Raw genomic sequence first — 114,933 nt, 5'->3', positions numbered from 1 at the left:
CGGGGGCGAGAAGGTCAGGTGGCCGTGACCGACGACGGAGGTGCCGGTCATGGTGACGGTGAGGGAGTGCCCGCTGGCGGCGGTCACGTTGATGGTCGAGGTGTCCGGCGTGCCCGCCGCGGCGGAGGCCGCCGTGGGCGTGTACGTCACGGTGGCCACGAAGGACGCCCCGGCCTTGACGACGTCGCCGACGTTGGGCAGCCCGGTGGCGGTGAACGATCCGGTCGGCGCGGTCACCGCGCTGATCGTCTCGTCCGTGGTGCCGGTGTTGGTGAACTGGATGTTCTCGGTCTCGGTGGTGCCGGTGGGCACCACTCCGAAGGCCGTGTCGGTCGGCAGCGCCCCGAAGCCGGGGTTGGTGCCGACGCCGTGCAGGGAGAAGACCAGCTTGGAGTTGTCCGACAGCGTCGCCGTCAGGGTGCCGTTGCTGCCGCCGGTGGTCGTGGGGGCGAATCCGATCTGCAGCGGCAGGGTGCCACCGGAGGCCAGCGCCTTGGGCGCGGTGAGCTGGGGCACCGAGAACGGTGCGGTCGCCGTGACGCCGGTGACCGTCACGGCCTTGGACGCCGTCAGCGTCATCGGCTGGGAGGCGGCGGTGCCGGTCTGGACCTGGCCGAAGTCGAGCGGGTTGGCGTTCAGCGCCGTGGCCGCCGGACTGCCGAAGCCGTACAGGACACCGTCCCGCGTGCCGACGTAGACCTTGCCGTTGTCGGCGGTCGGGGTGGCGAACTTCGCGGCGGTGCCGACCGGGGCGGACCACAACAGCTGGAGCATCCCGCTGCCGTCCGGGGTGGCGCTGTAGGCACGCAGGGTGCCGTTGGCGCCTGCCGCGTTGTCGGCGGAGACCATCCACACGATGGCGGAGCCGTCGTTGGTGCCGTCCGAGGTGACCATCGGCGAGCCGGAGGTGTAGCCGAAGACGTCCTGGGTCTGCCCGGTGGCCGTGAGCGTCGGGTTGGTGCCGCCGGTGTTCAGGTGCAGGGCGCGCAGCGGGCCGTTGTTGCCGATCAGGTAGACGTAACCGCCGTCACCGCCCCAGAACGCCGGGTGGCCCCACAGCCCCTGGAACGGGCCGGAGACCCCCACCACGGCGTCGGTCCCGTTCGGGCCCTGGGCCTGGCCGCCGAGGTTGTCGCGGTCCAGCAGGAAGACACGGCCGTCCTTGCCCTGCTGGACGAGCAGGTGCGGGTGGTTGGCGTTGCCGTAGCCGTCGGGCAGCGCCATGGACGCGCCGGAGGAGATGTCCTTGTCCGTCAGGTCGAGCGTGGCCGCGTTGGACGGGCTGAAGAAGTCCGCCGTGGACAGGGCGCCACCGGCGCCCACCTGGAGCCGGACCACGGACTCCGCCAGGGTGCCCTGCGGGGTGGTGCCGGGCCCGGCGACGGGGCTGATGCCGTTGCCGGTGCTGACGAAGATGCGGCCCGAACCGTCGGAGGTGAGCCCGCCTCCGGACTGCCAGATGCCGGCACCGCTGGTGCTGGCACCGGTCTCCGAGGCCCACATGGAGGTGATGCTGTGGCCAGTGGTGCTGACGCCCACCACGTAGCCCCGGTAGGGCTGCTTGTCGCAGTGACCGCCGAAGCCGGCGTAGACCACGCCGTCGAGCAGCAGCAGACCGGGCCGCTGCATCTGGTAGAAGGCGTTGAACGGCGCGTTGGGCTCGTTGGACGGAGTGCCCTGGATGGTGACCGGCCAGCCCACCTTCTCCGCGCCCGACGTGGGGTCGACCGCGTGCATCAGGTAGCTGGGGCTCTGGTGGTTGGTGCCGCCGTCGACCTTGGTGGTGAAGTACAGCGCGTTGCTGGTCGGGTCGTAGACGGGGGTACCGGTGGCACCGACGTTCGGGGCCAGGTCGCCGCAGCCGATCGCGGACGCCGGCCAGGGGGCGCCGTAGTTCTTCTTCCAGATGATCGCGCCGGTGTCGGGGTTCAGCGCGTACACGCTGTTGCTCTCGGTGACCGCGATCACTTCGTGGTTGACCACGAGCGGCTGCGCGTAGATCTGACCGTCGAGCGCGGTGCTGAAGAGCTTGCCGAACGTGGACGACTCGACGGCGGCCGGCGAGAGCGCGCTCTCGTTGCCGTCCCAGTTCGTCCGCATGTTGTTGAAACCGTTGGTGTACTCGTCCGCCTGCGAGGCCGGAGCGATGACACTGAAGAGACCGCCGATGACGGCGGCGGCGATTATGGAGCCTCCGACTGCGCGGCGCTTCGCCTTGTTCCTGCGGCGATGCGCGCGTCGAGGCCCGAGCTGTCCGGGCATGCCGGGCGTCCCCCTCGTGACGTGATGACCACGGGGCCCGGCCTGGTCACAGGCCCCGCGCAAGCTGAAAGTCAGAAATTCTTACCACTGCGGCAGGTGGGCTCGGTCCGGCGGCCCGTCATTCGTCCCCGGACCGTTACCCAGGTCACGACTCCCTGGGAGTGCCGCCGCCCCGGGACAGCAAAAAGGCGCCTCCCACGTGACTTCCGTCACATGAGAGGCGCCTCTGTGTTGTGCGCGAGGGGGGAGTTGAACCCCCACGCCCTTTCGGGCACTGGAACCTGAATCCAGCGCGTCTGCCTATTCCGCCACCCGCGCATCTGGGTGATGTCTTCGACTCTACCGAAGATCCCTCGGGGCTTTCAAACCGGTTGTTTCCGGCCCGTCCGCTCCGCGTTTTCTGCGGTGTTGCCTTCCGACGAGAAGAACAGTAGCACGTCGCAGGGGGTGGAATCACATCGCTCCGGGGCCGGGGCGCGAGGCCACGACGGCGGGCCCGGCCGAACGAGTGAGAGGGGGGTGTCCCCGCTCTGGGCCGGGTAGCAGTCCACTGGCATCCTGCTGTCGGTCCGGCGTCCGAACGGGGCAGCCGAGGAACCACACGTCGGCCCCGGGCGTAGATACGATCTGTAAGGCAGACAAGCAGCAGCCGCCCGCGCCCCGGCGCCGGGTGGGACGACGACACCCGACGGAAGGGGGTGCCCCGTGGGAGCCCTGAAGAAGTTCGAGCAGCGGCTGGAGGGCTTCGTCAACGGCGCCTTCGCCAAGGTGTTCAAGTCCGAGGTGCAGCCGGTCGAGATCGCCGGCGCGCTGCAGCGCGAGTGCGACAACAACGCCAGCATCTGGAACCGCGACCGCACCGTCGTCCCCAACGACTTCATCGTCGAGCTCAGCCCGCACGACCACGAGCGGCTCAGCCCGTACTCCGGGCAGCTCGGCAACGAGCTGGCCGGCATGGTGCGCGAGTACGCGCAGGCCCAGCGGTACTCCTTCATGGGCCCGCTGGCCGTCCAGCTCGAGCGTGCCGACGATCTCGACACCGGCCTTTACCGGGTGCGCAGCCGGATCCAGGCCAGCCCCGAGGTCGCCCAGGCGCAGGCCCAGGCGCAGCAGTACGGCCAGCAGGGCCAGCAGCCCGCCGCCCCCTACGGCGGTCGGCAGGCGCAGGCGTGGCAGCCGCAACCGGGCCAGGCTCAGCCGGGCCCGGCGCCGGTGCCCCCGCCGCCGTCCATGCCGCCCGCGGCACCGCCCGCCGCGGCGCCGTTCCCGCACATCGACGGGCCCACCGCGTTCAGCGGCGGCCCGGGCGGACGTCCCGCCGAGGCCGACGTGCACGCCTTTCCCGGCACCCCCGCGCCGCCCGGCGCGGGCGGGGCCGCCGGGGCCGGGGTGCGCCGCTGGCTGGAGCTGAACGGCCAGCGCCACCAACTGGACCGCCCGGTCCTGGTCCTGGGCCGCAGCACCGAGGCCGACGTCCGCGTGGACGACCCGGGCGTCTCCCGCCGGCACGCCGAGATCCGCGTCGGCAACCCGAGCATGGTGCTCGACCTGGGGTCCACCAACGGCATCGTCGTCGACGGTCAGCACACCACCCGCGCTACGCTCCGCGACGGTTCACGAATCGTCGTGGGCAGCACCACCATCGTCTACCGGCAAGCCGAAGGGTGACGCGGGGCACATGTCAGAACTGACCCTCACGGTCATGCGGCTCGGATTCCTGGCCGTGCTGTGGCTGTTCGTGATCGTCGCGGTCCAGGTGATCCGCTCCGACCTGTTCGGCACCAAGGTGACGCAGCGCGCCGCCGCACCGGCCCGGCGCGGCGGCGGCAACCCGAACACCGCACGCCAGCCCGCACCGTCCGCGCAGTCCGCGCCGCAGCAGCGCCAGCAGGCCGCGGCGCCGACGCAGCAACGTCAGCGCCGCGGCGCACCGACCCACCTGGTGATCACCCAGGGCTCGCTGGCGGGCACCACCGTCGCGCTCCAGGGCCAGACCATCACCCTGGGCCGGGCCCACGACTCCACGATCGTGCTCGACGACGACTACGCCTCCTCCCGGCACGCCCGGATCTACCCGGACCAGGCCGCGGGCTCCTGGGTGGTGGAGGACACCGGCTCGACCAACGGCACCTTCCTCGACAACATGCGGCTCACCAGCCCCACCCCGCTCCAGCCGGGGTCGGCGATCCGGATCGGCCGCACCGTCATCGAGCTGCGGAAGTGACCGGACGATGAACCAGCGCGCACACCACGGCAGGGGCGGACACGGCACCCTGCCCCGCGGTGAACGAGCCCTGGTTCGACCGTGCGGGCAGCCGGGGCCGTACGATGCAGCAACGCACGCTGCACCGGGGCATCGCGCAGGGGACCGAGGGAAGGGGGCGGACGGCACATGAGCCTGGTGCTGCGATTCGCCGCCGGTTCGCACAAGGGCATGATCCGCGAGGGCAACGAGGACTCCGGCTACGCCGGTCCCCGGCTGCTCGCCGTCGCGGACGGCATGGGCGGGCAGGCAGCGGGCGAGGTCGCCTCATCGGAGGTGCTGTCCACGATCGTCGAGCTCGACGAGACCGCCCCCGGAACCGACCCGATGGCCGCCCTGCAGGGGGCCGCCGAGCGCGCCAACGAGCGCCTGCGGGTCCTGGTCGAGGGCGACCCGAGCCTCGAGGGCATGGGGACCACCCTCACCGCGATCCTGTGGACCGGCCAGACCGCCGGCCTGATCCACATCGGTGACTCCCGCGCCTACCTGCTGCGCGACGGCGTCCTGACGCAGATCACCACCGACCACACCTGGGTGCAGCGCCTCGTCGACGAGGGCCGGATCACCGAGGAGGAGGCCTCCACCCACCCGCAGCGCTCGCTGATCATGCGCGCGCTGATGGGCACCGGTGAGGTCGAGTCGGACCTGTCGATCCGCGAGGTCCGCGCCGGCGACCGCTACCTGCTCTGTTCCGACGGCCTGTCCGGGGTGGTCTCGCACCAGACCCTGGAGGAGACGCTCGGCAGCTACTACTCGCCCGAGCAGACCATCTCCGAGCTGATCGAGCTGGCCCTGCGCGGCGGTGGGCCCGACAACATCACCTGCGTCGTCGCGGACGTCCTGGACGTCGGTGACGCAGGGCAGCTGGACCCGATGGCCGCGCAGTTCGCCGACGCCCCGGTCGTGGTCGGCGCGGTCGCCGACGGCACCGCGCTCGGCCACCACTCCGTGGCCAGCACCCCCGCCTCCCGCGCCGCGTCCCTCGGCCGCAGCCCCGAGGCCTACGGCGCCGCGGACGACTCCGCAGGCGCCGGCCAGGGCTACCAGGAGTACGACGAGTACGAGAACGGCTTCGACGACGACTACGAGCCGGAGGGCCGCCGAAGCCGGCGCCGCGCCAAGGAGAAGAAGCGCCGCGGCTGGGTGATGCCGGCCACACTCGGCGTCGCGCTCGTCGTGCTGCTCGCCGGTGGCGCCTACTTCGGCTACCAGTGGACGCAGACGCAGTACTACGTCGGTGCCAACGGCGACCACGTCGCCATCTACAAGGGCATCTCGCAGAACCTGGCCGGGCTCAAGCTCTCCTCGGTCTACGAGGACCACACGGACGTGGCGCTCAAGGACCTCCCGGGGATGGACCAGAAGAACATCCAGAACGGTCCCATCTCCGCGGCCAGCCTCAGCGACGCCCAGAGCAAGGTGACCCAGCTCAAGCACGACGCGAGCATCTGCGTCCAGGTCCGCTCGCAGAAGAACACCCCGGCCCCCACGCCGACGCCGACACCGAAGCCGTCGGGCAGCCCCAAGGCCGGCACGCACCCCACCACCAGCGAGAGCCCCAAGGCCACCCCGTCCCCGTCCCCGACGCCGACCCTCAGCGCGGCGGACGAGACGCTGGCCCAGCAGTGCGTGGCGTCGTAGCGGAGGTTTAGCTTCCGCCCGTTGGTTGCACTATCCAGGGGCGCGAGGCTCTGCTGATGTGCGGCTCCGCCGCGTGGGCGCGACAAGCCATCCACGCAGGTAGAGCCCCGAACGCGCAGGGCCATCCACACGTCGGTGGTCTCTCGCGCAGAGCCCCGCGCCCCTGGCGGCTACGCCGCCTGGGTGGTGCAACTTGCTGCGGGAGCGAAGGGCTGAGATGACGGCCACGGAGAGTCCTGTCGTCACGGTGGTGCCCCAAGGTGCGCCGAACCGGCGGAACACGGAGCTCTCGCTGCTGGTCTTCGCCGTACTGGTGCCCGTCCTCGCCTACGCCGAGACCGGGCTGGCCCTGGACGGCCGGCTGCCGGCCGGAATGCTCGGGTACGGGGTCGGACTCGGTGCCTTCGCGCTGCTCGCGCACCTCGCGGTCCGGCGCTTCGCGCCCAACGCCGACCCGCTGATGCTGCCCATCGCGGCCCTGCTCAACGGCCTCGGACTGGTCTTCATCTGGCGCCTCGACAAAGCCCGCCAGCTGCACCCCAACTACCCCGCCGCCGAGAACCAGCTGCTCTGGTCCGGCCTCGGCATCGCCCTGTTCGTCGCGGTGATGGCCCTGCTCAAGGACCACCGGCTGCTCCAGCGCTACACCTACCTGTCCGGCTTCGCCGCCCTGGTCCTGCTCGCCGTGCCCGCGTTCTTCCCCGACCGCGCGAGCGACTTCGGCGCCCGGATCTGGATCCACCTCGGCGGCTTCTCGATCCAGCCCGGCGAGTTCGTGAAGATCCTGCTGCCGGTCTTCTTCTCCGGCTTCCTGATGGTCAAGCGGGACGCACTCGCCCTGGCCAGCCGCCGCTTCCTCGGCCTGTACCTGCCGCGCGGCCGCGACCTCGGCCCGATCCTGGTCGTGTGGGCGCTGAGCCTGCTGATCCTCGTCTTCGAGACCGACCTCGGCACCTCCGTGCTGTTCTTCGGCATCTTCGTGGTGATGCTCTACGTGGCCACCGAGCGCACCAGCTGGGTGCTCTTCGGCGTGCTGATGGCGGGGCTCGGATTCTGGGCCGTGGCGCGCACCGAGGGGCACGTGCGCGGGCGCATCCATGAGTGGCTGCACCCGCTGACCACCGGCGCGGGGACGGGCGTCGGCCAGATCGGGCAGGCGCTGTTCGCGCTGGGCGCGGGCGGCGCGCTCGGCACGGGGCTCGGGCAGGGGCACTCCTGGCTGATCGGCTTCGCCGCCAAGAGCGACTTCATCCTCGGCACCATCGGCGAGGAGACCGGCGTCGCCGGAGTGACGGCGGTGCTGCTGCTCTACGGGCTGCTGGCCGAACGCGGCCTGCGCACCGCGCTGGCCGCCCGCGACCCCTTCGGCAAGCTCCTCGCGGTCGGGCTCTCCGCCGCGTTCGCGCTGCAGGTCTTCATCGTCGCCGGAGGCGTCACCGGGGCCATCCCGCTGACCGGGATGACGCTGCCGTTCATCGCCCAGGGCGGCTCCTCGGTGATCACCAACTGGGCACTGGTCGCGGTGCTGCTCAAGATCAGCGATCTGGCCCGGCGGCCCGCCCCCGGGCAGCTGCTGCAACCGGAAACCGTGCGGTAGCCGTCATGGAGACATAGGCCTCCGATGTAGGGTGCCGAACGTCAGCATGCCGAAGCCGCCGGAGTGAGCGCCCCATGAACAAGCCGATCCGCAGGGTCTCCGTGTTCTGCCTGCTCCTGGTATTGGCCCTGATGATCCGCGCCAACTGGGTGCAGGGCGTGGACGCGAGCGCACTGAACGCCAACGCCCACAACGAGCGCACCCTGATCGAGGCCTACAGCTACCCGCGCGGCGACATCATCGTCGGCGGCAAGGCGGTCACCAAGGACCTGCTGGTCAACGGCAACCTGTACAAGTACCGCCGGGCCTACGTGAACGGCCCGATGTACGCGCCGATCACCGGCTACAGCTCGCAGGTCTTCGGCTCCAACCTGCTGGAGAACGTCGAGGACCCGATCCTGTCCGGGAACGACCCCCGGCTCTTCTTCCGCAACGCGCTGGACACGCTGACCGGCAAGCAGAAGCAGGGCGGCGACGTGGTCACCACGATCGACCCGAAGGTGCAGCAGGCCGGCTGGGACGGGCTGCAGGGCAAGAAGGGCGCAGCCGTCGCGCTGGACCCGTCGACCGGCGCCATCCTCGGCCTGGTCAGCTTCCCGTCCTACGACCCGAGCACCATCGCGGGCGCGAACGGCGACGCCAACAAGGCGTGGAACGCCCTGGTCGGCGACAAGACCAACCAGCCGATGCTGAACCGGGCGCTGCGCCAGACCTACCCGCCGGGCTCGACGTTCAAGCTGGTCACGGCCGCGGCCGCGCTGGAGAACGGCAACATCACCGACATCAACGCGCCGACGGACACCCCGGACGTCTACATCCTGCCGGGGACCAACAACGTGCCGCTGCCCAACGAGGCGGGCGACACCGGCTGCAAGAACGCCTCGCTGAACACGGCGCTGGCACTGTCCTGCAACACCGTCTTCGGCAAGCTCGGCGCCGAGATCGGCGGTGCGCGGATGCTGGACGAGGCGCAGAAGTTCGGCTTCAACAACTCCTCGCTGACCGTCCCGGTCGGCGTCACCGGCAGCAACTTCGACAAGGGCATGGGCCAGGCGCAGACCGCCCAGTCCTCCATCGGCCAGTACGACACCCGGGCCACCCCGCTGCAGATGGCCATGGTCGCCGCGGCGATCGCCAACAACGGTTCGCTGATGCAGCCCTACCTGGTCTCCCAGGAGCGCTCCGCGAACAACTCGGTGATCTCGCAGTGGTCGCCCAAGCAGCTCTCCCAGGCCACCACGCCCGAGGTCGCGGCGCAGATCCAGACGATGATGATCAACGTCGTCCAGAACGGCACCGGCATCACCGCGAAGATCCCCGGCGTCACGGTCGGCGGCAAGACCGGCACCGCGCAGAACGGTGTGAACAACTCCAACAACCCGTACGCCTGGTTCGTCTCCTGGGCCAAGGCGCCGAACGGCAAGCAGATCGCCGTGGCGGTCGTGGTCGAGGACAGCGACACCGCCCGCGGCGACATCTCCGGCATGCACCTGGCCGCCCCGATCGCCAAGGCGATGATGCAGGCCTACATCGGCGGGTGAGTGAGCTGCGTCACCCACGGCGGACTGCTCCGGACGGTGGGTGACGGAAGCCACGTTCGGCGCGTTCGTCCAGCGCAGACGTATTCCATTCCTGTATCAGGTCGTCCGGCGAATCCGCTTTGACTTGCGCGCCCGGTAGCGTATCCGCAGCAGCGGTCTGTCCGCCCGCGCCACAACCCATGCGGGTCGGTTGGGCAGACCGGAGAGTGGAGAGGGCTCGAACCATGGAAGAACCGCGTCGCCTAGGCGGCCGGTACGAGCTGGGCGGCGTTCTCGGACGCGGCGGCATGGCCGAGGTCTACATCGGTCACGACATCCGGCTCGGACGCGCCGTCGCCGTCAAGACGCTGCGGGCCGACATGGCCCGCGACCCGTCTTTCCAGGCCCGGTTCCGCCGCGAGGCACAGTCCGCGGCGTCGCTGAACCACCCCTCGATCGTGGCGGTCTACGACACGGGCGAGGACTACATCGACGGCATCTCCATCCCGTACATCGTGATGGAGTACGTCGACGGCTCCACCCTGCGCGAGCTGCTGCACTCCGGCCGCCGGCTGCTGCCCGAGCGCGCCATGGAGATGTGCATCGGCATCCTCCAGGCGCTGGAGTACTCGCACCGCAACGGCATCGTGCACCGCGACATCAAGCCCGCCAACGTCATGCTGACGCGCACGGGCCAGGTCAAGGTCATGGACTTCGGCATCGCCCGCGCCATGGGCGACGCCGGGATGACCATGACGCAGACCGCCGCGGTCATCGGCACCGCCCAGTACCTCTCGCCGGAGCAGGCCAAGGGCGAGCAGGTCGACGCCCGCTCCGACCTGTACTCCACCGGTTGCCTGCTCTACGAGCTGCTCACCGTGCGCCCGCCGTTCGTCGGCGACTCCCCCGTGGCCGTGGCCTACCAGCACGTCCGCGAGGAGGCCAACCCGCCCTCGTTCCACGACCCGGAGCTGCGGCCCGAGTACGACGCCATCGTGATGAAGGCGCTGGCCAAGGACCGCGAGTACCGCTACCAGTCGGCGGACGAGATGCGGGCCGACATCGAGCGCGCCCTCGACGGCCTGCCCGTCGCCGCGGCGTCGGCCCCGACGATGGCCTTCGGCATGAACGGCTACGGCCAGCAGCCGCAGGCCGACCAGTACGGCCGCACCATGGCCATGCCCCCCGTCCCCGGCGGCCACGGCGCCCCCGGCGGCCAGACCAGCATCCTGCCCGGCTCCGGCCAGGGCTACGACGCGGGCGGCGACGGCTACGACCCGGGCTCCGGCTACGACGACGAGTACGACAACGGCTACAGCGGCGGCCGCGGCGACCGCCGCAGGGCGGCGCAGGGTGGTGGCGGCCGCAACCGCAACACCTCGGTGATCGTGCTGATCGTCGCGGCGGTGCTGGTGCTGCTCGGCGCGTTCTTCGTGACCAAGTCGATGTTCAACGGCCAGTCCAACACCACGATGCAGGCGCCGTCGCTGACCGGGCAGTCCTTCGCGGACGCGCAGACGCTCATCAACAACCAGTTCAACGGGAAGGTTCACCTGGTCAAGGGCCAGTCCATCCCGTGCGACGCGAACACCGCCGACAAGGGCAAGGTCTGCAAGCAGGACCCGGTGGCGGGCAGCACGGTCCAGGACGGCGGCACCATCACCGTCCAGCTGAGCACCGGCCCGCTGACGGACGGCGTGCCGAGCCTTGCGGGCATGACCGTCGACCAGGCGACGTCGGCGCTCCAGGCCAAGGGCTTCCAGATCGGCCAGACCACGGACGCCGCGTCGGCGACCGTGCCGAAGGGCCAGATCATCAGCTGGACGCCGCAGGGCAACCAGCCCAAGGGCACGACGGTCGACGTGACGGTCTCCTCCGGTCAGGCGCTCGTCCAGGTCCCGTACCTGGTGGGTACGGACTACCAGGCGGCCTGCCAGCAGATCGAGGCCCTGCACCTGAACTGCGTGCGCGGCTTCGCCCAGGCCAACGACCCGACGCAGCCCGCGGGCAACGTGCTGACCGAGACCTACCAGGGCCAGCCCGTGGCGCAGGACGGCAGCACGCAGGTGCCGGCCGGCAGCACGATCACCATCACCGCGAACCCGCAGGCCGCGGCGACCGACCAGGGCCAGACGGGCGCCACCACCGGCACCCCGGGCATCATCGGCGGCACCAACCCGGGCGGCAACACGCCTCCTGGCCAGGGCAACGGCGGCAACGGCGGCTGACGGTTCGCTGACGTGACGTGAGGGGCGCGGGACCGGCGTGATGCGGTCCCGCGCCCCTCGTGTCTTGCCTCGTCGTCCACCTGCCCAGCAGACTGGCGCGGTGATCCCCGTCACCCCGATTTCCGACGCCGCGCAGTTCGTCCGGACGCACACCCGGCTCGCGCCCGCCAGCCCCGACTTCCTGACGGAAGTGCAGCTCCACCTCGCCGACCAGGTCTTCGACCTGTGGGCGCAGACGGAGACCGTGTCCGGCCGCACGGACGCACCACCCCCGTTCTGGGCCCAGGCCTGGGCCGGCGGCCTGGCTCTCGCCCGCTACGTCCTGGACCACCCCGAGACCGTCGCCGGCCGGCGCGTGCTGGACCTCGCCTCCGGGTCGGGTCTGGTCGCGATCGCCGCGCTCCGGGCCGGTGCGGCGAGCGTGACCGTCAGCGAGATCGACCCGCTCGCACTGGACGCCCTCGCGCTGAACGCCGCCGCGAACGGGGTCACCCTCGGCCCCGCCCTCGGCGACGTCCTCGACACCGACCCGACGCCCGCCGCGGACGTCGTCCTCGTCGGCGACGCCTTCTACGAGCGCACCATGGCCACCCGCGTCCTCGCCTTCCTCCACCGCGCGCGGTCGGCCGGAGCCACCGCCTTCGTCGGCGACCCCGGCCGCGCCTACCTCCCGCGCACCGAGTTCAACGCGCTCGAGAGCTACGCCGTCCCGGTGCAACGGGAGTTGGAGGACGCGGAGACCAAGCTCACCACGGTGTGGCGCCTGACCTAAGGACACCACCGCCACCTGAGCCCACGCTGGACCCGGAGCTCGGCGAGCTCCTGTCGCATCCCGGCCAGGGTGTCCCTGATCTCGCCGACGCCGCACTCGAGGTTGGTGACCTTGACGCTCAACGCGCCGATCACCTCGGTGTGGGGCTTGAGCCGGGCGTCGAGGCGGGAGTCGACGATCTCGCACGCCACCCGCGCGGCCGTGGTGGCGGCGAGCTCGGTGACGTACCGGTCCAGCACCCCTGGCTCGGCCCGCGCGGAGTGCTCGGCGTCGAGCAGGTGGACCCGCACCCGCCGGGCGACGTCGCTGTCGCGCAGCAGCATGGCGATGTTCAGCACCGCCCGCCGGTTGAACAGGGTGAGGTGCGCGCGAAGGCCCTGTGGATAACTCTTGTTCGAAAGGGACATGATGTCCCTATCGAAGCCGACCAGGGCTTCTCCCCGAAGCACGGTCATTCCGTTCGATTCCAGCTCCTCGCGGTGCCGCTGGGTGAGCTTCTTGATCGCCTCGGCGTCGACCTCGAAGTACTCCGCCACGAGGGCCGTGGTGACGTGGACGCCGTCGGGCAGCATCTGGAGCGCCCTGACCTTGTCGAGCGCCTCGACGCGCCCGCTCACACCGGCACGCGCGGTACGGGACTCCAGCAGGACAGCCTGATCGTTGGTACTCATCGCTGTGTGGTCCTTCCACTCATCGGGATGTCGAGAGATGGAAAGAGGTGCCGGGGCACGTCACAGACCGATGGATTCCTGGGGGCTCCCCTGTACGTGGCCGTCGACTCGTCTGCGCTGCCCGCTGCACACCGGTCCCGGTCGTATCACGTCGCACCACGTCGCCCCGGAATCTCATCCGTTCGGCTCAACGAGCGGCGTGGCGCCGTGGTTACGACAGCGCGGCGGGCATGTGGCCGGCGCTCTTGGGGAGGTCCTCGACGAGCTTGCCCCACACGGCCATGCGGTACGTGGAGGTGAACTCGGGGGTGCACGTCGTCAGGGTGATGTAGCGGCCCGGTCCGGTGAATCCGCTCTGCGGGGGGACCGGCGCGATGACGGAGACGTTGTTCGGGGAGGTCTGCGGCAGGGAGCTGGTGACCACGTAGGTGTACCAGTCGTACGCCGTCTCCACGACGATCTTGTCGCCCGGGACCAGGCGGGGGATGTAGCGGAACGGCTCGCCATGGGTGTTGCGGTGCCCGGCGAGGGCGAAGTTGCCCGAGGAGGCCCACGGGAAGGCCGTCTCCTGGGCGCCGGTGTAGTGGCCGACGAGGCCGTTGTCGAGGATGGACTCCTTGTCCGTGCCCTCCGCGATCGGCGTCTTCACGTCCAGCTTCGGGATGTAGATGATGGCGAACTTCGACCCCGGCGCCACCGAGGTCGGATACGGCGGGTGGTTCTTCGACGAGCCGTCACCACCCCACTGGTGCTCCAGCGTCGAGACCTGGCCCGAGGCGTACTCGTCCGCGCGGACGTTGGTCCACCACAGCTGGTAGGCGACGAACAGGATCATCACCACGCCCAGCGTGATCAGCAGCTCCCCGAAGGCCCGCACCGCGAGGATCCCGGGGCCCTCCTTGCGCGCCTTCGCCGCACGCCGCCGCGCCGCGCGGCCGCCACCGCCGCCACCACCGGACGAGCTCGGAGCACCCGCGGAGCCCGCGCCGCCCGCGCCCGCCGCGGCGCGGCGGCGCGCCGCGCGGCCGCCCGGGGCGGGGGAGTCGGAGGACGACGGGGGAGTGGAACGCACGGCCCGCAGCTGCATCGTCTGCTGGTCCGGCTGTCCACCGGGGAACGACCCCGCGGAAGGCTCCGGCTCGGGCTCCCACGGCCCTCCCGGCTCGTGGCGCAGCGCCGTCACGCGACGGCCACTCGACCGATCACCGGGGCCAGACCGGCCGACCGGGCCACGGCCTCCGGGTCGCCGCAGGCGGTCAGCCAGTTGGCGAGCATCCGGTGGCCGCCCTCGGTCAGTACCGACTCGGGGTGGAACTGGACGCCCTCCACGGCGTGCTCCCGGTGCCGCAGGCCCATGATGACGCCGGTGTCCGTCCACGCGGTCACGTGCAGCTCGTCCGGCACGGTGTCGCGGTCGACGGCGAGCGAGTGGTAGCGGGTGGCCGTCAGCGGCGAGTGGAGGCCGGCGAAGACGCCGCCGTCCTCGTGGCTGACCGGCGAGGTCTTGCCGTGCAGCAGCTCCGGCGCCCGGCCCACGACCGCGCCGTAGGCCACCGCGATGGACTGCAGGCCCAGACAGACGCCGAAGACCGGCAGCCCGATCCCGGCGCAGTGGTGCACCATCTCGATGCAGACACCGGCCTCCTCGGGCGCCCCGGGGCCGGGGGAGAGCAGCACCCCGTCGTAGGCCTCACGGGTGACCGAGGCGAGGTCCACCTCGTCGTTGCGCCGCACCTCGCACTCCGCGCCCAGCTGGTACAGGTACTGGACCAGGTTGAAGACGAAGCTGTCGTAGTTGTCGACGACCAGGATGCGAGCGGGTCGGGCGGACATCAGGCTGCGACTCCGTGGTTCTGGGAGAGCTCGACGACCGGCAGGCGGTGGGCGCCGTTGAGCGTCGAGGCGGACGGGCCGGGCGACGGCGGGGCGGTGGAACCCGAACCCGTGCCGTTGACCGTCACGTCGCCGAAGGGGAGCAGCGGCTCCAGCCTCGGGAAGACGAACTGGAACAGCACGAAGACGGCGGCCAGGAAGAGCAGCAGGCACTGCAGGGCGCGCAGCGGCGCGCTGCCGGGCAGTTTGCGCCACAGAAAGCCGTACATCGGCGTGCCTCCTCCTGTCGGGCACCAGGGTATCCGGCACCCCTGTGAGCCAGGGCTAACTGGACAGACCTCGTGGCGTGCCCTCGGAGACGGGTGTAGTGGACACCAGGTGGCCCCACTCGATCAGCCGGTGGCTGTGCCCCCAGGCCGGATCGCAGGTGGTCAGGGTCAGGTAGGAGCCCGGCCGGGTGTAGCCGGACTCCGGCGGCACCGGGTCGAGCACGCCGACGTCCGTCGGCAGGGTCCGCAGCGGGGTGCGGTCGAGCTGGTAGACGTACCAGAAGTGGCCGTCGTCGACGTAGATCCGGTCCCCCGGCCGCAGCAGCGGGAAGTCGTTGAAGGGGTTGCCCCACGTGCGGCGGTGGCCGGCCAGGGCGAAGTTGCCCGCCTGTCCGGGCTCGGCGGTGCCGGTGTAGTGGCCGATGCCCTTCTGCAGGTCGGGCACGCCGGTGCCCTCGACGATCGGCTTCCTCCAGTCGCGGCCGAAGCGGGGGATGTACAGCACCGCGAAGGCCTGGCCGGGCGGGTACGCGGTCGGTGTCACCGGGGTGGGGGAGGCGGCCGCCGAAGGCGTCGCGCTCACGCCCGGGGTCGCCGCGACCTGCGGCTGGTCCTGGCTCCACTGCTGCTGGAGGCGGTCCATCTCCCCCGCCATCGCCTGGTCGGCGGCGATGTTCGTCCAGAACAGCAGGTAGCAGGTGAGCAGCACGATCAGCGCGCCGACGGTGATGCACAGCTCGACCAGCGTCCGCGCCACCAGCCGCCCCACCACTGCCCTCCCCGGATCACCCCTGCTTGGCGTATTGGAGGTCCACTGTGCCCGAGTAGCCCGGAAGAGTCATCGCTCGTGACGACTGCACTTTCCAGCCCAGCCCGTAGGCGGTGACGTACTGGAGGTAGGTCTGGATGTAGATGTCGCCGTTGAGGGCCGTCTCCAACGCCTTGGGCGTGCCGACGGCCTTGATCACGTAGGGCGGGGAGTAGACGCGCCCCTGGAGGATCAGCTGGTTGCCGACGCAGCGCACCGCGCTGGTGGAGATCAGCCGCTGGTCCTGCACCTGGATGCCGCGGGCCCCGCCGCGCCACAGGGCGTTGACGACGGCCTGCAGGTCCTGCTGGTGGATGACCAGGTCGTCCGGCTGCGGCTGGGGCACACCGGGGATGCGGGCGGTGGCGTTCGGCGGCGCGTCGTTGAGGGTGACGGTCAGGCCGGGGCCGGTCAGCGGATCGAGGCCGGCGGCCTGCTCGAGCGCGGCGAGCCGCGCCTGGTCGGCGGGGTTGCCGGGGTGGCTCTGGGCGAGCTGGTCGATCTGTGCGCGCAGCGCGCCGACCTGGGCGTCCGAGGTGGCGTTCTCCTGGCTGCGCTGCTGTATGAGGTCGGACAGGCGCAGCAGGGTGTTGTCGTTGCGCAGGTTCGTTCCGTTGGCGGTGTGGGCACTGGTGTAGAAGAGAAATCCGGCCAGCGCGAAGATCAGGCAGGTCAGGGCACGCCCGACAAATCGCCCCGTGGGACGCAGCCGAGAAGTTCCCTCGTTCGGTGGAATGTCCGAAGCGGGCGGAACTTCTTCCGAATCTGCCACGTACCCTTATCTCCTTCCGACTCCCGCAGCCACTACGCTAACGGACGCTGGCGTACCCTGCCGCACCCATGTCCACGCGCCCCTGCTGATCGGCCCACGTCCCCGGGAGCCCTACCAGTGCCGAAGTCACGCATCCGCAAGAAGTCGGATTACACCCCGCCGACCACGACCGCCACTGCGGTCAAGCTCAAGTCGGGCCGCGGCTTCGTCGCCCCGCTCATGTTGGGGCTGTTCCTGATCGGTCTGGTCTGGATCGTCGTCTACTACGTGACGAACGCGCAGTGGCCGATCAGTGCCATCGGCAACTGGAACATCCTGATCGGCTTCGCTTTCATCGCGGGCGGGTTCGGCGTCTCCACCCAGTGGAAGTGACGCTCTGACGCTTGTCCACACGACTTATCCACAGTGGGGAAAAACCCCGACTATCTGTGGATAACTCGATCGGGACAGCAGCCACCCGGAACGGTGAAAGTCATCACATCCGCAGGTGAACGCGCGTAGCGCAGGTCACACCAGAGCGGCTCGCACGGTTGTGCGAGCCGCTCTGTGCACACTGTGGATAACCCGGCATGGACAACTCAGCCGGCGCTTCTCGGCCGGTACCACTCAGCCGGTGACGTGGGCGGCCGCGTACAGGCCCACCCCCGCGACCAGTGCCGCCACCAGCACCACCGCTGCGGCCTGCACCAGGTCGCGGCGGTGTGCCGGGGCGGCCGGCGCGTACACGAAACCGGCTGCCAGCAGCGCGCCGACCACCAGCCCCCCGATGTGCGCCTGCCAGGCGATGAAGCCGAGTGAGAAGGTGGCCACCAGGTTCACCACCAGCACGGCCATGATGGGCCCCAGCTCGAAGCCGCGGTGCCGGTGGATCACCACCACCGCGCCCAGCAGCCCGAAGATCGCCCCGGAGGCCCCGGCGACGATCAGGGTGGGCCGGGACAGCATCACCAGCACCGAGCCGCCGATGCCCGCCAGCAGGTACAGCACCAGGTAGCGCAGCCGCCCGACGGCCGCCTCCACGTACGGGCCCAGGATCCACAGCGACCACATGTTCAGCGCGATGTGGAGGATGCCGAAGGAGCTCGGCTCGTGCAGGAACACCGAGCTGAGCAGCCGGTACCACTGGCCGCCTGGGGCGACCGCGTGGCCCTGCATGGCCAGCCGGTAGAAGGCGTCGTCACCGCCGATCCACACCAACAGCCACACGGCCAGGTTGGCACCGATCAGCGCACGGGTGACCAGCGCGCCGTCCGCACGCACCGGACCGCCGTAGTCGGTGCGCGCCGGCCGCGCGGGCGCGGCACCCCGCCCCTCGTGCACGCACTCCACGCACTGGAAGCCCACGGCGGCCTCGATCCGGCAGTCCGGGCAGACCGGGCGCTCGCAACGGGCGCAGTGCACCCCCGTGTCCCGCCCCGGGTGGCGGTAGCAGTCCGACATGGCGACCCGCTCCCCTGACAGGTGTCCCGTCAACGACGGGTGATCTCCACCGACTCCAGCACGACCGGCGAGGTGGGACGCTCCCCCGGGCCGGTCGGCACGGCCGCGATCGCGTCGACGACCTTGCGCGACGCCTCGTCGGCGACCTCGCCGAAGATGGTGTGCTTGCGGTTGAGCCACGGCGTCGCGTCGACGGTGATGAAGAACTGCGACCCGTTGGTGCCCGGCCCGGCGTTGGCCATGGCCAGCAGGTAGGGACGGTCGAAGACCAGCTCCGGGTGGATCTCGTCCTTGAACTGGTAGCCGGGGCCGCCCACGCCGGTGCCGAGCGGGTCACCGCCCTGGATCATGAAGCCGCCGATGACGCGGTGGAACTCGGTGCCGTCGTAGAGCCGGTCCTTGGTGACGGCACCCGTTCCCGGGTGCGTCCACTCGCGCTCACCCTGCGCCAGCTCCACGAAGTTCGTCACCGTCTTCGGGGCGTGGAACGGGAGGAGCTTGAGCTCGATGTCCCCGTGGTTGGTGTGGAGGGTGGCGAACAGCTGCTGGGCCACGACGCGGCGCCTTCCTGCGAACGATTCCTTGCCTGAATCCTGCCTGAATCCTCGCACGCCCTGTGCAACAGCTCACAAAGGAGCAGGATGCATAGGAGGAAGAACCGCCACTTTTCAGCGTGCCGGGGGACGAATCTGGCGGCATGATCTTTCATTGGGTGATACGTGACGAAGAGGACGCCCGAGGAGGAGGTTCCGGTGAGCCGGATCGACACAGCCCGCGAGGCAGCCAGTCGCACCCGCGAGCAGCTCACGCCATACGCGGTGAGCGCCAGGGACACTGCGGCCCAGTACGGCGGGGAGGCCTGGCAGAAGGTCGCCCCCGCCGTCGGCTCGGCCGTGGAACAGGCCCGGGCGGCAGCCCAGACCGCCGTACAGAGCCAGGTCGTGCCACTGTGGGAGAAGGGCCGCGGCACCCTGCCACCGGCGGTGGACGAGGCGATGGCCAAGGCGGCCCGCCAGGCCGCGCTCCAGGCCAGGGTCGCCGCCCGGCAGGCCCGTGAGGCCGCCGTGGTCGCCGCGGACCAGGCCCGCGCCATCGCCCAGGAGCGGGTGCTGCCCGCCGCCGAGCTGGCCGCCCAGGAGGTCCACGACCGCTCCCTGGCCGCCCTGCCGGCCCTGCGCGGCCAGGTCTCGCTGGCCGAGGTCGAGGCGCTGACGGCGGCCCACGCGCGTGAGGCCTCCCGCAGGGGTCGCTGGGCCCGCCGCGGATTCACTCTGCTGGCCCTGGGCGTGCTCGCCACCGGCGGCCTGGCCGCGTGGAAGTGGTACCGCAAGCAGTCCAACCCGGACTGGCTGGTCGAACCGCCGACCACGTCCATCCCGCTGCGCGACACCGCGCCCAACGCCGGCGGCTCCAGCGCCAGCGGCGCGGTCAACGGCTCCCTGCCCCTCGACCCGGAGGTGGAGGCGAAGGAGGCCGAGGAGGCCAAGGAAGCGGACAAGAAGAAGAAGTGACGCCGAAGGGGCCCCGATCCGGTGAGGATCGGGGCCCCTTCGTACGTGACTGTGGAGCCTAGGGGAGTCGAACCCCTGACATCCGCCATGCAAAGACGGCGCTCTACCAACTGAGCTAAGGCCCCGCGAACTGCCGCGCACAAGCGTACCTGCTCGGCGCGGCAGAGAAGACCAGCCTGCGACTCAGCGGGAGCCCGCCGGGATCGGGTCGGTGGCCTCGGTCCACAGGTCCTGCTCGGCGCGGTCCGCCTGCACCTGGCGGTAGACGAAGTACCCGCCGAGGGCGACCAGAACAACCAGCAGAAGCTTCTTCACCGCGAGACCTCGACTTCCTCGATGACGTCCTTGCCGCGATGCTACACCCCATCAGCGGACGCCCAGACTGGTATCTGTGCGGTACAACGAGCGAACCCCGGCCGGGACATCCCGGCCGGGGTTCTTGACGCTGGTGGGCCTAACAGGACTTGAACCTGTGGCCTCTTCCTTATCAGGGAAGCGCTCTAACCGTCTGAGCTATAGGCCCGCGCTGCGTTGCGTTAGAAGATTAGCGCACCTGCAGCTCAATGCCCAAATCGCTTCCCTGCGGCCGCGCCGCAGGTCAGCTCAGTCCTCCTCGGCGAGGGTCACCTCGACGCCACCGGTCATGCCCGCGACCGTGTTGTAGATGAACGAACCCAGCGTGCACAGCGCCGTCAGCAGCACCACGTCGATCACCGAGATCAGCAGCGTGAAGAGGAAGACGTTGCCGAAGGACAGGTACGACTGGAGGTCGAAGCCCGAGGTGGTGTCCGTGCCGGTGGTGGCCTGCTTGAGGGTGCCGCCGACGGAGCTGAAGACGCCGGCCGCGTCCAGCACCATCCACAGCAGCGAGACACCGACGATGGTGACCACGCCGAGCGCGATGGACAGCAGGAAGCTGACCTTCATGACCGTCCACGGGTCCGTACGGACCACGCGCAGACGGGCGCGGCGGGTACGGCCGGACGGCGGGGCGGCCGCCGGGCCGGGGCGACGTGCGGGCTCGCCCTGTCCGCCCTGGCCGCCCTGGGGACGGCTGGGGGCCGCTGCGGGCACGGGGGTGCCGCGCGGCGGCGTCGGCTGGCCCTTGGAGTACGTCGTCGGCGTCGAGTAGCCGTCCGTGGCGGCGGCCCCGGCCGGAGCGGCGGCCGGGGCCGCCGCCGGCTGGGCGCTCGTCTGGGTGCCGGACTTGGCCTCCGCGGCGGCGCGGGCCTGGGCCTGCTCGCCGTTCGGGCCGCCCTGCCGGCGGCGCGGGGCCTGCGGGGCCCCGTCGGAGGCGGCCGCGGCGGCACCCACAGCGGGCATCACCGACGTCGAGCCCGCGTCCCGCCCGCTGCCGGCACCGCCGGCCGCCGCGCCGGGGGCGTTCTGCGCCCGCCCTGCGGCTCCCGCCGCTCCCGTGGGGTTACTCACCCTGGTCCTCCCGCATTCCCCGCCAGGGCCGTACCCGGCCCCGGTGTGTCGTCACGCCATATCGTTCAAGACGCAAGCACCGACTGCCAGCATCCTGGCACGGGCCCCGGCGAAACGCACCGGAGCCCGTGGCAGGAGTGGAAGCAGTGACGGTTACTCGGCCGACGGCTCCGTGGCACCACCGTCGGTGCCCTCGGAGGCGCTGTCGACGACGCCTTCGGCGCCGTCCTCGACCTCGTCCGCCTCGTCCTCGGCAGCAGCCTCCGCGTTGCGCGCGATGCCGACGACGGCGTCCTTCTTGCTCAGGTTGATCAGTTGGACGCCCATCGTGTCACGCCCGGTTTCACGGACCCCGGAGACCCGCGTGCGGATCACCCCGCCGGAGAGCGTGATCGCCAGGATCTCGTCGCTCTCCTCGACCACCAGCGCGCCCACCAGCGAGCCGCGGTCCTCGACGATCTTGGCGGCCTTGATGCCCAGGCCACCACGGCCCTGGACGCGGTACTCCTCGACCTTGGTGCGCTTGGCGTAGCCGCCGTCGGTGGCCGTGAAGACGTAGGTGCCTGGACGGATCACCGACATCGACAGCAGCTCGTCGTCCTCGCGGAAACTCATGCCCTTCACACCCGAGGTGGCGCGGCCCATCGGACGCAGCGCCTCGTCGGTGGCGGTGAAGCGGATCGACTGCGCCTTCTTGGAGATCAGCAGCAGGTCGTCCGAGGCGGAGACCAGCTCGGCGCCGATCAGCTCGTCGTCGCTGCCCTCCTCGTCCTGCCGCAGGTTGATCGCGATCAGACCGCCGGAGCGCGGCGAGTCGTAGTCCTTCAGCGAGGTCTTCTTCACCAGGCCCGAACGGGTCGCCAGCACCAGGTACGGGGCGGCCTCGTAGGTGCGCACCGCCATGACCTGCGCGATCTGCTCGTCCGGCTGGAAGGCCAGCAGGTTGGCCACGTGCTGGCCGCGGGCGTCACGCCCGGCGTCCGGCAGCTCGTAGCCCTTGGCCCGGTAGACCCGGCCCTTGTTGGTGAAGAACAGGATCCAGTTGTGCGTGGTCGTCACGAAGAAGTGGTCGACGATGTCGTCCTGCTTCAGCTGCGCGCCGCGCACCCCCTTGCCGCCGCGCTTCTGCGAGCGGTAGAGGTCCGAGCGGGTGCGCTTGACGTAGCCGCCACGGGTGATGGTGACGACGATGTCCTCTTCGGCGATGAGGTCCTCGACGGACATGTCGCCCTCGTAGGGGATCAGCGTCGAACGCCGCTCGTCGCCGTACTTGTCGACGATCGCGGTGAGCTCCTCGGCGATGATCTCCCGCTGGCGCGACGGCGAGTCCAGGATCGCGTTGTACTCGCGGATCTTGGCCATCAGCTCGTCGTACTCGGCCGTGATCTTCTGGCGCTCCAGGGCGGCCAGTCGGCGCAGCTGCATCTCCAGGATCGCGTTGGCCTGGATCTCGTCGATCTGCAGCAGCGAGATCAGGCCGGTGCGGGCGGCCTCGACCGTGTCCGAGCGGCGGATCGTCGCGATGACCTCGTCGATCGCGTCCAGGGCCTTGAGCAGGCCGCGCAGGATGTGCGCGCGCTCCTCGGCCTTGCGCAGCCGGAACCGGGTGCGGCGCACGATCACGTCGACCTGGTGGTTGACCCAGTGCCGGATGAAGGCGTCCACCGACAGCGTGCGCGGCACGCCGTCGACCAGGGCCAGCATGTTGGCGCCGAAGTTGGTCTGCAGGTCGGTGTGCTTGTACAGGTTGTTCAGCACGACCTTGGCGACCGCGTCGCGCTTGAGCACGACCACCAGGCGGGTGCCGGTGCGGGACGAGGACTCGTCGCGCACGTCGGCGATGCCGCCGATGCGGGCGTCCTTGACCAGGTCGGCGATCTTCAGCGCCAGGTTGTCCGGGTTGACCTGGAACGGCAGCTCGGAGACGACCAGGCACTGACGGCCGTGGATCTCCTCGACCTCCACCACCGCGCGCATCGTGATCGAGCCGCGGCCGGTGCGGTAGGCGTCCTCGATGCCGCGGCGGCCCACGATCAGCGCACCGGTCGGGAAGTCCGGGCCCTTGATCCGCTCGATCAGGGCTTCCAGCAGCTCCTCGTTGGAGGCCTCGGGGTTGTTCAGGTACCACAGGGCACCCGAGGCGACCTCGCGCAGGTTGTGCGGCGGGATGTTGGTCGCCATGCCGACCGCGATGCCGGTGGCGCCGTTGACCAGCAGGTTGGGGATGCGGGCCGGCAGGACGTTCGGCTCCTGCGAGCGGCCGTCGTAGTTGGCCGAGAAATCGACGGTCTCCTCGTCGATGTCCCGCATCATCTCCATGGCCAGCGGCATCATGCGGCACTCGGTGTACCGCATGGCGGCGGCCGGGTCGTTGCCCGGCGAGCCGAAGTTGCCGTTGCCGTCCACCAGCGGCATCCGCATCGACCACGGCTGGGCGAGACGCACCAGGGTGTCGTAGATCGAGGTGTCGCCGTGCGGGTGGTAGTTACCCATCACGTCGCCGACGACGCGGGCGCACTTGTAGTAGCCCTTCTCGGGGCGGTAGCCGCCGTCGTACATCGCGTAGAGCACGCGGCGGTGGACGGGCTTGAGGCCGTCACGGACCTCGGGCAGGGCGCGCGAGACGATGACGCTCATCGCGTAGTCGAGGTACGAGCGCTGCATCTCCGTCTCGAGCTCGACCTGCTCGATCCGGGTGCCCCCGCCGTTCACCTCCGCCGGGTTGTTCTCCGGCTGCTCGCCCTCGGGGCGGTTGTCGTCGACCACGGGTGGTCAGTTTCCTTTCGCTGCGGAACGCTTCGGCTGCCGGAGTGACTCAGACGTCGAGGAAGCGGACGTCCTTGGCATTGCGCTGGATGAAGGAACGGCGGGCCTCGACGTCCTCGCCCATGAGGATCGAGAACAGGTCGTCGGCGCGGGCGGCGTCCTCCAGGGTGACCTGGGAGAGCAGGCGCACGTCCCGGTCCATGGTGGTGACGCGCAGCTCCTCGGCGTTCATCTCGCCCAGACCCTTGAAGCGCTGGATCGCGTCGTCCTTGGGCAGCTTGCGGCCGGCCTGACGGCCCGCCTCGATCGAGGCTTCCTTCTCGCGGTCGGAGTAGACGTACTCGATGTCGTCCCGGCCCCACTTGATCTTGTACAGCGGCGGGCGGGCCAGGTAGACGTGGCCGCCCTCGATCAGCGGGCGCATGAAGCGGAAGAGCAGCGTCAGCAGCAGCGTGGAGATGTGCTGGCCGTCGACGTCGGCGTCCGCCATCAGAACGATCTTGTGATAGCGGAGCTTGGACAGGTCGAAGTCGTCGTGGACGCCCGTGCCGAAGGCCGAGATCAGCGCCTGGACCTCGGTGTTCTGCAGCACCTTGTCGATGCGCGCCTTCTCGACGTTCAGGATCTTGCCGCGGATCGGCAGGATCGCCTGGACGCGCGGGTCACGGCCCTGCTTGGCCGAGCCGCCGGCCGAGTCACCCTCGACGATGAAGATCTCGCACTCGGTCGGGTCCTTGGACTGGCAGTCCGACAGCTTGCCCGGCAGCGACGCCGTCTCCAGCAGGCCCTTGCGGCGCGTCAGGTCGCGCACCTTGCGCGCGGCGACACGGGCCGTGGCGGCCGTGATCGCCTTGCGGATGATGTCCTGCGCCTCGTTCGGGTTGCGGTCCAGCCAGTCGTTGAAGTGCTCGTTGACGACCTTCTGCACGAAGGTCTTCGCCTCCGTGTTGCCCAGCTTGGTCTTCGTCTGGCCCTCGAACTGCGGCTCGCTCAGCTTGAGGCTGATGATCGCCGTCAGACCCTCGCGGATGTCCTCACCGGTGAGGTTGTCGTCCTTGTCGCGCAGCAGCTTCTTGTCGCGCGCGTAGCGGTTGACCAGGCTCGTCAGCGCGGCCCGGAAACCCTCCTCGTGGGTACCGCCCTCGTGCGTGTGGATGATGTTCGCGAAGGAGTAGACGCCCTCGTTGTACGAGGTGCTCCACTGCATCGCGATCTCCACCGAGATCTTCTTGTCCCTGTCCTCCGCCTCGAAGTCGATGACGGTGGGGTGGATCACCTCACCCTTGCGGGAGTTGAGGTACTTCACGAAGTCGGAGATGCCGCCCTCGTAGTGGTACCGCACCGCGTTGGGCTTGCCCTCGTCGTCCGTGTGGTCCGGACGCTCGTCGGTGAGGTTGATCGTGACGCCCTTGTTCAGGAACGCCATCTCCTGGAAACGCCGCGAGAGGGTGTCGAAGGAGTAGTCGGTGGTCTCGAAGATGTCCGGGTCGGCCCAGAAGGTGACCGTGGTCCCCGTCTCCGAGGTCTCCTCGTGCTGGGCCAGCGGAGCGACCGGCACACCGATCTTGTACTCCTGCGACCAGCGGTGGCCGTCCGTCTTGACCTCGACCGCGAGGCGGTGCGACAGCGCGTTGACGACCGAGATACCCACACCGTGCAGACCGCCGGAGACGGCGTAGCCGCCGCCGCCGAACTTGCCGCCCGCGTGCAGCACCGTCAGTACGACCTCGACGGCCGGCTTGCCGGTCGTCTTCTCCACGCCGACCGGGATGCCACGGCCGTTGTCGACGACGCGCACCGCGCCGTCCGGCATGATCGTCACGTCGATGGTGTCGGCGTGCCCGGCCAGGGCCTCGTCGACCGAGTTGTCGACGATCTCGTAGACCAGGTGGTGCAGACCGCGCTCGCCCGTCGAGCCGATGTACATACCCGGGCGCTTGCGGACGGCCTCGAGCCCCTCCAGCACCTGAATCGCACTGGCGTCGTACGACTGCTGGTTCTCGCCGTTCTCGTCTGGGGACTGGTTGGGGTTGCCGGACTCGGCCACGAAACGCCCTCTCTGGCACAGCGCGGGCCGCCCCGGCCCATGTGGGCGGGCCGGAAACGGCCACGGCGTTACGACTCTCCACCGCGAGCGTCTCCGCAAGCGGCGGTGTTTGGCTTCCAGTCTACCGGTACGACTGACAGAGATGGGGCTTTGCTGCCCTCTGAACGGCCCGTGCCGGACGTCAACAGGCGCCCGACATGTCCCCACACTCGCGAGGGGGGCGCAAAGCGCTCTGACGGCCGTTTCTCGGCTCCGGGCGAAGTGTGCCCTAACCCCAGGTGTCGCCCGGGCCCTTGCTGCCCGGCGCGCGCAGCCGTCCCCGGTACCGGGCCGGGCCCGTCGCCGGGCCCTGGACCTTGATGAACCGCACCGTGCCGTCACCCAGACCGCCGTTCAGGGTCTTGAGCAACTGCGGTGCCATCAGGCGGAGTTGGGTGGCCCAGGCGGTCGAGCTGCAGCGCACCGAGAGCACCCGCTCGTCCTCGTCGAAGTGCTCCGGCTCGCAGTGGGCGGCGATGTCACGCCCCACGATCTCCGGCCAGCGGCCCATCACCCCGCCCACCGCCGCGGGCGCCTCCCAGCCGCGCTCGGCGATCAGCCGGCTGATCGCGTTCCCCAACGGCTGCGGGTCACGACCGTCCGCCCGGGCACCCGACCGGAGGCCGGTCCGGCGCGCCTGCTTCTTCTGCGCGGTCGCCTCACCACGGGCCCGCGCCTGCTCCTTCGCCGCGCGCAGCGCGACCCGCGCCAGATCGACACCGCTGAGCTCGGGAGTCTCCTCCGACATGTGGCGCCTCACTACTCACAGGCTGTGGACAAGCCTCCAGGGTACGCGGGCCCACCCGGCCCCCATCGACACTCCCGGGATCGACCGCCGCACCGTGAGCGTCAGACGCGGGTCACTTCGCCGTCCAGCACCGAGTAGCGCGTCCCCTTCAACGTGTCCGGGACGTCCTCCGGGACCGCCGCCGTCACCAGCACCTGCTCACCCGTCGCCACCCGCTCCGCCAGCCGCTCCCGACGGCGCGCGTCCAGCTCCGCGAACACGTCGTCGAGAATCAGCACCGGCTCGCCGCCGTCCGAGCGGAGCAGATCGTACGAGGCCAGCCGCAACGCCAGCGCATACGACCAGCACTCGCCGTGCGAGGCGTACCCCTTCGCCGGCAGCTCACCGAGCCGCAGGCCCAGCTCGTCGCGGTGCGGCCCGACCAGCGTCAGCCCCCGCTCCAGCTCCTGCTTGCGCGCCGCCCCGAGCGCGGCCGTCAGCGCCGCGTACAGCGCCTCCCGGCCACCCGACAGCGGCACCCCCTCACCCATCGAGGAGCGGTACTCCAGCACCGTCCCGCCACCACCGGGCGCCAACTCCTCGTACGCGCCGGCGACCAGCGGCTGCAACGCCGCCACCAGGTCCAGTCGGTACGCCAGCAGCTCCGCGCCCGCCCGGGCCAGATGGTCGTCCCACACGTCCAGCGTGGACAGGTCCATCCCCCGGCCCGCACCGCGCCGCGCCTGGGCCGCCGACTTCAGCAGCGCGTTGCGCTGCTTCAGCACCCGCTCGTAGTCCTGCCGCACCCCCGCCAGCCGCGGCGCGCGCAACGTCAGCAGTTCGTCCAGGAACCGCCGCCGCTCACCCGGATCGCCCTTCACCAGCGCCAGGTCCTCCGGCGCGAACAGCACCGTCCGCAGCAGCCCCAGCACGTCGCGCGGCCGCACGTTGTCGCTGCGGTTGATCCGCGCCCGGTTCGCCCTGCCCGGGTTCAGCTCCAGCTCGATCAGCGTCTGCCGCTCGTCGCGCACCACCATGCCGCGCACGACCGCGCGCTCGGCCCCCAGCCGCACCAGCGGCGCGTCCCCGGCGACCCGGTGACTGCCCAGGGTCGCCAGATAGCCGACGGCCTCGACCAGGTTGGTCTTGCCCTGGCCGTTCGGACCGGTGAACGCGGTGACGCCCGGGTCGAGAGGAACCTCGGCCCGGGCGTAACAGCGGAAGTCGGCCAGCGACAGATGCGCGACGTGCACAGCTTCCTTCGCAGGTTGTGGATAACTCCGGGGAAAACCCCGGGAGTTGGCCTTACTTGGACTCGACCGCGTGGCCGCCGAACTCGTTGCGCAGCGCCGCGATCATCTTCATCTGCGGCGAGTCGTCCTGCCGCGAGGCGAAGCGGGCGAACAGCGAGGCGGTGATCGCCGGGAGCGGCACCGCGTTGTCGATCGCGGCCTCCACCGTCCACCGGCCCTCGCCGGAGTCCGCAGCGAAGCCCTTGAGCCTGCCCAGGTGCTCGTCCTTGTCGAGGGCGTCCACGGCCAGGTCCAGCAGCCAGGAGCGGATGACCGTGCCCTCCTTCCAGGAGCGGAAGATCTCGCGGACGTTCTCGACGCTGTCCACGGCCTCCAGCAGCTCCCAGCCCTCGGCGTAGGCCTGCATCATGGCGTACTCGATGCCGTTGTGGACCATCTTCGCGAAGTGGCCCGCACCGACCTTGCCGGCGTGCACGGAACCGAAGTCACCCTCGGGCTTGAGCGCCTCGAAGATCGGCTGCACCTTGGCGATGTCGGCGTCCGAGCCGCCGTACATCAGCGCGTAGCCGTTCTGCAGGCCCCAGACACCGCCGGAGACACCGCAGTCGACGAAGCCGATGCCCTTGGTGGCGAGCTCCGCGGCGTGCTTCTCGTCGTCGGTCCAGCGCGAGTTGCCGCCGTCGACGACGACGTCACCCGGCTCCAGCAGCTCGGCCAGCTCGTCCACGGTCGACTGCGTCGGGCCGCCGGCCGGAACCATCACCCACACCACGCGCGGGGCGGCGAGGGAGCCCACCAGCTCCTTGAGGCTCGCGACGTCGGACAGGGCGGGGTCGCGGTCGTAGCCGACCACGGTGTGGCCCGCGCGGCGGATGCGCTCGCGCATGTTGCCGCCCATCTTGCCGAGACCGATGAGTCCGAGCTGCATGATCAGTCCTTCGTTCCGTATCGACTGTCCGCGGCCCCGTTGCCGCACCCATGCACGAGCCTATCCCTGGTCAGACCTCAGGGGCGCGAGGCTGTGCTCGATGAGCACGGCCTCGCGCCCCTGGGGAGTGCAACCGGGCGTCAGCCCGAAAGGCGCACGGGCATGATCAGGTACTTGTACGCCTCGTCCGCCTCGGACTCCTGCGAGGCCTTGCCGCTCAGCAGCGCCGGCTTCGTCGCCGTGGTGAAGCTGAGCTGCGCGACCGGGCTGTCGATGGCCGAGAGGCCGTCCAGCAGGTAGGCCGGGTTGAACGCGATCGAGATGTCGTCGCCCTCGAGGTCCGCGTCGATCCGCTCCACAGCCTGTGCGTCGTCGCCGGAGCCGGCCTCCAGCGTCAGCACGCCCTGCTCGAAGCTGAGCCGCACCGGGGTGTTCCGCTCAGCCACCAGGGAGACGCGCTTGACGGCGTCGACGAAGGCCTGGGTGGGCACTGTGCCGATCGCGGAGAACTCCGTCGGGAAGAGGGCCCGGAACTTCGGGAACTCGCCCTCCAGGAGCCGCGTGGTGGTCCGGCGGCCCGCGCCCTCGAAACCGATCAGACCCTCGCCCTTGCCGCTGCCCGCGAGGGCGATGGAGACGTTGTCGCCCGCGCTGAGCGACTTCGCCGTGTCGAGCAGGGTCTTCGCCGGCACCAGCGCGACGGCGCTCAGGCCGGGCTGCTCCGGCTTCCACAGCAGCTCGCGCACGGCGAAGCGGTAGCGGTCGGTGGCGGCCAGGGTGACCCGGTCGTCCTCGATCTCCACGCGCACACCCGTCAGCACCGGGAGCGTGTCGTCACGGCCGGCCGCGACGGCCACCTGGGCCACGGCGGCGGCGAAGGCGTCACCCGGGACCACGCCGGAGGCGGTCGGCATCTGCGGCAGGGCCGGGTACTCGTCCACAGGCAGGGTGGGGAGTGTGAATCGCGAGCTGCCGCAGACGACGAGCACGCGGACGCCGTCGGTGGAGATCTCCACCGGCCGGTTGGGCAGGGCACGCGAGATGTCGGCGAGCAGACGGCCGGAGACCAGGACCGTGCCGGCCTCCTCCACGTCCGCCTCGGTGGCCACACGCGCGGAGACCTCGTAGTCGAAGCCGGACAGGCTCAGACGGCCCTCTGCGCCGTCGCTCTCGGCCGTCAGCAGGAGCCCGGCGAGAACGGGCACCGGGGGCCTGGCCGGGAGGCTGCGCGCGGCCCAGGCCACCGCCTCCGCGAGGACGTCACGCTCGACCCGGAACTTCACCGGTAACCGCCTCCTGGGGGGATGTCGCTTCTTGTTCAGCTAGGTGTTCATCTGAGGCACGCATGGGGGCCCACGGGACGGGGCACGCTCCTGGTTGCCAGAGACAGTCTGACGCATACCACGGACACCCGAGGCAGAAGGCCCCGAAGAGGCCTCGAACGAGTGTCCCGGTCACGTTCTCCACAGATCTGAGCCCACCCTGCTTTTGGATCAAGACCGAGCTATATCTAGTGGGTAGTAGTAGTAGGCCTTGTGGAAACCGTGGATAACCCCCTTTTTCGCTGGTCGGGGCCCATTTTTTATCCACACGGCCTGGGGACGGCGGCTGTGGGAAAACTACACGCCCTGTGGACGCAGCACCCCTTGTGCACAGGCCCCTTGGGTTGTCCCCAGGTTGTCCACCACTCTGTCCCCAGGTTTTCCCCCGGTTTCCCACAGCCCCTGTGGCAACATCACGTGACCCAATTCGCTCGGGGCGGTGAATAGGCCTTCCGTGTTGCCGTTCTGTGGACATTCTTGTGGAGAAACGGCCTCGGTCTGGGGATAACCGGCCCTTCCCTGGGGACAGCGCGTGGATAACTCTGGCGGCCGGTTGACGGCCCCCAAGTTGTCCACAGGTTGTGGAGAGTCGCTTCCCACAGTTCCACAGGGGGCTGAGCTGGGACGATCCTTCCAGACCGGGCGGCCCTGTGGACGGGTTCTGGATAACTCGGTTCTCCCCAGCATGTGGACAGCCGCTCCGCCCACATCTGTGGGCAAACGCCGGAGGGGCGCCCCATCGGGGCGCCCCTCCGCACACACGACCGAGGTCGGTGTCAGCTCTTGATGCGGTTGGTCAGCTCGGTCACCTGGTTGTAGATGGCCCGGCGCTCCGCCATCATCGTGCGGATCTTGCGGTCCGCGTGCATGACGGTGGTGTGGTCGCGGCCGCCGAACGCGGCACCGATCTTCGGCAGCGACAGGTCCGTCAGCTCCCGGCACAGGTACATGGCGATCTGGCGCGCCGTCACCAGGACCCGGCTGCGCGAGGAGCCGCACAGGTCGTCCACGCTGAGGCCGAAGTAGGCGGCGGTCTGCTGCATGATGACGCCGACGGTGATCTCCGGCCCGTCCTCCTCGCCACCCGGGACCAGGTCCTTGAGGACGATCTCGGCCAGCTGCAGGTCCACCGGTGCCCGATTGAGGCTGGCGAAGGCGGTGACGCGGATCAGCGCGCCCTCCAGCTCGCGGATGTTGCGCGAGATCTTGGAGGCGATGAACTCCAGCACCTCGGCCGGCGCGTTCAGCTGCTCCTGGATGGCCTTCTTGCGCAGGATCGCGATGCGGGTCTCCAGCTCGGGCGGCTGGACGTCGGTGGTCAGGCCCCACTCGAACCGGTTGCGCAGCCGGTCCTCCAGCGTGACCAGCTGCTTGGGCGGCCGGTCGGAGGAGATCACGATCTGCTTGTTGGCGTTGTGCAGCGTGTTGAAGGTGTGGAAGAACTCCTCCTGCGTCGACTCCTTGTTCTGCAGGAACTGGATGTCGTCGACCAGCAGGATGTCCATGTCCCGGTAGCGCTGCCGGAAGCCGTCGCCCTTGTCGTCGCGGATCGAGTTGATGAACTCGTTGGTGAACTCCTCGGAGCTCACGTACCGCACCCGGGTGCCCGGGTAGAGGCTGCGGGCGTAGTGGCCGATGGCGTGCAGCAGGTGCGTCTTGCCGAGGCCGGACTCGCCGTAGATGAAGAGCGGGTTGTAGGCCTTGGCCGGGCTCTCGGCCACGGCGACCGCGGCCGCGTGGGCGAAGCGGTTGCTGGAGCCGATGACGAAGGTGTCGAAGAGGTACTTGGGGTTCAGCCGTGCGGCCGGTTCGTCCTTGCCGCCGCCGACGGGCAGCGGGCTGCTGCCGCTGGACCCGGTACCGGGGCGCGGCAGCGGGGGCGTGCCGGGGACGGCGGGCAGCTGGGTCGAGGTCTCGGTGGGGTGCTCGGGCCGCGGGGCGATCTCGGAGCCGGGGGCGTCGGGCAGGGCCGGCAGCGGGCCGTGCGGCCCCTGGGGCGGCTGGTGCTGCAGATGCGACTGGTGCTGCTGGGGGCCGTTCTCCGGCTGCGCCGGCGGCGGCAGTTGCACGGGGAGCTGTGGCACGGCCCACTCGTCGCGGTAGGCGGGCTGCTCGGCCGGGTAGCCGGGCTGGCCGCCGGGGGCGCCGGGGTAGGGCTCAGCGAAGGGCTGGGCGTAGCCGTAGCCGTGCTGGGCCGGTGCCTGCGGGGGCTGCGGTGCCTGCGGCTGGTAGCTCTGCGGTTGCGGCGCCGGTGCGGGCTGGGGGGCCGGCGGGGCGAGGGTCCCGGCGCTGGCGTCGACGACGACGGCGATCAGGACCTGGCGCTGGAACTCCTGGCCGAGCATCTCGGTGATCTGCTGCACGAGCCGGCCCTCGAGGACGCCCTTGGCGTACTCGTTGGGGGCGGCGAGCAGGGCGGTGTGGGCCATCATGCCCATGGGGTGGGTGCGCTGCACCCACTTCTTGTCCATGGACTCGACCGCCGGGTCGTTCGCCAGTCGCTCGACGACTCGCGCCCATGCGGCGGCGAGATCGTTTGTTGGGTCAGCCACTGGTGCACGCCTTCACTGGGGGCAGGAGTTCCATGGAAAAGTCTGTCAACGGTAGGCGGGGGACGCACCCTCGTTCAAGTTGTTGTCCACAGGGTGTGGGAAACGTGTCACGGGGCCGTCCTGGCGGGCCCGGGCGCAGACCCGATCGGCGCCGCTCCGGGTCTGGTTTGACCCGTCGGTGCCGTTCCGCGTACCGTAACGAGGTCGAGTTGTCGATGGCCGCTGCCGCATGCCCGCGGAGTCTCCGCAAATGAGGCGCGCAGCTCTGGGCGTCGTGGATCACCGTATCGAACGGGTTATGGGGATCGCGCGGACGCACGGTGACGGCCAAGGACGGGTCGGCGACCCCTTCGATTGACCTGGAGTTTTCCCGTGAGCAAGCGCACCTTCCAGCCGAACAACCGCCGTCGCGCGAAGACGCACGGCTTCCGCCTGCGCATGCGTACGCGTGCCGGCCGTGCGATCCTCGCCGCCCGTCGCGGCAAGGGCCGCTCGAGCCTGTCCGCCTGACCTACCGCCTGAAGTAGAGGTTGTAGGTCGTGCTGCCCTCCGAATCTCGGCTGAGGCGGCGCGAGGACTTCGCGACCGCGGTGCGGCGGGGCCGGAGAGTCGGCCGTCCGCTGCTGGTCGTGCACCTGTACACGGGTGGCACGACCGCGGAGCCTGCAAACCCGCATGGCGCCGGGGGGAACTTTCTCCCGGCGCGTGCGGGTTTTGTTGTCAGTAAGGCCGTCGGTGTGGCGGTGGTCCGTAACCGCGTCAAGCGGCGGCTCCGCCATCTGGTGGCCGAGCGGATCGGCAGCCTGCCCGCAGGTAGCCTGATAGTGGTACGTGCGCTGCCCTCGGCCGCCGAGGCGCAGTACACGGACCTGGCACGCGATCTGGACTCCGCGCTGCGCAAACTGAGCGCCTCATCGCCGACGGGAGCAGGGCAGTGACGTACCTGCTGTGGGTGGTGGTCGGCTTGGTCGGCCTCTTCGCCGGCAAGTACCTGCTGCTGGGGCTGATCAAGCTCTACCAGTGGACCATCAGCCCCATGCTGGGACCGGTGTGTCGCTACCACCCGTCCTGCTCGCGCTACGGCTTCGAGGCCATCAAGGTCCACGGTGCGATCAAGGGCACCGTCCTCACCGCCTGGCGGATTCTGCGGTGCAACCCGTGGAGCCCCGGCGGCTTCGACTACGTCCCGGAACGAAAGCACCCGGTCTGGTACCGGCGGTTTCGCAAGCCGGCCCCCCCGACCACTGCCCAAGGAGTCTGACCGGTGCAGTTCTACGACACGATCCTGAGTCCGCTGTATTACGTGGTCTCAGCGGTCCTCGTCTGCTTCCACGGCATGTTCAGCAAGGTGTTCAACCCGGACAGCGGCTGGGCGTGGGGGCTTTCCATCGTCCTGCTGGTGCTCGTCGTCCGTGCGGCGATGATCCCGATCTTCACCAAGCAGATCAAGTCCATGCGGACGATGCAGGCGCTTCAGCCGAAGATGAAGGTCATCCAGGAGAAGCACAAGAACGACCGGCAGCGCCAGTCCGAAGAGATGATGAAGCTCTATCGGGAGGCCGGCACCAACCCTGCCGCGAGCTGCCTGCCGATGCTCATCCAGATCCCGATCGGTGGCGCCCTCTACGGTGTGCTCCGGCTGATCTCCGAGGGCCACAAGGTCGGCATCTTCACCCAGGCGCAGGTCAACAGCGCCAAGAACGCCCACATCTTCGGGGCGCCGATCTCGGGCACGTTCTACTCGACGGACATCACGAGCGTCCGGATCGTCGCCGCCATCTTCATCGCGCTGATGTGTGTCACGCAGTTCATGACCACGCGGCAGATCATGACGAAGAACGTCGACCTCACGGTCAAGACGCCGTACATGCAGCAGCAGCGCATGATGATGTACTTCCTGCCGCTGATCTACGTCTTCACCGGCCCGGCCATGCCGATCGGTGTCCTGATCTACATGTTCACCACGAACATCTGGACCCTCGGTCAGCAGCTGGTGATCATCCGGAACAACCCGACCCCGGGCTCCATCGCCTGGAAGGAGCGCCAGGCGCGCCTGAAGGCGGCCGGCAAGCTCAACGCCGACGGCACCGAGATCAAGGGCCTGGCCTCGCTGGTCAAGAGCTCGGACAAGCCGGTCGAGGACGCGGTGCCGGAGCCGGCGCCGGTGCGCCAGCAGCCGAAGCGCCAGACCAAGTCGCAGCGCACCTCGGGTGGCGGCGGCCAGCAGGGCGGCGGTACGAAGACCGCTCCGTCGCGCGGCCGGGCCACGACCGGTGGCGGTGGCAACCGCAACCAGGGCGGCGGTCAGTCGCCGAAGAAGAAGTCCTGAGTCTCTCCCTTCCCTCTCCTCCATCTGATTCACCGAAGGAGTCGATCCTGTGACGGACGGCACCGTGGCCCCCGAGGGCACGTCCAAGAGCGAGCTGCTGGCCAACCTGGAGCAGGAGGGCGAGATCGCGGCGGACTACCTGGAGGCGCTGCTCGACATCGCCGACCTGGACGGCGACATCGACATGGACGTCGAGGGCGACCGCGCCTCGGTGTCGATCGTCGGTGAGGCTCCGGGTGCGACGCGTACGCTGCAGCGCCTGGTGGGCCAGGACGGCGAGGTGCTGGAGGCCCTGCAGGAGCTGACCCGTCTGGCGGTGCACCGGGAGACCGGGGAGCGCAGCCGGTTGATGCTGGACATTGCCGGCTTCCGTGCCGGCAAGCGGGCGGAGCTGGCGGAGCTGGGCGCGCAGGCGGCGAAGGACGTGAAGGAGTCCGGCGAGCCGGTGCGGCTGCGGGCGATGACGCCGTTCGAGCGCAAGGTGGTCCACGACGCCGTGGCGGCGGCGGGGCTGCGCAGCGAGTCGGAGGGCGAGGAGCCCCAGCGTCGGGTGGTCGTCCTGCCCGCCTGAGCGGGTTCGGATTCGAGGTTCGTCCGGCCCCGTCCGCGGAGCGCGTCGTCGCGTGCCGTGGGCGGGGCCGTTGCCGGTTTTTGAGAGCCAACAGTTCAACAGCAACAGCAACAGCAGCTGCGAGCAGAGGGAGTGGTGCGGCGTGGTCGAGGACCAGCCGGAGGAGTTTTCGACGGAGCTCGGGGAGACCCCGGCTGTCGCCGCTGATCTCTTCGGTGACCGGCTGCCGCTGGCCGTGCGCTACGCGGAGATGCTCGCGGACGCCGGTGTGAAGCGCGGCCTGATCGGTCCGCGCGAGGTGCCGCGGCTGTGGGAGCGGCACATCCTCAACTGCGCGGTGCTGGGTGAGGCGCTGCCGGAGAGGCCGTCTCCGCTGTCGCTGTGCGACGTGGGTTCGGGTGCGGGGCTGCCGGGCATCCCGGTGGCGCTGGCCCGTCCCGACGTGCAGATCACGCTGCTGGAGCCGTTGCTGCGACGGACGAACTTCCTGGAGGAGGTCGTGCGGGAGCTGCGCCTGGAGAACGTGACGGTGATCCGCGGCCGGGCGGAGGAGATGGTCGGCAAGGTGCAGGTCGACGTGGTGACGGCGCGGGCGGTGGCGCCGCTGGACCGGCTGGCCGGCTGGGGCCTGCCGCTGCTGCGCCCGTACGGGCAGATGCTGGCCCTGAAGGGCGACTCGGCGGAGCAGGAGGTGGCCGAGCACCGGGCCGCGCTGCAGAAGCTGGGCGCGGAGGCGTGGTCGGTGGAGGTGGTCGGGGCTGAGGTCGTCTCGACGCCGACGCATGTGGTGCGGGTGAAGGCGGGCGAGAGCCCGGGCGGGGTGAAGGCGGCGGCGCGTCGCGCCAAGGCGGTCCGTGCGTCGCGGAACCGCCGCAACCGGTAAGGGTCGACCCTCACGCTTTCAAGATCACTAACTGCTTCACGTGGAGCAGTTAGTGATCTTGTTTTATGTGCCGGAGTGTCGAACCGTCAGATAAGGCACAAAAACGGGCATCGTGGTGCTCGTGAAACGTCGCTCCTTGCTCTCCGGCATCCTCAGCCGTAGCCGTGAGGCCGCCCAGCGCACTCGTCCCGCCCGTCATCCGAGTGAAGATGGGGCGCCCAGGGGTCTCGATCGTCCCCAACTTCCCCCCGTCTCCCGTGAGCTGCGCGAAAATGCTGGCGACAGCCCGGAGACCCAGGGGGGCGCACGCATGTCTTTCGACCATCCCGTCGTCGTAGAGCCGCTGCCCGGGCCCCGGCTGCCCGCGCCCGTTGTCCAACCCACCGGGGTGCATGAAACACTGGCGGACATGCAGGACTCCGACACCCCGCCGCTCGCCGACGACACTCCGATCGCGCGCGCCGCGCAGGCCGCCGTCACCGCGATGGCGCGCGTCGGAGATCCTCTGCCGCGCCCCGCGCAGACCCGGGTCATGGTCGTCGCCAACCAGAAGGGCGGCGTCGGCAAGACCACCACAACGGTCAACCTGGCCGCCTCGCTCGCGCTGCACGGCGCCCGCGTGCTGGTGATCGACCTCGACCCGCAGGGCAACGCCTCCACCGCCCTCGGCATCGACCACCACGCCGAGGTGCCCTCCATCTACGACGTCCTCGTCGAGGGCAAGCCGCTGGCCGACGTCGTGCAGCCGGTGATCGACGTGGAGGGCCTGTTCTGCTGCCCCGCCACTATCGACCTGGCCGGTGCCGAGATCGAGCTCGTCTCGCTCGTCGCCCGCGAGAGCCGGCTGCAGCGCGCCATCGCCGCGTACGAGCAGCCACTCGACTACATTCTGATCGACTGCCCGCCCTCGCTCGGCCTGCTGACGGTCAACGCGATGGTCGCCGGGCGCGAGGTGCTGATCCCGATCCAGTGCGAGTACTACGCGCTGGAGGGCCTTGGGCAGCTGCTGCGCAACGTGGACCTCGTCCGCGCGCACCTCAACCCGGATCTGCACGTCTCCACGATCCTGCTCACGATGTACGATGCGCGCACCCGGCTGGCCTCCCAGGTCGCCGAGGAGGTGCGGAACCACTTCACCTCGGAGGTGCTGCGCACCAGCATCCCGCGGTCGGTCCGGGTCTCCGAGGCGCCCAGCTACGGGCAGACGGTGCTCACCTACGACCCGGGTTCCAGCGGTGCGCTCTCCTACCTGGAGGCTGCCCGGGAGATCGCCCTGCGCAACGCGGAGGCGGAGGCCGTGGCCGCCGAGGCCGGCTATGCCACCGGTGCCGCGACGGGCGTCTATGCTCAGCAGCCGCGCATGATCGACCAGCACAGCACGATGGAGGGGAACCGGTGAGCGAGCGTCGTAGAGGTCTTGGTCGTGGTCTCGGAGCACTGATCCCGGCCGCTGCCTCACCGGTCGGTTCCCCCGGCCCCGCCGCGCCCACGGTCGTCAACCCCGAGCGCGGCATCGCGGCCGTCAAGGTGGCCGGGCTGAGCGGCGTCGGCGGCGCCGCGTCCATCCCGGTGCGTACGGTGGAGACCGAGCCGGCGGCCGGTCTGGACCTCAAGCCGGTGGAGGGCGCGTACTTCGCCGAGCTGCCGGTCCACACGATCACGCCGAACCCCAACCAGCCGCGCAAGGTCTTCGACGACGAAGCGCTCGCCGAACTGGTCACCTCCATCAAGGAGGTCGGCCTGCTCCAGCCGATCGTGGTCCGCCAGCTCGGTCCGGAGCGCTACGAGCTCATCATGGGCGAGCGGCGACTGCGGGCGAGCAAGGAGGCGGGGCTCGACGCCATCCCGGCGATCGTCCGCGCCACCGACGACGACAAGATGCTGCTCGACGCGCTGCTGGAGAACCTGCACCGCGCCCAGCTGAACCCGCTCGAAGAGGCGGCCGCGTACGAGCAGCTGATGTACGACTTCTCCTGCTCCCAGGGTGAGCTGGCGGACCGGATCGGCCGCTCGCGCGCCCACGTGAGCAACACGGTGCGGCTGCTCAAGCTCTCCCCGTTCATGCAGCGGCGCCTGGCGGCCGGAGAGTTCTCCGCGGGCCACGCCCGGGTCCTGCTCGCCGTGGACGACGACGAGCAGCGCGAGGCGCTGGCGGCCCGGATCTCCCCGGAGGGTCTCTCGGTCCGCAATCTGGAGGAGATCGCCACTCTGCTCGCCAAGGAGAACGGGAAGCCCCGCAAGGCACCGGCTCCGCGTGCGGGTCGTCGGGTCTCCCCGGCGTTCGCGAGTCTGGCCAACCGGCTCTCGGACCGGTTCGACACCCGGGTCAAGGTCGAGATGGGGAAGGACCGCGGCAAGATCGTCGTGGAGTTCGCCTCCGTCGACGACCTCGACCGCATTCTCGGTTCGTTCGCGCCGGGCGAGGGTGAGCGGTTGCGTCAGGGGATTCTCGGTGAGGACGTCGAGTCCGAGCCGATCGAGGAGTAGGCCCCGCACCGGCCACACGTCGAAGCCCCCGCGTTCGCGAACGCGGGGGCTTTATCGTTGGAAGCATGGGACGCAGGTTGGTACCGCTGACGCTGGACTCGCTCGCGGATCTTCCGCTGCCGTGCCGGGCCTGCGTCTTCTGGGAGCTGGACCCGGTCAGCGGGGAGGCCGCCATCAAGGAGGGGCGGCCGGAGCTGGAGAAGGAGTCCTGGATCTCCGCCGTGCTCCTGGAGTGGGGCTCCTGCGGGCGTATCGCCTATGTCGACGACGTCCCGGTGGGGTTCGTGCTGTACGCGCCGCCCGCCTACGTGCCGCGCGCGCTGGCGTTCCCGACGAGCCCGATCTCCTCGGACGCGGTGCAGTTGATGACCTCTCGGGTGCTGCCGGGTTATCAGGGGCAGGGGATCGGTCGGACCTTGGTCCAGGCGGTGGCGAAGGATCTGGTGCGGCGGGGCTTCAAGGCGATCGAGGCGTTCGGCGACGCGAAGGCCGAGGACGCGCACTGCGTGCTGCCGGCCGACCATCTGCTCTCGGTCGGTTTCAAGACCGTCCGACCGCACCACCGCTATCCGCGGCTGCGGCTGGAGGTGCGCTCGGCGCTGTCGTGGAAGGGCGAGATGGAGGTCGCCCTCGAACGGCTGCTGGGCGCCGTGCAGAAGGAGCCCTCGCTGCGGCCGCTGTGAGGCCCACCCCGTTGCGAGACCCTTCCATGATCATTAACTGCTTCACGTGGAACAGTTAATGATCATGGAATCCCGGTGTCCCTACGCGTGCGTCAGTGGCAGGTGCAGCACGCCCGTCGGGGCGTCGTCCTCCGGGGGGAGGTAGACCCGTTGGACGGCCACCGCGATCGCCTCGACCATCTGGGCGCGCACCTCCGCGGAGCGGAGCCGGGCCGTGTCCCCGGCGTGGGTGAGGTAGCCGAGTTCGAGGCGCACGCAGGGCATCGTCGTGCCGCGCAGCATCGTCCAGGTGCGGGCGTGGCTGCGCAGGTCCCCGAGTCCGCAGCGGGCGACGAGCTCGCGCTGGGCCAGGCCCGCGAACTGCTTGCCGGTGTGGGACCAGCGGCCGCGGCTGTCGTCGCCGTAGTAGTAGCTCGCGACGCCGCCGACGGAGGGGTTGCTGTGGCCCTCCAGGTGGAGCGAGATCATCAGGTCCGCGCCGGTCCGGTTGGCGAAGCGGATGCGCTCGGCCTCCTCGGGGGCGGTGTCGGCGGTGCGCGTCAGGTAGGTGCGCACGCCGAGGGCGGTGAGCCGGCCCTCGAGGCGGCCGGTGACGTCCCAGACGATCTCCGCCTCGGTGACGCCCGGTCCGCGCAGCCCCGGATCCGCGCCGCCGTGGCCCGGGTCGATCACGACCACCTTGCCCGACAGGGCGGGGCCGGAGTGGCGCAGCATCTCCGTCTCGCGCATCACGTGCGGGGCGCCGCCGACGACCGTGCGGGAGAGACGCTCCAGCACCACGTAGGTGGTGGGGCCGAGCGTGCAGTCGGGGTAGAGGCCCATGTTGCGCTGGAACTCGCCGACGGCCTGGGCGGTGGCGGGGCCGTAGATGCCGTCCACGCGGCCGGGTGTGAACCCCATGTCGAGCAGCCGCTGCTGGAGCTGGGCGACGTCGTCGCCGACCGTCATGCTGCTGGGGACGAAGGCGAGCACCCGGTCCCCGAGCCGCCAGCGGGCCTCGTTGAGATGCCGGTAGGTCTCCGGGCCGACGATGCCGTCGGCGGTCAGTCCGCGCTGCTGCTGGAAGTGGCGGACCGCCGCGTCCACGGCCGGGTCGAAGAGGGACTCCGCGGAGGGCAGGTGTCGGCCCGGCCGCAGGGCGGGGGGCTCGGGCAGGAGCCCGAGCAGGGTGAGTTTGAAGCGGATCTCGGCGACGGCGGGACCGGTGTCCCCGAGCTTCCAGGAGTACGCGTGGGACAGGCGCTGCTGGGACATAGGCAAGATCGTACGCCGCGGGCCCCCGGTTTCCGTGGAAACCAGGGGCCCGGAGCGGGCATGCCGCGGTGCTGTGACCCGATCAGCCGATCATCAGCCGATGAAGGCGGCCAGGTCGCGCAGCAGGGCGCTCTTCGGCTTGGCGCCGACGATGGTCTTCACGACCTCGCCGTTCTGGTAGACGTTCATCGTCGGGATCGAGAGCACGCCGTACTTGGCCGGGGTGTCCGGGTTGGCGTCGATGTCGATCTTGGCGATGGTGAGCTTGTCGCCGTACTCGGTGGCGAGCTCCTCCAGGATCGGGGCGACCTGGCGGCACGGGCCGCACCAGGTGGCCCAGAAGTCCACCAGGACGGGCTTGTCGCTCTTCAGGACCTCGGCCTCGAAGGTGGCGTCGGTGACGGTGATGGTGGCGCCGGCCACGGGGATCTCCTCGGGTTGGTGGTGCGGGTTCGGATTGGCGTGTGTCGGCCCGGTCAGACTGCGGCGGTCTGCTCGACCTCGGCCTGGGCGTGCGCCTGGGCGGCCAGGAAGCGCTCGGCGTCCAGGGCGGCGGAGCAGCCGGTGCCGGCGGCGGTGATGGCCTGGCGGTAGGTGTGGTCGACGACGTCGCCCGCGCCGAAGACGCCGGACACGTTGGTGCGGGTGGACGGGGCGTCCACGCGCAGGTAGCCCTCGTCGTCGAGCTCGAGCTGGCCCTTGAAGAGCTCCGTGCGCGGGTCGTGGCCGACCGCGATGAACAGGCCGGTGACGGGCAGCGCACGGGCCTCGCCGGTGCGGGTGTCCTTCAGGGTGACCGAGCTCAGCTTGCCGCCCTCGCTGTGCAGCTCGGCGACCTCGCTGTTCCAGGCGAAGGTGATCTTCGGGTCGTTGAAGGCGCGCTCCTGCATGGTCTTGCTGGCGCGCAGCTCCTCACGGCGGTGGATCACGGTGACGGACTTGGCGAAGCGGGAGAGGAAGGTCGCCTCCTCCATCGCGGTGTCGCCGCCGCCGACGACGGCGATGTCCTGGTCGCGGAAGAAGAACCCGTCACAGGTCGCGCACCAGGAGACGCCGCGGCCGGAGAGCTCGTCCTCGTGCTCCAGGCCCAGCTTGCGGTGCTGCGAGCCGGTGGCCACGATGACGGCCTTGGCCTTGTGGACGGTGCCCTCGGAGTCGGTGACGAGCTTGATGTCGCCGCTCAGGTCCACGGCGACGATGTCGTCCGGGATCAGCTCGGCGCCGAAGCGCTCGGCCTGGCTGCGCATGTTGTCCATGAGCTCCGGGCCCATGATGCCGTCACGGAAGCCGGGGAAGTTCTCGACCTCGGTCGTGTTCATCAGCGCGCCGCCGGAGGAGACGGAACCCTCGAAGACCAGGGGGTTCAACGAGGCACGCGCGGTGTACAGGGCGGCCGTGTACCCGGCCGGGCCCGAGCCGATGATGATCACGTTGCGGACGTCGCTCACTGGGTCTCCTGAATGCTTCACACCTGGGTGCCGTCTTGTCGGCCGTTGTCGGCCGTGGTGTCCACCCCGGTCAACGGTTCCCTAGTGTCTCGCATTCCCGGCGTCTCAGGCGCGCGGCACCGACTGGTGGAGCATGACGAGCGGGGCCGAGCAGGAATCCTGGACGAGGTAGACGTCCCAGCGGTGCTCCGGGTCCGTGGCGTCCGGGTAGAGCAGGGCGAAGACCTCGACGCCCAGGTAGCGGCCGATGCCCTGCACGGCGGGCTGGTCGGTGCGCTTGGTGGCCGCCAGCACGCAGCTGGGCGCGGTGGGCTGGACCGGGCCGGAGGGGCTCGCGGAGGCCTCGCCGGTGACGGTCTGGGCGCCGGTGTTCGGCGCGGCGTGCTCGCCCGGGCCCGACGGCGATCCGGAGGGCGTGGCGGCGCCCTGTGCGGTCGCGCTCTTGAACCGCGCGTCGTCGCGTGCGAGGCGCTGGATCTCGCTGCTCAGGTTGGCCTGGGTGAAGTCGTAGGCGGACGCCGAGGCGGCGTTCGGGGAGACGAGAGGAACGGAGGCGCCGCCGATGGCGGAACTGTTGCTGGCTCCGCTGTCGAGGTCGCCACCGCGGGAGACGGCGATCCCTATGCCGCCGACGGCCGCGAAGAGCGCCAGGGTGACCAGCACCCGGCGGACGCGTGCCGAGCGGCGCGAGCGGGTCCGGGGCCGGTTGTCGGCCGGCCGGTCCCCGGCGGGGCGCCGGGACGCCGGCGGTCGGTCGGCGTCTCCCTGCCCGCCCCCGGCGGGCTCCTCGGCCTCCGCGTCCCCCCCGGCGTCCGAGCCGGTCGGGTTCTCCCGCTCGGCCGCGAGGGCGGCGTCGATGCGGGCGGCGACGTCGTCGGGCATGGGGCCCGGCGTGGGCTCGTCGCCCAGCAGCGAGGTCAGCTCGGCGAGCGCGGCGTAGGTCTCGGCGCACTCCGGGCAGGAGTCCAGGTGCGCGGCGAGCTCGGCGCTCTGCTCAGGGGGGAGCAGCTCCTCGGCGTGCTCGGCGAGGAGTTCGATCTCGGGGTGAGCCGGGTGCAGTGTGGAGTCGCTCATGCCTTCAGCTCACCTCCTGCGGCTGGCGCGGTCTCGGTTCGGTCCGGCGATGGGACGCGTGGCGCGGGCGCCTGGTTCCCGGGGGTCGATCGGCCAAGATCACCAACTGTTTCACGTGTGACAGTCGACGATCTTGGTCGGTTCGGGCTCGGCGCGGTCGCGCGCAGATGGCTCACATGGGGCAGCAGCTTGGCCCGGGCGCGGGCACAGCGGCTCTTGACCGTTCCGGTGGGGACGCCCAGGACCGCCGCGGCCTCGGCCACGGAGTAGCCCTCCATGTCCACCAGGACCAGTGCCGCCCGCTGGTCCGCGGGCAGGGTCGACAGCGCGGCCGCCAGTTCGCGGCGCAGCTCGCCGCGCTCGGCGGCGGCGGAGACGTCCGCGCCCTCGTCGTGCCCCGCGGCGCTCTCCAGGACCGTCTCGTCCTCGACGAGCCGGGTGCGGCGGGTGGCGCTGCGCCGGGCGCGGTCCAGGCAGGCGTTGACGACGATCCGGTGCAGCCAGGTGGTGACCGCGGAGCGGCCCTGGAAGGTGTGCGCGGAGCGGAAGGCGGAGACCATCGCGTCCTGGACCGCGTCGGCGGCCTCCTCACGGTCGCCGAGCGTGCGCAGCGCGATCGCCCACAGGCGGTCCCGGTGGCGGCGCACCAGCTCGCCGAAGGCGTCGGGATCGCCCTCCAGATGGCGACGCAGCAGCTCTGCGTCCTCGACCGGATCGGTCACCTGGCCCTCCACCCCCCTTGATGTGTCACGGCTGGCCACGCGGAAGTCGGGGTCCAGCCTGCCATCCCGGAGGTGTTCGCGTCAGCCCAGGACCTGGATCTCGGAAATACCGCCCCGGTAGTGGTCGGGACTGGTGGAGTCCGCGGGCAGCGAGGTGACGTGGATCAGCACGTAGCGGGTGCGCACCGGCTTGGCCAACACGCCGCTGTCCAGGGCGGTGCCCGCGAGCAGCTGGTCGTTGCTGATCCGCTGGGTGAAGGCGCTCAGGTCCAGTGGGACGGAGCCGGCGTCGGCCGGGGCGGCGAGGATCTCCTGGGTCTGCCCGCCGAACGGCAGGAGCACCTTGACCTCGGAGACGCTCTGCACGCTGCCGAGGTCGACCACGATGCCGCTGCCGTCCTTGCGGGTGGGGTAGTTCCCGAAGTTCGGATAGCCGATGTAGCTGGAGGTGATCCAGGCGGTCTTGGGGTTGTTGTCGATGGCCAGGGGCGCCTGGTCGCCCTTTATCGTCGTCGGGTCCAGCGGCGAGAACTCCGTGGCGGAGGAGAGCGGCAGCGTCTTCAGGGTGCGCGTGCCGGTGCCCGGGGCAGGGGAGCCACTGGTGCCCTGACTCTGCTGGGGGGTGTCGCCGTTCCCGGGCTTGGCCATCAGTGCCTCGGCGGTGCCCCAGCTGCCTAGCGCGATGGCGCCGAGCACGACCAGGGAGACCGCCCACTTCAGCGCCCGCCCGGAACGGCCCGGCAGAGCCGGCTGGGGCGCCATCGGCGGTCGCTGCGGCGTGCGCGGTGGCACGGTCGGGGTCGCCGATGGCGCGGCCGTGGCGGGGCCGCGACGGTCCGCGGTGCGGTGGTCCGGGTAGCTGGGCAGCACCAGCGGCTCGGGCTCGGGCTGGCGCACCTTGGGCAGCTCGGCGATGGCCTTGGCCAGGTCGGCGGGCGTGGTGATCGGCGTCAGCCTGCCGCCGGGCGGCGTGCACAGCGTGCGGGCGGTGAGGTCCGACAGGCCCCGGTGCACGCCGGCACGGATCTGCTCGGCCGGGACCACGCCGAGGTCGCGCGGGAGCCGCTGCAGGCCGTTGCCGCCCTCCGCGAAGGGCCAACGGTGGGTCAGCCCGGCGAAGAGCAGCGCGCCGATCGCCCGGGTGTCCTGCTGGGCGGCGTCCGCCGTGTCGTCGGCCGTGACGCCGCGCAGCGCGGCGTTCACGGCGATGCCGTCGATGCGGTACTGCCCGCTGTCGGTGCGCAGCACCGAGGCGGGTGTGAGCCGCAGGTGCGCGAGGCCGCGCCGGTGTGCGGCCGTGAGCGCCTCGGCGAGCTGACGCACCAGCTGGTAGGCCTCGTAGGCCTCCAGCGGTTCGGTCAGCAGCAGGGTGTCCAGCCCGGTGGCGTCCGGCAGCCACTCGCGCACGACGTAGACGACGTCGCCGTCCTCGACGGCGTCCAGCACCTGCACGAAGCGCGGGTCGCCGAGCAGCGCGGCCTGCCGCGCGGCGGCCAGCACGCGCTTGGCGCGCGGGTGCGCGGCGGCCAGCAGGTGGATCCCGACGGCGCGACGCAGCTTCTCGTCGACGGCGCGCCAGGAGCTGAAGACCTCGGTGCTGGTGGTGCACTCCTCCAGCCGGTACCGCCGCGCGATCCGGTCCCCGCTGTGCCGCACCGGCGCCTCGACGGACGCCGCCTCGACGGCGGGCTCGGCGTCGGCGTCGGCGTCGGAGTCGGCGTCGTCGGCAGCGGCAGGGGCAGCGGCCTTGGCGACGGTGAGCTTGACGGTGGCGGTGGTGGCGGCGGGCTTCTCGGACGCGGCGGTGGCCGCCTCGCCCTTCGCCGCGCGCGTCGCGACGTCCCCTGCGGACGCCCCGTCGCCGGCGGAGCCGGCGGCGACGGATGCTTCGGCGACGGATGCTTCGTCAGCAGTGGTCGCGGCAGCAGCAGGCGCCTCGTCGGCCGGGGCGTCGTCGCTCTCGTTCCCGGCGTCCGCGGTGGGCTGCACCACGCCCGCGTCCGCTTCGTCCTTGCCGACCGCATCCGCGTCAGCGTCCGCGTCAGTCTCGTCCGCGTCCGACGTCGCCGCGATCGACTCCGCGACCGCCCTCGCCGCGGCCGCGGCGGCCTGCTCCGCGTCCGCGTCGGGTGCGGCGTCAGCCGGGGCCGGGGCCGAAGCAGTTGCGGGCGGGGTGGCCGGGGCTTCCGGCTCCGCGTCCAGCTCCGTGGCGAGGGCTTCGACGGACATCTGGGCGGTCGCCTCCGATGCTCGCTCCGACTGCCCTTCGCCCGCCCGAGGGCGGCCCGTGGTCGCTCCCACGGCCGTCTCGCTGCGCTCAGCCACCGTTGTCCTGCCTCCCCGAACCGCACTGTCGCCGATCCCATGGCGGGCCGCCTGCCGACGCGGCGCCGCCCACGATCAATTGTGCCAACTCGCCGCGCCTCCTACGACCGTCCAGAGGCCGTCCTGGTTGCTCTGCTCGGCGAAATCTGCGGTTGGTTCACCTAGCGTCCGATTTTCGCGCGAACCATACCGAGAAGCGAGTTGAGTTCGTCGATCCGCATCCGCTTCGCGACGACAAGGAAGAGGCCCATCTGCACCGCCCCGCCGACCACCACGGCGGCGATGCCGCCGACGCGGCCGTGACCCAGCGCCCCCAGCACCCCGAAGCAGACCGCCGCACCGACGACCGCCGGCAGCACGTTGGCGCCGATCAGCTTGGTGTAGGTGCGCTTGATCCGGTCGCCGTCCAGGTCGCCGACGCGGCGGCGGAGCCGGGGCACGGCCACCAGCAGGCCGACGATGTAGGCGGCGCCGTAGGCGAACGCCATGCCGGTGACGGCCCACGAGGCGGGCAGCACCAGGTAGCAGACGGCGGAGAGCAGGGCCTGGGTGACGGCCACCCAGACGGTGTTGTAGAAGGGCGTGCGGGTGTCCTCGTAGGCGTAGAAGCCGCGCAGCAGCACGTACTGGGCCGAGAAGGGGATCAGGCCGAGCGCGAACGCGGAGACCATGTAGCCGACGGAGATCTCACCGTAGATCGCGGCACCGATGGCGGGGCCCAGGGCGAGGAAGGCGAAGGCGCCGGGGACGATGGCCACCGCGGAGGTCCGCAGGCCGTAGGAGAGGTCGTCGCGGACCGCGATGCCGTCCTCGTCCGCGGCGGCGCGGGAGATGCGCGGCAGCACCGCGCTCATGATGGAGACGGTGATGACGGCCTGCGGCAGCTGCCAGATGAGCAGCGCGTTCTGGTAGGCCGCCAGGCCCTTGCCGTTGTCGCCGGAGGCGAGGCCGGCGGAGGTGGCGAGCTGGGTGACCACCAGGAATCCGACCTGGTTGGCCAGCACGAACAGGAACGTCCACTTGGCCAGCTTGGCGGCGTGGCCGAGGCCGTGGCCGCGCCAGTCGAAGCGCGGCCGGAAGCGCAGACCCGCGTGACGCAGGTAGGGGATCATCGCGAGCGACTGGACCACCAGGCCCAGCAGCGTGCCGACGCCGAGCAGCCGGACACCGGCGGAGGGGATGGTCGCCGGCGTCATCTGCGTGTGGCTGAAGGGACCGTAGACCCAGATGAACATCGAGAAGGTGAAGATGACCACGATGTTGTTGAGGACCGGGGTCCACATCATCGGGCCGAACTTGCCGCGCGCGTTCAGGATCTGGCCCATGACCACGTGCACGCCCATGAAGAAGATCGTGGGCAGGCAGTAGCGGGCGAAGGCGACGCTGACCTCGGCGGAGGCGGGCGTCGACATCGCGGTGTTCGACACGGCCCGCACCAGGAGCGGTGCGGCCAGCACGGCCGCCAGCACGACGACCCCGAGGCCGACGACGACGAGCGTCAGCAGCCGGTTGGCGTAGGCCTCGCCGTTGTCCTCGTCGTTCTTCATGCTGCGGACCAGCTGCGGGACGAAGACCGCGTTCAGGGCACCGCCGCCGACGAGGATGTAGATCATCGTCGGGAGCGTGTTGGCGACGCTGTAGTTGTCGGCCAGGACGCCGAAGCCGATGGCGACGCCGATGACCATCGTGCGCAGGAAGCCGGTGCCGCGCGAGACGAGGGTGCCGGCCGCCATGATGGCGCTGGAGTTGAGCAGGCTGGCGACCTTGCCCTTGGGAGCGCCGGCGCCCTGGGACTCGCTCTGCTCCTCCTGCTCCTGCCCCGGCAGGTCCTGGGGGATGAGCAGCGGGATGGTGCTGGTGGTCTCGGCGACGGCGTCACCGCCCGCCTCGCCGTACAGGCTCGGGCCGCTGTCGCGGAAGAGGAAGTCGTAGGCCTCGTCCTGGGCGCGCTGCTGCTGCGTCTGGGCGTGCTCGCGGGCCTGCTGGCGCCGCCCCGCGCCGCTGATCAGCTCGTCGACACCGACGTACGGCTCGCCGCCGGGCTGACCCGGCTGACCCGGCTGACCGGGCTGCCCCGGGACGGAGGGAGGCTGCCCCGGACCGCCCTGCTGCGGCTGCTGCGGCTGCTGCGGGTCCTGCGGCCAGCCCTGGACGCCGGGCTGCAGGCCGGGCTGCACACCGGGCTGGGCTCCCGGCTGCGCCAGGCCCTGCTGCGGTGCGCCGTAGGCCTGGCTGAAGCCCTGCGGCTGGTACGGCTGCGCCTGGTAGGGCGCCTGCGGTGCCTGCTGCGGGTAGGGCTGCCCGCCCTGGGGCGGGTAGCCGCCGTGCGGCGGGTACGGGGGCTGCGGCGGGGGCGGGTAGCCGCCCTCGCCGTACAGCGGCTGGGGTGCCGGCGGGGCCTGGGTGGCGGCCGGCGCGTGCGGGTCGGTCGCGTACGGGTCCGTCGCGTACGGGTCGTGCGCGTAGGTCTGGTCGAGGTACGGGTCAGGCGCGTGGCCGCCGGAGCCACCCTGCGGGGTTCTGCCGTCTCGCGGCGCGGTCATGCGTCTGCCTCCTGGTCCTCGGATGCCGTGGGGTCCTCGGGACCGTCGGCGGTTGCGGCGGCGAGGGCCGCGTTCTTCTTGCGCTTCCAGTACAACCGCAGACCCGCCAGGACGACGAGCAACCCGCCGCTGGCCATGACGGCGATGACGCCGGAGGACACCGAGGTGACGGTGACCGTGAAGGACTCGGAGCTGATCTCCGATCCGTCCTGCGCCGACCTGAGCACCGCCCGCATGGTGACCTGGCCGTTGGCCGTGGCGGTGACCTTGAACCGGGAGGTGACCTTGGTACCGCCACCGGCGATGGAGATGTCCACGCCGTCCGTGGCACTCGGTGAGTCGATCTTCAGGCGTGGATAGCTGGTGCCGTCGACCTCCAGGTAGAGCTTCAGCCTGGTGACGTTCTGCTCCAGGTTGTTCTCCACGCTGACGGCGATCTGCGCGGAGGCGTTGTCGCCCGGCACCACCACGTCGCTGGTCTTCTTCAGGATGTGGACCGAGCCCTGCAGCCCGTCCATGTACCCGTACATGTCCCCGGTGTAGGTGGTGCCCGCCTGCGGGTCGGCGCGCCAGCCGGTGGACACCGAGCGGACCATGGCCGCGTTGAACGGCTCACGCAGCCGTTCCGGCCGGGTGAGGATGCGCTGCAGCTGGGTCAGGTCCTGCTGGGTCCTCTGGATGTTGGTGACGTTGTAGGCGCTGAGCTCCCCGCCGCGCACCGAGGACGGGTAGGACCCGTCGGAGGGCACGTGCGTGTTCGCGCCGGCGGTGGCCCCGGCCTGGACCACCCCGTTCAGGTCCGTCGGCTGCACCCAGGCGCCGCCCTCGGCCGACTTCAGCGCCCGCACCAGCGTCTGCGCGGTGGCCGCGGACAGGTTGCGGGGCGGCTGCACCACGATGTCGCGCTGGACGCTCGGCTGCTCCCCGGAGATCGCCAGGGTCTCGGCCAGGAACAGCTGCACGGCCGTGGTCTGCGCGGCCTGCGTGGACAGGTCCCCGGCGAAGATCTTCCCGAGCTCGCTGTCGGCGACGACGGCGGTCATGCCGTTGCCGATCCTGCGCGCCGCGTTCGGGGTGAAGGTGAGGTTGGAGGTGTCGGGCATGGACGCGCCGTTGACGATGATCTGGCTCGCGCCCATCGACTTGGCCAGCGACGCGATCGAGGAGTCGACGTAGCCCTGGTAGGGCCAGGCGACGTCGTGCGCGGCGTCGATCTGGAGCCGGTCCAGGCCCACGCTGCTGCCGACCACCGGCAGCAGCGAGTTGACCTGGGCCCGGGCGGAGCTGTCGTGGGCGAGCGAGGCGAGGTCGGGGTCGGCGTAGGGCAGCGAGACGACGTCGGCCTTGCCGGCGCTCAGGGTGCTCTGCAGCCCGCTCAGCCAGCTCGTCGCGGCCTGCTTGCCGGTTCCCGGCGTCAGGCACTGACAACCATTGGCACCGGTGATGTCGGAGGCGGTGGCGACCTGGTAGGGGCCCGTCATCGCGTTGACCGTGTCGATCAGGTCCGGGTCGATCATCCAGGTCAGGTGCAGGTCCGGGTTCTGCTGGCCGAGCTGGGTGAGCTGGCCGAGCCGGCCCTCCTGACCGAGCGAGCTCGCCAGTTCCTGGGTCAGCACCGGCTGCTCGTTGTGGGTGGAGGGGTCCACGTACGTCTGAGCCTGGAGCACGGGCGGGTTGGTCAGCGGCCACAGTGTGGCGACCTTGGTCGCCTTGGCGGCGGAGTCCTTGGCGTGCAGCGGCAGGAAGGTCCTGGCGATGCCGAGGGACTCCCCGGTGACACTGCTCACGGCGTCCACCCCGAGGGAGTAGACGCCGTCGGGGCTGGGCCCGAGGTGCAGCTTGGAGATCGGGGCCTTGATCGAGAACGAGGCGCTGGCACCGGCGGCGAGCGTGCCGATGTGCTGCTGCAGCGACGGGTCGTCGGTGATCTCGTACCCGTCCAGGTTGGGGACGGCCTGGCCGCCGGAGGAGGCCAGGCTCTCGATGTCGGAGCGCTGGCCCAGCGGCCTGCCGGTGGTGCGCAGTCCCACGTGCAGGCCCTGGACGGCGCTGCCGGTGCGGTTGCGCACGGTGCCGGTGAGGGTCACGTCGCCGTTCGCGGTGGGCACGGCGGGGGTGACCGTGGTGAGCGTCACCTCGACGCCGGAGTGGGAGTCGGCGGGCGCGAGCGTGGTCGCGGCGGCGTGGGTGACCGCGGGTGGCAGGCCGGAGACGCTGATCTGCGGTGCGGCCTGGGCGGCCGGTGCCAGCGTCGGCCCGGCCAGGACCACCAGGCCGGAGGCGACCGTCAGCCGTGCGGCCCGGCGCAGTACGCCGCGGGCACGCCTGTTCGCCCGCCCGCCCTCAGGCCGGCCGCCTGCCTGCCACCTCCCCGTCGCCGCCTCGCCCACGCGCCCTCGCCGTTCTCGTCGCTGTCCCCAGGGATGCCCCGCGCGGCGGGGCCCGCGCTTGAGCGTGAACTCTGCGCCCTGCGCCCCGCGCCCTGGCATGGTAACGACGCCGGGCCGTGTCGTGTGCCGGTAGGCAGGCCCGGACGGGGGTACGACGCCCGGCGCGCCTCGTGCGGTTGCACACATCCCGAGCGAAATGGCGCGGCGAGCCCGGGGTTCGGCCCCGTACCCTTGTCTGTCGTGTCCAACGCTATGCCCTCCGGCCTCCCCGCATCCGAGCCCGCCCCCGCTCCCGGCGCCCCTGTGGCCTCCGACGGCCCCGACGGCGCCGCGTTGAGCGAGCAGCAGGCGGACAGGGTCCGGGAGATCCTGCGCGCCTATCCCGTCGCCGTCGAGCTCGGCGAGCGCTTCGCGGCGGCCGGCTTCACCCTCGCGCTGGTCGGCGGCTCGGTGCGCGACGCCCTGCTGGGCCGTCTCGGCAACGACCTGGACTTCACCACCGACGCCCGGCCCAAGGAGATCCTCAAGCTGGTCAAGGGCTGGGGCGAGGCCGTCTGGGACGTGGGCATCGCCTTCGGCACGGTGGGCGTGCGCAAGCACGACCTGCAGATCGAGATCACCACGTACCGGTCCGAGCTGTACGACCGCAACTCCCGCAAGCCCGAGGTCACCTTCGGCGACACCATCGAGGAGGACCTGGTCCGCCGCGACTTCACGGTCAACGCGATGGCCGTGAAACTGCCCCAGGTGGAGTTCGTCGACCCGCACCACGGCCTGGCCGACCTCGCCGAGGGAGTGCTGCGCACGCCCGGGACGCCGGAGGCGTCCTTCTCCGACGACCCGCTGCGGATGCTGCGCGCCGCGCGCTTCGCCGCGCAGCTGGACTTCGAGGTCGCGCCGGAGGTCGTCACCGCGATGACGGAGATGGCCGACCGGATCGACATCGTCTCGGCCGAGCGGATCCAGGGCGAGCTGAACAAGCTGGTGCTGTCGCAGCACCCGCGCAAGGGCCTGTCCCTGCTCGTCGACACCGGCCTGGCCGACCGCGTCCTGCCGGAGCTGCCCGCGCTGCGCCTGGAGCGCGACGAGCACCACCGTCACAAGGACGTCTACGAGCACAGCCTGACGGTGCTGGAGCAGGCGATCGACCTGGAGTCGACCGGCGAGGGCGACGGCAAGCCGGACCTGACGCTGCGCCTGGCCGCGCTGCTGCACGACATCGGCAAGCCGCGCACCCGGCGCTTCGAGGAGGGGGGCGGCGTCTCCTTCCACCACCACGAGCTGGTCGGCGCCAAGTTGACCAAGAAGCGGCTGCGGGAGCTCAAGTACTCGAACGAGCTGATCGCGGACGTCTCCCGGCTGGTCGAGCTGCACCTGCGGTTCCACGGCTACGGCACCGGCGAGTGGACCGACTCCGCGGTGCGTCGCTACGTGCGCGACGCGGGCCCCCTGCTGGACCGCCTGCACAAGCTGACCCGCTCGGACTGCACCACCCGCAACAAGAAGAAGGCCGCGGCCCTCTCCCGCAGCTACGACGGCCTGGAGCAGCGGATCGGCCAGCTGCAGGAGCAGGAGGAGCTGGACGCGATCCGGCCCGACCTGAACGGCGACCAGATCATGGCGCTGCTCGACATCAGGCCCGGCCGGGACGTCGGCGAGGCGTACAAGTTCCTGCTGGAGCTGCGCCTGGAGCACGGCCCGCTGGGCGAGGACGAGGCGGCCGAGGCGCTCAGGACGTGGTGGCGACAGCGGCAGGGCTGAGATCGTTGCGCCAGGGACGGGTGGCGCCGTAGGCGACGGCGGTGGCGGCGTACAGGGCCGCCGCCGTCAGCACGACCGGGACGGAGCGCCCGGAGACCGGCAGCACCAGTGCGCACAGGCCCGCGGCGGCCACCAGGGCGCTGTTGAACAGCACGTCGTAGAGGGCGAAGACGCGTCCCCGGTAGGCGTCCTCGACGCCGCTCTGGACGATGGTGTCGGTGCTGATCTTGGCGCCCTGGGTGAGCAGGCCGAGGGCGTAGGCGGCGACCATCGTCGGCCAAGGGGTGAAGTAGAAGCCGAGGGCGGCGGTCAGCACCGCGCCGAGCGCGGAGCAGGTCGTCAGCCAGCCCGGCACGGTGAGCCGGCGTCCGGCGGCGGGGGTGATCGCTGCGGCGCTGAAGTAGCCGGCCGCGGAGGCGGCCAGCGCGGTGCCGAGCCAGCGCAGACCGCCGGTCTGGTCGCTGGGGGTGGCGAAGGTGTTGCGGCACAGCATCAGCAGCACGACCAGCAGCAGCCCGTAGCAGAACCGCAGAACCGTCACTGCGCCGAGCGCCCGGGCGGCCGGGCGGCAGTCGTGCAGCAGGTGCCGGAAGCCGTCGAGCAGGCCGCGTGCGGTGTCGGTGACGGCGGTCCGGACGGTCGCCTGCGCGGCCTCCTCACGCTGCTTGCGGTCCGGCCCGAGGGCCTCCTTGCCGAGCGTGGTCGCCACCAGCGCGGAGGCGGCGTATCCGCCACCCGCCAGCGCCACCAGCAGCGCGTTGCTGCCCGCCCCGGCGGGAAGCGCGAGCCGGACCAGGAACGCCGTGCCGCCGCCGACGGTCGCCGCGAGCGTCCCGGCGGTGGGCGCGAGGGAGTTGGCGCTGATCAGCAGCTCGTCGGTGACCACGTGCGGCAGGGACGCGGACAGGCCCGCGAGGACGAACCGGTTGATGCCGGTGACCAGCAGCGCGGCGGTGAAGAAGACCCAGGTGGGCGCGTGCGCCGCGACGAGCGCGGCGGTCGCCAGGCAGAGCACCAGACGCAGCAGGTTGCCCTTGACCAGCACCTGGCGCCGGCGCCAGCGGTCGAGCAGCACACCCGCGAAGGGGCCGATCAGGCAGAAGGGCAGCAGCAGCACGGCGAACGCCGAGGCGATGGCCGCGGGGCTCGGCTGCCGCTCGGGCGAGAAGACGACGTACGCGGCGAGCGCGGCCTGAAAGGCGCCGTCCGCGAGCTGCGACAGCAGTCTCGTCGCCAGCAGCCGCCGGAAGCCATGGAGCCGCAGCAGCGCGCGCAGAGTCGGTGTCGTCGCCACCGGCCTAGCCTGGCACGTGCGGTGCGCGGGTGCACGCATCCGCGAGCAAGATCACCAAGTGTTTCACGTGCAGCACTTCGCGATCTTGTGCACGCCACTCGGGCGGCAGCCACCTCAGGGGCGCGGGGAACTGCGCGAAAAGCCACCGTGGGCCCTGAGATCCCGAGCGGGCAGGGCCATCCGCCTCGGCGGGCTGCTCGCGCAGTTCCTCGCGCCCCCGAGGTGGTGCATGGCAAAGGCCCCCACATACCTGACGGCATGCGGGGGCCTGGGCGCCTTGCGGTAAGCGCTTAGCGCTCGACCTCGCCGCGGATGAACTTCTCGACGTTCTCCTTGGCCTCGTCGTCGAAGTACTGAACCGGCGGGGACTTCATGAAGTACGAGGACGCCGACAGGATCGGGCCACCGATGCCGCGGTCCTTGGCGATCTTCGCCGCACGCACGGCGTCGATGATGACGCCGGCGGAGTTCGGGGAGTCCCAGACCTCGAGCTTGTACTCCAGGTTCAGCGGAACGTCACCGAAGGCGCGGCCCTCGAGGCGGACGTAGGCCCACTTGCGGTCGTCGAGCCACGCGACGTAGTCGGACGGGCCGATGTGGACGTTCTTGGCGCCCAGCTCGCGGTCACGGATCTGCGAGGTGACGGCCTGCGTCTTGGAGATCTTCTTGGACTCCAGGCGCTCGCGCTCGAGCATGTTCTTGAAGTCCATGTTGCCGCCGACGTTCAGCTGCATGGTGCGCTCGAGGATGACACCGCGGTCCTCGAACAGCTTCGCCATCACGCGGTGCGTGATGGTCGCGCCGACCTGGGACTTGATGTCGTCACCGACGATCGGCACACCGGCCTCGGTGAACTTGTCCGCCCACTCCTTGGTGCCGGCGATGAAGACCGGGAGGGCGTTGACGAAGGCGACCTTGGCGTCGATGGCGCACTGGGCGTAGAACTTCGCCGCGGCCTCGGAACCGACGGGCAGGTAGCAGACCAGGACGTCGACCTGGCGGTCCTTGAGGACCTGGACCACGTCGACCGGCTCCTCGGTGGACTCCTGGATGGTCTCCAGGTAGTACTTGCCGAGGCCGTCGAGGGTGTGGCCGCGCTGGACCTGGACACCGGTCGACGGAACGTCGCAGATCTTGATGGTGTTGTTCTCGGAGGCGCCGATGGCGTCCGCCAGGTCGAGGCCGACCTTCTTGGCGTCCACGTCGAACGCTGCCACGAACTCCACGTCCTTGACGTGGTAGTCACCGAACTGCACGTGCATGAGGCCCGGCACGCGGCTGTTCGGGTCGGCGTCCTTGTAGTACTCGACACCCTGCACCAGGGAAGCGGCGCAGTTGCCGACACCCACGATGGCTACGCGAACCGAACTCATTCCGGTTGCTCCTTGTTACTCGTGAGACTCGTGCTGCGGCACGGGTCTCTGCCTTCAGTCAATGCGGTACGTCTCTAGGTCATGCGGTAGGTCGTGCCGAACGTCGGCGCTCCCCCGGCCGCCCGCATGGTGCTCCTGCTACTCGTCCCCGCCCGGTGGGGCGGTGGCGTGGCCGCGGCCGCCGCGGTTCGCGCGCTCGGTCTCGATCAGCTCGTTGAGCCAGCGGACCTCGCGCTCGACCGACTCAAGGCCGTGGCGCTGCAGTTCGAGGGTGTAGGCGTCCAAGCGCTCGCGGGTGCGCGCAAGTGATGCGCGCATCCTCTCCAGGCGTTCCTCCAGCCGGTTCCGGCGACCCTCCAGCACGCGCATGCGCACGGCCTTGTCGGTCTGGCCGAAGAAGGCGAAGTGAACACCGAAGTGCTCGTCCTCCCAGGCATCGGGACCGGAGTCGGCCAGCAGCTCCTCGAAGCGCTGCTTGCCCTCGCCGGTCAGCCGGTAGACGATCTTCGATCGCTTGCCGTTCAGGGCGGTTGCGGGGATGTACTCGGCGTCGGGGTTGTCCTCGACCAGGTAGCCCTGGGCCACGAGGCCCTTCAGGCAGGGGTAGAGCGTGCCGTAGGAGAAGGCACGGAACGAGCCGAGCAGCACGTTGAGCCGCTTGCGCAGCTCGTAACCGTGCATGGGCGAGTCGTGCAGCAGTCCGAGGACGGCGAATTCCAGGATGCCCGAGCGCCTGCTCATGATCCGGCTTCGCCTCCTTCGGTGTCCGCTGCGTTCGACCGGTCCCGCTGTCGTCATCACGAGTATGCCACTGCGATGTATCGAACCGATACATCGAGACGATATGACGACGGTGTGGCGGCGGCAAGAGGGGGGTCCCCGGGGTTCGTGGTGGTGGCTCTCACAGTTGTCGGTTCTGTGTAAGGAGGGCCCGTGGAAGACCGGGTCGAAGGAGGTTCTGTGCGTGATGCACGGGAGTTTGGCTGACCTTTGATAAGGATCTGTCGGCGATATGTCCCAAATGGGAGTTGACGCCCGGTTAGAGCCCTTCCCAGCCTGCGTACTCTGTCGCCTATGCAGAAAGCCGCCAGGAGCTACGGGAGCCCCGGGAACCACGGGCGTCCCAGTGGCGTCCCCGTCCTCGGCGGACTCTGGCCTCTTGGGGCCGCGTCGCCATGGGGGATCACGACCACCGCCTTCAGGCAGCCGCAGCGCAGCCTTCAGTCCGAGGAACAGCTGGAAGCAGGATGAGCGAACACCGGCGCAGAACGCCGCAGTCGCAGCAGCCGCAGCAGCCGCAGTACGGCGGCCGTCGCCCCACGGGACCGACCGATGCGGGTCGCGGCCAGACGAGTGCGCACCAGAGCAGCGGCATGCCCCCACGTCGTACGGCGCGGCCCCAGCCCGGCGGCGGCCCCGCCGGCGGCACGGCCGCCCAGCCGCGGATGACCCGCGCCGAGATGCGCCGCGCGGCGCAGGGCAAGGGCGGCGGTGGCGGCAACGGTGGCGGCCGCGGCCCTGCCGGCCGCGGCGGTAAGGGCCCGAACGGGCCCCGGCCGAAGCGGTTCATCGACTACCCGCGCTGGGGGAAGTCCGGCGTCCGCCGGTGGCTGCCCTCGTGGAAGCTGGTCACCAGCTGCTTCCTGATCTTCATCGGTGGTCTGACCGCACTCGTCGGCTACGCGTACGCGAACGCCCAGATCCCGACGGTCCAGAACGCCGACAGCCTGAAGCAGGGCAACATCTTCTACTGGGCCGACGGCAAGGTGATGGCCAAGACCGGCTACAACCGCCAGAACGTCCAGCTCGGTCAAGTCCCGAAGGACGTCCAGCACGACTTCATGGCGGCCGAGGACGAGACGTTCGAGACCAACAGCGGTGTCGATCCCATGTCCATCCTGCGCGCCGTCAAGAACATGGCCACCGGCGGCAGTGTCCAGTCGGGTTCGACCATCACGCAGCAGTACGTCAAGAACGTCTACCTGAACAGCGCCCAGACCGCGACGCGTAAGCTCAACGAGATCCTGATTTCCTTCAAGATCGGCAACGGTGGCCTGTCCAAGGACGACGTGCTGACGGGCTACCTCAACACCAACTACTACGGCCGCGGCGCCTACGGCATCGAGGCCGCGGCCGAGGCCTACTACGGCGTGCACGTCGGGCAGTTGACGCTCTCCGAGGGCGCTTTCATCGCCGCCACGGTGAACGAGCCCAGCACGATGCAGAACGTGCTCGCCGACCAGGCCGCCAAGCAGCGTGCCATCGGCCGTTGGCAGTACGTGCTGAACCGCATGGTCGTGAACAACTGGATGACGCAGGCCGACCACGACGCGGCCTTCGCCAAGGGCTTCCCCACGCCGAAGGCGTGGGTGCCGCACCAGGAGCTCAAGGGTCAGGTCGGTTACCTCGTCGACCTGGCGCAGAACTACGCCGAGCAGCACTCCAACAACCACCTGGGCGAGGCTCAGATGGCGCAGGGCGGCTACAGCATCTACACGACCTTCGACGAGACGAAGGTCAACCAGCTCAGCGCGGCCGTCGCCAAGATGGAGTCGCAGCACATCAACCCGAAGCTGCACGGCGCCGCGGACAAGAACGTCCAGGTGGGCGCCGCGTCCGTGGACCCGCGCACCGGTGCCATCCTGGCCATCTACGGCGGCGCGGGCATCGACAAGGGCCACTACACCGACAACGCCAACAGCTTCGGTGTGCCGGTGGGCTCGACGTTCAAGCCGATCGTGCTGGCCTCGGCGATGAAGAACGGCGCGATCACCTCGCCCGGGTCCACGACGCGCACGCCGATCACTCCGTCGAGCAAGTACGACGCGGACCCCTGCCTGAAGATCCACGACCAGCAGGGCAACTACCTCACGGACAAGTCCAACCAGTCGGCCTGCCCCGAGCCGGACGGTCTGCTGCACCAGGCGAACGACTCCGACATCAAGTACGGGTACAAGCCGCTGAGCTTCGCGATGGAGCAGTCCATCAACACGCCGTACGTGCAGCTGGGTGAGGACGTCGGTTACAAGCCGGTCGAGGACACGGCCGAGAGCCTTGGGCTGGACAAGTCCACTCTGGAGAACCCCTCTGCCGGCTTCTTCATCGGTACCTCGACGCCCAGTGCCATCCGCATGGCCAACGTCTACGCGACCTTCGCCAACCAGGGCACCGAGCACGACCCGTACTCGGTGAGCAAGGTCTCCTACGACGGCCAGGTGCAGAGCTGGTTGCCCAAGACGAACGCCACACCGGCCCTGGACGCGAACATCGCCAACTCGGTGACCAAGGTGCTCCAGGGCGTCGTCGAGCGGGGTACGGGCACCAACGCCCAGCTGCCCGGCCGCGAGGTGGCCGGCAAGACCGGTACCACCGACGACTACCACTCGGCCTGGTTCATCGGCTACACGCCGCAGCTCGCCACCTCGGTCGTCATGTTCAAGGAAGACCCGAACAACCAGGGTCTGCAGACCATGAAGGGCGTCGGCGGCTACTCCAAGGTCTACGGTGCCGTCATGCCGACGCAGGTCTGGGTCGACTACATGAGCAACGCCCTGAACGGTCAGCCGGTGCTCACCTTCACGCCGCCGCAGCTGATGCCCCCGGGTGGCAACGAGCCCGGCGCGCCGACCGCGTCGGCGTCCGCCTCCGCGAGCGCGTCCGCCTCGGCGAGTGCCAGCGCCTCGTCGTCGGCGTCGGCCTCGTCGAGCCCCAGCGGCACGCCGTCGAGCTCGTCGACCGCCTGCTCGGACATCGAGATCGCGCTGGGCACCTGCCCCACCTCGAACCCGACGCAAGGCGGGGGTAAGCACCACCCCAGCCCGAGCGCCAGCTCGGGACTACCCGGTCCCGGTGGACAGGCGCAACCCAACGGCGGTTAGCGACGTCAGAGCAGTGAGCGCCAGGCGGCCCCGACCCGGAAGGGTGGGGGCCGCCTGGCGTAGGGCCGAGCAGGGCCCAGGGCCGGTGCGGCGGCGCGACGGTAGAAGCGGTGAGGCGCGGGGGCAGCGCGTTGTCCACAACCCCTGGAAAGGAACGTGCGGCAGGATGAGCGGTATGACGTCGAGTGACCAGCAGGCCGGCGACGCCGGTCAGGCAGACGAGCCAGCGCCGCACGCCTGGGCCGGGCCGGAGGAGGACGCCGAGGCAGCGCCCGCCGCGGCGCGGCCGACGCTGCCCGTGCCGCCGCCGGAGGACACCGTCGTCGTGCCCGCGGACGAGGACCCGGTCTCCGCGGCCGCCAGCGAGCTGATCGGCGGCGCGCCCGGTCGGCACGCGCTGCTCGGGGTGAGCTGGTGGACGGCGGCGCGCGTGCTGGCCGTCATCACCGTGGTGGTCTGGGCCCTCGGCATGATCCAGAAGGTGCCCTGCTACGACAGCGGCTGGTTCTACGGCGCCTCCGCGCAGTACGACCACGCCTGCTACAGCGACATCCCGCACCTGTTCTCGCTGCGCGGCTTCAACCTGCCCGGCAACATCCCCTACGTCGACAAGATCCCCAACCCGACCGACCCGACCATGCAGTACCTGGAGTACCCGGTGCTCACCGGGCTCTTCGTCTGGGGCGCGGCGCAGCTGACGCCGATGGGCGGCGCGGAGGTCTACCGGGAGCAGATCTTCTACCTGGTCAACGCGGGCATGCTGATGGTCTGCGCGGTCGTGGCCGTGGTCGCGCTGTCGCGCACGCACCGCCGTCGTCCGTGGGACGCCCTGCTGTTCGCGCTCGCGCCGGTGCTGGCGCTGGACGGGACGATCAACTGGGACATGCTCGCGGTCGCGCTGGCCGCGGTCGGCATGGCGCTGTGGGCGCGCCGCTACCCGGTCTGGGCGGGCGTGCTGATCGGTCTGGCGACGGCGGCCAAGCTCTACCCGGTGTTCCTGCTGGGCCCGCTGCTGGTGCTGTGTCTGCGCGCCGGGCGGATGCGGGAGTTCGGCCAGGCCTTCGCGGGTGCGGCCGTGGCCTGGCTGCTGGTGGACATCCCGTTCATGGTGGCCAACTTCAGCGGCTGGGCGACGTTCTACACCTTCAGTGAGTCGCGCGGGGTGGACTTCGGCTCGTTCTGGCTGATCCTCACCCAGAACAACTGGCTGAACGTCGACACCAACACGGTCAACACGATCGTGGCGATCCTGCTGATCGTGTGCTGCCTCGGCATCGGCTGGCTGGCCCTCGCCGCACGCCGCAGGCCCCGCTTCGCGCAGCTGGCGTTCCTGGTGATCGCGGCGTTCACGCTGACCAACAAGGTCTACTCGCCGCAGTACGTGCTGTGGCTGCTGCCGCTGGCGGTGCTGGCGCGACCGCGCTGGCGGGACTTCCTGGTCTGGCAGGCGTGCGAGGTCCTGTACTTCCTCGGCGTCTGGTACTACCTCGCCTACGGGGCCTCCGGCGACCAGAAGGGCCTGCCGCCGGACTGGTACCACGCGTCGATCGCCGTGCACATCCTGGGCACGCTCTACCTCGTGGTCATCATCGTCCGGGACATCCTCTCCCCGGCCTCCGACCCGGTCCGCGCGGACGGCAGCGACGACCCCTCGGGCGGCGTGCTGGACGGTGCCGCGGACGTCTTCACCCTCACCGGCGTCAAGGTCCAGGCGCCGCCGCAGCGCCCTTCTGGTGCGACCAGTTACGCCGTGGGGAGCTCTTCGCTCGACGGGTAACGACAACTCGACGGGTAACGACAGGAGGGGCGCGGGGAACTGCGCGAGAAACCACCCTGTGCGGATGGCCCTGCGTGTGGAGGGCCATCCGCGTGTCGGTGGCTTGTCGCGCGGTTCCCCGCGCCCCTGGACCGTGCGACTGCGCCCTGAGGCTCAGTGCCGGTCGACGATGCGGTCGAACAGCGTCGTGGTGTGGCGCAGCGTTGCCTTCAGCTCCTCGCCCACCGCCGGCGGAGCCACCTCGCCCGGGACCCAGAGCAGGGAGACCTGCATGTGCGGGGGCTCGGCGAAGCCGAGCTTGGTGCCGTTCCAGGTGAACGGCGAGGTGTTGCGGCCCAGGGTGGCCAGGCCCGCGCGGGCGAGGTTCTTGGCGCGGGGCGTCAGCCCGGACATGTTCTTCGGGGCCTCCAGGCCCACGCCGTGGGCCGTGCCGCCGGCGACGACGAGCAGGTGGCCGTCGCCCGCGACGCGGTGCTGGCGGTAGCCGAAGCGGTCGCCCTTGGTCATCCGGTGCACGTCCATGACCGTGCCGCGGCTCTCGATCGCCTCGTGGTCGCCCAGCCACAGCTGGGTGCCGATGCGGGCGCGGAACCGGACCTCCGGGTACCAGCCCTGGAGCTGCTCCATCTCCGGGGCGGAGAGGTGGCTGACGAACATGGTGCGGACCGGCAGGCCCGCCGTGCGCAGCTGGTCGACCCAGCGGGCGGTCTCGCCGACCGGGTCGACGCCGTCGGGGCGGTCCATGGGCAGGTGGACGGCGAAGCCCTCCAGCCGGACGTCGTCGATGGCCATGCGCAGCTTCGGCAGGTCCTCGGGGTTGATGCCGTGGCGGCGCATGCTCGTCATGCACTCCACGATCACCCGGCCGCCGACCAGGGCGCGGACGCCGTCGACGGAGCCGACCGTGCGGATGACCCGGTGCGGCAGCGGGACCGGGTCCTCGCCGATGCGGTACGGGGTGAGCACGATCAGGTCGCGGCCGAAGAAGTCCTTCAGCTCGGCGGCCTCGTAGGCGGTGCCGACGGCCAGCATGTCGGCGCCGAGGCGGGTGGCCTCCTCGGCGAGCCGGGCGTTGCGGAAGCCGTAGCCGTTGCCCTTGGCGACCGGGACCAGGCCGGGGAAGGCCCCCAGCACCTTGCGCTGGTGGTCACGCCAGCGAGGGGTGTCCACGTACATACTGAGCGCCATGGGAGGGCCTTCCACGTTCCGGTGTCGGTCGTTCCGGGATTGAAGCGTACGCGGACGTAGTGTCAGCGACGCTGCATGTACATGTCGAGAGCCTTGTGCAGCAACTTGTTGAGCGGGAAGTCCCACTCGCCCAGGTACTCAGCCGCCTGGCCGCCGGTGCCCACCTTGAAGCGGATCAGGCCGAAGAGGTGATCGGTCTCGTCCAGGGTGTCGCTGATGCCGCGCAGGTCGTAGACGGTCGCGCCGAGCGCGTACGCGTCGCGCAGCATCCGCCACTGGATGGCGTTGTTCGGCTGCACCTCGCGCTTGTGCACGGTGGAGGCGCCGTAGGAGTACCAGACGTGCTGGCCGACCGTGATCATCGTGGTGCCGGCCAGCGGGTCGCCCTCGTGGTACGCCAGGTACAGGCGCATCCGGTTCGGGTCCTCGGCCGTCAGTGCGCGCCACTGGCGCTGGAAGTAGGAGAGCGGGCGCGGGATGAACTTGTCGCGCTCCGCCGTCTCCAGGTAGAGCTGGTGGAAGACGGGCAGGTCGTCGTAGCCGCCCTGGACGATCTCGACGCCGGCCTTCTCGGCCTTCTTGATGTTGCGGCGCCACAGCTGGTTGAAGCCCTTGAGGATGTCGTCCAGCGAGCGGTTCGCCAGCGGCACCTGGTAGACGTAGCGCGGCTGCACGTCACCGAAGCCGGCGCCGCCGTCCTCGCCCTGCTGCCAGCCCATACGGCGCAGCCGGTCGGCGGTGTCGATGGCGCGCGGCTCGTACCAGTCGGCCTCGATGTCGCGCAGGCGCTTGGCCTCGCCGCCGGAGATGGCGTTCTTGATGGTCTCGGCCTGCCAGCGGCGGATGATCACCGGCGGGCCCATCTTCACCGTGAAGGCGCCCTGGCCCTTCAGGTGGTCCAGCATCGGACGCAGCCAGCCCTCGAGGTTCGGGTCGAACCAGTCGATCACCGGACCCTCGGGGAGGTACGCCAGGTAGCGCTTGACCTTCGGCAGCTGCCGGTAGAGGACCAGGCCGGCGCCGACCATGCGGTCCTGCTCGTCGAACCAGCCGATCGACTCGTTGCGCCACTCGGCCTTGACGTCCGCCCACGAGGGCACCTGCATGTGGCTCGCGGACGGCAGGCTCCGGATGAAGGCCAGGTGCTCCTCGCGGCTGATGGTCCTCAGGCGCAGGCTCATGTGGGGGTGCTCCTCGGGCGTGGATCGCGTCAAGTGCGCAGCCTACTGCCCAGGGGGAGCACCCCATAGAGGTGACAGGACGTGACGAGGGAGGCGGTGGTGCTCCCGGGTCAGATCAGCCCACCGCGGGCGAGCCCGATACCGAGACCGACCGCGGCCATGCCGCCGCCCACCACGATGACGAAGCGTTCGGCTGTCGTCGCCGACTTGTACTGCGCGACGGCCGCCGTCGCCACTCCGGCCAGCCCTGTCCACGAAGCGATGACGTGGAGGCTGTGGAATGCGCAGGTGACGATGGCGATGACGCCGAGCACCGCGGTGACGGCGGTGAGCGTGTTCTCCAGGGGGTGGGGTTTGCCGTCGGTGTTGAACAGGGCCGCCAGGGGGTTGCGCTTGGCGACCTGGCCGGTGGCACCGACCGGCGGGGCTGACTGGGCCATGGGACCGCCTCCTTAGGGAGGTCAGACGATTGCGCACTCGGCTGGTTACGTTCAGTAGTGCGCTTCCTACCCGATGTGTACAGATTGCGGCGATACGAGGGTGGATTTCAAGCCCCCGATCGGGTGCCTGTAGGCTGGACCGTCTGCACCGGTGTGCATCTGTCCGGCATCGTCGTTCCCGACGTTGTCAGTGGCGGTCGCTACCGTTGCCGACGTGAATTGAAGACCCTCCTGCCACGGAGAGACCGTGGCCGCCTGAGTCCAGAGGAGGTGGGTTCCAAATGCGTCACTACGAGGTCATGGTGATCCTCGACCCGTCCGTCGAGGAGCGCGCTGTCGCCCCGCTGATCGAGAACTTCGCCAATGTCGTCCGCACCGGCGGTGGCAATGTCGAGAAGATCGACACCTGGGGTCGTCGTCGCCTGGCGTACGAGATCAAGAAGCAGTCCGAGGGCATCTACTCCGTGCTCGACATCAAGGCTGAGCCTGCTGTCGTCAAGGAGCTGGACCGTCAGCTCAACCTGAGCGAGCAGGTGCTGCGCACCAAGGTCCTGCGCCCGGACACCCACTGAGCACTGTCGTTCTCGCCTCCTGAGTGGGGCGGAACATCCGAGTAACCGAGCACCTCAGCTCATCCCGCACGTCTTCTCCCGAGAGGTCGAACATGGCAGGCGAGACCGTCATCACCCTTGTCGGCAACCTTGTCGACGACCCCGAACTGCGGTTCACCCCGTCAGGTGCGGCCGTCGCGAAGTTCCGCATCGCGTCGACCCCCCGCACCTTCGACCGCCAGACCAACGAGTGGAAGGACGGCGAGAGCCTCTTCCTCACGTGCAACGTCTGGCGGCAGCCCGCGGAGAACGTGGCCGAGTCGCTGCAGCGCGGCATGCGCGTCATCGTGCAGGGCCGCCTGCGTCAGCGCTCGTACGAGACCAAGGAAGGCGAGAAGCGGACCGTCTTCGAGGTCGAGGTCGACGAGGTCGGTCCGAGCCTGCGCTCGGCGACCGCCAAGGTCACCCGGGCCCAGCGCTCGGGCGGTCCCGGCGGCAGCTTCGGCGGCGGCCAGCAGGGTGGCAGCGGCTACAGCGGCGGCGGACAGCAGGGCGGTGGCTGGGGCGGTGGCTCCCAGTCCGGCCCGTCCGACGACCCCTGGGCGTCCAGCGCACCGGCCGGCGGAGGTCAGCAGAGTGGCGGCGGCTGGGGTGCCCCGGCCGGCGGCGGCTACTCGGACGAGCCCCCGTTCTAAACGACGGATGCTCGGCGACCGCGCTCAGCGGTCTGACCGCGGCAAGCGGTCAACACAAGACTTGATCACGAACACTGGAGTACACGATGGCGAAGCCGCCCGTGCGCAAGCCTAAGAAGAAGGTTTGCGTCTTCTGCAAGGACAAGATCACCTACGTCGACTACAAGGACACGAACCTGCTTCGCAAGTTCATCTCCGACCGTGGGAAGATCCGCGCTCGCCGGGTGACCGGCAACTGCACCCAGCACCAGCGCGACGTGGCCACGGCTGTGAAGAACAGCCGCGAGGTCGCTCTGCTGCCCTACACCTCGACCGCTCGCTGAATAGGAGGGTGACCGAACCATGAAGATCATCCTCACGAACGAGGTCTCCGGCCTCGGTACCGCCGGCGACATCGTCGAGGTCAAGGACGGGTACGCCCGCAACTACCTGGTCCCGCGTGGCTTCGCCATCCGCTGGACCAAGGGCGGTCAGAAGGACGTGGACGCGATCCGTCGCGCCCGCAAGATCCACGAGATCCAGACCCTGGAGCAGGCCAACGAGGTCAAGGCCAAGCTTGAGGCGCTCGCCGTCAAGCTGGCCGTCCGCGCGGGCGACGCCGGTCGCCTGTTCGGCTCGGTGACCCCGGGCGACGTCGTCGAGGCCATCAAGGCCGTCGACGGCCCGCTGGTCGACAAGCGCCGCGTCGAGATCGGCTCGCCGATCAAGACCACCGGTGCCCACCAGGTCACCGTCAAGCTGCACCCCGAGGTTGCCGCGCTCATCAGCGTCAACGTCGTCGCCGCCTGACGATCGCTCATCTGAGCTGAGAAGGGGCGCGGGCTTCTGCCCGCGCCCCTTCGCCATGCCATGCACTCCCCGCGCCCCTGGGGAGAGTCACCGTCCCTATGCGCGAACAGCTCCGGTCACCAACCAGGCACCCGTGCGGGCGCGGAGGGCCATGGAGACGGCGCGGACGACCATGGCGAAGCCGATGGCGATCCACAGCCCGGTGAGCCCCTGGGCGCCCATCAGCAGCGCCACCGGCGCGTACAGCAGGAGCGTCGCCAGCATCGCCCAGGCGAGGTACGGGCCGTCGCCGGCCCCCATCAGCACGCCGTCCAGGACGAAGACGACGCCGTTGACGGGCTGCATCAGTCCGGCCACCACCAGCACCGGCAGCAACTGCCGCTGCACCGCCGGATCGCTGGTGAACAGCGGCAGGTACAGGGGCTGAGCCACGATCAGCAGTGCGCCCAGCACCACGCCCGCGCCCGCGCCCCACTCCACCATCCGCCGGGTCGCCACCCGCGCGCCCGCCGCGTCGCCTCCGCCGAGGGCACGTCCGATCAGGGCCTGGCCCGCGATGGCGATGGCGTCCAGGGCGAACGCGAGAAAGCTCCAGAGCGACATCGCGATCTGGTGCGCCGCGATGGAGGTGTTGCCCAGGCGCGCGGCCACGGCCGTCGCGAGCAGCAGGATCGCCCGCAGGCTGAGCGTGCGGACCAGCAGCGGCACTCCGGCCGTCGCGCTCGCGCGGATGCCGGGGACGTCGGGGCGCAGCCCGGTCCACCAACTGCCCGGCCCGGAGTGGTTGACGCGGATGCCCCTGAGCACGACCGTGAGGTAGGCGGCGGCCATGCCCCACTGCGCGATGACGGTGCCGAGCGCCGAGCCGGCGATGCCGAGGCCGGCGCCGTAGACGAGGGTCAGGTTCAGCAGCAGGTTCGCGGAGAAGCCGGCGACGGCGACGACGAGGGGGGTTCGGGTGTCCTGCAGGCCGCGGAGCACGCCGGTGGCGGCGAGGACGATCAGCATGGCCGGGATGCCGGCGCTGCTGATCCGCAGGTAGTCGACGGCGTAGGGCGCGGCGGTGGACGAGGCGCCGAAGAGACGCACCACGGTCGGGGCTATCGGAATCGCCGTGGCCACGACCAGGACGGAGATCAGCAGGGCCAGCCAGATGCCGTCGACGCCCTGCTTGAGCGCGGCCTGGCGGTCGCCCGAGCCGATCCGCCGGGCGACGGCGGCGGTGGTGGCGTAGGCGAGGAAGACGAAGACGTTGACGAGCGTCGCGAGCAGCGCGGCGGAGACGCCGAGACCGGCGAGCTGCGCGGTGCCGAGGTGCCCGACGATGGCGGAGTCGGCCATCAGGAAGAGCGGCTCGGCGATGAGTGCGCCGAAGGCCGGGAGGGCGAGCGCGAGGATCTCGCGGTCGAGGGGGCGCAGTCTCATGGTCCTACGGTAGTCATCCACAGGTAATGACCGCAACTGATTGTTGGTCATTACCTTCCACTGCGTGACGCAGTCGACCGCGCACCGTTTGTCATGATCTTCGGCCGGCCGGCGAACTTTTTCCACGAGGCCGACCAGGGAGACTGTTTTAGCAGGTCAGAGCGATCCTTGCGGTCGGCACGTGAGGTTGTCCACACGTTGTCCCCCGCGTCGTGCACAGCCTGGCGGCAGTTGTCCACAGGTAGCGGGCCACTGTCCACACCCCCTGTGGATAACCATCTTGGCCATTGTCTGACCCGTGCCGTTGAATGGACGGCTACGGCAGGGTAGGGCAGCAAGGCAGCGGAAGGCGGCACCGATGAGCGGGGCACCGTACGACGACGGGTTCGAGGACGTCCCCCCGCCGCCGGACGACGAGTGGGTCCCGCCCGCCGCACCGCCGGAGGACGGCGGCCCGGGCGACCGTCTGCCCTTCTCCCGCCGCCGCGAGGGTGGTGACCGCGGCGACCGTGGTGACCGCGGCGATCGGGGGGGTCGGGACGGCGACAAGCGCGGTAACGGTTCTGCGGACGGCTCCGGCGGAGCCGGCGGCGCAGGGGGTGCCGACGGGTTCGAGCGCGTCCCGCCGCAGGACCTCGCGGCCGAGCAGTCCGTGCTCGGCGGCATGCTGCTCTCCAAGGACGCCATCGCCGACGTCGTCGAGGTCCTCAAGCCCGGCGACTACTACCGGCCTGCCCACGAGCTGATCTACAGCGCCATCCTCGACCTCTACGCCCGCGGCGAGCCGGCCGACCCGATCACCGTCGCCAGCGAGCTGGTCAAGCGCGGCGAGATCACGCGTGTCGGCGGGCCCTCGTACCTGCACACCCTGGTCAACTCCGTCCCCACGGCCGCCAACGCCGAGTACTACGCGGAGATCGTCCACGAGCGGGCCGTGCTGCGCCGTCTGGTCGAGGCCGGCACCCGCATCGCCGGCATGGGCTACGCCGCCGAGGGCGACGTCGACGAGATCGTCAACCGCGCCCAGGCGGAGATCTACGCCGTCACCGAGCAGCGCACCAACGAGGACTACGCCCCGCTCTCCGACATCATGGAGGGCGCCCTCGACGAGATCGAGTCCATCGGCTCCCGCAGCGGCCAGATGTCCGGCGTCCCCACCGGCTTCGCCGACCTCGACTCGCTGACCAACGGCCTCCACCCGGGCCAGATGATCGTCGTCGCGGCACGACCCGCCATGGGCAAGTGCCTTGCAGGTACATGTCAAGTTGTCAACTCGCTGACCGGCGAGCGCGTCACCATCGCGGATTTCGTCGCCCGGGGCAGGGCCGGTGAGGTCCTGGAGATCGACACCCTCGGAGACGACTGGCAGCTCCGCGGTGTGCGGCCGTCCGACTTCATTCCCAACGGCCGTCGGGAGGTCTTCGGCCTGACGACGCAGCTCGGTCGCTCGACCACGGCAACAGCCAACCACCCGTTCCGCACGTTGCGCGGGTGGGTTCCGCTGGAGGATCTTCGTCCGGGAGACCGCATCGCCGTCGCACGCACCCTCCGCGCGGGCGCCTCGAAGGACGTCCCCAGCGCTCTGGTCGCGCTCACCGGCTACCTTCTCGGTGACGGCTGCCTGACCGGCGCGACGCCTCGGCTGACAGCTTGTTCCGAAACCATCCGGCAGGATGCCGCAGCCTGGGCGCGAGAGTTGCTCGTGCGCACGCACTTCGGGGTGCCGCGCGACTGCAGCGACGCCGACTGCTCCCGGGCTGGTGCGCAGGACCACCAGCACCCGAGCTGCCTGAACTTCTCCGCAGGGGTGCCCGGCCCCAACCAGCTGACCGCGCGCCTCAAGGCGTGGGGGCTGATGGGCAAGGGGAGCCACGACAAGTTCGTCCCGGCCGACATCTTCCGCCTGCCCGAGGCGCAGATCGCGCTGTTCCTCTCCCGTCTCTACGCCACCGACGGTTGGGCGTCCGTCTCCAAGCCGGCCAACCAGCCGCAGATCGGTTACTGCTCCGTCAGTGAGCGTCTCGCCCGCGACGTTGCCCACCTGCTGCTGCGGCTCGGCATCGTCGCCAAGGTGGTGCAGCGGACGGTGGCCTACCAGGGGCAGCGCCGCCCCGCCTTCCAGGTGCTGATCCATGACATCGACCAGATCCGCACCTTTGCCGCGCGGGTCGGCATCTTCTCCAAGGAGCGTCAGGTCGAGGAGGTGCTCGCCGCCTGCGGTGAGCGAGTGGGACAGCCGAACCTGGACCTGATCCCCGCCGAGGTGTGGGAGCTGATCAAGGCCGAGAAGGGCGACCGCAGCTGGGCGGAGGTCAGTGCCCGAACGGGCCGTCCGCGCAACCACAACTGGCACGTGGGCCAGCAGGTCAGCCGGCACCGGTTGTTGGAGTTGGCCAAGGCGCTGGACTCGCAGGCGCTGGTCGACATCGCGACGTCGGACGTGCAGTGGGACCGGGTCGAGTCGATCGTCCCGGCCGGCGAGGCCGAGGTCTTCGACCTCACCGTCGACGGAACCCACAACTTCGTGGCCGACGACATCATCGTGCACAACTCGACGCTGGCCCTGGACTTCGCCCGGTCCTGCTCGATCAAGCACAAGATCCCGAGCGTCTTCTTCTCCCTCGAAATGGGGCGCAACGAGATCGCGATGCGTCTGCTCTCGGCGGAGGCCCGGGTCGCACTGCACCACATGCGCACCGGCGCGATGACGGACGAGGACTGGACCCGCCTCGCGCGGCGCATGCAGGATCTGAACGACTCCCCGCTCTACATCGACGACTCCCCGAACCTGTCGATGATGGAGATCCGCGCCAAGTGCCGCCGCCTCAAGCAGCGCAACGACCTGCGCCTGGTCGTCATCGACTACCTCCAGCTGATGCAGAACGGCGGCTCGCGCCGGGCCGAGAGCCGCCAGCAGGAGGTCTCGGAGATGTCCCGAAACCTCAAGCTGCTGGCCAAGGAGCTGGAGTTGCCGGTCATCGCGCTCTCCCAGCTGAACCGTGGCCCCGAACAGCGCACCGACAAACGGCCGATGGTCTCCGACCTGCGCGAGTCCGGCTCGATCGAGCAGGACGCCGACATGGTCATCCTGCTGCACCGCGAGGACGCCTACGAGAAGGAGTCCCCCCGCGCCGGCGAGGCCGACCTGATCGTCGCCAAGCACCGTAACGGTCCGACCGCGACGATCACGGTGGCCTTCCAGGGCCACTACTCACGCTTCGTGGACATGGCGCAGAGCTGAGCCGTACGCTGCGCTCTTCGGCCTCCGGGGGGGCTGGAGTAGCGGAGAGCGCAGGTGCCATGAGCACACTCGATCCCGAGGCCGCACGGCTTCGGTTGGACGCGGCGCTCGCCGCGGTGGCGGACGTCTTCCGGGGCGGGATCGCTGCTGCGGACGAGCACAACTGCGAGTGTCACTGGGGCAGTGCGGAGGAGCTCGCGCTGCTCAAGACGCCGGACGTGCCGTTGGGGCCGGATCTGCTCCGGCGGACCTGGTTCGACCGCAGTTGGCGCGACTACCCGGCGGTGCTGCGGAGGATCCTGCCCGAGCTCACCAGGGCGCTGGTCGACGGGGGCACCATGGGGTTCTGGTGGGTGGAGGTCGGTGAGTCCTTCGCCCGGGGCGGCTGGCGCGGTTGGCCGGCGGCGCAGGCCGCGGCGGTGGAGGAGTTCCTGCGTGCGTGGTGGGGGCTGACTCTCGTCCGTCCCGGGGGGCATGCGCCGGCGTACGAGGTTTTCGTGTGCTGTGTCGAGGCGTCCGAGGAGATGGGGCCGTGGGTGGCCGCCTGGGAAGCGGCGCTGGGAAACCCGCAGGCCGACGCGAGTCTGGCGCAGGCCGTCGAGGAGTGGGACGGCGAGCTGTGGGGCGACCGCCTGCCGTGGATCGGCAGTGATCTGGGCCTGGGGCCGGAGTTGGCGGCCTGGTTGGTTCGGGTGGGGAGGCTCTCGATGGAGCGTGCGGGTGCGCTGCGGATTCTGGCGATCGCCGACGAGGAGTGCGGCGAGCCCTCGTTGCGGCCGCTGCCGCCGCGCGTGGCCCAGGTGTTGAGCGGGTTCGACACACCGCCACGGTTGGTGGCGCACCTGCGGGCGGTGCACGAGGTCGCCGCGCAGCTGGTCGCGTGGGTGGAGCGGGAGTGTCCCGAGCTCGTGTTCGACCGGGAGGCCGTGCTCTTCGGCGCCGCGACCCACGACATCGGCAAGGTGTGGCACCCCGAGGAGCTGTCGGGCCCCGGTTCGCTCCATGAGGAGAGCGGACGGAGGCTGCTCCTGGGACAGCAGGTGCCGCAGGCGCTCGCACGGTTCGCCGCGACGCACGGCGCGTGGGGATCGGCGGACGTGGTCGTCGAGGACCTGTTGGTGAGTCTCGCCGACAAGGCGTGGAAGGCCAAGCGCGTGCCGGAGCTGGAGGACCTGGTGGTCGCCGAGTTGGCGCGGGCGAGTGGCCGGGAGGTGTGGGAGGAGTTCCTGCGGCTGGACGAGGAGCTGACGCGGATCGGCGAAGACGCCGGTGCGCGGCTGGCGTACCAGGCGTCCTACCCGGTGCGGTGAGGTCGGCGGCGCTGAAGTCCGTTTCCTTCAAGACCGGAGGCCGGCGTCGACCTAGGCTCGCGGGCATGGACAACACGACATCCTCCGCACCGCAGTTCGCGTTCATCGGTCTCGTCGTCTCCGACATGGCCGCCTCCGTCGGCTTCTACCGGCGGTTGGGGCTGGCGTTCCCCGAGGGGTCCGAGGCGCAGCCGCACGTCGAGGCGGAGCTGCCCGGTGGGCTGTTGCTGGTGCTGGACGGCGAGGAGACCGTGCGGTCGTTCCACCCCACCTGGCAGGCGCCGGCCGGTGGGGGACGGGCCGGGCTGGCGTTCCGTTGCGCGGGACCGGAGCAGGTGGACGCCCTGTACGAGGTGCTGGTCGGCGCCGGGTACCACGGGGAGTTGAAGCCCTTCGACGCGTTCTGGGGCCAGCGGTACGCGACGGTCCACGACCCGGACGGGAACGGGGTGGACCTGCTCGCGCCCCTCGGCTGAGCCGGCGTCAGCCTCCGAGCAGCGCCCGCGGCGAGGTGCCGGTCAACGCGCGGACGTCGCGGGTGAAGTGGGCCTGGTCGGCGTAGCCGGCGCGGGCGGCGGTGTCGGCCAGTGGGAGGCCGGCGCGGGCCAGGGCGAGGGCGCGTTGCAGGCGCAGGATCCGGGCGAGCGTCTTCGGGCCGTAGCCGAAGGCGTCGAGGGAACGGCGGTGCAGGTGCCGGGCACCGAGGCCGACGGAGTCGGCGGTGGCCGTGACGGAGCGCCCCGCCGTGAGGGAGGCGACGACGGCGCGCAGCAGCGGGTCGACGGGGTCGGCCGCGGCGTCGGCGGTGAGGAGCAACGCGAGTTCGTCGAGGGCGTCGGCGGGATCGGCCGCGGCGTCGATCCGGTGGGTGAGGCGGCGGATCTCGGTGGCGGGACGCAGGCCCAGGTCGGCGAGGTCGACGCGGAGGTCGCGCAGGAGGTGCGCGGGCACGCCGAGCAGCGCGGGTGCCGCGCCGGGCGGGAGGCGGACGCCGGCCCAGGGTCCGCGCATGTCCGGCTCGGGCCGGTAGGCGTGGGTGTCGGGTCCGGCGACGAGGAGTCGGCCGGGTGTCCACAGCAGGTCCATGCAGCCGTCGGGCAGGACGGTCGCCGGGGCCGGCGCGTCCCGGTCGTGGGCCGCGCCGTGCGTCCACACGACGGCGCCGGGGAACCGCGCGGGGCGTTCGGCGTACTCGGAGGCGGGCACACTTCGAGGCTACGACCCGCGTGGGCGTCGCGCCGCCCGTGCCGAAGTCCCTGCCGCTGACGGCTCGTAGACTCCTGCTCGGGGAACGGGGGCGCTGGTGGGGGGATCAATGGGCGAGGCCGTCGGGGCCACCGAGGCCGCACAGGCGCAGCAGACGCAGCAGGCGCAGCAGGCGCACGGGACGACGCAGGCTGCAGGGGCGCGGCGGGTGTCCACGTTGGAGCTCTTCTTCGATCTCGTCTTCGTCTTCACCATCACGCAGTTGACCGTGCTGCTCGCCGACGACCTGTCGCTCGCCCAGGCGGGCCGGGTGCTGCTGATCTTCGCCGTCCTGTACTGGATGTACGGCGCGTACGCGTACCTGACCAACCAGGTGCCGCCCGAGACGACGGCGCGACGGCTACTGCTGGTGGTCGGCATGTTCGGCTTCCTGGTCTGCGCGTTGGCCCTGCCGCAGGTGTTCGGAGCGGACGGGGTCGTCTTCGGGCTGGGGTTCTTGCTCGTCACGGCGGTGCACAGCGCGCTCTACGCGTTGATCCACCGTCAGTACGTGCTCAGCTTCGCCGTCACCAACCTCGGGGCGGCGGGTTGTGTGACCGCGGCGGGCGCGGTGCACGGATGGGCGGCGGACGGGCTGTGGGTGGCGGCCGTGCTGCTGCACCAGATCACGCCGGTGCTCTCCAGCCGGATCACCGGCCGCTACGGCGGCACCACGGCGCGGGTCACCGAGGCGGTGGGCGGCCTGGACCCGGCGCACTTCGTGGAGCGGCACGGGCTGCTGCTGCTCATCGCCTTCGGCGAGTCGGTCGTGGCCATCGGCGCGGGCGCGACCGGCGAGCGTCTCGCCGCTCCGCTGCTGCTCGCGGTGGGGCTGGCCCTGACGCTGGTGGCGGCGCTGTGGTGGACGTACTTCGACGCGGACGAGGCGGCCGCGGAGACGGCGCTGCACCGGGCGGCCGGGCTGGCCCGGTTCCGGCTGGCGATGGCGGCGTACTACTACAGCTTCATCCCGATGCTGCTGGCGGTGGCGATCCTGGCTGCCGGGGTGAAGAAGGCGATCGGGCATCTGGCGCAGCCGCTGCCGTTCGCGCCGGCGGCGGCGTTGGCGGGCGGGGTCGCGCTCTTCCTCCTCGGCAACCTCGCCTTTCGGGCGGCGCTGGGGTTCGGGCCGCTGCGGGTCCGTGCGGTGGCGGTGCCGGCGGCGCTCGCCACGATCCCGCTGGGTCGGTGGACGCCGGTGGCGCAGTTCCTCGGGCTGACCCTGGTGCTGGCGGCGATGCTGCTGGTCGAGTCGAGGCAGGCGGTCGAAGGGCCGGAAGGGTCGGACAGGCCCTAGCGGGACGCCGGGCTGCCTCACCTGCCTGACCCGTGGTGGGCGGCTGTGGTCAGGGCGTCTGCCGGAGCTGCGCGACGAGCGCGTCCAGGTCGAGGTGGCGGTGCTCCTGGCCCGGGGGCACCACGGCGGCGGACAGGTCGAGGAACCGTTGGATCTCGGCCGTGTCGCCCCGCAGCAGGGCGGCCTCGGGGCCGGCGCCGAGGGTGATCAGCGCGGACCCCAGCCCGTGCGGGCCGGGCCCGGGGGCGGGGCGCACATGGACGTCGCCGAGGCCGCTCGGGCGTTGCAGGCCGCGTCGCAGGGTCTCCCTGGAGAGCACCCAGGTCACCGTCGAGGTGGGACTGGTCTGGCAGTGGAGCCGGACGGCGTAGGGGTCGGCCTGGGTGTAGGTCAGTCGGGCCTGGAAGGGGACCTCGCCGACGGGGCCGGTGACCAGGGCGAGCGTGATCTCCACGCCGCAGGCGACACGGACGGCGCCGGGGGCGTCGACCTCCTTCACCGCGTCCGCTCTCTCGACCCTCTCCACCGGCTCCGTCGGTGCGGGAGCGGGTCCGGCAGCGGGTCCGGGAGCGGGTGCGGATGAGGGAGCGGCCGCGTCGGTCGGGGTGGGTGCGGGGCGGGCGCGGTCGGCGGGCGGCTGCGGGGTGGAGGCCGGGGATGTCGTCATTGCTGCTGCCCTCCGGAGTCTCTGCGGTGCTTGCCGGGAAGGAGTCGGCCGTTCCTGGGTGCCGGGAGCGGTGCCGAGTGGAGGCCCTTGGTCAGGCGGCGCCATTCCAGATCCGGTTCACCCGGAACGGTCCGGCCCTCGCCGTGCCACGCCTTGGCCAGGTGCGCATAGATGGGCTCCTCCGGGTGCTGCCGGGAGGGAGCCTGCCGAGCGGACTGCGGAAACGTTTCTTCCGTTGGCGGGGAGGGGTTCAACGAGTCTGCCGTCATGCCTGGACCAACGACGCGGATGCCCGTGGGCAACTGTCGCGACGCGTTCTCACCCGACGGAGGGCCGAAAGTCCCCGCCGGGGAGGGAGAAAACGGGTCGAAACCCTCCTCGGGCGGCGCTAGGGTCCCCGCCATGACGACCGACCAGACCGAGATCCCTTTGCGTCACCGCCTGCGCGACGCCCTCGCCGTTGCGATCAAGGGCCGCGACCGGCTGACCACCTCCGTGCTGCGCGCCACCCTCGGCGCGATCGAGAACGCCGAGGCGGTCCCGGCGGACCGGACCGCCGCCACGGCACCGGGCTCGCTCACCATCGAGGGCAGCCCCGTCGGCGTCGGCGCGGCGGAGGTCGCGCGGCGGATGCTGACCGAGGACGACGTCCGGGCCGTCGTCCGCGCCGAGGTCGCCGAACGGGAGGAGGCCGCCGAGGCCTACCACCGGGCCGGCCGCCCGGACCAGGCCGAGCGGCTCCGCACGGAGATCGAGGTGCTCGGCGCCTACCTCTGACCCCCCACGTCCGCACGCCGACGCGCGTCAGGCGCGGAACATCACGCTGAAGCCGGCGGCGAACAGCTCCGGCTCGTCCGCGCGGAAGGCCGCCCGCTGGAGCAGGAAGCCCTGGAGTGCGGCCAGGACGACGCGGGCGCAGGCGGCCGGATCGGCGTCCGCGGGCAGTTCGCCGCGTTCGCGGCGCAGCGTCAGCTCGGCCTCCAGCAGGGCGGTCAGGCGGTCGAGGCCCGCGCGGACCACGACCGAGAGCTCGTCGTCGCGCATCGCCTCCGCCCAGACCTGGATGATCAGGCGGGCCAGGTCCGGGTCGTGCAGGGCGCTGATCGGAGCGGTGGGCAGGGACGCCAGCAGCTCCGACAGGGGAGCGTCGTGCTGCTGGAGGTGACCGGCGAGCCTGTCGGTCACCTCCTCCAGCGCCTCCGTCGCGATGGTGCGGATCAGCTCCTCCTTGCCCGGGAAGTAGCGGTAGAACGCCCCGGCGGACAGGCCGATCTCGTTCAACAGGTCCTGCATGGACGTCGCGTGGAAGCCGTTGGTCGAGAAACAGCGTCGGGCGCCCACGAGGATCTGCTGCCGACGGGCTTCACTGTGCTCCTGGGATACGCGTGGCATGGCTCCAACGTAAAGCGAACGTTCCTTCTTGACAATCCTCCGGGTCGGGGAGCAGGCTGAGGGCAACACCAAAACGAATGTTCATTCTCCATCTTGGAGATGAGACTCCTGACGGGAGCTCCGCCCATGAACGCGCGCCTTCGCCCGTACCTGCTGGTCGTTCTCCTCCCGCTCGTCGCCGCTCTGCTGCTCTGGGCCTTCGTCTGGCCCGCCGCACGGATCGCGCCGCACGAGCTGCCGCTCGGCCTGGTCGGGCCGGACCCCGCGGTGGTCCGGGTCGAGCAGCAGCTGGCCGCGCAGGCCGGCCCGCACGGCTTCGACGTCCACCGCTACGCCGACGCCGCGGCCGCGCGGACCGCGATCGAGCACCGTGCGGTGTACGGGGCGCTGGTCCTCCCCGGGAGCGGCGCCGCTCCCGCCGGTCCCGAGCTGATGACCGCCTCCGCGGCCTCCCCCGTCGTCGCCACGCTGTTGACCCAGCTCGCCGGGCAGGTGCCCGGCACCACCGTCACCGACGTGGTCCCGCTGCCGAGCGGCGACCCGCACGGCAGTGCGTTCGTCTCCGGCGTGCTGCCGACGGTGATCCTGGGGCTGGCGATGGGCGTGCTCACCTTCCTGCTCGGCCGGGGCCGGGGACAGCGGCTGCTGATGCTCGTGCTCGCGTCGATCACCGTCGCCGCAGCGGTGGTGACGCTGACCCAGGGCTGGCTCGGCGTGCTGGGCGGTGCCGCGCTCGCCAACGTCGGGGTCGTCGCGCTGACCCTGCTGGCGGTCTCCTCCGCGGTCTGCGGATTCGCCACCCTGCTCGGGTACAAGGGGATCGGCCTCGCCGCGCTGCTGCTGATGCTGCTGGGCAACGCCTGGTCCGGTGCGGGGTCGGCGCCCGAGCTGCTGCCCGGCGCCGCGTTCTGGATCGGCCGGCTCCTGCCGGCCGGGGCCGGGGCCTCGGCGCTGCGCGACACCGCGTTCTTCGACGGGCACGCGATCGGGTTCCCGCTGACCGTGCTGGGCGTGTGGACGGTCCTCGGTCTCGGACTGGTCGCCTTCGCCGGGCGTCGGGCGGGCCAGGGCCAGGGTCACGGCCAGGCACACGGCCACGGCGAGGCCGTCGCTCCGATCGCGACCAGCGAGACCGCCGGGCACGCCGCGGCCGCCGTCGGCGAGGTGGACGCGACGAGCCCCGCCAACGCGGAACTTAGCGGCACCGCGGTCACCCGCCGCGCCACCCTCCCGGCGACCTGACGGCCGGGCCGGCGGGCGGCCATGGTCGCCCGGCCTCCGGCCCCGTCCCCTCACCCCGTCCCCTCGTTCCGTCCGCTCACCCCGTCCCTGCCGCTCCGTCTCCCGGGGCGCGCCGGGGCGGGGTGGCGGCGTGTCGGGACGGGCGCGGCGCGTCGGGGGACACCCGGCGAAATCGCCTCGCCCGCCGGGACCGGGGCCGTTAGCGTTCGAGCCATGGTGAACCCCGAATCCCCCGCTCCCGCCACCACCACCATCGGCGACGACGACTTCGCGGAGCTGCTGCCCGAGACCCGGCGCGCCCTCGCCCACCGACTCGCCGTCGCCCAGCGCGACGGGCGGCTGCCCGGCCTCGTGGCCGCCGTGCTGCGCGACGGACGGCGGCGCTGGTGGGGCTCGCGCAGCATGGTCGACGGGCATGCGCCGGACCCGGACACGCAGTTCCGGATCGGGTCGATCACCAAGGCCTTCGTCGCCGTGCTGGTGCTGCGGCTGCGCGACGAGGGGCAGTTGAACCTGTCCGACCGGATCGGGCAGCACCTGCCCGCCGTCGGGCCGGCTGCCGGCGAGGTGACCGTGCGCCAGTTGCTCTCGCACACCTCCGGCCTCACCAACGAGCCGCCCGGCCCCTGGTGGGAGCGGACCGACGGCGCGCTGCGCCCGGAGCTCGCCGACCTGCTGCAGCACCCGCCGCTGCGGCACGAGCCGGGCCGGCTGTTCCACTACTCCAACGTGGGCTTCGCGCTGCTCGGCGCACTGGTCGAGCAGCTGCGCGGCGACGACTGGTACACCGTGCTGCACCGCGAGGTGCTGCGTCCGCTGGGGATGCGCCGCACCACCGCGCTGCCGGACGCGCCGCACGCCGGTGGCTGGGCCGTGCACCCGTGGGCGGACGTGATCCTGGCGGAGCCGCTGCAGCAGACCGGGCGGATGGCTCCGGCCGGGCAGCTGTGGTCCACGATCGACGACCTGACCCGCTTCGCGGCCTTCCTGGCCGACGGGGACGAGCGCGTCCTGTCGGCGGCGTCGGTGGCGGAGATGCGCGAGTGCCAGGCGGACGGCGAGGAGCGCTACGGGCTGGGCCTGATGCTGCGCCAGGCGGACGGTCTCGCCGTGTGCGGCCACGGGGGGTCGATGCCGGGCTTCCTCGCGTGGCTGCTGATCGCGCCGGAGCAGCGGCTCGGTGCCGTGGTGCTGACCAACGCGACCTCCAGCCCGGGCCCCGCCTTCGGCGAGCTGGCCACCGACCTGATCCGGATCGTCGCCGAGCGCGAGCCGCTGATCCCCGAGCCGTGGCGGCCGCTCACGGCCTGCGACCCGGAGGTGCTGGCGCTGACCGGCCCCTGGTACTGGGGGCCGACCGGCTTCGGGTTGCGCCTGGTCGCCGAGGACGTGCTGGAGCTGACGCCGCTGGGTGGCAACGGCTCGCGCGAGGCCCGGCTGCGGCGCGCCGCCGACGGGCAGACCTGGACCGCCGAGGGCGGCTACTGGCACGGCGAGCCGATGCGGGTGGTCCGCGCGGACGACGGCCGGGTCACCCATCTGGACCTGGGCACCTTCGTGCTCACCCGGGAGCCCTACCCGGCCGACGGGCCCGTCCCGGGCGGCGTCGACCCTGCGGGCTGGCGCGCCGAGAAGTGGTAAATACCTGGCGAATCGCGGGCCTTTGCCATCATTGCCATGATTTCGGTATGGCGATGTCGGCAGACGCGATGTCGGCAGGGCGGAGAGGCTGAGCAATGGCGAGGAAGCGCACCCGGCGCGGCGGCAGCCCGGACGGGCCCGAGCAGGCGCCGCCGGCCACCGAGCCGGGTGCGCCGGCCGGGGCCGGGCCCGCCGCCGGCCCCGGCGATGGCGCGGCTTCCGGGCCCGCCACGGACCAGCCCACGCAGGGCGCGGCGGAGGGGTCGGCCCGCCCGCGCGTGCCGCTCGAGGTGGATGTCTTCACCGGTCCCGAGGCGGCCTTCTTCGCCACGTCCTCGCTGGTCATCGGCCCCAGGCACGCCGTCCTGGTGGACACCCAGCTGACCCGCAGCGCCGGGCGGGAGCTGGCCGAGTGGGTGGCCGGCAAGGCCCGCACGCTGGCCGCGATCGTGATCACCCACCCGCACCCGGACCACTACTTCGGCACCGAGGAGGTGCTGCGTCTCTTCCCCGGCACCCCCGTCTACGCCGACCCGACGGTGATCGAGGAGATCACCCGGACCGGGCTGGCCAAGGTCGCCCAGTGGCAGCAGGTCTTCGGTGACGACGTCACCTCCATGCCGATCGTCCCGGGACCGCTGCCGACCGACACGATGCTGATCGACGGCTCGCCGGTGCACATGCTCCACGTCGGGCAGGGCGACTGCACCACCTCGACCGTCGTCCACGTCCCGGACGCCCGCACGGTGATCAGCGGGGACGTCACCTTCAACGGCACCCACCTGTGGACCGCGGACACCACCGCCGAGCAGCGCGTGGACTGGCTCGGCAGCCTTGAGACGGTGCGCGGCCTGGACCCGGAGCGGGTGGTCGCCGGTCACCGGGCGCCGGGCCAGGACGACGACGCCGTCCGCGTCATCGCCTTCACCGGGGACTACCTGCGCGAGTTCGACGCGCATCTGACCGAGCACCCGGACGACCCGGACGCGGTGGCCGCAGCGGTCAACGAGACCTACGGCGAGTTGGCTCTCCCGGCGATCCTGCACACCGGCGTCCGGAGCAACACCGGCGGCTGACCCGTCCGTCCTCGTCCCGGGTCGTGCGACCCGCGTCCTGGCGTTGACGTCGGCGTCAAGGTCTACGGTCGACTCATGCGCATCGGTGAGCTGGCCCGCGAGGCGGGCACGACGACGCGGACGCTCCGCTACTACGAGGCCCGCGGGCTGCTGCCCGCCCGCCGTGGCGAGAACGGCTACCGCCGTTACGACGAGGAGGATCTGCGGCTGCTGCGGCAGATCCGGCTGCTGCAGGACTTCGGGTTCGAGCTGGAGGAGACCCGTCCCTTCGTCGACTGTCTGCGCGCGGGCCATCCCAGCGGTGACTCCTGCCCGGCCTCGCTCGACGTCTACCGGCGCAAGCTGGCCGAGCTGGACGCGGTGATCGGGCGGTTGCAGGAGGTTCGCGAGCAGGTCGGCGCGCAGCTGGCGCGCGCCGAGCTGGAGGTGTCGGCGGCGGAGCCGCCCGAGCCCCGGTGCGAGATGACACAGGGCCACGAGAGGGGAGCGGACGATGGCGGGGACGACTGAGCACGTCGCGGCGGTGACCGACGCGGACTTCGCGCAGCGGGTGCTGGCGAGCGGGCGCCCGGTGCTGGTGGAGTTCACGGCGGACTGGTGCCCGCCGTGCCGGATGATGGCGCCGGTGCTGGCCGAGCTGGCGGCGGAACGCCGGGGCGAGCTGGACGTCGTCGCGCTCGACGTGGACACCAACCCGCAGGTGCAGGGCCGCTACGGGGTCCTGTCGATGCCGACGCTGATGCTGTTCCGTGACGGCGAGCCGATCTGGACGGCCGTGGGCGCGCGGGCCAAGCGCCGACTGGGGCAGGAGCTCACCGAGGCCCTGGCGCGCATGGCGTAGCCGGGCGCGGCCCGGCGGGCCGGGGCGCGTCAGCGTAGCGCGTCCGTTGCCCGTGCGCCCCGTTCTTCACTCTATTGGTCGGACTTCCCGCCACCCCGTGCCAGGCTCCGAAGCAGGTACGGACCCGACGGGAGATGAAGCTCCAAGGTGTCGATCGGAAGCGCGCTCAATCGAAACGGTCGCTCCCGCACGCGCGGAGCGGACCGACGCAGTGGAGCGGCGGGCACGTCCGCCGATGTTGCGGAGGCCCCGGAGGTCGCCGAGGCGGCCGGGGCTGCCGACCCTTCGGTCCCCGAGGTGCCCGAGGTGCCCGGGACGCCGCCGCTCGCGGTCGACGCCCTCGGCCCGAGTGAGGGTCAGCCGCCCGAACCGGCGCAGTCCGGCTACGCCCCCATGATCGCCAACGCGCCGGCGCTCAACTGGGTGGGGCCGGACGACGCGTGGAGCAGGGCCTGGGCGGCGCCGGCGGCCGCCGTCCACCCGTCGGCGCCGCTGCCGATCGAGGCGGCGCCGCCACCGATGCCGCAGGGCATCCCGGTGGCGCCGCTGCCGCCCCCGCCGCTTCCGTTGCCCGGCTCGGTGGTGGCCGTCGTCCCGCTGGCCGCGCGTCAGAAGGCGGCCGCCGCCCGCCAGGCGGTGGGCCCGGCCTCCGCCGACGGGGCTGCGGACACCGGGTCGGTCGGGCCGACGCCGCAGGACATCGTGCTGATCCGGCGCAGTCTGGCCGTGGTGGAGCCGGTCGCGGACCGGGCGACGGCGCACTTCTACGCGGGGCTCTTCCTGGCCCGCCCGGAGCTGCGGGCGTTGTTCCCGGCCGCGATGGACGTCCAGCGCGACCGGCTCTTCCGCGCGTTGCTCGCGGCGGGCCGCGCCGCGGACGATCCGCCGACGCTCGTCGACTACCTGGAGAAGCTGGCCCGGGGCCACCGCCGCTACGGCGTCCGCGACGAGCACTACGCCCCGGTCGGCGCCGCGCTGCTGGCGGCGCTGGAACGGTACTGCGGGCGGGAGTGGAGCGAGGACACCGCGCGCGCCTGGGAGAAGGTCTACGGCGTGATCTCCCAGGTGATGATGGCCGCGGCGGCCCGTGACGCGCAGAGCTCGCCCGCCTGGTGGCAGGGCGAGGTGCAGTCGGTCGAGCCGGTCACCCGCGACATCGCCGTGGTGACGCTGCGGACCGATCACCACTACCCCTACCGGGCGGGCCAGTACGCCAGCATCGAGGTGCCGTGGTGGCCACGGGTCTGGCGCAACTACTCCCTCGCCTGCCCGGCCGCGGCGCCGTCCCGGCCGGGCGTCGACGGGCTGCTGCGGATGCACGTCAAGGCCGTCCCGGCGGGCTGGGTGAGCAACGCGCTGGTGCACCGCGCGCAGCCGGGCGACGTGGTCCGTCTCGGTCCGGCCCAGGGCCGGATGGTGGTGGACCCCCGGGAGACCGACCCGCTGCTGCTGGTCGGCGGCGGTACGGGCGTCGCGCCGCTGCTGGCGATCGTCGAGGAGCTGGCACTGAGCGGTGCGCGGCGTACGGTCGAGGTCCACTACGGCGCGCGGCGGGCGGAGGAGCTGTACGCCTGGCCGGCGCTGCAGGAGCTGGACCGCCGCCTGCCGTGGCTCTCGATCCGCACGGCGGTCGCGGAACCGACCCCGGGGACGACGCCGCCCGCCGGTGCGGAGCGCGGCACCCTCCCGGAGGTCATCGGCCACAGCGGCCCCTGGGAGGGATACCGGGCCTGCCTGAGCGGCCCGTCGGCGATGATCCGCCGGACGCGCGGGGTACTGCTCGGCGCGGGCGTCCGCGCCGAGCACATGCTCTACGACCTGGAGGACGGCCAGAGCTGAGCCGGCTCCGCCGGTCCGCGGGGCTACCGCGGACCGAGGTCCTCGGCGAGCAGGGCGGTCACGCCTTCGATGTTCGCGGCCAGGTAGGCCCGCAGGGACGGGGGGACGACGTTGACCGCCGTCACGCCCTCGCGGGTGAACGGGAGCCGGACCACCTCGTACTCGCCCACCGGCGCGTCCACCTCGGGGCCGTGCCGGCGTGAGAGGTCCATCGAGCTGAGCCGGCAGACGAAGAAGTGCTGCACCTTCACCCCGTGGGGATGCAGCTCGGTGCCGTCCTCGTGATGGGTGTGGGAGACCGTGTCGACGAATGCGGGGACGATGTCCGTCGCCTTGCCACCGAGCTCCTCGGAGAGTTCGCGGTGGAGGGCGTCGACGACGGTCGCGTCGCTCGGCTCCATGCCGCCGCCGGGGGTGATCCAGTACGGAGGGCGGCCGGGTTTGGTCCGCTTGATCATGACGAGCTCGGGCCCGTCGGGGCCGTCGTCCAGCAGGATCGCGCGGGCCGTGCGCTTCACCACTGGACGCGGGACGTGTCGTGCTACGTGTGTCGCGGTTCGTGCCACCACGTTGGGAGTGTGCCGCGGGGGGCCAGAGGTGAAACGCGCCGGGGCAAGAAGGGCGGGAACGGCGAGGACACGCCGTGGCGGTACCCCGCCGTCCGGCGGGGTGAGGAGTACACCGGAGTCGCAGACTTTTCCCTCTTTCTGTGGGCATGATGTGGAAGAGCTGCATCCATATGGCATATGCCGAGGGGGTTGAGATGGCCACGGAGAAGGCTGCACCGACGCTGATCGGCTCGGTGCAGCGGGCTCTGCGGCTCCTCGAGGCCGTCGGCGAGCACCGGGAGGGTGCGACCGCCAAACAGCTCGCCCGCAAGGCCGGGCTGCCGCTCGGCACCACCTACCACCTGCTGCGCACGCTCACCCACGAGGGCTACCTGGAGCGGGTCGACGGCATCTACGTGCACGGCAAGGCGGTCGGCTCGCTCGGCCGCCACCGGGAGGTGCGCCAGGGGCGCGAGGCGGTCAGCCGCGCGCTGAACCGGCTCCGCGAGGAGCTCGGCGCCGCCACGTACTTCGCCACCTACCGCGACGGCGAGGTCGAGGTGGTCGACGTCTCCCAGGCGCCGGGCACGGAGGCCGTGGAGGAGTGGGCCGACTTCGGCGCCACCGGCAACGCGCACGCCATCGGACAGTGCCTTCTCGGCCAGCTCGACCGGGAAGGCCGCCTTGACTACTTCTCACGTCACCGTCCGCAGTCGCTGACGCGGCGCACGGTCACCGACTCCGGGGTGCTGATGCGCCGGCTGGAGGCGCGTCCGCTGGGGCGCCCCGTGTTGGAGCAGCAGGAATACATGCCCGGAGTTGTCTGTGCAGCAGTTCCGATCATGGTCGGGGCCGCCGTCTGCACCATCGCGCTCTCGCTGCCGGTCGCCCAGTCCCATCGACTCCCCGCAGCCGCCGACCGGCTCGGCGCCCGGGTCGGATCGGTCATGGAGCGGCTCTCGTTCACCATTTGAAAACCTCGCCCTTGGTGCCGAGAGCGGACAAAAGCGACGATGGTCGGGCACGCAGTACCAACTGACGACGGGGATCGAGAGGTACCGCAATGAAGATGCAGCAGAGCCTGGTCAAAGGCCGGCTGGTGATGAGTCTGCTGGTCTCCGAGGAGCTCGCGTTCGACACCGGCGTCGAGCTCTCCTACGACCCGGGTGACCCGCTGGCGGTCCGGCTGACCTTCCATCTGCCCGGCGACCCGCCGGTGAGCTGGCTCTTCGGCCGTGAGCTGCTGCTGGACGGGATCACCCGTCCGAGTGGGGAGGGCGACGTCCGGGTCTGGCCGGTTCCGGGCACGGACGAGGACTTCATGGACGTCTGCATCGAACTGCGCTCGACCGACGGCGCCGCGGTGCTGCGCTCCCCCGCCGTCCCGCTGATCTCCTTCCTCGGGCGGACCGATCGTGTGCTCCCGATGGGTCAGGAGCACACGATCGCGGACCTCGACCGCGAGCTGGAGGCGATCCTCGGCCACTGAGGCCGGGAGCGCTCGCGGAGTCAGTCCTCGTCGCGCACGACCATGTGCAGGCCCCAGGCCACGATGCTGATGATCAGCGAGCCGAGCAGGGCCGGCACGAAGCCCTCGACCTTGAAGTGCAGGCTGAGCTGGCCGGACGCGTAGGAGGTCAGCAGCAGCATCAGGGCGTTGATCACGAAGGTGATCAGGCCCAGGGTGAGGATGAACAGCGGCAGCGAGAACAGCTTGACCAGCGGCTTGACGAAGAAGTTCACCACGCCGAAGACCAGGGCGACGAGTACGAGGGTCAGCGCCTTGTGCCCCCAGTCGGCCCCGGTCAGGTCGATGCCTTTGATGAGCCAGGCCGCTGCCCCGATGGCAGCCGCGTTGATCAGGGTCTTGAGTACGAACTTCATCATGCCGTGATCGTCGCAGCCGGTGACCGTCAGCGGTAGTCCCGACAGTCGGTCCGACTGGTTGAATGGCGCCATGAAGCTCTTCCGGATGGACGACCTCGACGCCGAGCGGTCCGCCAACGAGGGCGCGTACCTGCGCTTCCTTCGGGAACACAGCATGTCCGCCGGCCTGTACGCACTGAACGCGGGGGAGCTGGACACCCAGGGCTCCCACGCGCAGGACGAGCTCTACGTGGTGGTCAGCGGCCGGGCGTCGATCACGGTGGGCGAGGAGACCTCGATGGTGGCGCGCGGCTGCGTCGTCTTCGTCCCGGCCGGGGTCCCGCACCGGTTCCACCACATCAGCGAGGATCTGCGGGTGCTGGTGGTCTTCTCCCCGCCGGAGGGCTGATCCGGCTGATCAGAGGGCTTCGTCCGGGGCTGGTCCGGGGTTCGTCCGGGGGTTTCCCTGACTGTCCTGATCAGGGTCTTATCCGGGTCTTCTCAGGGGCAGGAAACCTTCGTCGGGGCTTTCCGGGCCCGTACGATCGAAGACGTAAGCCAGGAACCCCAGGGGGAGGACGGACATCATGACTGAACTGTGGAAGGCACTCCCCGGTTGGGTGCGGAACATCGTGGTCCCGATCGCGGCGATCATCATCGCGTGGTGGGTGCTGTCGGCGCTCGTCGGCATCGTTTTCGGCCTGATCGGCATCGTGTTCAAGCTGCTCGTCGTCGTCGCCCTGGGCGCGGTGGTCGTGATCCTGGTGAAGAAGGCAGCCAAGAGTTGACGTGAGCTCACCCGCTCACCGCTCCGAGGGGCCGACCGCTGTTGCGGTCGGCCCCTCGTCGTCACCTGGTTCGCCGGTGGGATGCCCTGCTCGGCCTGCCCTGCGCCGGAACAAGCGGGGGCTCGGCCGCCTCGGGAAGATCACGGGACGCGACGAAGGCCGCCAGAGCGGTCGTCAGCGGGACCGACGCGATGAGGCCGATGCTGCCGACGAGCGTGCGGACCAGCTCCTCCGCGACGATCTCGCTGGTCGCCACCTGCCACACGCCGCGGTGCGACAGCGAGAAGAGCAGCATCAGCGGCAGCGCCGCGCCCGCATAGGCCATGACCAGGGTGTTGACCGTGGAGGCGATGTGGTCGCGGCCGATGCGGATCGCCGCCCGGTACAACGCGCGGGCGCCGAGGCGGGGGTTGGCGGCGTGGAGCTCCCAGACGCTGCTCGCCTGGGTGACGGTCACGTCGTTGAGGACGCCGAGCGAGCCGATGATGACGCCCGCGAGGAGCAGGCCCGGCAGTTGGATGCCGGGGAAGAGCGAGTGGACGAACGCCGTCTCGTCCGAGGTGTTGCCGGTGAGCCGGGTCAGCCCGATGAACAGCTGTCCCAGCCCGCCGATCAGTGCGAGGGAGGCCATGGTGCCGAGTACGGCGACGGAGGTCCGCGCCGAGAAGCCGTGGCACAGGTAGAGCGCCAGCAGCATGATCAGGCCACCACCCACGACCGCGACGGCCAGCGGCGGTTCACCGCCGAGGATCGCGGGCAGCACGAAGAGCGACAGCACCAGGAAGCTGATCGCCAGCGCCACCAGCGCGGCGAGGCCGCGCAGGCGGCCGACGAGGACCACGGCGAGGGCGAAGACGCCCGCGAGCACCGCGACGGGGAAGCTCCGGTCGGCGTCCTCGACGGTGTACTGGAGTGCGGTGGGCGCGGTCGGCGAGTAGTCGACGACGATCTTCTCGCCCGCCGAGTAGACCGCGGTCTGGTCCGGGGTCAGGGTCTGGGTGACACTGCGTCCCGAGTCCTTGCCGCTGGTCAGCTGGAAGGTGATCTCCGTGCAGGTGCCGGAGTCCCCCGTCGTACCGGTGGCACCGGCGCCCTGGCCGCACGGCACCGTCCGAGTGGCCGTCACCGTCCCCGAGACGGTGATCTGGTCGAAGCCGGTCCCGGTGGGTGCGTGCGTGGGCAGGGGGGCCGGCCACAGCAGGTACAGCCCTGACAGCACCGCCAGCGCGAACGGCACCAGCACCGCCGCGAGCAGCACGCGCAGCCGCGCGGACGCGGGGCTGGCCGGGCCGTGGTCGTGCGAGTGCCCGTGACCCTGCGCGGGTCCGGGCCCGTGACCGTGCCCGTCGGAGTGGTGGTGCTCTGCCACGCTGGCGAACGCTACAGCGTGTCCAGTCCGCGGCCCAGCCCTGGCCAAGTTCCGCCACTCCTCGCTATGGTCGTGAGCATCTCATCTGTAGACGCGGGAGCTCGGAGCACCGGGCTGAGAGGGCGCTGACGTCGCTGCGCCGACCGCAGGAACCTGACCGGGTAATGCCGGCGTAGGGAGTAGTAGGTCTGATGACCACGCATGACGACACGCAGCAGAAGTCTGTCTCCGAGCGGGCCGCCACGGCCTCCAGCACCCAGGGCGGTTACCCGACCCCGGCCTGGCACAAGGCGTACCACCAGGGCTCCCGGCCCGATCTGCGCGTCCCTTACCGCGAGGTGCTGCTGAGCACGGGTGGCACCGTGCCGCTGTACGACACCTCCGGCCCGTACACCGATCCCGCCTTCGAACCGGACGTGCGCCGCGGTCTGCCACCGTTGCGCGACGCCTGGATCAGCCAGCGCGGCGACGTCGAGGACTACCACGGGCGTGAGCCGCGCCCGGAGGACGACGGACTCAAGCACACCACGCCGCGCGGCGTGGTGGTCGGCGCCGGCCTCGACAACCTCGACGCGGTCTTCCCGGGCCGCCCGCGCCGTCCCCGGCGCGGCCGCGACGGTGCGGCGGTGACCCAACTCGCGTATGCGAAGCAGGGGATCATCACGCCCGAGATGGAGTTCGTGGCACTGCGCGAGGGCATGCCGGCCGAGACCGTCCGCGAGGAGCTCGCGGCGGGACGGGCGGTGCTGCCGGCGAACGTGAACCACCCGGAGTCCGAGCCGATGATCATCGGCTCGAAGTTCCTGGTGAAGATCAACGCCAATATCGGCAACTCCGCGGTCACCTCCTCGATCGAGGAGGAGGTGGAGAAGATGTCCTGGGCGACGCGCTGGGGCGCGGACACCGTCATGGACCTCTCCACCGGCCGCAACATCCACACCACCCGCGAGTGGATCCTGCGCAACTCCCCGGTCCCGATCGGCACGGTGCCGCTCTACCAGGCCCTGGAGAAAGTCGACGGCAAGGCGGAGGAGCTCAGTTGGGAGGTCTACCGCGACACCGTGATCGAGCAGTGCGAGCAGGGCGTCGACTACATGACCGTCCATGCGGGCGTGCTGCTGCGCTACGTCCCGCTGACGGCCCGCCGCAAGACCGGCATCGTCTCGCGCGGCGGCTCGATCATGGCGGCCTGGTGCCTGGCGCACCATCAGGAGAACTTCCTCTACACCAACTTCGTCGAGCTCTGCGAGATCCTGCGCGCCTACGACGTCACCTTCTCGCTCGGCGACGGCCTGCGGCCCGGCTCGATCGCGGATGCGAACGACGAGGCCCAGTTCGCGGAGCTGCAGACGCTGGGTGAGCTCGGTCGGATCGCTCGGGCGCTCGATGTCCAGGTGATGATCGAGGGTCCGGGTCACGTCCCGATGCACAAGATCAAGGAGAACATGGATCTCCAGAAGGAGATCTGCGACGAGGCGCCGTTCTACACCCTCGGCCCGCTGACGACGGACGTGGCCCCCGGCTACGACCACATCACCTCGGGCATCGGCGCGGCGATGATCGCCTGGTGGGGCACGGCGAAGCTCTGCTACGTCACGCCCAAGGAGCACCTGGGCCTGCCCAACCGCGACGACGTCAAGACGGGCGTGATCACCTACAAGATCGCTGCCCACGCGGCGGACGTCGCCAAGGGCCACCCCTCCGCCCAGGCCTGGGACGACGCCCTCTCCGACGCCCGCTTCGAGTTCCGCTGGGAGGACCAGTTCAACCTGGCCCTCGACCCGGAGACCGCCCGCGACTTCCACGACGAGACGCTCCCGGCGGCCCCGGCGAAGACGGCGCACTTCTGCTCCATGTGCGGACCGAAGTTCTGCTCGATGAAGATCTCGCAGCAGATCCGCGCCGAGCACGGCGACGGTTCGTCCGCGGTCCAGAACGGCTACGACGCCGAGGCGTTGGCCGGCATGGAGGCCATGTCGCAGGAGTTCAAGGCCCAGGGCGGCAAGGTGTACCTGCCCGTGGTCGACTGACCTGCACGGAGGGGCGGGACTGCGTCGCCACGTCCCGCCCCTGCGTGCACGGCGCGCCTGTTCGGCCGTTACACAACCCGGACGGTTCGAACAGAGATCCAAGACGCGTGACCGGCTCTAATTGATCACGTCAGCCGGTCACGGAGATCGGTGAGGACAAAGCCGCCACACCACACACCCTGGGGGGTCCAGTCATGCGCGCTCTGCGTTCGTCCCGCGCCGCCAAGTTCGCCGCCGTCGCCGCTGTCGCGCTCGGTCTGGCCGCCGGGGCCACCGGCACCGCGAACGCGGCCGGCCACACCTCCCCGTGGCTGACCGGTGCTCAGATGCCGCAGGCGTCCGCCTTCCACTGGCAGACGCAGGGTCGGCCCGACGGGGGCTTCGTCGGCAACGGTGACTTCCAGTGGCTGTTCACCTGCGGCCCCACCGGCCCGCTGCACGCCCTGCACGTCAGCGCGTTCGCCCAGCAGGCGTTCGCGACCAAGGTCCACCGCGTCGAGGGCGGCCAGACGCTGCTGCGCTTCTCGAGCGCTGCCAAGGCCAAGGCCGCACTCAAGGTCATCGAGTCCGACTACGCGAACTGCGCCCAGCGCATCGACCGCGGCCCCGTCGACTACGACCTGCACAAGCACGTCCACGCGAGCGTCGACCGCACCGCCTGGATCCAGCAGGGCATCGCCTACCGCCTGGAGATCCGCAACGCGGCCGGCCGGCCGGGCAACATTCCCGACCTGCCGACCGACGCGCAGGAGTTCTTCGTCCAGCGCGGCAACACGATCTCCTTCGTCCAGATCGAGGGCACCAACGCGCACCTGGACGCGACCGCCGGCTCGCTCAACGTCCTCAAGACGATGGCCGCGCGGCTCGGCTGAACCACGCCGATGCCGAACTGAACCGCAGACGCAGCGCCGCCCCGACCGACGTCGGGGCGGCGCTGCGTCTGTTGTCGCACTACGCGCCCGTGGGGCGCCGGCGCGGGGAGCGCCGGAGTTCACTGCGCAGGGAGCGGACGTCCTGCCGCGCGTCCTGGACGTCGTCGGACAGGCGGTCGAACTTGTGGTTCATGGCCACGATGACCTGACCGAACCCGTCGAGCCGCCTGTCGACGCTCTCGGGCCAACCGGCGGGGAACACCCCGCCCTCACCGGGCGGAGCCGGCGGGGCGACCTCGCGGTCGATGACCTGGCGCCAGGCCTCGGCGGCGGGATCGCGCGAAGTGACCTCGTACTCGTCCCAGTGCGGACCGGGACCGAGGCGTCGGCCGGGCGGCATGCCGTAGGACCGCGGCTGAGCCTGCGGCTGCGGCTGCGGCTCGGAGGCAGGCCTGTGGACAACTCGCTCCTCGGTGTCTAGGAGGTACGCGCGAACGCGTCGCGCGACGTCGCTGACGCGCAGCAACATCGCCACGTTCAGGACGGCGCGGCGGTCGTAGATTGCGATTCCACGGCCGCTGACCTGCGTAAACTGCAAGTTGCAGCTTGCGAACCGAGACATATCCACACCCTTGAGGATGCGGAAGCCGTTGGCTTCGAGCTCCTCCCGGTGCCGGATCATCAGGGCGTTGACGGCGCGCTCGCCAACCTCGAAGTAGTCCGCGACCATGCGGGTGGTCACGTACGTGCCGTCCGGCAGCATGACGAGAACCTTGACCTTGTCGAGGGCCTCGGTGCGGTGCACGACGCTGCCGCGCAGTGCGCGGGACTCGACCAGGGCGATTTCAGGTGGCATGGGAATGCCGCCTCTCATGAGCAGGGATGAAGGATGACCCACCGCACCACCCAGCGGCTAGGGGCGCAGGTCGCTGACGGCCACAGATCCATCCCGCCGGGGGCTGCCCGGACTGCTCTGAGATTCACACGCTGTTCGAAGTCGACTCACCCTGGTTGCCTGCGCGCACCTGGATCAACGACGGACCGTAGGGGTCGGTTACGCCGATCGAGGGGCTAGTCGGATCGTCAGTCCGCGACGTCCTGCGGGTACCAGCGCAGTTCGACGGTGTTGCCGTCCGGGTCCTGGAGGTAGACGGAGGTCGCGCTGCCGCGGGCGCCGAAGCGCGGCACCGGGCCGGAGACGACGGGGACGGTGGGCGGGAGGGCGGCGAGGAAGGCGTCCCAGTCGAGGGGGTCGACGGTGAGACAGATGTGGTCGACGTTGGACTCGCCGCGGGGGCGGGAGAAGAGGTCGACGATGCACTCCGGGTTGATCCGCACGGAGGGGAAGGGCACCTTGCCCGCGCGCCACTCCTCGACGCGGACCGGCTCCAGGCCGAGGACGCCGAGGTAGAAGTCGAGGGAGCGCTCGACGTCGGCGACGTTGAGCACCAGGTGGTCGAAGGCCTTGACGCGCAGGGTGGGGGCGGCAGGGGCGGCGGGCGTGCTCACGGGGGCTCCTTGGGCGTCGGTGCGGTGACGGTTCAACGATCGGCCAGGAGCGGACAGCGAACAACGCACGATCGGCATACGATCGTTGAGCTGGATTCAACGATCGGGGGAGGGGGCGCGGCCCGTGTGGGAGCGCGTGGAGGTCGAGGTGTTCCTCGCGCTCGCCGAGGAGCTCCACTTCGGGCGGACCGCGGAGCGGTTGGGGCTCACCACCGGGCGGGTCAGCCAGGTGGTGCGGAAGCTGGAACGCCGGGTGGGCGGGCCGTTGTTCGAGCGGACCAGCCGGTCGGTGCGGCTGACGGCGGTGGGTGGCCAGTTGGCCCAGGAGCTGGCGCCGGCGGTCGAGGCGGTCGAGCTGGCGCTGCGGCGGGCCGTGGACGCCGGGCGCGGGGTCACCGGGGAGTTGCGGGTGGCGTTCCTGGGCGAGTTCGTCGCTCCGGTGCTGCTGAAGGTCGCCGCCCTGTTCACCGAGCGGCACCCCGACTGCCGGGTCGACGTGCGGGAGGTCCAGCTGTTCAACTCCCGGACGAGTCTGGAGGACGGCTCGGTGGACGTGCTCGTCGCCTCGTTCCCGTTTGACGGCATGGCCAACGGACCGGCGCTGCTGACAGAACGCAGGGCGCTCGCCGTGCCCGCCGGGCACCCGCTCGCCGGGCGGGAGTCGGTCTCGCTCGAGGTCCTGGGTGACCACCCGGTGGTTCAGTACCCGCCCGCCACCTCAGCCGGGTTCAAGCGGGACCGCACCCCCGACCGGACGCCGTCCGGGCGGCCGGTGACCAAGGGGCCGGAGGGCAGCACCTTCTCGGAGATGCTGAGCCTGGTCGCGATGGGCAAGGGCGTGCTGCCCGTCGGCGAACACGCCCGTCGCTACTACCCGCGGCCGGACCTCGCGTACGTGCCGCTGTGCGACGCGGCGCCGATCCGACGTGGCCCGGTCTGGGTCGAGGCCCATGCGAACGCGCGCATCCGCGCGTTCGTGCAGGCTGCTGCGGACGTCGCTGCCGCAGACGTCGCTGCCGCGGATGTCGCAGCCGCGCACGTGGCTGCCGCGGGTCCGGCCGCCGGCGTGCTTCCCCCGGGGTAGGGCGGCTGTCTCCTCCGGGGGGACGCCCACCGGGCCCCCGCGCGAGAGCCTGGAGCCATGACGAACTCGGGAACCTTCCGCAGCACGGCCCGGACGGCGCCTGCCCGGCGCGGGGAGGGTGACCCGCTGGTCGCCCCGCTCGCGACCGGGGTCGGGGCGTCGCTGCTGGTGATGTCCGTGCTCCACCTCACCCATGTGATCGCGGGCGGCTCGCCGCCCTACGACCCCGACGCGGCGGGCACCGCCGAGGGCGTCATCGCCCTGGTGCTGCTGATCGCCGCCGACCGGCTGCGCCGGGAGCGCGCCGCGGCCCGCGGCTTCGCGCTGGGGGCGCTGGTCTTCGCCGTCGTCGGATTCGTCGTCGGGCTCACCTTCACGACCACCGGCGGCACGGCCGTCGACGTGGCCTACCACGCGGTCGGCCTGCCGTTGCTGCTGTTCGCTTTGGTGCGCCAGGCTCGGGTGGCCCGCTCGACTGATCGGGACTCCGGCGCACCGGCGGGCGAGTGAGCATCGACGGATGCCAACAGCGGCTATTTCTGGCCGAGTTCCTTTCGGTAAAATGCGATCTTTTCGTGCAGGTGCTGTCGCTGTGACCGCAGAAGGGCGATCTGTTCCGCGACGGCCGCATCGTGCCTTTCCAGAAGTTGGATCCTTTCCGCGAGATTCTCCGGACTGTTTCCGGCTCGTCCCAGACTCGCGTAGCGGCGCATGTCGGCAATGGGCATGCCGGTGTCGCGCAGGCAGCGCAGCACGCCGAGCCAGGCGAGGTCGTCGTCGGTGAACCGGCGGTGGCCGCCGGCGGCGCGGGCGATGCCGGTGAGCAGGCCGATGCGCTCGTAGTAGCGCAGGGTGTCGAGGCTGAAGCCGGAGCGCTCGGCGGCCTCGGCCGGGGTCAGGGTCTGCGGCGTCGTGGTCACCCGGCCGATTGTGGCGGGTACTTGACCTGGAGCGCGCTCCAGTTGTGAGGCTGCGACTCGCAGTTCCCGTTCGGGCTCCACCGGAGAGGACCTTCCGCCATGCGCTACCGCCTGTTGGGTGACCGCCAGGTCTCCGCCCTCTGTCTTGGCACGCTGCCGTTCGGCACGATCGTCGACGACGCCACCTCCTTCGCGCTGCTGGACCGGTTCGTCGAGCGTGGCGGCACGTTCGTGGACACCGCCAACTGCTACTGCTTCTGGCGCGACGGCTGCTGCGGTGACGAGAGCGAGCTGCTGCTCGGGCGCTGGTTGGCCTCGCGCGGGGCCGGGGAGGAGGTCGCCGTGGCGACCAAACTCGGGGCGCGGCCCGATCCGGCCCGGGGGGAGCAGTGGCCTGCCAACCGTGAGGGGCTGGGTGCGCAGGTCGTGGCGCGGGCGGCCCGGGACAGTCTGAACCGCCTCGGCGTCGAGCGGGTCGACCTGCTGTACGCGCACGTGGACGATCCGGCGACGCCGGTGGAGGAGACCGTGGCGGCGTTCGGCGCGCTGGTGGCGGAGGGGATCGCGGCGCAGGTCGGGGTCAGCAACCAGACCGCGGAGCGCCTGGTGCGCTCGCACGCCGCCGCCGCGGCGCAGGGCGTCGCCGGGTACACCGCGGTGCAGCAGCGGCACACCTACCTGACGCCGGCGCCGGACGCGGACTTCGACTACCAGGTGCACGCGGACGCCGAATTGCTCGCGTATGCGGGCAACAGGCCGGATCTCACCGTCCTGGTCTACGGCCCGCTGGTCAACGGCGCCTACACCAACCCCGGCAAGGAGCTGCAGGTGCAGTACCGGCACGCTGGTACGCAACGGCAGGTGGACGCGCTCAGGGAGGTCGCGAAGGAGACCGGAGCGACGGCGAACCAGGTCGTGCTCGCCTGGTTGACGGGCGGCTCCCCCAGTGTGCTGCCGGTCATCGGCGTGAGCGAAATGGGGCAATTGGACGAGGCTTTGGATGCAGTCGAACTGAACCTGACACAGGCCCAACGGGAGCGCTTGGATCGCGCGCGGACAACGAACCTGTGAATCCTGTGGAGGTTTTCGGATGATGGTAAAAGCTGTCTTACCTTATGTCCCATCAGACTGTTAAGGTCGCACGCGTATCGCGGTGCAGCCGACCACATGTGGGGCCGCCGCCTCTCAGCGTGCCCGTGGCCGACTGTGGTCCGCCCCGTTCTGCGTCCCCGGGCCTGACAGTTGGGTTCGCAGGTGGGCAGAGCAGCAGATCGGACAGATCAGACAGGCAGTAGACACCGGAGAAAGCGGTCACGGACCGTCGCCGTCTCCGTCGGAGCGATCGTCACCGCCGCACTGGCGGTGGGGGCGGTCGCCCAGGCCGGATCGATCCTCGGGACCGGCTCGGGCCCGGGCGGCCGATCCGCCGTCCCGGCCTCGTTGTCGAGCCAGTTCGCCGCCGCGGCAGGCGAGTTCCACGTGCCGCTCGACGTCCTGATGGCCGTCTCCTACCAGGAGACCCGCTGGGACTCGCACCACGGGCAACCGAGCGCCACCGGCAACTTCAACGTCATGGGCCTCACCAAGGTCGACGCCGGGGACGTCACGCAGCCGACCGCCTCGGGCATCGCCGCCGAGGCCGCCGCGGCGGCCGGTGACGACTACCGGATCCGGCACATCAAGCACCCGCACCGGGTCACCGCCCGGGACCAGGCCGTGGTCCCGACCGTGAACACCAACGACCCGGCGCTGCACACACTGGACGCGGCCGCGTCGTTGATCCACCAGCCGACCGCGGCGCTGAAGACCGACACCGACCAGAGCATCCGCGGCGGCGCCGCGCTGCTCGCGCAGTACGAGAAGTCGCTGACCGGCGGGCTGCCGACCGATCCCGGCCAGTGGTTCCCCGCCGTCGCCCGGTACAGCCAGTCACCCGACGCCAAGGGCGCGCAGCTGTTCGCGTCCCGCGTCTTCGGCACCATCCGCACCGGCATGAGCCGCCTCACTGCCGACGGCCAGCAGGTGACGCTGTCGGCTGCGCCCGAGGTCCGGCAGCAGGGCCGGGTCGCGACGGCCCCTACCGCTTCCGGTGCGGCGAAGGCGGTGACGACCCCGGCCTCGTTCGCGACCGGCACGGCCACGACTCCCACGGCCGACTGCCCGTCGACGCTGAGCTGCCAGTACGTGCCCGCCGCCTACGCGTTGGCGGACCAGACCGACCAGACCTCGTACGGCAACTACGACATCGCGAACCGTCCGGCCGACGGCAGCGGCATCGCCGTCCGGTACATCGTCATCCACGACACCGAGGGCAGCTACGCCGGAACGATCTCGGCGTTCAGCGCGCTGGACAACCCCGAGTCGAGCGCGCAGTACGTGATCCGCTCCTCGGACGGCCAGGTCACGCAGATGGTCCCGAACACGGACGAGGCCATCCACGCGGGCAACAAGTACGTCAACGTCCACTCCATCGGCGTGGAGCACGAGGGCTATGCGATCTCCGGCGCCTCCTGGTACACCGAGTCGGAGTACGAGTCCTCGGCCGCGCTGGTGAAGTACCTGGCGCAGGAGTACGGCATCCCGCTGGACCGCCAGCACGTCATCGGGCACGACGACGTGCCGGGGCCGATCGACTCCTACGTCTCCGGCATGCACTGGGACCCGGGCACCTTCTGGGACTGGAACCACTACATGTCCCTGCTCGGCGCGCCCGTGCCGAGCAACCCGGCCGGTGCGCCGCTGGTCGCGGGCGAGGCGGTCACCGTCTCGATCCCGTTCACCACGGCCAACGAGCCCACCGTCACCAACTGCTCGACCTGCGCGGCGATCCCGGCCCAGCCGGCGAACTTCGTCTATCTGCGCACCTCCCCCTCCAGCAGCGCCCCGCTGCTCGCCGACCCGTACCTGCACAGCTCGGGAGCCGGCACGACCGACGCCGCCGACTGGGGTGACAAGCTCGTCACCGGGGAGTCCTTCGTCGTCGCGGCCGTGCAGGGCGACTGGACGGCGATCTGGTACGGCGGCGTGAAGGCCTGGTTCTCCAACCCGGCCGGCTCCTACACCGTGCCCGCGCCCGCCGGTACGACCGTGATCACCTCCGCGGGCACGGCCTCGGCCCCGGTCTACGGCCGGGCCTACCCGGAGACCTCCGCCTACCCGTCCGTGCTCTCCGCCGTGGCGGCCGCCTCCACACAGCAGGTCACCTCGCTGACCAAGTACGCGATCCCGGCCGGGCAGGCCTACGTCGCCTACGCGCCGGTGGCCGGCGACTTCTACTACACCGAGAACATCAACGGCGATGCCCCGGGCGACCGCACGGACGTGGTCGGCACCACCACCTACCGCGAGATCCGCTTCAACCACCGCGTCGCGTTCGTGAACACCGCCGACGTGAAGACCGTCGCGACGGCGACCCCGCCGGCCGCGTCCACGCGCTGGAACCTGCTCGCCCGCGACGGCAGCGGCGTGCTGTGGCAGTACCAGGGCACCGGCAACGCGTCGGCGCCGCTGCTCTCCCGCTACCGCGTCGGCGGCGGTTGGAACATCTACAACACGATCGTCCCGCTGGACGCACTGCGCGCCGACGCGGGCAGCGCGGTCGTCGCGCGGGACTCCTCCGGGGTGCTCTGGCTCTACCAGGGCACCGGGAACGCGGCCTCGCCGTTCGCGGCGCGGGTGCGGGTCGGCGGCGGCTGGCAGATCTACAACACTCTCGTGGGCGTCGGCGACGTCACCGGGGACGGCCGGGCCGACCTGCTCGGCCGGGACTCCTCCGGGGTGCTCTGGCTCTACCAGGGCACCGGGAACGCGGCCTCGCCGTTCGCGGCGCGGGTGCGGGTCGGCGGCGGCTGGCAGACCTACAACACGATCGTCGGGGCCGGTGACCTGACCGGGGACGGCCGGGCCGACCTGGTCGCCCGGGACTCCTCCGGGGTGCTCTGGCTCTACCGCGGTACCGGCATCCCCACGGCGCCGTTCGCGGCCCGCACGAAGATCAGCAGCGGTTGGCAGGGCTACAAGACCATCGTCGGCGTCCGCGACCTGAACGGGGACGGCAAGCCGGACCTGGTCGGCGTCGAGGCCAACGGCTGGCTCTGGCTCCACGCCGGCACGGGCAGCGCGGCCGCGCCGCTCGCGGCCCGGGTCCAGATCGGCGCAGGCTGGTGGATCTTCAACACCGTCGTGTGACGCACAGGTCCCAGAACCGCGCCCCGCAGGCCGAGAAATTTTTTGGCGGGGCGCGGTTCGCCGTTCCGCAGGCCTTTCGGCGGTCACCGCCACCGCGCCGTAAGGCTTCCCGTTCACCCAGCTCAGTGAGGGTGCACAGGGGTGTCCGACGGTTGGATATCCGCTCGCCCTCGGCGGGCGGGCGCTTACTGTAGGGGCATGAGGATTGGAATCGTGGGTGCCACTGGTCAGGTCGGCGGCGTCATGCGCCGGATTCTGGAGGAGCGCGACTTCCCGGTGACGGAGCTGCGGCTCTTCGCCTCGGCGCGCTCGGCCGGGTCCACGCTGCCCTGGAAGGGTGGCGAGGTCGTCGTCGAGGACGCCGCGACGGCGGACTGGAGCGGGCTCGACATCGCGCTGTTCTCCGCCGGCGGCTCGACGTCCAGGGCGCTCGCCGAGAAGGTCGCCGCGGCCGGTGCCGTCGTGATCGACAACTCCTCGGCGTGGCGCGGCGACCCGGAGGTCCCGCTGGTGGTCTCCGAGGTCAACCCGCACGCGATCGCGAACCGCCCCAAGGGCATCATCGCCAACCCCAACTGCACCACGATGGCCGCGATGCCGGTCCTCAAGCCGCTGCACGAGGAGGCCGGTCTGGAGGCGCTCGTCGTCGCCACCTACCAGGCGGTCTCGGGTGGCGGGCTGGCCGGCGTCGCCGAGCTGTACCAGCAGGCCTGCAAGGTCGCCGAGGTGTCGGACCAGCTGGCGTTCGACGGCGAGGCGGTGGAGTACCCCGAGCCGCAGAAGTTCTCCAAGCCGATCGCCTTCAACGTGCTGCCGCTGGCCGGCTCCGTGCAGGACGACGGCTCCAACGAGACCGACGAGGAGCAGAAGCTCCGCAAGGAGAGCCGGAAGATCCTGGAGATCCCCGGCCTCAAGGTCTCCGGCACCTGCGTGCGCGTGCCCGTCTTCACCGGCCACAGCCTCCAGATCAACGCGCGCTTCGCGCACCCGATCAGCGCTGCCCGCGCCTACGAGCTCCTCTCCTCGGCGCCCGGCGTGGTCGTCTCCGAGGTGCCCACCCCGCTGGAGGCCGCGGGCAAGGACCCGTCCTACGTCGGCCGCATCCGCAACGACGAGACGGTCGACAACGGCCTGGCGCTGTTCGTCTCCAACGACAACCTCCGCAAGGGCGCTGCGCTCAACGCCGTCCAGATCGCGGAACTGGTGGCAGCCGAGCTGAACGGCTGATCACTTCAGTCGCTTGCACCACCCGGGGGCGCGGGGAACTGCGCGAGCAACCACCTGTGCGGATGGCCCTGTTCAGTGAGGACCATCCGCATGAGGGTGGCTTGTCGCGCAGTTCCTTGCGCCCCTGGGTCGTGCAACTACTCGTCGGCGTTCGGCAGGAACCGGCTCAGGTGTTCCTCGCCGTCGTAGTCGGGGCTGGTGAAGTCGGGCGAGGAGAACCCGGGTGAGGAGAAGTAGATCTCGTCCTCCCGCTCCTCCTCCGGCTTCTCGTGGCCGTGGCCGTCGGTGATGCCCTCGACGCCGGGGCTGGTGAAGCCCGGGCTGGTGAAACCGAGCTTCGGGTTGCGGCGGACCAGGTCCACACGGGTGCGGCGCTGCGCCGCCTCCGTGGCGATCTCCGCGCTGCGCGCGGCCAGCTCGGCCTCGAGGAACGGCAGCAGCCCGCGCGAGCGCAGCGCCGCGCGCCACGCCTCGCGGGCCTTGGCGACCTCCGCCGCCAGCTCCGGCTGGGGGCGTTCGGGCACGGTCGCCGCATCGCGCTTCGCGGTCTGCACCAGGGCGACCGTGGCGACGACCAGCGCCGCGCCGCCCACCGCGGCCAGCACCCCGGCCGCGGTGATCAGGGAGCGGCCGAGCGAAGCGGACGGAGCGCCCGCGCGGACGGCCAGGCCGACCAGCCACAGGACCAGCGCGCTGGTCCAGGCGAGGACCGGGGCGAGCACCGCGGCCATCGGGCCGAGGCCCGCCTGGCGGCTCGCGTCCAGCGCGGTGCCGGGCTCGACCCACTGGGCCGGATCGGTGCTGCCGAGGCGGTCGGTGTCGGGGCCCGCGCCGACCTGGGCCAGCTGCTCGCGCAGCTCGCGGTAGCGCGCGTACTCGGGCGCCGCGGCGGCGCCGACCTCGGGCAGCTCGCGCATTCCGCGCGCGCGCAGCTCCTCGGTCGTGATGGCACCCCGGGTGGCGCGCAGGGCGTCCCGGATGTGCGGGGTCTGCAGGGCCTCGTCCAGGATCCGCACGTAGTCGGGCTTGTCCTCGGCCAGCAGCTGCGAGGTGATGTCCATGGTTCTGCTCCCCCCGTGGAAGTGACGGCCGTTCAGGGCTGCCGGGCCAAACCGGCCGGGGGTTACGGGCTGTTAACGCAACATGCTAGGCGCGAGGACTGACACACCGACAGTCGGTTTCGCGAAATTCCGCGTCTGGAGTGGCCCGCGTTGCTTCTGGCAATTGCCCGAAGCAATCCGACGCCCCTGCGGCCAGGTCAGTCCAGCGGCAGTCGGGCGATCAGCAGTCGCCCCTCGCCCTCCATGGTCACGCCGCCGTCCATGGCCACGGCCAGGTCGTCCGCGTACACGTGCGGGCCGCTGACCTGCACGCCCGAGTGGCCGTCCTCCGTCGGTGCCTCGCCGAGCAGGTACGGGATGGGGCTGTGGCCGTGGACGATCCGGTGGCCGCCGAAGGCCGCGAGCAGCTCGCGTGCGGCCTCGGGGCCCCCCTCGCCCCGGAAGGCGAAGCGCTTGGTCATCCGGCGGAAGCAGTCCCACCACTCGTCCGCGTCGCCGTGGCCGAGCACCTCGCGGATCGCGTCGTTGACCCCGTCGACGGAGTCGCCGTACTCCAGGTAGGCGGTGGTGTCGGAGTGGACCAGCAGGTGGTCGTCCTCGATCGCCATCGCGGGCAGCCGGGAGAGCCAGGCGACGTGGTGGTCCTCCAGCCGCTCCATGTCGTGCGGCTGGCCGCCGTTGAGGCGCCAGGCGGCCAGGAAGGAGGCGGTGCCGGCGCTGGAGTGGACGGGCTCCTCGCCGTAGCGGTCGGCGCCGAGCAGCAGCAGTTCGTGGTTGCCCATCAGGGCGCGGCAGTAGCCGCCGTCCGCGGCCGCCTCGGCGGCCAGGCGCATCACCAGGTCGATCACGCCGATGCCGTCGGGGCCGCGGTCGGTGAAGTCGCCGAGGAACCAGAGCCGGGAGCGTCCGGCGCTCCAGTGGCCCTCGGCGTCGATCAGGCCCTGCGCGTGCAGACCGTCCAGCAGGTCCTGGAGGTAGCCGTGGACGTCGCCGATCACGTAGAGCGGGCCCTCGGGGCCGCTGGGCAGCGAGTCGAGCGCGGGCGCGGGCGCCGGGGCGGGGACGACGCCCGGGACGAGGGGCGCGCCCAGTTCGAGCGTGGGCGGGTCCTGCGGCGGGACGGCGGGCATCGGCGGCGCGACGGCCGGGGTGGCCGGGACCGTCGGCGCCCCGAACCCGACCGGCACGGGCGATGGTGCGGGCATCGGTGCCGACGCGGGCATCGGTGCCGACGCGGGCACCGGCCCGGGCACGGGCGATGGGGAGAAGAAGTCGAACTGCGTGGACCCGTCCGCTGCCTGCGCGGCGTGCGGCCCAGGGTCCGGCTGGTCAGGCCAGGCGGGACGGTCCACGGGTGTCATGAAGCCCATCGTATAAAGCCGCCCTTCCCGGCGTCCGCACCTGGGAGGGATCAGCGGGGGGAATTCGTTCACGGATCGAAGGGGCAAGGCGGAGCAACGAGGGACAAAAAGGGCAGGTCAGACCGGCCCGGGCGGCGGTCCGCCCAGGCTCACGTCTCTCCCGGCGGCCTCGGCGCGGCGACCGTGGTGCGCGGGGAACGGCGCTGGGACGAGCGTCGGACGATCAGCTCCGTCGGCATCAGCTGACCGGAGACGCTCTGGTCGGCCGGTGTCTGGTCGGGCCCGCCCTGGTCGGGCACGGTCGGATCAGCCGACGCCGAGTCGTTCGCGGCCTGGCCTGTCGGAACGCGGTTGGCCGAGGCCTGGCCCTCGATCGCGTCGATCAGCAGGTTGACCACGGTGGTGCCGATCCGGCGCGGCTTGAGCGAGAGCGTGGTGATCGGCGGCTCGGTGGTGGCGTAGACGTCGCTCTCGCTGCAGCAGACCAGCAACAGGTCGTCGGGGACCCGCAGGTGGTAGCGGCGGGCGGCGGCCAGCAGGTCCGTGCCATTGGGGTCGAACAGGCCGTAGACGGCGTCCGGACGGTCCGGGCGGGCCAGCAGCCGGTCGGCGGCGACGGCGCCCGCGCACGGGTCGTGGGCCGGGTAGGCCTCGTACAGCGGCTCCTGGCCCACGGACCGGCACCAGCCCAGGTAGGCCTCGGTGCTGAGCCGCGTGTACGTGTCCGTGCTGGTGCCGGTCAGCAGGCCGATCCGGCGGGCGCCGGCCTGGGCCAGGTGCTCCAGGATGCCGAGCACGGCGGCGTGGTGGTCGTTGTCGACCCAGGCCGTGACGGGGCAGTTGCCCGGTTTGCCGTCGCTGACCACCGGGAGGCCCTGCCGGTAGAGGTCGGCCACCATCGGGTCGTGGTCGGACGGGTCGATCACCACCGTGCCGTCCAGTGCGACGTTGCTCCACACGTCGTGCCGGGACGAGGCGGGCAGCACGACCAGGGCGTAGCCGCGGTTGAGCGCGGCCGAGGTCGCCGCCCGGGCCATCTCGGCGAAGTAGGCGAACTCCGTGAAGGTGAACGGCTCCTGGCCGTAGGTGGTGACCGTCAGCCCGATCAGGCCGGAGCGGCCGGTGCGCAGGGTGCGCGCGGCGGCGGACGGGCGGTAGCCCAGCCGTTCGGCGACCTCGCGGACCTTGGTGCGCGTCTCGTCGGGCAGCCGACCCTTGCCGTTGAGCGCGTCGGAGACCGTGGTGATGGAGACCCCGGCGGCTGCCGCCACGTCCCTGATCCCGGCACGCTCCAGGCGCCGGGTGCGGGTGGTGGTCCGCCGGCCGTGGTGATTCGCTGCAGCTGTCATGTCTGGCCGATCGTATGGCGCGGAACTGTCGGAAGGGGATGGTCTGTCCGGATGAGTCGGAGATACGTTTCTCCATGACCATTCGCGCGTTTTCTCCTTGCACCAACGACCGTTTCACCCCTGATCGCCTGCGTTTTGGTCATGCACTCACGGTGTCGCCCAGCGAGTCTGCGGGGGCCGCAATCGGCACATGTCACCCGCATGGGTGAGGTTCTCGCGATCGGCTCGTATGGTGATCTCGACCGGTTACGGCGACAAGGCCGCGCGAGCAGTGATCCTGCGGGGCGCGACGACGTCGCGATTCTCTGGAGGACGACCACGGTGAGCAGCGAAACGACCCCCGGCGTGAACGGCCCGCGCCTGCGCGAGGCCCTGAAGGGCATCCCCGCCTACAAGCCCGGCAAGCCGGCGCAGGGCGCCGACGGCGCCCCCGCCTTCAAGCTCTCCTCCAACGAGAACCCCTACCCGCCGCTCCCGGGCGTACTGGAAGCGGCGACGGCCGCCGCCGCCTCGTTCAACCGCTACCCCGACATGGCCTGCGCGGGCCTGATCTCCGAGATCGCGGAGCGCTTCGGCGTTCCGGAGACGCACGTCGCCACCGGCACCGGTTCGGTGGGCGTCGCCCAGTCGCTGCTGCAGGCGACCTCCGGTCCGGGCGACGAGGTGATCTTCGCCTGGCGCTCCTTCGAGGCCTACCCGATCATCACCCAGATCAGCGGCGCCACGTCCGTGCGCGTCCCGCTGAAGGCCGACGAGACCCACGACCTCGACGCGATGCTGGCCGCGATCACGCCGCGCACGCGCCTGATCTTCGTCTGCAACCCGAACAACCCGACCGGCACGGTCGTCCACGGCGAGGAGCTGGAGCGCTTCCTCGACGCGGTGCCGAGCGACATCCTGGTCGTCCTGGACGAGGCCTACAACGAGTTCGTCCGCGACGTCGAGGTCCCCAACGGCGTCGACGTCTACCGCGACCGCCCGAACGTCTGCGTGCTGCGGACCTTCTCCAAGGCGTACGGCCTGGCCGGCCTGCGGGTCGGCTTCTGCATCGCCCACGAGCCGGTCGCCCAGGCCCTGCGGCAGACGGCCGTCCCCTTCGGGGTGAGCCAGCTCGCGCAGGACGCGGCGGTCGCCTCGCTGCGGGCGGAGGACGCGCTCCTGGAGCGCGTGGCCGCGCTGGTCGCCGAGCGCGAGCGGGTCGTCTCCGCGCTGGTCGCCCAGGGCTGGACGGTGGCGACGACGCAGGCCAACTTCGTCTGGCTGCGCCTCGGCGACCGGACCATGGACTTCGCTGCGGCGTCCGAGGCGGCGGGCGTCGTCGTCCGCCCGTTCGCGGGGGAGGGCGCGCGCATCACGATCGGCGAGACCGAGGCGAACGACCTGTTCCTGCAGGCCGCGGAGCTGTTCCGCAAGAGCCTGTAGCTGCAAGCGTCAGGGCGCGGGGAGCTGCGCGAGCAACCATCCTGTGCGGATGGCCCTGCTCGCTGAGCGACTCACCACACCGGTGGCTTGTCGCGCGGTTCCCCGCGCCCCTGATGGTGCAGCCAGAGGCGGGAGCAGCACTGACCCGGTCGCGCCCATGCGGCGGCGACGTCCGCTCTCAGGAGGCGGACGGCGACGGCGCTGCCGCGCCCGGGGAGCGGGTGGGGAGCAGGGGCTTGCAGGTGTTGTACGCGGCCGCGGTCTTCGGGTCGGTCGTGTTCAGCGCGCGCAGGCCACCGGTGGTCGGGAGGGTCACGCCGTGGTCCTTGAGGCAGCTGGTGAACGCCGCCATCGCGGTGGAGTTGAAGCCGCCGCGGCCACCGCCGAAGCCGCCCTTGGGGCGCAGCGACGCGCAGGCCTGCATCGCGGCCTGCATGGTCGGGTTCGCCGACGCGCCGCCGAAGCCGAAGCCACCGCCGCCACCGTAACCGCCGCCGTTGCCGCCGCCGTAACCCCCGGAGGGACGGCCGGAGGGGCGACCGGTCGGGAGGTTCACGCCGTGCTGGCTGAGGCAGGTGCGGTAGGCCTGCATCGCCGCGCCTCGCGCGGACGACGAGGGGGAGGCCTGGGTCCCCGAGGCGTTCGTCGAGCCGGAGGAGCCACAGGCGGACAGCAGCAGTGCGGAGGCGCCGATGAGGCCGGCGGCCGCTGCGGCCCGCGCGCGAGCGCCGTTGCGGTGAGTCGTCATGGACTCGAAGGAACCCCACAGCCATGCGGACCGCCTGGGTGAATTCTTCGAATCCGCTGGGAACGGCGATCGACGTGGCGGCACCGGGAGGGGCTTAGGTCCCTTATGTCGGACTTTGCCAGCTATCTGCTCCCAGAGAACTCCCAGACTGCTCCCAGAGCCCGCTGGGCGGGCCCCGTCAAGGTGTCCGCCATGAAGGTGCTTCCACGACGGCGTAAGGCCGTCCTGTTGAACTCCGTGCTCGCCACGGCGCTGCTGGCCACCGGCGGCATCGCGTGGGCGACCGTGGCGCAGGGCTCCAGCAGCACCGGCTCCGCCACCACGCGCACCGCGACAGTCCAGCGTGGCACGGTCCTCGCGACGGTCTCCGGGTCGGGCACACTGACCTCCCCGTCGGACGCCGGGGTGAACTTCTTCACCGGTGGCACGCTGACCGAGGTCGACGTGAAGGCCGGTCAGAAGGTCACGGCCGGCCAGGTGCTGGGCAAGGTCGACGCCACCTCGGCCGACGAGACCCTCGCCAACGCCCAGGCGCAGCTGTCCTCCGCCCAGGCCAACCTGACCCAGGTCGAGGCCGGGACCACCCCGGCCGCGAGCTCCAACAACGGCGGCGGCTCCGGCGGCGGTGGGTCCACCGGTGGTCGTGGCGGTGCCGCGTCCTCCACCCCGACGCCCACGCCGAGCCCCACCCCCACCGTCAACCAGGCCCAGCTCGCCAGCGCCGAGCAGCAGGTGACCTCCGCGGAGAACTCCGTGGCAGCCGCCCAGCGCGCGGTCGACGGGACGGTGCTGAAGGCTCCGGTCTCCGGCACGGTCGCCTCGGTCAGCGGCAAGGTCGGCGACACCGTCTCCGGCACCGGCGGCTCGGGCTCCGGCTCGGGCGGTAGCGGTAGCGGCGGGTCCTCGTCGAGCTCCTCCAGCTCGTCCAGCAGCCTCTCCGGCTTCGTCGTGATCACCAACCCGTCCGGGATGGAGGTCAGCGCCGACTTCTCCGAGAGCGACGCGCTGAAGCTCAAGTCCGGCCAGGCGGCGACCGTGACGCTGAACGCCGACACCACCCAGGTGCTCAACGCCAAGGTCGTGTCGATCAGTTCGCTGCCGGTCAGCAGCTCCGGCAGCGGCAGCAGTTCGTCCGGCGCGGTGCAGTACGCCGCGCTGCTGGCGATCTCCGGTGACACCTCCAACCTGCGCACCGGCCTCAGCGCCAGCGTGCAGGTCGTCACCGGCGAGGCCTCCGGCGCGCTCTACCTGCCGACCTCGGCGATCAACGGCACCGGCGCCAACGCCAGCGTCAACGTCGTCCAGGCCGACGGCACCACCAAGCGCACCCCGGTCACGCTCGGTGTGCAGGGCGACAGCGACGACCAGATCGTCACCGGCGTGATCGCGGGCGACAAGGTCGCGATCACCGTCGTCTCCTCCTCCGGCAGCAACGGCTTCCCGAGCACCGGCTTCCCCGGCGGCTTCGGTGGCGGCAGCGGGCGCAGCGGGTTCGGCGGTGGCGGTGGCTTCGGCGGCGGTGGCGGCGGTCGCGGCACCGGTGGTGGCGGCGGGAGCAGGGGATGACCCTCACCCCCGGCCCGCTCTCCGGCGCGACTTCTGACGGGCGCGGTCCCGCGCCTGTCATCGCGGCCCGGCGGCTGGTGAAGACCTACGGCATGGGCGACGCCGTCGTGCACGCCCTGGCCGGCGTGGACCTGACGGTCGAGGTGGGCGACTACGTCGCGATCATGGGCAGTTCGGGCTCCGGCAAGTCGACGCTGATGAACATCCTCGGCTGCCTGGACGTGCCGACCACCGGCCGCTACCTGCTCGACGGCATCGACGTCGGCGGGCTGGACGAGCGGCAACTGTCGCTCGTGCGCAACCGCAAGATCGGCTTCATCTTCCAGTCGTTCAACCTGGTGCCGCGCACCACCGCGGTCGCCCAGGTCGAGCTGCCGCTCGCCTACGCGGGCGTCAAGGCCGCCGAGCGGCGGCGCCGGGCGATGGCCGCGCTGACCATGGTGGGGCTCGCGGACCGCGCGGAGCACAAGCCCAACGAGCTCTCCGGCGGCCAGCAGCAGCGCGTCGCCGTGGCCCGCGCGCTGGTGACCTCGCCCGCGATGCTGCTCGCCGACGAGCCCACCGGCAACCTGGACAGCCACAGCACCAAGGAGGTCCTCGGCATCGTGGACCGGCTCAACGCCTCCGGCCGCACCGTCGTGCTGATCACCCACGAGGACGAGGTCGCGCACCACGCCAAGCGGGTGATCCGGCTGGTGGACGGCCTGATCGTGAGTGACGTGCGGCAGGCCCCGGTGGCCGGCCCGCCGCCCGCGCTGGAGGCCGCCGCCGCGGGGCCCGCCCATGGCGAGCTCACCCAGGGAGGAGTGCGATGAACCCGTTCGAGACGTTGCGCTTCGCGGCGCTGGGCCTGGCCGCCAACAAGGTCCGGTCGGGCCTGACCATGCTCGGCATCCTGATCGGCGTCGCCGCCGTCATCCTGTTGCTGGCGGTCGGCAACGGCTCCTCGCAGGCGGTCAAGGACTCGATCGACGCGCTCGGCACCAACGCCCTGACCGTCAGCTCCGGCGCCGGATTCGGCGCGCAGTCGACGGCCACCAGCACCAAGCCGCTGACCGTCGCCGACGCCCGCGCGCTCGCCGACCCGAGCCAGGCCCCCGACATCAAGGGCGTCGCGCCCGAGGTGCAGACCTCGCAGACGGCCCTGTACCAGGGCACCTCGCACACGGTCAGCTCCGTGATCGGCACCTACCCGGCCTACTTCGAGGCGTCCAACAGCAAGGTGACGCTGGGGGACTACTTCAGCGCCGACGACGTGCTGGCCTCCCGCAAGGTCGCGGTGATCGGCTCGACCACGGCGGCCGACCTGTTCGGCACCGCCTCCCCCATCGGCAAGAAGATCGTGCTCGGCGGCACCCCGCTGACCGTCGTCGGCGAGCTGGCCACCAAGGGCAGCGGCACCGGCTTCAACGACCCGGACGACGTGGTCATCGCGCCGCTGCCGACCGTGCAGAACGCCTACACCGGCTTCGGCTCGCTCAGTCAGATCCTGGTCGAGGCGACCTCCGCCGACACCACCACACAGGCGCAGAACGAGATCACCACGGTCCTGATGGGCACGCACGGCATCACGGACCCGACCGCGGTCGACTTCCGCGTCGGCAGCCAGACCACGCTGCTGTCCACCCGCAGCTCCACCACGCAGACCTTCACCGTGCTGCTCGGCGCGGTCGCGGCGATCTCGCTGCTGGTCGGCGGCATCGGCATCACCAACATCATGCTGGTGACGGTGACCGAGCGGACCCGGGAGATCGGCATCCGCAAGGCCATCGGCGCGCCCAAGGGCGTCATCCTCAGCCAGTTCCTGGCCGAGTCGACGCTGTTGTCCCTGGCCGGTGCCGGGCTCGGGGTGGTGACCGCGCTGGTCGGCGCGCACTTCACCATCGCCGGTATCAAGCCCGTGGTGATCCCGGCCTCGGTCTGGGGCGCGTTCGGGATCGCGGTGGCGATCGGCCTCTTCTTCGGCAGCTACCCGGCCAGCCGGGCGGCGAGCCTGCGACCGATCGAGGCGCTGCGCCATGAGTGACATCGTTCCCACCCACGTGACCACCCAGGAGGAAGCCGTGGACCTCGAGCTGGCCCACCCGTCCGAGCCGGTCCCGTACGAGGCCCTGCCGTCGCCCGAGGAGATCCTGGCCGAGCCGCCGGACTCGCTGGACATCAGCGCCGAGCTGGCCGCCCCGCCGCGCCGCAAGCTGCCGTGGCTGACGCTGCTGCTGGCCGGCGGCCTGGTCGCGGGCCTCGGCTTCGTCGGCGGCGTGCTGGTGGAGAAGAACCAGGGCACGTCCGGCGGAACGGGCCGCTCGTTCAGCGCCTCCGGACGGACCGGCACCGGCACCGGCACCGGCGGCTCCGGCCGCACGGGCACCAGTGGCTTCGGGTCGGGCGGCTTCGGCGGCGGCGGTTTCGGCGGCGGCGCGGGCGGCGGGGCGACCATCGGCACGGTCAAGCTGGTCGACGGCTCGACCATCTACGTCACCGACACCTCCGGCAACATCGTCAAGATCACCACCGGTGGCTCGACCAAGGTCAGCATCGCCCAGTCGGGCAAGGTCAGCCAGCTCAAGCCGGGCGCGACGGTCACCGTACGCGGCACCACCGACGCCAACGGCAATGTGGCTGCCACGACGGTCACCCAGGTGGGAGGCTGAGCCCGCGCACAGGGTTCACTCATGAACTCCTCATCTACGGCGACTAACCTGCCGCAGCCAGATCCGTACTCACCGGGGGCGCCCATGGACACCGCCGAGGCCAGCCTGCTCGTCGTCGACGACGAGCCGAACATCCGAGAGCTGCTCTCCGCCTCGCTCCGCTTCGCCGGCTTCCGCGTCGCCTCGGCGGCGACCGGGGCCGAGGCCGTCGCGTACGTCCAGCGGACGCGCCCGGACCTGGTGGTGCTGGACGTGATGCTCCCGGACGTCGACGGGTTCGCCCTGGTCAAGCGGCTGAGGGACGACAGCGACCGGGACAAGATCCCGGTCATCTTCCTGACCGCCAAGGACGGCGTCGACGACAAGATCAACGGACTGACGGCGGGTGGCGACGACTACGTCACCAAGCCGTTCAGCCTGGAGGAGCTGATCGCGCGGATCCGCGCGATCCTGCGTCGAACGGGCGGTCCCGCGGACGACGGTCGCCTGGTCGTCGCCGACCTGGAGCTGGACCTGGTGGGTCACCAGGTCCACCGGGCCGGCCGGCCGGTCTCGCTCTCGCCGACCGAGTTCAAGCTGCTCGAGTACCTGATGACGAACACCGGCCGAGTGGTGTCGAAGATGCAGATCCTCGACCACGTCTGGGCCTACGACTTCGGCGGCGACCTCAGCATCGTCGAGTCCTACATCTCCTACCTGCGCCGCAAGATGGACTCGGGCGCGGACGGCGTGCCCAAGCTCATCCACACCGTGCGCGGAGTCGGCTATGTCCTTCGCCGCCCGGCTGCGTAGCCGCCTGCGGACGGCCTCAGGGCCCCGCGCCCCCAAACGTGGTCGCTTCTCCCTGCGTGTCAGGCTGCTGGCGCTCGCGATCGCCCTGGTCGTGCTCGGGTTGGTGGTCAGCGACACGCTTGTGCTCGGAAGCGTGCGCAACCAGTTGGTGCAGCGCGTGGACACACAACTGCAGCGCTTCGGTGACACCGCCGTCCACCGCTCCGTGGACTCCAAGCGGCCGCTCGTGCCGGTGGCCGCCGGTGGCTACCGTCGGACCTGGCTGCCCAGCCAGTACGTGGTGACGCAGGTCGACGCCTCCGGTCACTACAGCTCGCTGCTGACCCAGCCGGTCGAGCAGGGTGACCCGCTCCCGGCGTTCCCCGAGCTCGACGCGGCCCAGTTGGCCGCGCGGATGAACCACCCGTTCACCGTCCCGGCCGACCACGGCGGTGGCAGCTGGCGGGTGTTGATAAGGCCGGTCGCCGACGGGAGCGGCCGGGGCGTCGTGGTCGCGGCGTCGCTCGACGACACCGACGCGATGCTGTCCAAGCTGAACGAGGGCTTCCTCGCCATCGGCGGCGGCGTGCTGCTGGTGCTCACCGTCGCCGGGTTCTTCGCGGTGCGGGCGGGCCTCGGCCCGCTGCAGCGGATCGAGCAGGCCGCGCACCAGATCGCCGAGCAGACCGCGGCCGGCCAGCCGCCCACCCACCGGGTGCCGGGGGCCGACGCGGACGCCCGCACCGAGGTGGGCTCGCTGGCCCGCTCGCTCAACTCGATGCTGGAGCAGATCGAGGCGGGCTTCGCCGCGCGCACCGAGTCGGAGGACCGGATGCGCCGCTTCGTCGCCGACGCCAGCCACGAGCTGCGCACCCCTCTGTCCGGCATCCGCGGTTTCGCCGAGCTCTACCGGATGGGCGCGCTGCCGGACGAGGCGGACGTCAAGCGGACCATGAGCCGGATCGAGAGTGAGGCCGTGCGGATGAGCGGCCTGGTCGAGGACCTGCTGACGCTGGCCCGCCTCGACGAGCAGCGCCCGCTCGAACTCGCCCCGATGGACCTGCGCACCCTGGCCGCGGACGCGCTGCACGACACCACCGCGCTCGACCCCACCCGTCCGGTCAGCCTGACCGGCGCGGCCGGTGCGACGACGCCGGGCGCGGCGCTGGTGCTGGGCGACGAGGCGCGGCTGCGCCAGGTGGTGACCAACCTGGTCGGCAACGCCGTCAAGCACACCCCGGCCGGCACCCCGGTGCGGATCGGCGTCGGGACGGTGGGCGGCGAGGGCGTCATCGAGGTCGGCGACGAGGGCCCGGGGCTGACGATGGAGCAGTCGGCGCGGGTGTTCGAGCGCTTCTACCGCGTCGACGCCTCGCGCAGTCGGCGCGACGGCGGGGGAGCGGGGCTCGGCCTCGCGATCGTCTCCGCGCTGACGCAGGCTCACGGTGGCCGGGTGGAGCTGCAGACCGCTCCCGGTGCGGGGGCCGTCTTCCGGATCTTCCTCCCCGGCGCCTGAAACCGGCCGGAGTGACTCCCGCCACTCCGCAGGTCTGACACCCGTCTGAGACGGGCCCCAGGGCAATCGACGAACTGTCGATTCGCCCTGGTCAGACTGTGCCGAACGGCGCTGTCGACTCACCCCACCCCCCTGTCAGTCTCTCCGAACCGACATGGTGATAATAGCTTGTGATCGTGTTCACGTTCACAAGCTCACGAGCATTTCGTGTTCAACAGGCATCTCCCACACAAGTGGGACAAAAAGTGCGTTGATGGGCACGATGGCCGCCCGACGAGGAGGAGAACCGTGGAGCTCGCGCTCGCTCACGAGACGATGGCGCGATGGCAGTTCGGCATCACCACCGTCTACCACTTCCTCTTCGTGCCCCTGACGATCTCGCTCTCCGCGTTCGTCGCGGGGCTGCAGACGGCCTGGGTGCGGACGGGCCGCGAGAAGTACTTCAAGGCCACGAAGTTCTGGGGCAAGCTCTTCCTGATCAACATGGCGATGGGTGTGGTCACCGGCATCGTGCAGGAGTTCCAGTTCGGCATGAGCTGGTCGAACTACTCCCGCTTCGTCGGCGACATCTTCGGCGCCCCGCTCGCCTTCGAGGCACTGATCGCCTTCTTCTTCGAGTCCACCTTCATCGGACTGTGGATCTTCGGCTGGGACCGGCTGCCCAAGAAGCTGCACCTGCTGTCGATCTGGATGGTCGCGATCGGCACCACCCTCTCCGCCTACTTCATCCTCGCGGCCAACTCGTGGATGCAGCACCCGGTCGGCTACGAGCTCAAGAACGGCCGGGCGCAGCTGACCGACTTCCCCAAGGTGCTCTTCCAGAACACCACCCTGGTCGTCGTCTTCCACACCATCACCGCGGCGTTCCTGGTCGGCGGCGCGTTCCTGATCGGCATCGCGGCCTACCAACTGCGCAAGTCCTCGCGCGTCGCCGCGGAGGACCGGAACCCCGTCAAGGTCGCCTCGATGGTGACCTCACTCCGACTCGGCCTGGTGGCCTGCCTGGTGGCCGGCCTCGGCACCGCGGTCAGCGGTGACGCGCTCGGCAAGGTCATGTTCGAGCAGCAGCCGATGAAGATGGCCGCCGCCGAGGCCCTGTGGGACACCGAGTCCCCCGCGCCCTTCTCGATCTTCGCCTACGGCGACGTCTCCAAGGGCCACAACACCGTCGAGATCACGGTCCCCGGCCTGCTGTCCTTCCTGGCCAAGGGCGACTTCAGCTCGCCGGTGCCCGGCATCAACGACACCAACGCCGCCGAGCGGGCCAAGTTCGGCGACAAGGCCCGCAACGGCGACTACCGGCCGAACATCCCCACCACCTTCTGGGCCTTCCGCTGGATGATCGGCTTCGGCATGACGTCCTTCGTGGTCGCCCTGGTGGGGCTCTGGTTCACCCGCCGTCGCTTCTGGCTCGCCCCCGAGTACCGACGGGCCGGCGACGAGGTGCCGCTGTTCATGCTGACGAAGACCAGGCAGCTCGGCCCGACGCTGACCAAGTGGGTCTGGCGGGGCGGCATCTGGACCCTGGCCTTCCCGCTGATCGCCTGCTCCTGGGGCTGGATCTTCACCGAGATGGGCCGTCAGCCGTGGGTCGTCTACGGCCTGATGACCACCGCCGACGCGGTCTCCCCCGGTGTCTCCATCGGCGAGCAGTGGACCTCGCTCGTCGTGCTCACCCTGCTCTACGGAATTCTCGCGGTCGTCGAGGTCAAGCTGATGGTCAAGTACGCCAAGGCCGGACCGACGGACGAGGAACCGCCACGTGAGGACCCCCGCCTCGGCGGTCCCCCGGCGGGCTCCGAGGACGCCGACAAGCCCTTCGCCTTCGCGTACTGAGGAGACCGACGCCATGCAACTCCACGACGTCTGGTTCGTGCTGATCGCGGTCCTGTGGACCGGGTACTTCTTCCTCGAGGGCTTCGACTTCGGTGTCGGGATCCTCACCAAGGCGCTCGCCCGGGACGAGCGCGAGCGCCGCGTCCTGATCAACACCATCGGACCGGTCTGGGACGGCAACGAGGTCTGGGTGCTGACCGCCGGCGGCGCGACCTTCGCGGCCTTCCCCGAGTGGTACGCCACCCTGTTCAGCGGCTTCTACCTGGCCCTGCTGATCATCCTGGTCGCCCTGATCGTCCGCGGCGTGGCCTTCGAGTACCGGGGCAAGCGCGACGACGCGCGGTGGCGGCGGAACTGGGACCACGCGATCTTCTGGTGCTCGCTGATCCCGGCCTTCCTGTGGGGCGTCGCCTTCGGCAACATCGTCCACGGGACCAAGATCGACGCGCACTTCGAGTACGTGGGCAACTTCCTCGACCTGCTGAATCCCTACGCGCTGCTCGGCGGCGTGGTGACGCTGACCCTGTTCACCTTCCACGGTTCCGTCTTCACCGCGCTGAAGACCACCGGGGAGATCCGCGAGCGGGCCCGCGCCTTCGCGCTCAAGGTCGGTGTCGTCACCGCGCTGGCGGCGCTGGCCTTCCTGATCTGGACCCAGGTCCACAACGGCGACAGCTGGACCTTCGCGGCCATGGTCGTCGCCGCGCTCGCCCTGGTCGGCGCCCTGGTGATGAACCAGCTGGGCCG

General features: G+C 70.9%; 102 protein-coding genes, 3 tRNA genes and 1 riboswitch (2 of these 106 only partly in view). Of the genes, 56 read left to right on the top strand and 49 right to left on the bottom strand.

From position 1 onward, the window contains the following. Positions 1-2,262, bottom strand: partial view of a choice-of-anchor D domain-containing protein gene (locus BMY61_RS07580; protein ID WP_052439551.1) — the 5' portion only. 2,064 nt of this gene lie to the left of the window's left edge; 2,262 of the gene's 4,326 nt are visible here — the first part of the coding sequence; it begins with the start codon at positions 2,260-2,262; the stop codon falls past the left edge of the window. 234 nt (positions 2,263-2,496) lie between these two features. Beyond that, positions 2,497-2,580, bottom strand: a tRNA-Leu gene (locus BMY61_RS07575). 387 nt (positions 2,581-2,967) lie between these two features. Here BMY61_RS07575 and BMY61_RS07570 point away from each other — a divergent pair. The 7 genes from BMY61_RS07570 (at position 2,968) to BMY61_RS07540 (ending at position 12,283) form a co-directional block, all read left to right on the top strand. Then, entirely contained in the window at positions 2,968-3,930 is a 963-nt protein-coding gene (locus BMY61_RS07570; protein WP_075003799.1) for an FHA domain-containing protein, read from the top strand. A gap of 10 nt (positions 3,931-3,940) precedes the next feature. Beyond that, positions 3,941-4,486, top strand: coding sequence for an FHA domain-containing protein FhaB/FipA (locus BMY61_RS07565; protein WP_042460683.1), 546 nt, complete (start codon positions 3,941-3,943; stop codon positions 4,484-4,486). Positions 4,487-4,654: 168 nt separating this feature from the next. Then, on the top strand, positions 4,655-6,166 hold the full coding sequence (locus tag BMY61_RS07560; RefSeq protein WP_042460681.1) for a PP2C family protein-serine/threonine phosphatase: 1,512 nt from the start codon (positions 4,655-4,657) through the stop codon (positions 6,164-6,166). A 217-nt stretch (positions 6,167-6,383) separates the two neighbouring features. Continuing rightward, on the top strand, positions 6,384-7,763 hold the full coding sequence (locus BMY61_RS07555) for an FtsW/RodA/SpoVE family cell cycle protein (protein ID WP_042460678.1): 1,380 nt from the start codon (positions 6,384-6,386) through the stop codon (positions 7,761-7,763). A 74-nt stretch (positions 7,764-7,837) separates the two neighbouring features. Further along, positions 7,838-9,304, top strand: coding sequence for a peptidoglycan D,D-transpeptidase FtsI family protein (locus tag BMY61_RS07550; RefSeq protein WP_042460674.1), 1,467 nt, complete (start codon positions 7,838-7,840; stop codon positions 9,302-9,304). A 224-nt stretch (positions 9,305-9,528) separates the two neighbouring features. Further along, positions 9,529-11,511 carry a Stk1 family PASTA domain-containing Ser/Thr kinase gene (gene pknB, locus BMY61_RS07545; protein WP_042460672.1) on the top strand — a complete coding sequence of 661 codons (1,983 nt, stop codon included), beginning with the start codon at positions 9,529-9,531 and terminating at the stop codon, positions 11,509-11,511. 100 nt (positions 11,512-11,611) lie between these two features. Further along, entirely contained in the window at positions 11,612-12,283 is a 672-nt protein-coding gene (locus BMY61_RS07540; RefSeq protein WP_236656675.1) for a class I SAM-dependent methyltransferase, read from the top strand. On the opposite strand, the gene BMY61_RS07535 is transcribed toward BMY61_RS07540, so the two are convergent. The 6 genes from BMY61_RS07535 to BMY61_RS07510 all read right to left on the bottom strand — a co-directional run bounded on the left by BMY61_RS07535 (position 12,280) and on the right by BMY61_RS07510 (position 16,600). Continuing rightward, positions 12,280-12,954, bottom strand: coding sequence for a hypothetical protein (locus BMY61_RS07535; protein WP_042460669.1), 675 nt, complete (start codon positions 12,952-12,954; stop codon positions 12,280-12,282). The two genes, BMY61_RS07540 and BMY61_RS07535, sit on opposite strands and share 4 nt — an antisense overlap. Before the next feature lie 211 nt (positions 12,955-13,165). Next, on the bottom strand, positions 13,166-14,026 hold the full coding sequence (locus BMY61_RS07530) for a class E sortase (RefSeq protein WP_425314671.1): 861 nt from the start codon (positions 14,024-14,026) through the stop codon (positions 13,166-13,168). 107 nt (positions 14,027-14,133) lie between these two features. Continuing rightward, on the bottom strand, positions 14,134-14,787 hold the full coding sequence (locus tag BMY61_RS07525; RefSeq protein ID WP_042461391.1) for an aminodeoxychorismate/anthranilate synthase component II: 654 nt from the start codon (positions 14,785-14,787) through the stop codon (positions 14,134-14,136). After that, a complete protein-coding gene (locus BMY61_RS07520) occupies positions 14,787-15,056 on the bottom strand; it encodes a hypothetical protein (RefSeq protein ID WP_052439582.1) in 270 nt (89 codons plus the stop codon). The genes BMY61_RS07525 and BMY61_RS07520 overlap by 1 nt, the downstream gene beginning before the upstream one ends. A gap of 55 nt (positions 15,057-15,111) precedes the next feature. Continuing rightward, positions 15,112-15,825 carry a class E sortase gene (locus BMY61_RS07515; protein ID WP_042461388.1) on the bottom strand — a complete coding sequence of 238 codons (714 nt, stop codon included), beginning with the start codon at positions 15,823-15,825 and terminating at the stop codon, positions 15,112-15,114. Positions 15,826-15,841: 16 nt separating this feature from the next. Next, positions 15,842-16,600 carry a DUF881 domain-containing protein gene (locus tag BMY61_RS07510; protein WP_042461397.1) on the bottom strand — a complete coding sequence of 253 codons (759 nt, stop codon included), beginning with the start codon at positions 16,598-16,600 and terminating at the stop codon, positions 15,842-15,844. 153 nt (positions 16,601-16,753) lie between these two features. On the opposite strand from BMY61_RS07510, the gene crgA reads away from it, so the two are divergent. After that, positions 16,754-17,008, top strand: a complete 255-nt coding sequence (gene crgA, locus BMY61_RS07505) for a cell division protein CrgA (protein WP_042461385.1) — start codon at positions 16,754-16,756, stop codon at positions 17,006-17,008. Between the two features lie 234 nt (positions 17,009-17,242). Here crgA and BMY61_RS07500 read toward each other — a convergent pair whose 3' ends face one another. Both BMY61_RS07500 and BMY61_RS07495 read right to left on the bottom strand, forming a co-directional pair. After that, positions 17,243-18,076, bottom strand: a complete 834-nt coding sequence (locus BMY61_RS07500) for a rhomboid family intramembrane serine protease (RefSeq protein ID WP_042461380.1) — start codon at positions 18,074-18,076, stop codon at positions 17,243-17,245. 29 nt (positions 18,077-18,105) lie between these two features. Then, positions 18,106-18,630 carry a peptidylprolyl isomerase gene (locus BMY61_RS07495; protein WP_042461377.1) on the bottom strand — a complete coding sequence of 175 codons (525 nt, stop codon included), beginning with the start codon at positions 18,628-18,630 and terminating at the stop codon, positions 18,106-18,108. Between the two features lie 198 nt (positions 18,631-18,828). Here BMY61_RS07495 and BMY61_RS07490 point away from each other — a divergent pair, with 198 nt between their 5' ends. Continuing rightward, complete coding sequence (locus BMY61_RS07490) at positions 18,829-19,587, top strand: DUF5324 family protein (protein ID WP_042461374.1); 759 nt, start codon at positions 18,829-18,831, stop codon at positions 19,585-19,587. A gap of 52 nt (positions 19,588-19,639) precedes the next feature. Here the strand turns inward: BMY61_RS07490 and BMY61_RS07485 are convergent. From BMY61_RS07485 to dnaA, 11 genes are all read right to left on the bottom strand, one after another. Further along, positions 19,640-19,712 (bottom strand) — tRNA-Ala (locus tag BMY61_RS07485). Between the two features lie 58 nt (positions 19,713-19,770). Continuing rightward, a complete protein-coding gene (locus BMY61_RS47055; RefSeq protein WP_218161989.1) occupies positions 19,771-19,902 on the bottom strand; it encodes a DLW-39 family protein in 132 nt (43 codons plus the stop codon). A gap of 131 nt (positions 19,903-20,033) precedes the next feature. After that, positions 20,034-20,110: transfer RNA gene (locus tag BMY61_RS07480), tRNA-Ile, on the bottom strand. A gap of 80 nt (positions 20,111-20,190) precedes the next feature. Beyond that, the gene (locus BMY61_RS07475; protein ID WP_075003798.1) at positions 20,191-21,018 is read right to left on the bottom strand and encodes a DUF3566 domain-containing protein; all 828 of its coding nucleotides are present in this window, start codon (positions 21,016-21,018) and stop codon (positions 20,191-20,193) included. 153 nt (positions 21,019-21,171) lie between these two features. Next, positions 21,172-23,784 carry a DNA gyrase subunit A gene (gene gyrA / locus BMY61_RS07470; RefSeq protein ID WP_042458450.1) on the bottom strand — a complete coding sequence of 871 codons (2,613 nt, stop codon included), beginning with the start codon at positions 23,782-23,784 and terminating at the stop codon, positions 21,172-21,174. A 49-nt stretch (positions 23,785-23,833) separates the two neighbouring features. Further along, on the bottom strand, positions 23,834-25,831 hold the full coding sequence (gyrB, locus tag BMY61_RS07465) for a DNA topoisomerase (ATP-hydrolyzing) subunit B (RefSeq protein WP_042458447.1): 1,998 nt from the start codon (positions 25,829-25,831) through the stop codon (positions 23,834-23,836). A 268-nt stretch (positions 25,832-26,099) separates the two neighbouring features. Then, positions 26,100-26,618, bottom strand: a complete 519-nt coding sequence (locus BMY61_RS07460; RefSeq protein WP_042458444.1) for a DciA family protein — start codon at positions 26,616-26,618, stop codon at positions 26,100-26,102. Positions 26,619-26,719: 101 nt separating this feature from the next. Further along, positions 26,720-27,850 carry a DNA replication/repair protein RecF gene (gene recF / locus BMY61_RS07455; RefSeq protein WP_042458441.1) on the bottom strand — a complete coding sequence of 377 codons (1,131 nt, stop codon included), beginning with the start codon at positions 27,848-27,850 and terminating at the stop codon, positions 26,720-26,722. Between the two features lie 52 nt (positions 27,851-27,902). Beyond that, positions 27,903-28,778 (bottom strand): phosphogluconate dehydrogenase (NAD(+)-dependent, decarboxylating), encoded by an 876-nt coding sequence (gene gnd, locus BMY61_RS07450; RefSeq protein ID WP_042458439.1) that lies wholly within the window; start codon positions 28,776-28,778, stop codon positions 27,903-27,905. A 140-nt stretch (positions 28,779-28,918) separates the two neighbouring features. Beyond that, positions 28,919-30,061 (bottom strand): DNA polymerase III subunit beta, encoded by a 1,143-nt coding sequence (dnaN, locus tag BMY61_RS07445; protein ID WP_042458436.1) that lies wholly within the window; start codon positions 30,059-30,061, stop codon positions 28,919-28,921. An 815-nt stretch (positions 30,062-30,876) separates the two neighbouring features. Continuing rightward, positions 30,877-32,652 (bottom strand): chromosomal replication initiator protein DnaA, encoded by a 1,776-nt coding sequence (gene dnaA / locus BMY61_RS07440; protein WP_075003797.1) that lies wholly within the window; start codon positions 32,650-32,652, stop codon positions 30,877-30,879. A gap of 372 nt (positions 32,653-33,024) precedes the next feature. Between dnaA and rpmH the strand changes: the two genes are divergently transcribed. From rpmH to BMY61_RS07395, 9 genes are all read left to right on the top strand, one after another. Then, positions 33,025-33,162: a 50S ribosomal protein L34 gene (rpmH, locus tag BMY61_RS07435; RefSeq protein ID WP_030305394.1), complete on the top strand. Its 138-nt coding sequence runs from the start codon at positions 33,025-33,027 to the stop codon at positions 33,160-33,162. Positions 33,163-33,191: 29 nt separating this feature from the next. Beyond that, entirely contained in the window at positions 33,192-33,590 is a 399-nt protein-coding gene (gene rnpA / locus BMY61_RS07430) for a ribonuclease P protein component (protein WP_075003796.1), read from the top strand. A 26-nt stretch (positions 33,591-33,616) separates the two neighbouring features. Then, positions 33,617-33,913, top strand: a complete 297-nt coding sequence (gene yidD / locus BMY61_RS07425; RefSeq protein ID WP_075003816.1) for a membrane protein insertion efficiency factor YidD — start codon at positions 33,617-33,619, stop codon at positions 33,911-33,913. Between the two features lie 3 nt (positions 33,914-33,916). Beyond that, on the top strand, positions 33,917-34,981 hold the full coding sequence (gene yidC, locus BMY61_RS07420; protein ID WP_052439440.1) for a membrane protein insertase YidC: 1,065 nt from the start codon (positions 33,917-33,919) through the stop codon (positions 34,979-34,981). A gap of 49 nt (positions 34,982-35,030) precedes the next feature. After that, positions 35,031-35,552 carry a Jag family protein gene (locus BMY61_RS07415; RefSeq protein WP_042458428.1) on the top strand — a complete coding sequence of 174 codons (522 nt, stop codon included), beginning with the start codon at positions 35,031-35,033 and terminating at the stop codon, positions 35,550-35,552. A gap of 142 nt (positions 35,553-35,694) precedes the next feature. Further along, positions 35,695-36,435, top strand: a complete 741-nt coding sequence (rsmG, locus tag BMY61_RS07410) for a 16S rRNA (guanine(527)-N(7))-methyltransferase RsmG (protein WP_042458425.1) — start codon at positions 35,695-35,697, stop codon at positions 36,433-36,435. Positions 36,436-36,745: 310 nt separating this feature from the next. Next, the gene (locus BMY61_RS07405; RefSeq protein WP_082015591.1) at positions 36,746-37,834 is read left to right on the top strand and encodes a ParA family protein; all 1,089 of its coding nucleotides are present in this window, start codon (positions 36,746-36,748) and stop codon (positions 37,832-37,834) included. Further along, the gene (locus tag BMY61_RS07400) at positions 37,831-38,922 is read left to right on the top strand and encodes a ParB/RepB/Spo0J family partition protein (protein WP_042458416.1); all 1,092 of its coding nucleotides are present in this window, start codon (positions 37,831-37,833) and stop codon (positions 38,920-38,922) included. The genes BMY61_RS07405 and BMY61_RS07400 overlap by 4 nt, the downstream gene beginning before the upstream one ends. Before the next feature lie 65 nt (positions 38,923-38,987). After that, positions 38,988-39,605, top strand: coding sequence for a GNAT family N-acetyltransferase (locus BMY61_RS07395; RefSeq protein ID WP_042458413.1), 618 nt, complete (start codon positions 38,988-38,990; stop codon positions 39,603-39,605). 81 nt (positions 39,606-39,686) lie between these two features. Here the strand turns inward: BMY61_RS07395 and BMY61_RS07390 are convergent, their stop codons facing one another. The 8 genes from BMY61_RS07390 to BMY61_RS07355 all read right to left on the bottom strand — a co-directional run bounded on the left by BMY61_RS07390 (position 39,687) and on the right by BMY61_RS07355 (position 51,361). Continuing rightward, a complete protein-coding gene (locus BMY61_RS07390; protein WP_042458410.1) occupies positions 39,687-40,859 on the bottom strand; it encodes an N-acetylmuramoyl-L-alanine amidase in 1,173 nt (390 codons plus the stop codon). Between the two features lie 93 nt (positions 40,860-40,952). After that, a complete protein-coding gene (gene trxA, locus BMY61_RS07385; RefSeq protein ID WP_042458407.1) occupies positions 40,953-41,282 on the bottom strand; it encodes a thioredoxin in 330 nt (109 codons plus the stop codon). Between the two features lie 53 nt (positions 41,283-41,335). Further along, positions 41,336-42,307: a thioredoxin-disulfide reductase gene (gene trxB, locus BMY61_RS07380; RefSeq protein ID WP_042458404.1), complete on the bottom strand. Its 972-nt coding sequence runs from the start codon at positions 42,305-42,307 to the stop codon at positions 41,336-41,338. Between the two features lie 105 nt (positions 42,308-42,412). Continuing rightward, positions 42,413-43,381, bottom strand: a complete 969-nt coding sequence (locus tag BMY61_RS07375) for a cupin domain-containing protein (RefSeq protein WP_042458394.1) — start codon at positions 43,379-43,381, stop codon at positions 42,413-42,415. Then, positions 43,378-44,115 (bottom strand): RNA polymerase sigma factor SigM, encoded by a 738-nt coding sequence (sigM, locus tag BMY61_RS07370; protein WP_042458391.1) that lies wholly within the window; start codon positions 44,113-44,115, stop codon positions 43,378-43,380. Before sigM ends, BMY61_RS07375 begins: the two co-directional genes overlap by 4 nt. A 69-nt stretch (positions 44,116-44,184) precedes the next feature. Further along, entirely contained in the window at positions 44,185-46,332 is a 2,148-nt protein-coding gene (locus tag BMY61_RS07365; RefSeq protein WP_052439439.1) for a protein kinase family protein, read from the bottom strand. Positions 46,333-46,589: 257 nt separating this feature from the next. Further along, a complete protein-coding gene (gene murJ / locus BMY61_RS07360) occupies positions 46,590-48,971 on the bottom strand; it encodes a murein biosynthesis integral membrane protein MurJ (RefSeq protein WP_052439438.1) in 2,382 nt (793 codons plus the stop codon). Beyond that, positions 48,968-51,361 (bottom strand): DUF6049 family protein, encoded by a 2,394-nt coding sequence (locus BMY61_RS07355; protein WP_042458388.1) that lies wholly within the window; start codon positions 51,359-51,361, stop codon positions 48,968-48,970. Before BMY61_RS07355 ends, murJ begins: the two co-directional genes overlap by 4 nt. A gap of 252 nt (positions 51,362-51,613) precedes the next feature. Between BMY61_RS07355 and BMY61_RS07350 the strand changes: the two genes are divergently transcribed. After that, positions 51,614-53,122: a CCA tRNA nucleotidyltransferase gene (locus tag BMY61_RS07350; protein ID WP_052439437.1), complete on the top strand. Its 1,509-nt coding sequence runs from the start codon at positions 51,614-51,616 to the stop codon at positions 53,120-53,122. On the opposite strand, the gene BMY61_RS07345 is transcribed toward BMY61_RS07350, so the two are convergent. The 3 genes from BMY61_RS07345 to BMY61_RS07335 all read right to left on the bottom strand — a co-directional run bounded on the left by BMY61_RS07345 (position 53,091) and on the right by BMY61_RS07335 (position 56,530). Next, positions 53,091-54,416, bottom strand: coding sequence for an MFS transporter (locus BMY61_RS07345; protein ID WP_236656625.1), 1,326 nt, complete (start codon positions 54,414-54,416; stop codon positions 53,091-53,093). The two genes, BMY61_RS07350 and BMY61_RS07345, sit on opposite strands and share 32 nt — an antisense overlap. 290 nt (positions 54,417-54,706) lie before the next feature. Beyond that, positions 54,707-55,789: an inositol-3-phosphate synthase gene (locus tag BMY61_RS07340; RefSeq protein WP_042458381.1), complete on the bottom strand. Its 1,083-nt coding sequence runs from the start codon at positions 55,787-55,789 to the stop codon at positions 54,707-54,709. A gap of 138 nt (positions 55,790-55,927) precedes the next feature. Further along, positions 55,928-56,530: a PadR family transcriptional regulator gene (locus BMY61_RS07335; protein ID WP_042458378.1), complete on the bottom strand. Its 603-nt coding sequence runs from the start codon at positions 56,528-56,530 to the stop codon at positions 55,928-55,930. 506 nt (positions 56,531-57,036) lie between these two features. Between BMY61_RS07335 and BMY61_RS07330 the strand changes: the two genes are divergently transcribed. Together BMY61_RS07330 and BMY61_RS07325 are read left to right on the top strand one after the other, a co-directional pair. Then, entirely contained in the window at positions 57,037-59,667 is a 2,631-nt protein-coding gene (locus BMY61_RS07330; protein ID WP_052439436.1) for a transglycosylase domain-containing protein, read from the top strand. 175 nt (positions 59,668-59,842) lie between these two features. Continuing rightward, the gene (locus BMY61_RS07325) at positions 59,843-61,444 is read left to right on the top strand and encodes a glycosyltransferase family 87 protein (RefSeq protein ID WP_052439435.1); all 1,602 of its coding nucleotides are present in this window, start codon (positions 59,843-59,845) and stop codon (positions 61,442-61,444) included. A 153-nt stretch (positions 61,445-61,597) separates the two neighbouring features. Here BMY61_RS07325 and BMY61_RS07320 read toward each other — a convergent pair whose 3' ends face one another. The 3 genes from BMY61_RS07320 to BMY61_RS07310 form a co-directional block, all read right to left on the bottom strand. Beyond that, entirely contained in the window at positions 61,598-62,632 is a 1,035-nt protein-coding gene (locus BMY61_RS07320) for an alanine racemase (protein ID WP_042458369.1), read from the bottom strand. A gap of 62 nt (positions 62,633-62,694) precedes the next feature. Further along, entirely contained in the window at positions 62,695-63,813 is a 1,119-nt protein-coding gene (locus tag BMY61_RS07315; protein ID WP_042458367.1) for a lipid II:glycine glycyltransferase FemX, read from the bottom strand. Between the two features lie 110 nt (positions 63,814-63,923). After that, entirely contained in the window at positions 63,924-64,253 is a 330-nt protein-coding gene (locus tag BMY61_RS07310; protein WP_236656624.1) for a hypothetical protein, read from the bottom strand. A gap of 281 nt (positions 64,254-64,534) precedes the next feature. Here BMY61_RS07310 and rpsF point away from each other — a divergent pair, with 281 nt between their 5' ends. The 4 genes from rpsF (at position 64,535) to rplI (ending at position 66,288) form a co-directional block, all read left to right on the top strand. Beyond that, a complete protein-coding gene (rpsF, locus tag BMY61_RS07305; RefSeq protein WP_042458364.1) occupies positions 64,535-64,825 on the top strand; it encodes a 30S ribosomal protein S6 in 291 nt (96 codons plus the stop codon). 92 nt (positions 64,826-64,917) lie between these two features. Continuing rightward, entirely contained in the window at positions 64,918-65,499 is a 582-nt protein-coding gene (locus BMY61_RS07300; protein ID WP_042458361.1) for a single-stranded DNA-binding protein, read from the top strand. 86 nt (positions 65,500-65,585) lie between these two features. Then, complete coding sequence (gene rpsR, locus BMY61_RS07295) at positions 65,586-65,822, top strand: 30S ribosomal protein S18 (RefSeq protein WP_030254746.1); 237 nt, start codon at positions 65,586-65,588, stop codon at positions 65,820-65,822. Between the two features lie 19 nt (positions 65,823-65,841). Further along, positions 65,842-66,288, top strand: coding sequence for a 50S ribosomal protein L9 (gene rplI / locus BMY61_RS07290; RefSeq protein ID WP_042415839.1), 447 nt, complete (start codon positions 65,842-65,844; stop codon positions 66,286-66,288). Positions 66,289-66,384: 96 nt separating this feature from the next. On the opposite strand, the gene BMY61_RS07285 is transcribed toward rplI, so the two are convergent. Continuing rightward, positions 66,385-67,713 carry an MATE family efflux transporter gene (locus BMY61_RS07285; protein ID WP_143094213.1) on the bottom strand — a complete coding sequence of 443 codons (1,329 nt, stop codon included), beginning with the start codon at positions 67,711-67,713 and terminating at the stop codon, positions 66,385-66,387. A 358-nt stretch (positions 67,714-68,071) separates the two neighbouring features. Here BMY61_RS07285 and dnaB point away from each other — a divergent pair, with 358 nt between their 5' ends. The 3 genes from dnaB (at position 68,072) to BMY61_RS07270 (ending at position 72,740) form a co-directional block, all read left to right on the top strand. Beyond that, complete coding sequence (gene dnaB / locus BMY61_RS44005; protein WP_082015590.1) at positions 68,072-70,954, top strand: replicative DNA helicase; 2,883 nt, start codon at positions 68,072-68,074, stop codon at positions 70,952-70,954. A 707-nt stretch (positions 70,955-71,661) separates the two neighbouring features. Next, positions 71,662-72,264, top strand: a complete 603-nt coding sequence (locus BMY61_RS44810; protein WP_042458460.1) for an HD domain-containing protein — start codon at positions 71,662-71,664, stop codon at positions 72,262-72,264. 65 nt (positions 72,265-72,329) lie between these two features. Next, positions 72,330-72,740, top strand: coding sequence for a VOC family protein (locus BMY61_RS07270; RefSeq protein ID WP_042458354.1), 411 nt, complete (start codon positions 72,330-72,332; stop codon positions 72,738-72,740). A 7-nt stretch (positions 72,741-72,747) separates the two neighbouring features. On the opposite strand, the gene BMY61_RS07265 is transcribed toward BMY61_RS07270, so the two are convergent. Beyond that, on the bottom strand, positions 72,748-73,470 hold the full coding sequence (locus BMY61_RS07265; RefSeq protein WP_042458351.1) for a helix-turn-helix transcriptional regulator: 723 nt from the start codon (positions 73,468-73,470) through the stop codon (positions 72,748-72,750). A gap of 109 nt (positions 73,471-73,579) precedes the next feature. On the opposite strand from BMY61_RS07265, the gene BMY61_RS07260 reads away from it, so the two are divergent. Further along, entirely contained in the window at positions 73,580-74,806 is a 1,227-nt protein-coding gene (locus BMY61_RS07260) for a low temperature requirement protein A (RefSeq protein WP_082015589.1), read from the top strand. A gap of 49 nt (positions 74,807-74,855) precedes the next feature. Here BMY61_RS07260 and BMY61_RS07255 read toward each other — a convergent pair whose 3' ends face one another. Next, the gene (locus BMY61_RS07255) at positions 74,856-75,473 is read right to left on the bottom strand and encodes an SsgA family sporulation/cell division regulator (protein ID WP_143094212.1); all 618 of its coding nucleotides are present in this window, start codon (positions 75,471-75,473) and stop codon (positions 74,856-74,858) included. 402 nt (positions 75,474-75,875) lie between these two features. Here BMY61_RS07255 and BMY61_RS07250 point away from each other — a divergent pair, with 402 nt between their 5' ends. Continuing rightward, complete coding sequence (locus BMY61_RS07250; RefSeq protein ID WP_042458341.1) at positions 75,876-76,250, top strand: GatB/YqeY domain-containing protein; 375 nt, start codon at positions 75,876-75,878, stop codon at positions 76,248-76,250. A gap of 27 nt (positions 76,251-76,277) precedes the next feature. On the opposite strand, the gene BMY61_RS07245 is transcribed toward BMY61_RS07250, so the two are convergent. Then, entirely contained in the window at positions 76,278-76,865 is a 588-nt protein-coding gene (locus BMY61_RS07245; protein WP_042458337.1) for a TetR/AcrR family transcriptional regulator, read from the bottom strand. A 126-nt stretch (positions 76,866-76,991) separates the two neighbouring features. Between BMY61_RS07245 and BMY61_RS07240 the strand changes: the two genes are divergently transcribed. From BMY61_RS07240 to BMY61_RS07215, 6 genes are all read left to right on the top strand, one after another. Then, on the top strand, positions 76,992-78,107 hold the full coding sequence (locus tag BMY61_RS07240; protein ID WP_052439432.1) for a hypothetical protein: 1,116 nt from the start codon (positions 76,992-76,994) through the stop codon (positions 78,105-78,107). A gap of 213 nt (positions 78,108-78,320) precedes the next feature. Continuing rightward, positions 78,321-79,748 carry a serine hydrolase domain-containing protein gene (locus BMY61_RS07235; RefSeq protein ID WP_083555135.1) on the top strand — a complete coding sequence of 476 codons (1,428 nt, stop codon included), beginning with the start codon at positions 78,321-78,323 and terminating at the stop codon, positions 79,746-79,748. A gap of 95 nt (positions 79,749-79,843) precedes the next feature. Then, a complete protein-coding gene (locus BMY61_RS07230; protein ID WP_075003794.1) occupies positions 79,844-80,824 on the top strand; it encodes an MBL fold metallo-hydrolase in 981 nt (326 codons plus the stop codon). 75 nt (positions 80,825-80,899) lie between these two features. After that, positions 80,900-81,334 (top strand): MerR family transcriptional regulator, encoded by a 435-nt coding sequence (locus BMY61_RS07225; RefSeq protein WP_042459436.1) that lies wholly within the window; start codon positions 80,900-80,902, stop codon positions 81,332-81,334. Continuing rightward, entirely contained in the window at positions 81,318-81,665 is a 348-nt protein-coding gene (gene trxA / locus BMY61_RS07220) for a thioredoxin (protein ID WP_042459433.1), read from the top strand. Before BMY61_RS07225 ends, trxA (BMY61_RS07220) begins: the two co-directional genes overlap by 17 nt. 297 nt (positions 81,666-81,962) lie before the next feature. Then, on the top strand, positions 81,963-83,504 hold the full coding sequence (locus tag BMY61_RS07215) for a globin domain-containing protein (protein WP_082015639.1): 1,542 nt from the start codon (positions 81,963-81,965) through the stop codon (positions 83,502-83,504). Positions 83,505-83,527: 23 nt separating this feature from the next. On the opposite strand, the gene BMY61_RS07210 is transcribed toward BMY61_RS07215, so the two are convergent. Then, entirely contained in the window at positions 83,528-84,022 is a 495-nt protein-coding gene (locus BMY61_RS07210; RefSeq protein WP_236656650.1) for an NUDIX hydrolase, read from the bottom strand. 245 nt (positions 84,023-84,267) lie between these two features. Between BMY61_RS07210 and BMY61_RS07205 the strand changes: the two genes are divergently transcribed. Then, positions 84,268-85,026 (top strand): IclR family transcriptional regulator, encoded by a 759-nt coding sequence (locus tag BMY61_RS07205; protein WP_063773401.1) that lies wholly within the window; start codon positions 84,268-84,270, stop codon positions 85,024-85,026. Positions 85,027-85,115: 89 nt separating this feature from the next. After that, entirely contained in the window at positions 85,116-85,541 is a 426-nt protein-coding gene (locus BMY61_RS07200; protein WP_425314670.1) for an SsgA family sporulation/cell division regulator, read from the top strand. Between the two features lie 20 nt (positions 85,542-85,561). Here BMY61_RS07200 and BMY61_RS07195 read toward each other — a convergent pair whose 3' ends face one another. Continuing rightward, complete coding sequence (locus tag BMY61_RS07195; RefSeq protein ID WP_042459469.1) at positions 85,562-85,939, bottom strand: phage holin family protein; 378 nt, start codon at positions 85,937-85,939, stop codon at positions 85,562-85,564. Between the two features lie 70 nt (positions 85,940-86,009). Here BMY61_RS07195 and BMY61_RS07190 point away from each other — a divergent pair, with 70 nt between their 5' ends. Both BMY61_RS07190 and BMY61_RS07185 read left to right on the top strand, forming a co-directional pair. Further along, positions 86,010-86,327 carry a cupin domain-containing protein gene (locus BMY61_RS07190; protein WP_042459425.1) on the top strand — a complete coding sequence of 106 codons (318 nt, stop codon included), beginning with the start codon at positions 86,010-86,012 and terminating at the stop codon, positions 86,325-86,327. A 178-nt stretch (positions 86,328-86,505) separates the two neighbouring features. Then, the gene (locus BMY61_RS07185; protein ID WP_042459422.1) at positions 86,506-86,706 is read left to right on the top strand and encodes a DUF5326 family protein; all 201 of its coding nucleotides are present in this window, start codon (positions 86,506-86,508) and stop codon (positions 86,704-86,706) included. A gap of 61 nt (positions 86,707-86,767) precedes the next feature. Here the strand turns inward: BMY61_RS07185 and BMY61_RS07180 are convergent, their stop codons facing one another. Continuing rightward, a complete protein-coding gene (locus BMY61_RS07180; RefSeq protein ID WP_042459418.1) occupies positions 86,768-88,075 on the bottom strand; it encodes a YibE/F family protein in 1,308 nt (435 codons plus the stop codon). Positions 88,076-88,158: 83 nt separating this feature from the next. Next, a riboswitch (TPP riboswitch) is annotated at positions 88,159-88,271 on the top strand. On the opposite strand from BMY61_RS07180, the gene thiC reads away from it, so the two are divergent. Next, positions 88,267-90,105 (top strand): phosphomethylpyrimidine synthase ThiC, encoded by a 1,839-nt coding sequence (gene thiC, locus BMY61_RS07175; protein ID WP_042459415.1) that lies wholly within the window; start codon positions 88,267-88,269, stop codon positions 90,103-90,105. It overlaps the preceding riboswitch by 5 nt. Positions 90,106-90,299: 194 nt before the next feature. Then, positions 90,300-90,977, top strand: coding sequence for a hypothetical protein (locus BMY61_RS07170; protein ID WP_042459412.1), 678 nt, complete (start codon positions 90,300-90,302; stop codon positions 90,975-90,977). Between the two features lie 79 nt (positions 90,978-91,056). On the opposite strand, the gene BMY61_RS07165 is transcribed toward BMY61_RS07170, so the two are convergent. Together BMY61_RS07165 and BMY61_RS07160 are read right to left on the bottom strand one after the other, a co-directional pair. Further along, on the bottom strand, positions 91,057-91,782 hold the full coding sequence (locus BMY61_RS07165) for a hypothetical protein (protein ID WP_152629291.1): 726 nt from the start codon (positions 91,780-91,782) through the stop codon (positions 91,057-91,059). Positions 91,783-92,060: 278 nt separating this feature from the next. Continuing rightward, entirely contained in the window at positions 92,061-92,453 is a 393-nt protein-coding gene (locus BMY61_RS07160) for a VOC family protein (RefSeq protein ID WP_042459466.1), read from the bottom strand. A 157-nt stretch (positions 92,454-92,610) separates the two neighbouring features. Here BMY61_RS07160 and BMY61_RS07155 point away from each other — a divergent pair, with 157 nt between their 5' ends. Both BMY61_RS07155 and BMY61_RS07150 read left to right on the top strand, forming a co-directional pair. Further along, complete coding sequence (locus BMY61_RS07155; protein WP_082015636.1) at positions 92,611-93,570, top strand: LysR family transcriptional regulator; 960 nt, start codon at positions 92,611-92,613, stop codon at positions 93,568-93,570. Between the two features lie 57 nt (positions 93,571-93,627). After that, entirely contained in the window at positions 93,628-94,080 is a 453-nt protein-coding gene (locus BMY61_RS07150) for a hypothetical protein (protein WP_042459407.1), read from the top strand. A 23-nt stretch (positions 94,081-94,103) separates the two neighbouring features. On the opposite strand, the gene BMY61_RS07145 is transcribed toward BMY61_RS07150, so the two are convergent. Continuing rightward, on the bottom strand, positions 94,104-94,490 hold the full coding sequence (locus BMY61_RS07145) for a MerR family transcriptional regulator (protein ID WP_082015635.1): 387 nt from the start codon (positions 94,488-94,490) through the stop codon (positions 94,104-94,106). Positions 94,491-94,589: 99 nt separating this feature from the next. Between BMY61_RS07145 and BMY61_RS07140 the strand changes: the two genes are divergently transcribed. The 3 genes from BMY61_RS07140 (at position 94,590) to BMY61_RS07130 (ending at position 99,905) form a co-directional block, all read left to right on the top strand. Beyond that, on the top strand, positions 94,590-95,561 hold the full coding sequence (locus tag BMY61_RS07140) for an aldo/keto reductase (protein WP_042459404.1): 972 nt from the start codon (positions 94,590-94,592) through the stop codon (positions 95,559-95,561). 291 nt (positions 95,562-95,852) lie between these two features. Next, positions 95,853-98,678 (top strand): N-acetylmuramoyl-L-alanine amidase, encoded by a 2,826-nt coding sequence (locus BMY61_RS07135; protein ID WP_236656649.1) that lies wholly within the window; start codon positions 95,853-95,855, stop codon positions 98,676-98,678. Between the two features lie 198 nt (positions 98,679-98,876). Continuing rightward, a complete protein-coding gene (locus tag BMY61_RS07130; RefSeq protein WP_042459400.1) occupies positions 98,877-99,905 on the top strand; it encodes an aspartate-semialdehyde dehydrogenase in 1,029 nt (342 codons plus the stop codon). Between the two features lie 137 nt (positions 99,906-100,042). Here the strand turns inward: BMY61_RS07130 and BMY61_RS07125 are convergent, their stop codons facing one another. The 3 genes from BMY61_RS07125 to BMY61_RS07115 form a co-directional block, all read right to left on the bottom strand. Continuing rightward, entirely contained in the window at positions 100,043-100,966 is a 924-nt protein-coding gene (locus BMY61_RS07125) for a hypothetical protein (protein ID WP_052439479.1), read from the bottom strand. A 197-nt stretch (positions 100,967-101,163) separates the two neighbouring features. After that, the gene (locus BMY61_RS07120) at positions 101,164-102,327 is read right to left on the bottom strand and encodes a metallophosphoesterase family protein (protein WP_236656648.1); all 1,164 of its coding nucleotides are present in this window, start codon (positions 102,325-102,327) and stop codon (positions 101,164-101,166) included. Positions 102,328-102,476: 149 nt separating this feature from the next. Beyond that, the gene (locus BMY61_RS07115) at positions 102,477-103,676 is read right to left on the bottom strand and encodes a LacI family DNA-binding transcriptional regulator (RefSeq protein WP_042459397.1); all 1,200 of its coding nucleotides are present in this window, start codon (positions 103,674-103,676) and stop codon (positions 102,477-102,479) included. 345 nt (positions 103,677-104,021) lie between these two features. On the opposite strand from BMY61_RS07115, the gene hisC reads away from it, so the two are divergent. Further along, a complete protein-coding gene (hisC, locus tag BMY61_RS07110) occupies positions 104,022-105,098 on the top strand; it encodes a histidinol-phosphate transaminase (RefSeq protein ID WP_236656651.1) in 1,077 nt (358 codons plus the stop codon). Positions 105,099-105,276: 178 nt separating this feature from the next. On the opposite strand, the gene BMY61_RS07105 is transcribed toward hisC, so the two are convergent. Beyond that, the gene (locus BMY61_RS07105) at positions 105,277-105,846 is read right to left on the bottom strand and encodes a hypothetical protein (RefSeq protein ID WP_042459391.1); all 570 of its coding nucleotides are present in this window, start codon (positions 105,844-105,846) and stop codon (positions 105,277-105,279) included. 192 nt (positions 105,847-106,038) lie between these two features. On the opposite strand from BMY61_RS07105, the gene BMY61_RS07100 reads away from it, so the two are divergent. The 8 genes from BMY61_RS07100 to cydB all read left to right on the top strand — a co-directional run. Beyond that, the gene (locus BMY61_RS07100) at positions 106,039-107,412 is read left to right on the top strand and encodes an efflux RND transporter periplasmic adaptor subunit (RefSeq protein ID WP_075003791.1); all 1,374 of its coding nucleotides are present in this window, start codon (positions 106,039-106,041) and stop codon (positions 107,410-107,412) included. After that, positions 107,409-108,227: an ABC transporter ATP-binding protein gene (locus BMY61_RS07095; protein ID WP_042459385.1), complete on the top strand. Its 819-nt coding sequence runs from the start codon at positions 107,409-107,411 to the stop codon at positions 108,225-108,227. The genes BMY61_RS07100 and BMY61_RS07095 overlap by 4 nt, the downstream gene beginning before the upstream one ends. Beyond that, entirely contained in the window at positions 108,224-109,438 is a 1,215-nt protein-coding gene (locus BMY61_RS07090) for an ABC transporter permease (protein ID WP_042459382.1), read from the top strand. Before BMY61_RS07095 ends, BMY61_RS07090 begins: the two co-directional genes overlap by 4 nt. Further along, positions 109,431-110,063 (top strand): hypothetical protein, encoded by a 633-nt coding sequence (locus tag BMY61_RS45995; protein ID WP_052439478.1) that lies wholly within the window; start codon positions 109,431-109,433, stop codon positions 110,061-110,063. Before BMY61_RS07090 ends, BMY61_RS45995 begins: the two co-directional genes overlap by 8 nt. 84 nt (positions 110,064-110,147) lie before the next feature. Next, the gene (locus tag BMY61_RS07080; RefSeq protein WP_042459380.1) at positions 110,148-110,855 is read left to right on the top strand and encodes a response regulator transcription factor; all 708 of its coding nucleotides are present in this window, start codon (positions 110,148-110,150) and stop codon (positions 110,853-110,855) included. Next, complete coding sequence (locus BMY61_RS07075; RefSeq protein ID WP_082015630.1) at positions 110,830-112,350, top strand: sensor histidine kinase; 1,521 nt, start codon at positions 110,830-110,832, stop codon at positions 112,348-112,350. Before BMY61_RS07080 ends, BMY61_RS07075 begins: the two co-directional genes overlap by 26 nt. Before the next feature lie 288 nt (positions 112,351-112,638). Beyond that, complete coding sequence (locus BMY61_RS07070) at positions 112,639-114,186, top strand: cytochrome ubiquinol oxidase subunit I (protein WP_042459377.1); 1,548 nt, start codon at positions 112,639-112,641, stop codon at positions 114,184-114,186. A gap of 13 nt (positions 114,187-114,199) precedes the next feature. Next, a protein-coding gene (gene cydB / locus BMY61_RS07065; RefSeq protein ID WP_042459374.1) for a cytochrome d ubiquinol oxidase subunit II crosses the window boundary here: on the top strand, positions 114,200-114,933 show its 5' portion. It continues 262 nt past the right edge of the window; 734 of the gene's 996 nt are visible here — the first part of the coding sequence; it begins with the start codon at positions 114,200-114,202; the stop codon falls past the right edge of the window.

Origin of the sequence: Streptacidiphilus jiangxiensis (genome assembly GCF_900109465.1) — a bacterium.
Classification (GTDB): Bacteria; Actinomycetota; Actinomycetes; order Streptomycetales; family Streptomycetaceae; genus Streptacidiphilus; species Streptacidiphilus jiangxiensis.
The sequence above is the reverse complement of the archived record's forward strand: the minus strand, read 5'-3'. Positions and strand labels throughout refer to the sequence as shown.

What these genes read in the sequence shown, in the direction of transcription:
- BMY61_RS07565 (WP_042460683.1), top strand. Translation starts at nt 3,941, where the DNA reads ATGTCAGAACTGACCCTCACGGTCATGCGGCTCGGATTCCTGGCCGTG.
- BMY61_RS07560 (WP_042460681.1), top strand. Translation starts at nt 4,655, where the DNA reads ATGAGCCTGGTGCTGCGATTCGCCGCCGGTTCGCACAAGGGCATGATC.
- BMY61_RS07555 (WP_042460678.1), top strand. Translation starts at nt 6,384, where the DNA reads ATGACGGCCACGGAGAGTCCTGTCGTCACGGTGGTGCCCCAAGGTGCG.
- BMY61_RS07550 (WP_042460674.1), top strand. Translation starts at nt 7,838, where the DNA reads ATGAACAAGCCGATCCGCAGGGTCTCCGTGTTCTGCCTGCTCCTGGTA.
- pknB (WP_042460672.1), top strand. Translation starts at nt 9,529, where the DNA reads ATGGAAGAACCGCGTCGCCTAGGCGGCCGGTACGAGCTGGGCGGCGTT.
- BMY61_RS07535 (WP_042460669.1), bottom strand. Translation starts at nt 12,954, where the DNA reads ATGAGTACCAACGATCAGGCTGTCCTGCTGGAGTCCCGTACCGCGCGT.
- BMY61_RS07525 (WP_042461391.1), bottom strand. Translation starts at nt 14,787, where the DNA reads ATGTCCGCCCGACCCGCTCGCATCCTGGTCGTCGACAACTACGACAGC.
- BMY61_RS07520 (WP_052439582.1), bottom strand. Translation starts at nt 15,056, where the DNA reads ATGTACGGCTTTCTGTGGCGCAAACTGCCCGGCAGCGCGCCGCTGCGC.
- BMY61_RS07500 (WP_042461380.1), bottom strand. Translation starts at nt 18,076, where the DNA reads ATGTCGGACTGCTACCGCCACCCGGGGCGGGACACGGGGGTGCACTGC.
- BMY61_RS07460 (WP_042458444.1), bottom strand. Translation starts at nt 26,618, where the DNA reads ATGTCGGAGGAGACTCCCGAGCTCAGCGGTGTCGATCTGGCGCGGGTC.
- gnd (WP_042458439.1), bottom strand. Translation starts at nt 28,778, where the DNA reads ATGCAGCTCGGACTCATCGGTCTCGGCAAGATGGGCGGCAACATGCGC.
- BMY61_RS07405 (WP_082015591.1), top strand. Translation starts at nt 36,746, where the DNA reads ATGTCTTTCGACCATCCCGTCGTCGTAGAGCCGCTGCCCGGGCCCCGG.
- BMY61_RS07395 (WP_042458413.1), top strand. Translation starts at nt 38,988, where the DNA reads ATGGGACGCAGGTTGGTACCGCTGACGCTGGACTCGCTCGCGGATCTT.
- BMY61_RS07390 (WP_042458410.1), bottom strand. Translation starts at nt 40,859, where the DNA reads ATGTCCCAGCAGCGCCTGTCCCACGCGTACTCCTGGAAGCTCGGGGAC.
- BMY61_RS07375 (WP_042458394.1), bottom strand. Translation starts at nt 43,381, where the DNA reads ATGAGCGACTCCACACTGCACCCGGCTCACCCCGAGATCGAACTCCTC.
- BMY61_RS07365 (WP_052439439.1), bottom strand. Translation starts at nt 46,332, where the DNA reads ATGTCCGTCGAAGCCCTCGCCACGGAGCTGGACGCGGAGCCGGAAGCC.
- murJ (WP_052439438.1), bottom strand. Translation starts at nt 48,971, where the DNA reads ATGACCGCGCCGCGAGACGGCAGAACCCCGCAGGGTGGCTCCGGCGGC.
- BMY61_RS07350 (WP_052439437.1), top strand. Translation starts at nt 51,614, where the DNA reads ATGCCCTCCGGCCTCCCCGCATCCGAGCCCGCCCCCGCTCCCGGCGCC.
- BMY61_RS07340 (WP_042458381.1), bottom strand. Translation starts at nt 55,789, where the DNA reads ATGAGTTCGGTTCGCGTAGCCATCGTGGGTGTCGGCAACTGCGCCGCT.
- BMY61_RS07335 (WP_042458378.1), bottom strand. Translation starts at nt 56,530, where the DNA reads ATGAGCAGGCGCTCGGGCATCCTGGAATTCGCCGTCCTCGGACTGCTG.
- BMY61_RS07330 (WP_052439436.1), top strand. Translation starts at nt 57,037, where the DNA reads ATGAGCGAACACCGGCGCAGAACGCCGCAGTCGCAGCAGCCGCAGCAG.
- BMY61_RS07325 (WP_052439435.1), top strand. Translation starts at nt 59,843, where the DNA reads ATGACGTCGAGTGACCAGCAGGCCGGCGACGCCGGTCAGGCAGACGAG.
- BMY61_RS07320 (WP_042458369.1), bottom strand. Translation starts at nt 62,632, where the DNA reads ATGGCGCTCAGTATGTACGTGGACACCCCTCGCTGGCGTGACCACCAG.
- BMY61_RS07315 (WP_042458367.1), bottom strand. Translation starts at nt 63,813, where the DNA reads ATGAGCCTGCGCCTGAGGACCATCAGCCGCGAGGAGCACCTGGCCTTC.
- BMY61_RS07310 (WP_236656624.1), bottom strand. Translation starts at nt 64,253, where the DNA reads ATGGCCCAGTCAGCCCCGCCGGTCGGTGCCACCGGCCAGGTCGCCAAG.
- rpsF (WP_042458364.1), top strand. Translation starts at nt 64,535, where the DNA reads ATGCGTCACTACGAGGTCATGGTGATCCTCGACCCGTCCGTCGAGGAG.
- BMY61_RS07300 (WP_042458361.1), top strand. Translation starts at nt 64,918, where the DNA reads ATGGCAGGCGAGACCGTCATCACCCTTGTCGGCAACCTTGTCGACGAC.
- rpsR (WP_030254746.1), top strand. Translation starts at nt 65,586, where the DNA reads ATGGCGAAGCCGCCCGTGCGCAAGCCTAAGAAGAAGGTTTGCGTCTTC.
- rplI (WP_042415839.1), top strand. Translation starts at nt 65,842, where the DNA reads ATGAAGATCATCCTCACGAACGAGGTCTCCGGCCTCGGTACCGCCGGC.
- BMY61_RS07285 (WP_143094213.1), bottom strand. Translation starts at nt 67,713, where the DNA reads ATGAGACTGCGCCCCCTCGACCGCGAGATCCTCGCGCTCGCCCTCCCG.
- dnaB (WP_082015590.1), top strand. Translation starts at nt 68,072, where the DNA reads ATGAGCGGGGCACCGTACGACGACGGGTTCGAGGACGTCCCCCCGCCG.
- BMY61_RS44810 (WP_042458460.1), top strand. Translation starts at nt 71,662, where the DNA reads ATGGAGCGTGCGGGTGCGCTGCGGATTCTGGCGATCGCCGACGAGGAG.
- BMY61_RS07270 (WP_042458354.1), top strand. Translation starts at nt 72,330, where the DNA reads ATGGACAACACGACATCCTCCGCACCGCAGTTCGCGTTCATCGGTCTC.
- BMY61_RS07260 (WP_082015589.1), top strand. Translation starts at nt 73,580, where the DNA reads ATGGGCGAGGCCGTCGGGGCCACCGAGGCCGCACAGGCGCAGCAGACG.
- BMY61_RS07255 (WP_143094212.1), bottom strand. Translation starts at nt 75,473, where the DNA reads ATGACGACATCCCCGGCCTCCACCCCGCAGCCGCCCGCCGACCGCGCC.
- BMY61_RS07250 (WP_042458341.1), top strand. Translation starts at nt 75,876, where the DNA reads ATGACGACCGACCAGACCGAGATCCCTTTGCGTCACCGCCTGCGCGAC.
- BMY61_RS07245 (WP_042458337.1), bottom strand. Translation starts at nt 76,865, where the DNA reads ATGCCACGCGTATCCCAGGAGCACAGTGAAGCCCGTCGGCAGCAGATC.
- BMY61_RS07240 (WP_052439432.1), top strand. Translation starts at nt 76,992, where the DNA reads ATGAACGCGCGCCTTCGCCCGTACCTGCTGGTCGTTCTCCTCCCGCTC.
- BMY61_RS07235 (WP_083555135.1), top strand. Translation starts at nt 78,321, where the DNA reads ATGGTGAACCCCGAATCCCCCGCTCCCGCCACCACCACCATCGGCGAC.
- BMY61_RS07230 (WP_075003794.1), top strand. Translation starts at nt 79,844, where the DNA reads ATGGCGAGGAAGCGCACCCGGCGCGGCGGCAGCCCGGACGGGCCCGAG.
- BMY61_RS07225 (WP_042459436.1), top strand. Translation starts at nt 80,900, where the DNA reads ATGCGCATCGGTGAGCTGGCCCGCGAGGCGGGCACGACGACGCGGACG.
- trxA (WP_042459433.1), top strand. Translation starts at nt 81,318, where the DNA reads ATGGCGGGGACGACTGAGCACGTCGCGGCGGTGACCGACGCGGACTTC.
- BMY61_RS07205 (WP_063773401.1), top strand. Translation starts at nt 84,268, where the DNA reads ATGGCCACGGAGAAGGCTGCACCGACGCTGATCGGCTCGGTGCAGCGG.
- BMY61_RS07200 (WP_425314670.1), top strand. Translation starts at nt 85,116, where the DNA reads ATGAAGATGCAGCAGAGCCTGGTCAAAGGCCGGCTGGTGATGAGTCTG.
- BMY61_RS07195 (WP_042459469.1), bottom strand. Translation starts at nt 85,939, where the DNA reads ATGATGAAGTTCGTACTCAAGACCCTGATCAACGCGGCTGCCATCGGG.
- BMY61_RS07190 (WP_042459425.1), top strand. Translation starts at nt 86,010, where the DNA reads ATGAAGCTCTTCCGGATGGACGACCTCGACGCCGAGCGGTCCGCCAAC.
- BMY61_RS07185 (WP_042459422.1), top strand. Translation starts at nt 86,506, where the DNA reads ATGACTGAACTGTGGAAGGCACTCCCCGGTTGGGTGCGGAACATCGTG.
- thiC (WP_042459415.1), top strand. Translation starts at nt 88,267, where the DNA reads ATGACCACGCATGACGACACGCAGCAGAAGTCTGTCTCCGAGCGGGCC.
- BMY61_RS07170 (WP_042459412.1), top strand. Translation starts at nt 90,300, where the DNA reads ATGCGCGCTCTGCGTTCGTCCCGCGCCGCCAAGTTCGCCGCCGTCGCC.
- BMY61_RS07150 (WP_042459407.1), top strand. Translation starts at nt 93,628, where the DNA reads ATGACGAACTCGGGAACCTTCCGCAGCACGGCCCGGACGGCGCCTGCC.
- BMY61_RS07140 (WP_042459404.1), top strand. Translation starts at nt 94,590, where the DNA reads ATGCGCTACCGCCTGTTGGGTGACCGCCAGGTCTCCGCCCTCTGTCTT.
- BMY61_RS07130 (WP_042459400.1), top strand. Translation starts at nt 98,877, where the DNA reads ATGAGGATTGGAATCGTGGGTGCCACTGGTCAGGTCGGCGGCGTCATG.
- BMY61_RS07125 (WP_052439479.1), bottom strand. Translation starts at nt 100,966, where the DNA reads ATGGACATCACCTCGCAGCTGCTGGCCGAGGACAAGCCCGACTACGTG.
- BMY61_RS07120 (WP_236656648.1), bottom strand. Translation starts at nt 102,327, where the DNA reads ATGACACCCGTGGACCGTCCCGCCTGGCCTGACCAGCCGGACCCTGGG.
- BMY61_RS07115 (WP_042459397.1), bottom strand. Translation starts at nt 103,676, where the DNA reads ATGACAGCTGCAGCGAATCACCACGGCCGGCGGACCACCACCCGCACC.
- BMY61_RS07105 (WP_042459391.1), bottom strand. Translation starts at nt 105,846, where the DNA reads ATGACGACTCACCGCAACGGCGCTCGCGCGCGGGCCGCAGCGGCCGCC.
- BMY61_RS07100 (WP_075003791.1), top strand. Translation starts at nt 106,039, where the DNA reads ATGAAGGTGCTTCCACGACGGCGTAAGGCCGTCCTGTTGAACTCCGTG.
- BMY61_RS07095 (WP_042459385.1), top strand. Translation starts at nt 107,409, where the DNA reads ATGACCCTCACCCCCGGCCCGCTCTCCGGCGCGACTTCTGACGGGCGC.
- BMY61_RS07090 (WP_042459382.1), top strand. Translation starts at nt 108,224, where the DNA reads ATGAACCCGTTCGAGACGTTGCGCTTCGCGGCGCTGGGCCTGGCCGCC.
- BMY61_RS45995 (WP_052439478.1), top strand. Translation starts at nt 109,431, where the DNA reads ATGAGTGACATCGTTCCCACCCACGTGACCACCCAGGAGGAAGCCGTG.
- BMY61_RS07080 (WP_042459380.1), top strand. Translation starts at nt 110,148, where the DNA reads ATGGACACCGCCGAGGCCAGCCTGCTCGTCGTCGACGACGAGCCGAAC.
- BMY61_RS07075 (WP_082015630.1), top strand. Translation starts at nt 110,830, where the DNA reads ATGTCCTTCGCCGCCCGGCTGCGTAGCCGCCTGCGGACGGCCTCAGGG.